This is a genomic window from Roseateles sp. GW821-FHT02E12 (assembly GCF_059421665.1).
On record NZ_JBWKVK010000002.1, the window covers coordinates 1355347 to 1470194 of the forward strand.

93 protein-coding genes, 1 tRNA gene and 1 pseudogene (2 of these 95 only partly in view) are annotated in these 114848 nt (G+C 68.6%); 47 read left to right on the forward strand and 48 right to left on the reverse strand.

Translation table 11 applies throughout. The features are described from left to right. From AC07V5_RS17020 to gspG, 17 genes are all read right to left on the reverse strand, one after another. Positions 1-7576: the 5' portion of a filamentous hemagglutinin family protein gene (locus tag AC07V5_RS17020; RefSeq protein WP_495116858.1), read on the reverse strand. 5396 nt of this gene lie to the left of the window's left edge; 7576 of the gene's 12972 nt are visible here — the first part of the coding sequence; it begins with the start codon at positions 7574-7576; its stop codon lies off the left edge, out of view. Continuing rightward, positions 7576-9201, reverse strand: a complete 1626-nt coding sequence (locus AC07V5_RS17025; RefSeq protein ID WP_495116859.1) for a ShlB/FhaC/HecB family hemolysin secretion/activation protein — start codon at positions 9199-9201, stop codon at positions 7576-7578. The genes AC07V5_RS17020 and AC07V5_RS17025 overlap by 1 nt, the downstream gene beginning before the upstream one ends. 118 nt (positions 9202-9319) lie before the next feature. Further along, a complete protein-coding gene (locus AC07V5_RS17030; RefSeq protein ID WP_495116860.1) occupies positions 9320-10354 on the reverse strand; it encodes a PEP-CTERM sorting domain-containing protein in 1035 nt (344 codons plus the stop codon). A gap of 11 nt (positions 10355-10365) precedes the next feature. Further along, positions 10366-11475, reverse strand: a complete 1110-nt coding sequence (locus AC07V5_RS17035) for a PEP-CTERM sorting domain-containing protein (protein WP_495116861.1) — start codon at positions 11473-11475, stop codon at positions 10366-10368. 202 nt (positions 11476-11677) lie between these two features. After that, positions 11678-13168, reverse strand: coding sequence for a hypothetical protein (locus tag AC07V5_RS17040; protein ID WP_495116862.1), 1491 nt, complete (start codon positions 13166-13168; stop codon positions 11678-11680). A 100-nt stretch (positions 13169-13268) separates the two neighbouring features. Beyond that, positions 13269-14048: a PEP-CTERM sorting domain-containing protein gene (locus AC07V5_RS17045; protein WP_495116863.1), complete on the reverse strand. Its 780-nt coding sequence runs from the start codon at positions 14046-14048 to the stop codon at positions 13269-13271. A 284-nt stretch (positions 14049-14332) separates the two neighbouring features. Further along, entirely contained in the window at positions 14333-15187 is an 855-nt protein-coding gene (gene epsA / locus AC07V5_RS17050) for an XrtB/PEP-CTERM-associated transcriptional regulator EpsA (RefSeq protein ID WP_495116864.1), read from the reverse strand. A gap of 138 nt (positions 15188-15325) precedes the next feature. Next, positions 15326-15931, reverse strand: coding sequence for a hypothetical protein (locus AC07V5_RS17055; RefSeq protein ID WP_495116865.1), 606 nt, complete (start codon positions 15929-15931; stop codon positions 15326-15328). Beyond that, on the reverse strand, positions 15918-16373 hold the full coding sequence (locus AC07V5_RS17060; protein ID WP_495116866.1) for a type II secretion system protein: 456 nt from the start codon (positions 16371-16373) through the stop codon (positions 15918-15920). Before AC07V5_RS17060 ends, AC07V5_RS17055 begins: the two co-directional genes overlap by 14 nt. Before the next feature lie 4 nt (positions 16374-16377). Beyond that, positions 16378-16842 (reverse strand): type II secretion system protein, encoded by a 465-nt coding sequence (locus AC07V5_RS17065; RefSeq protein WP_495116867.1) that lies wholly within the window; start codon positions 16840-16842, stop codon positions 16378-16380. A 4-nt stretch (positions 16843-16846) separates the two neighbouring features. Then, positions 16847-19003, reverse strand: coding sequence for a secretin GspD/PilQ domain-containing protein (locus tag AC07V5_RS17070; RefSeq protein ID WP_495116868.1), 2157 nt, complete (start codon positions 19001-19003; stop codon positions 16847-16849). Then, positions 19000-19512 carry a hypothetical protein gene (locus tag AC07V5_RS17075; protein ID WP_495116869.1) on the reverse strand — a complete coding sequence of 171 codons (513 nt, stop codon included), beginning with the start codon at positions 19510-19512 and terminating at the stop codon, positions 19000-19002. The genes AC07V5_RS17070 and AC07V5_RS17075 overlap by 4 nt, the downstream gene beginning before the upstream one ends. Continuing rightward, entirely contained in the window at positions 19509-20003 is a 495-nt protein-coding gene (locus tag AC07V5_RS17080; RefSeq protein ID WP_495116870.1) for a hypothetical protein, read from the reverse strand. The genes AC07V5_RS17075 and AC07V5_RS17080 overlap by 4 nt, the downstream gene beginning before the upstream one ends. Next, positions 20000-21064, reverse strand: coding sequence for a PilN domain-containing protein (locus tag AC07V5_RS17085; protein WP_495116871.1), 1065 nt, complete (start codon positions 21062-21064; stop codon positions 20000-20002). The genes AC07V5_RS17080 and AC07V5_RS17085 overlap by 4 nt, the downstream gene beginning before the upstream one ends. Further along, a complete protein-coding gene (locus tag AC07V5_RS17090; RefSeq protein WP_495116872.1) occupies positions 21045-22583 on the reverse strand; it encodes a GspE/PulE family protein in 1539 nt (512 codons plus the stop codon). Before AC07V5_RS17090 ends, AC07V5_RS17085 begins: the two co-directional genes overlap by 20 nt. Then, positions 22580-23764 carry a type II secretion system F family protein gene (locus tag AC07V5_RS17095; RefSeq protein WP_495116873.1) on the reverse strand — a complete coding sequence of 395 codons (1185 nt, stop codon included), beginning with the start codon at positions 23762-23764 and terminating at the stop codon, positions 22580-22582. The genes AC07V5_RS17090 and AC07V5_RS17095 overlap by 4 nt, the downstream gene beginning before the upstream one ends. A gap of 10 nt (positions 23765-23774) precedes the next feature. After that, positions 23775-24200 carry a type II secretion system major pseudopilin GspG gene (gene gspG, locus AC07V5_RS17100; protein WP_495116874.1) on the reverse strand — a complete coding sequence of 142 codons (426 nt, stop codon included), beginning with the start codon at positions 24198-24200 and terminating at the stop codon, positions 23775-23777. A 134-nt stretch (positions 24201-24334) separates the two neighbouring features. On the opposite strand from gspG, the gene AC07V5_RS17105 reads away from it, so the two are divergent. After that, a complete protein-coding gene (locus tag AC07V5_RS17105; protein WP_495116875.1) occupies positions 24335-26209 on the forward strand; it encodes a S8 family serine peptidase in 1875 nt (624 codons plus the stop codon). Between the two features lie 141 nt (positions 26210-26350). On the opposite strand, the gene AC07V5_RS17110 is transcribed toward AC07V5_RS17105, so the two are convergent. Beyond that, positions 26351-26701, reverse strand: a complete 351-nt coding sequence (locus AC07V5_RS17110; protein ID WP_495116876.1) for a hypothetical protein — start codon at positions 26699-26701, stop codon at positions 26351-26353. Positions 26702-26978: 277 nt separating this feature from the next. Between AC07V5_RS17110 and AC07V5_RS17115 the strand changes: the two genes are divergently transcribed. Next, positions 26979-29168, forward strand: coding sequence for a phosphocholine-specific phospholipase C (locus AC07V5_RS17115; protein ID WP_495116877.1), 2190 nt, complete (start codon positions 26979-26981; stop codon positions 29166-29168). A 41-nt stretch (positions 29169-29209) separates the two neighbouring features. Beyond that, a complete protein-coding gene (locus tag AC07V5_RS17120; RefSeq protein ID WP_495116878.1) occupies positions 29210-29863 on the forward strand; it encodes a PEP-CTERM sorting domain-containing protein in 654 nt (217 codons plus the stop codon). Between the two features lie 46 nt (positions 29864-29909). Here the strand turns inward: AC07V5_RS17120 and AC07V5_RS17125 are convergent, their stop codons facing one another. The 3 genes from AC07V5_RS17125 to AC07V5_RS17135 all read right to left on the reverse strand — a co-directional run bounded on the left by AC07V5_RS17125 (position 29910) and on the right by AC07V5_RS17135 (position 35215). Continuing rightward, positions 29910-32174: a patatin-like phospholipase family protein gene (locus AC07V5_RS17125; protein ID WP_495116879.1), complete on the reverse strand. Its 2265-nt coding sequence runs from the start codon at positions 32172-32174 to the stop codon at positions 29910-29912. 663 nt (positions 32175-32837) lie between these two features. Further along, positions 32838-34193 carry an MFS transporter gene (locus AC07V5_RS17130; RefSeq protein ID WP_495116880.1) on the reverse strand — a complete coding sequence of 452 codons (1356 nt, stop codon included), beginning with the start codon at positions 34191-34193 and terminating at the stop codon, positions 32838-32840. Positions 34194-34195: 2 nt separating this feature from the next. Beyond that, the gene (locus tag AC07V5_RS17135) at positions 34196-35215 is read right to left on the reverse strand and encodes a LacI family DNA-binding transcriptional regulator (protein ID WP_495116881.1); all 1020 of its coding nucleotides are present in this window, start codon (positions 35213-35215) and stop codon (positions 34196-34198) included. Positions 35216-35557: 342 nt separating this feature from the next. Here AC07V5_RS17135 and AC07V5_RS17140 point away from each other — a divergent pair, with 342 nt between their 5' ends. From AC07V5_RS17140 to AC07V5_RS17205, 14 genes and pseudogenes are all read left to right on the forward strand, one after another. Beyond that, a complete protein-coding gene (locus tag AC07V5_RS17140) occupies positions 35558-36682 on the forward strand; it encodes a glycoside hydrolase family 88/105 protein (protein WP_495116882.1) in 1125 nt (374 codons plus the stop codon). A 20-nt stretch (positions 36683-36702) separates the two neighbouring features. Continuing rightward, on the forward strand, positions 36703-37965 hold the full coding sequence (locus AC07V5_RS17145; protein ID WP_495116883.1) for a DUF2264 domain-containing protein: 1263 nt from the start codon (positions 36703-36705) through the stop codon (positions 37963-37965). Then, the gene (locus AC07V5_RS17150) at positions 37965-39167 is read left to right on the forward strand and encodes a DUF4861 family protein (RefSeq protein WP_495116884.1); all 1203 of its coding nucleotides are present in this window, start codon (positions 37965-37967) and stop codon (positions 39165-39167) included. Before AC07V5_RS17145 ends, AC07V5_RS17150 begins: the two co-directional genes overlap by 1 nt. 11 nt (positions 39168-39178) lie before the next feature. Next, the gene (locus AC07V5_RS17155; RefSeq protein ID WP_495116885.1) at positions 39179-39988 is read left to right on the forward strand and encodes an NAD-dependent epimerase/dehydratase family protein; all 810 of its coding nucleotides are present in this window, start codon (positions 39179-39181) and stop codon (positions 39986-39988) included. Positions 39989-40431: 443 nt separating this feature from the next. Continuing rightward, positions 40432-43308: a TonB-dependent receptor gene (locus tag AC07V5_RS17160; protein WP_495116886.1), complete on the forward strand. Its 2877-nt coding sequence runs from the start codon at positions 40432-40434 to the stop codon at positions 43306-43308. Between the two features lie 59 nt (positions 43309-43367). Continuing rightward, entirely contained in the window at positions 43368-44693 is a 1326-nt protein-coding gene (locus AC07V5_RS17165) for a BNR repeat-containing protein (protein WP_495116887.1), read from the forward strand. Positions 44694-44854: 161 nt separating this feature from the next. Next, positions 44855-47158 (forward strand): beta-galactosidase, encoded by a 2304-nt coding sequence (locus AC07V5_RS17170; RefSeq protein ID WP_495116888.1) that lies wholly within the window; start codon positions 44855-44857, stop codon positions 47156-47158. Positions 47159-47173: 15 nt separating this feature from the next. Next, the gene (locus AC07V5_RS17175; protein WP_495116889.1) at positions 47174-48517 is read left to right on the forward strand and encodes an MFS transporter; all 1344 of its coding nucleotides are present in this window, start codon (positions 47174-47176) and stop codon (positions 48515-48517) included. A gap of 11 nt (positions 48518-48528) precedes the next feature. Next, positions 48529-51762, forward strand: coding sequence for a glycoside hydrolase family 2 TIM barrel-domain containing protein (locus tag AC07V5_RS17180; protein ID WP_495116890.1), 3234 nt, complete (start codon positions 48529-48531; stop codon positions 51760-51762). 110 nt (positions 51763-51872) lie between these two features. Then, complete coding sequence (rhaS, locus tag AC07V5_RS17185; protein ID WP_495116891.1) at positions 51873-52874, forward strand: rhamnose ABC transporter substrate-binding protein; 1002 nt, start codon at positions 51873-51875, stop codon at positions 52872-52874. A gap of 10 nt (positions 52875-52884) precedes the next feature. Beyond that, positions 52885-54417 (forward strand): sugar ABC transporter ATP-binding protein, encoded by a 1533-nt coding sequence (locus AC07V5_RS17190; RefSeq protein WP_495116892.1) that lies wholly within the window; start codon positions 52885-52887, stop codon positions 54415-54417. After that, positions 54414-55376 carry an ABC transporter permease gene (locus tag AC07V5_RS17195; protein WP_495116893.1) on the forward strand — a complete coding sequence of 321 codons (963 nt, stop codon included), beginning with the start codon at positions 54414-54416 and terminating at the stop codon, positions 55374-55376. The genes AC07V5_RS17190 and AC07V5_RS17195 overlap by 4 nt, the downstream gene beginning before the upstream one ends. Then, positions 55373-56338, forward strand: a complete 966-nt coding sequence (locus AC07V5_RS17200; RefSeq protein WP_495116894.1) for an ABC transporter permease — start codon at positions 55373-55375, stop codon at positions 56336-56338. The genes AC07V5_RS17195 and AC07V5_RS17200 overlap by 4 nt, the downstream gene beginning before the upstream one ends. Positions 56339-56354: 16 nt before the next feature. Then, positions 56355-56465: pseudogene (locus AC07V5_RS17205) on the forward strand (IS5/IS1182 family transposase); the annotation flags it as partial. A gap of 22 nt (positions 56466-56487) precedes the next feature. Here the strand turns inward: AC07V5_RS17205 and AC07V5_RS17210 are convergent. From AC07V5_RS17210 to AC07V5_RS17245, 8 genes are all read right to left on the reverse strand, one after another. Next, positions 56488-57435, reverse strand: a complete 948-nt coding sequence (locus tag AC07V5_RS17210; protein ID WP_495116895.1) for a PDR/VanB family oxidoreductase — start codon at positions 57433-57435, stop codon at positions 56488-56490. Beyond that, a complete protein-coding gene (locus tag AC07V5_RS17215; RefSeq protein WP_495116896.1) occupies positions 57432-58460 on the reverse strand; it encodes an aromatic ring-hydroxylating dioxygenase subunit alpha in 1029 nt (342 codons plus the stop codon). Before AC07V5_RS17215 ends, AC07V5_RS17210 begins: the two co-directional genes overlap by 4 nt. Positions 58461-58480: 20 nt before the next feature. Beyond that, positions 58481-59263 carry an SDR family NAD(P)-dependent oxidoreductase gene (locus AC07V5_RS17220; RefSeq protein WP_495116897.1) on the reverse strand — a complete coding sequence of 261 codons (783 nt, stop codon included), beginning with the start codon at positions 59261-59263 and terminating at the stop codon, positions 58481-58483. 5 nt (positions 59264-59268) lie between these two features. Further along, positions 59269-61119 (reverse strand): feruloyl-CoA synthase, encoded by a 1851-nt coding sequence (locus AC07V5_RS17225; RefSeq protein ID WP_495116898.1) that lies wholly within the window; start codon positions 61117-61119, stop codon positions 59269-59271. Beyond that, positions 61116-61931 (reverse strand): crotonase/enoyl-CoA hydratase family protein, encoded by an 816-nt coding sequence (locus tag AC07V5_RS17230; protein WP_495116899.1) that lies wholly within the window; start codon positions 61929-61931, stop codon positions 61116-61118. The genes AC07V5_RS17225 and AC07V5_RS17230 overlap by 4 nt, the downstream gene beginning before the upstream one ends. Beyond that, positions 61928-63496 carry an acyl CoA:acetate/3-ketoacid CoA transferase gene (locus AC07V5_RS17235; protein WP_495116900.1) on the reverse strand — a complete coding sequence of 523 codons (1569 nt, stop codon included), beginning with the start codon at positions 63494-63496 and terminating at the stop codon, positions 61928-61930. The genes AC07V5_RS17230 and AC07V5_RS17235 overlap by 4 nt, the downstream gene beginning before the upstream one ends. Then, positions 63493-64734, reverse strand: a complete 1242-nt coding sequence (locus AC07V5_RS17240; RefSeq protein ID WP_495116901.1) for a thiolase family protein — start codon at positions 64732-64734, stop codon at positions 63493-63495. The genes AC07V5_RS17235 and AC07V5_RS17240 overlap by 4 nt, the downstream gene beginning before the upstream one ends. 210 nt (positions 64735-64944) lie before the next feature. Further along, positions 64945-66741: a sigma 54-interacting transcriptional regulator gene (locus tag AC07V5_RS17245; RefSeq protein WP_495116902.1), complete on the reverse strand. Its 1797-nt coding sequence runs from the start codon at positions 66739-66741 to the stop codon at positions 64945-64947. Positions 66742-67024: 283 nt separating this feature from the next. Between AC07V5_RS17245 and AC07V5_RS17250 the strand changes: the two genes are divergently transcribed. Genes AC07V5_RS17250 through AC07V5_RS17295 form a run of 10 tightly spaced genes read left to right on the forward strand, consistent with a single transcriptional unit; the run spans position 67025 to position 79656 of the window. Next, entirely contained in the window at positions 67025-68488 is a 1464-nt protein-coding gene (locus tag AC07V5_RS17250) for a benzaldehyde dehydrogenase (RefSeq protein ID WP_495116903.1), read from the forward strand. 29 nt (positions 68489-68517) lie between these two features. Continuing rightward, a complete protein-coding gene (locus tag AC07V5_RS17255; protein ID WP_495116904.1) occupies positions 68518-69285 on the forward strand; it encodes a coniferyl-alcohol dehydrogenase in 768 nt (255 codons plus the stop codon). A 47-nt stretch (positions 69286-69332) separates the two neighbouring features. Then, positions 69333-71069: a DUF1302 domain-containing protein gene (locus tag AC07V5_RS17260; protein ID WP_495116905.1), complete on the forward strand. Its 1737-nt coding sequence runs from the start codon at positions 69333-69335 to the stop codon at positions 71067-71069. A gap of 20 nt (positions 71070-71089) precedes the next feature. After that, complete coding sequence (locus tag AC07V5_RS17265; protein ID WP_495116906.1) at positions 71090-72448, forward strand: DUF1329 domain-containing protein; 1359 nt, start codon at positions 71090-71092, stop codon at positions 72446-72448. Next, entirely contained in the window at positions 72448-73476 is a 1029-nt protein-coding gene (locus tag AC07V5_RS17270) for a WD40/YVTN/BNR-like repeat-containing protein (RefSeq protein ID WP_495116907.1), read from the forward strand. The genes AC07V5_RS17265 and AC07V5_RS17270 overlap by 1 nt, the downstream gene beginning before the upstream one ends. 8 nt (positions 73477-73484) lie before the next feature. Continuing rightward, on the forward strand, positions 73485-75875 hold the full coding sequence (locus tag AC07V5_RS17275; protein WP_495116908.1) for an efflux RND transporter permease subunit: 2391 nt from the start codon (positions 73485-73487) through the stop codon (positions 75873-75875). A 1-nt stretch (position 75876) separates the two neighbouring features. Continuing rightward, positions 75877-77451 carry a methyl-accepting chemotaxis protein gene (locus AC07V5_RS17280; RefSeq protein WP_495116909.1) on the forward strand — a complete coding sequence of 525 codons (1575 nt, stop codon included), beginning with the start codon at positions 75877-75879 and terminating at the stop codon, positions 77449-77451. Further along, complete coding sequence (locus tag AC07V5_RS17285) at positions 77448-78536, forward strand: ABC transporter substrate-binding protein (RefSeq protein ID WP_495116910.1); 1089 nt, start codon at positions 77448-77450, stop codon at positions 78534-78536. The genes AC07V5_RS17280 and AC07V5_RS17285 overlap by 4 nt, the downstream gene beginning before the upstream one ends. A 28-nt stretch (positions 78537-78564) precedes the next feature. Continuing rightward, on the forward strand, positions 78565-79497 hold the full coding sequence (locus tag AC07V5_RS17290) for an alpha/beta hydrolase (protein WP_495116911.1): 933 nt from the start codon (positions 78565-78567) through the stop codon (positions 79495-79497). A 3-nt stretch (positions 79498-79500) separates the two neighbouring features. Next, positions 79501-79656 (forward strand): hypothetical protein, encoded by a 156-nt coding sequence (locus AC07V5_RS17295; protein WP_495116912.1) that lies wholly within the window; start codon positions 79501-79503, stop codon positions 79654-79656. A gap of 6 nt (positions 79657-79662) precedes the next feature. Here the strand turns inward: AC07V5_RS17295 and AC07V5_RS17300 are convergent, their stop codons facing one another. Continuing rightward, positions 79663-80115, reverse strand: coding sequence for a MarR family winged helix-turn-helix transcriptional regulator (locus tag AC07V5_RS17300; RefSeq protein ID WP_495116913.1), 453 nt, complete (start codon positions 80113-80115; stop codon positions 79663-79665). A 936-nt stretch (positions 80116-81051) separates the two neighbouring features. Next, positions 81052-81127 (reverse strand) — tRNA-Ala (locus AC07V5_RS17305). Between the two features lie 51 nt (positions 81128-81178). Between AC07V5_RS17305 and AC07V5_RS17310 the strand changes: the two genes are divergently transcribed. The 4 genes from AC07V5_RS17310 (at position 81179) to AC07V5_RS17325 (ending at position 84632) form a co-directional block, all read left to right on the forward strand. Next, positions 81179-82069, forward strand: coding sequence for an alpha/beta hydrolase (locus AC07V5_RS17310; RefSeq protein WP_495116914.1), 891 nt, complete (start codon positions 81179-81181; stop codon positions 82067-82069). Between the two features lie 81 nt (positions 82070-82150). Further along, positions 82151-82570, forward strand: coding sequence for a rubrerythrin family protein (locus AC07V5_RS17315; protein WP_310260518.1), 420 nt, complete (start codon positions 82151-82153; stop codon positions 82568-82570). Positions 82571-82627: 57 nt separating this feature from the next. Then, complete coding sequence (locus AC07V5_RS17320; protein WP_495116915.1) at positions 82628-83977, forward strand: (Fe-S)-binding protein; 1350 nt, start codon at positions 82628-82630, stop codon at positions 83975-83977. Positions 83978-84053: 76 nt separating this feature from the next. Further along, positions 84054-84632, forward strand: a complete 579-nt coding sequence (locus AC07V5_RS17325) for a DUF3501 family protein (RefSeq protein ID WP_495116916.1) — start codon at positions 84054-84056, stop codon at positions 84630-84632. Positions 84633-84635: 3 nt separating this feature from the next. On the opposite strand, the gene AC07V5_RS17330 is transcribed toward AC07V5_RS17325, so the two are convergent. From AC07V5_RS17330 to AC07V5_RS17365, 8 genes are read right to left on the reverse strand one after another with little or no spacing between them, the layout of a single operon-like run. Then, positions 84636-85253: a YitT family protein gene (locus tag AC07V5_RS17330; protein WP_495116917.1), complete on the reverse strand. Its 618-nt coding sequence runs from the start codon at positions 85251-85253 to the stop codon at positions 84636-84638. Next, on the reverse strand, positions 85250-85468 hold the full coding sequence (locus AC07V5_RS17335; RefSeq protein ID WP_056193383.1) for a DUF2788 domain-containing protein: 219 nt from the start codon (positions 85466-85468) through the stop codon (positions 85250-85252). Before AC07V5_RS17335 ends, AC07V5_RS17330 begins: the two co-directional genes overlap by 4 nt. A 3-nt stretch (positions 85469-85471) precedes the next feature. Continuing rightward, positions 85472-86266, reverse strand: a complete 795-nt coding sequence (locus AC07V5_RS17340) for a DUF2189 domain-containing protein (RefSeq protein WP_495116918.1) — start codon at positions 86264-86266, stop codon at positions 85472-85474. Between the two features lie 48 nt (positions 86267-86314). After that, positions 86315-87370 (reverse strand): tRNA 2-selenouridine(34) synthase MnmH, encoded by a 1056-nt coding sequence (gene mnmH, locus AC07V5_RS17345; RefSeq protein ID WP_495116919.1) that lies wholly within the window; start codon positions 87368-87370, stop codon positions 86315-86317. Further along, complete coding sequence (locus AC07V5_RS17350; protein ID WP_495116920.1) at positions 87367-89955, reverse strand: [protein-PII] uridylyltransferase; 2589 nt, start codon at positions 89953-89955, stop codon at positions 87367-87369. The genes mnmH and AC07V5_RS17350 overlap by 4 nt, the downstream gene beginning before the upstream one ends. Position 89956: 1 nt before the next feature. Beyond that, positions 89957-90778: a type I methionyl aminopeptidase gene (gene map / locus AC07V5_RS17355; RefSeq protein WP_495116921.1), complete on the reverse strand. Its 822-nt coding sequence runs from the start codon at positions 90776-90778 to the stop codon at positions 89957-89959. 7 nt (positions 90779-90785) lie between these two features. Beyond that, positions 90786-91361 carry a hypothetical protein gene (locus AC07V5_RS17360; RefSeq protein ID WP_495116922.1) on the reverse strand — a complete coding sequence of 192 codons (576 nt, stop codon included), beginning with the start codon at positions 91359-91361 and terminating at the stop codon, positions 90786-90788. An 8-nt stretch (positions 91362-91369) separates the two neighbouring features. Continuing rightward, positions 91370-92194 carry an undecaprenyl-diphosphate phosphatase gene (locus tag AC07V5_RS17365; RefSeq protein WP_495116923.1) on the reverse strand — a complete coding sequence of 275 codons (825 nt, stop codon included), beginning with the start codon at positions 92192-92194 and terminating at the stop codon, positions 91370-91372. A 118-nt stretch (positions 92195-92312) separates the two neighbouring features. Here AC07V5_RS17365 and AC07V5_RS17370 point away from each other — a divergent pair, with 118 nt between their 5' ends. The 3 genes from AC07V5_RS17370 to AC07V5_RS17380 all read left to right on the forward strand — a co-directional run bounded on the left by AC07V5_RS17370 (position 92313) and on the right by AC07V5_RS17380 (position 95143). Beyond that, positions 92313-92954, forward strand: coding sequence for a TetR/AcrR family transcriptional regulator (locus AC07V5_RS17370; protein WP_495116924.1), 642 nt, complete (start codon positions 92313-92315; stop codon positions 92952-92954). A gap of 45 nt (positions 92955-92999) precedes the next feature. Further along, positions 93000-93653, forward strand: a complete 654-nt coding sequence (locus AC07V5_RS17375) for a protein-L-isoaspartate O-methyltransferase family protein (protein WP_495116925.1) — start codon at positions 93000-93002, stop codon at positions 93651-93653. Positions 93654-93796: 143 nt separating this feature from the next. Then, entirely contained in the window at positions 93797-95143 is a 1347-nt protein-coding gene (locus AC07V5_RS17380; protein ID WP_495116926.1) for a TolC family outer membrane protein, read from the forward strand. A gap of 21 nt (positions 95144-95164) precedes the next feature. Here AC07V5_RS17380 and AC07V5_RS17385 read toward each other — a convergent pair whose 3' ends face one another. Continuing rightward, positions 95165-95677: an Lrp/AsnC family transcriptional regulator gene (locus tag AC07V5_RS17385; RefSeq protein WP_495116927.1), complete on the reverse strand. Its 513-nt coding sequence runs from the start codon at positions 95675-95677 to the stop codon at positions 95165-95167. Between the two features lie 108 nt (positions 95678-95785). On the opposite strand from AC07V5_RS17385, the gene yedA reads away from it, so the two are divergent. Beyond that, complete coding sequence (gene yedA / locus AC07V5_RS17390; protein WP_495116928.1) at positions 95786-96694, forward strand: drug/metabolite exporter YedA; 909 nt, start codon at positions 95786-95788, stop codon at positions 96692-96694. On the opposite strand, the gene AC07V5_RS17395 is transcribed toward yedA, so the two are convergent. Continuing rightward, positions 96663-97526 (reverse strand): MBL fold metallo-hydrolase, encoded by an 864-nt coding sequence (locus AC07V5_RS17395; RefSeq protein WP_495116929.1) that lies wholly within the window; start codon positions 97524-97526, stop codon positions 96663-96665. The two genes, yedA and AC07V5_RS17395, sit on opposite strands and share 32 nt — an antisense overlap. A gap of 57 nt (positions 97527-97583) precedes the next feature. Here AC07V5_RS17395 and AC07V5_RS17400 point away from each other — a divergent pair, with 57 nt between their 5' ends. From AC07V5_RS17400 to AC07V5_RS17420, 5 genes are read left to right on the forward strand one after another with little or no spacing between them, the layout of a single operon-like run. After that, positions 97584-97907: a metalloregulator ArsR/SmtB family transcription factor gene (locus AC07V5_RS17400; protein ID WP_495116930.1), complete on the forward strand. Its 324-nt coding sequence runs from the start codon at positions 97584-97586 to the stop codon at positions 97905-97907. Next, the gene (locus AC07V5_RS17405) at positions 97904-98332 is read left to right on the forward strand and encodes a YeeE/YedE family protein (RefSeq protein WP_495116931.1); all 429 of its coding nucleotides are present in this window, start codon (positions 97904-97906) and stop codon (positions 98330-98332) included. The genes AC07V5_RS17400 and AC07V5_RS17405 overlap by 4 nt, the downstream gene beginning before the upstream one ends. Then, positions 98329-98748, forward strand: a complete 420-nt coding sequence (locus AC07V5_RS17410; protein ID WP_495116932.1) for a DUF6691 family protein — start codon at positions 98329-98331, stop codon at positions 98746-98748. The genes AC07V5_RS17405 and AC07V5_RS17410 overlap by 4 nt, the downstream gene beginning before the upstream one ends. Positions 98749-98764: 16 nt before the next feature. Continuing rightward, the gene (gene yaaA, locus AC07V5_RS17415; protein ID WP_495116933.1) at positions 98765-99547 is read left to right on the forward strand and encodes a peroxide stress protein YaaA; all 783 of its coding nucleotides are present in this window, start codon (positions 98765-98767) and stop codon (positions 99545-99547) included. Then, positions 99544-100386 (forward strand): 2OG-Fe(II) oxygenase, encoded by an 843-nt coding sequence (locus AC07V5_RS17420; RefSeq protein WP_495116934.1) that lies wholly within the window; start codon positions 99544-99546, stop codon positions 100384-100386. The genes yaaA and AC07V5_RS17420 overlap by 4 nt, the downstream gene beginning before the upstream one ends. A gap of 8 nt (positions 100387-100394) precedes the next feature. Here AC07V5_RS17420 and AC07V5_RS17425 read toward each other — a convergent pair whose 3' ends face one another. After that, on the reverse strand, positions 100395-101339 hold the full coding sequence (locus tag AC07V5_RS17425; RefSeq protein WP_495116935.1) for a DUF3667 domain-containing protein: 945 nt from the start codon (positions 101337-101339) through the stop codon (positions 100395-100397). Further along, positions 101336-101899, reverse strand: coding sequence for a LuxR C-terminal-related transcriptional regulator (locus tag AC07V5_RS17430; RefSeq protein ID WP_495116936.1), 564 nt, complete (start codon positions 101897-101899; stop codon positions 101336-101338). Before AC07V5_RS17430 ends, AC07V5_RS17425 begins: the two co-directional genes overlap by 4 nt. 81 nt (positions 101900-101980) lie before the next feature. Between AC07V5_RS17430 and AC07V5_RS17435 the strand changes: the two genes are divergently transcribed. The 4 genes from AC07V5_RS17435 (at position 101981) to AC07V5_RS17450 (ending at position 106536) form a co-directional block, all read left to right on the forward strand. Next, positions 101981-102688 carry a CoA transferase subunit A gene (locus AC07V5_RS17435; protein WP_495116937.1) on the forward strand — a complete coding sequence of 236 codons (708 nt, stop codon included), beginning with the start codon at positions 101981-101983 and terminating at the stop codon, positions 102686-102688. 1 nt (position 102689) lies between these two features. Further along, positions 102690-103328 carry a 3-oxoacid CoA-transferase subunit B gene (locus AC07V5_RS17440; RefSeq protein WP_495116938.1) on the forward strand — a complete coding sequence of 213 codons (639 nt, stop codon included), beginning with the start codon at positions 102690-102692 and terminating at the stop codon, positions 103326-103328. A gap of 105 nt (positions 103329-103433) precedes the next feature. Next, positions 103434-105149, forward strand: coding sequence for a DUF1800 domain-containing protein (locus tag AC07V5_RS17445; protein ID WP_495116939.1), 1716 nt, complete (start codon positions 103434-103436; stop codon positions 105147-105149). Positions 105150-105159: 10 nt separating this feature from the next. After that, positions 105160-106536 (forward strand): DUF1501 domain-containing protein, encoded by a 1377-nt coding sequence (locus AC07V5_RS17450; protein WP_495116940.1) that lies wholly within the window; start codon positions 105160-105162, stop codon positions 106534-106536. A 54-nt stretch (positions 106537-106590) separates the two neighbouring features. On the opposite strand, the gene AC07V5_RS17455 is transcribed toward AC07V5_RS17450, so the two are convergent. After that, positions 106591-107331: a PEP-CTERM sorting domain-containing protein gene (locus tag AC07V5_RS17455; protein ID WP_495116941.1), complete on the reverse strand. Its 741-nt coding sequence runs from the start codon at positions 107329-107331 to the stop codon at positions 106591-106593. Positions 107332-107450: 119 nt separating this feature from the next. Between AC07V5_RS17455 and AC07V5_RS17460 the strand changes: the two genes are divergently transcribed. Next, positions 107451-109211: a gamma-glutamyltransferase family protein gene (locus AC07V5_RS17460; protein ID WP_495116942.1), complete on the forward strand. Its 1761-nt coding sequence runs from the start codon at positions 107451-107453 to the stop codon at positions 109209-109211. On the opposite strand, the gene AC07V5_RS17465 is transcribed toward AC07V5_RS17460, so the two are convergent. Both AC07V5_RS17465 and AC07V5_RS17470 read right to left on the reverse strand, forming a co-directional pair. Continuing rightward, positions 109212-109703 carry a disulfide bond formation protein B gene (locus AC07V5_RS17465; RefSeq protein ID WP_495116943.1) on the reverse strand — a complete coding sequence of 164 codons (492 nt, stop codon included), beginning with the start codon at positions 109701-109703 and terminating at the stop codon, positions 109212-109214. Further along, complete coding sequence (locus AC07V5_RS17470; protein ID WP_495116944.1) at positions 109703-110170, reverse strand: RidA family protein; 468 nt, start codon at positions 110168-110170, stop codon at positions 109703-109705. The genes AC07V5_RS17465 and AC07V5_RS17470 overlap by 1 nt, the downstream gene beginning before the upstream one ends. A 118-nt stretch (positions 110171-110288) precedes the next feature. Between AC07V5_RS17470 and AC07V5_RS17475 the strand changes: the two genes are divergently transcribed. Both AC07V5_RS17475 and AC07V5_RS17480 read left to right on the forward strand, forming a co-directional pair. After that, positions 110289-112670 carry a DNA internalization-related competence protein ComEC/Rec2 gene (locus AC07V5_RS17475; RefSeq protein WP_495116945.1) on the forward strand — a complete coding sequence of 794 codons (2382 nt, stop codon included), beginning with the start codon at positions 110289-110291 and terminating at the stop codon, positions 112668-112670. Positions 112671-112724: 54 nt separating this feature from the next. Beyond that, positions 112725-113792 (forward strand): cyanophycinase, encoded by a 1068-nt coding sequence (locus AC07V5_RS17480; RefSeq protein ID WP_495116946.1) that lies wholly within the window; start codon positions 112725-112727, stop codon positions 113790-113792. A gap of 4 nt (positions 113793-113796) precedes the next feature. Here the strand turns inward: AC07V5_RS17480 and AC07V5_RS17485 are convergent, their stop codons facing one another. Beyond that, positions 113797-114198 (reverse strand): VOC family protein, encoded by a 402-nt coding sequence (locus AC07V5_RS17485; RefSeq protein ID WP_495116947.1) that lies wholly within the window; start codon positions 114196-114198, stop codon positions 113797-113799. 107 nt (positions 114199-114305) lie between these two features. Then, positions 114306-114848, reverse strand: partial view of a TetR/AcrR family transcriptional regulator gene (locus AC07V5_RS17490; protein ID WP_495116948.1) — the 3' portion only. 54 nt of this gene lie beyond the right edge of the window; 543 of the gene's 597 nt are visible here — the last part of the coding sequence; its start codon lies off the right edge, out of view; the stop codon is at positions 114306-114308.

The window sequence follows — 114848 nt, forward strand, 5'->3', positions numbered from 1 at the left end:
CGGTGGGCGGGGCCGGGGGGAGCTTGTCGCGCGTCGTGTCACCGTTGCCCTGCGATGGCGCGGGCGGTGTCGGCGCAACGGGCGGCGTCGGCAACACCACCGGCGGGGCCGGCGGGTTGGTGGTGGAGGTGTCGGTGTTGTCGTGCGGCGCCGGGGCGGGCGCGGGCGTCGGGCTGGGTGCGGGCGGCGGCGTGGGCACCGGTGCCGGGCTGGGCGAAGGCGTCGGGCTGGGGGCCGGCGTCGGCGTCGGCGTGGGTGCTGGAGTCGGTGCCGGGCTGATGGGCGGCGCGGGCGGCAACTGGTCGCGCGTGCTGCCGTCGCCGTTGCCGTTGGAAGGCGTCGTCGGCGCCGGGCTGGGCGCGGGGGAGGGCGCAGGCGATGGCGATGGCGACGGTGAGGGTGTCGGAGACGGCGCAGGCGCAGGCTCGGGACTGGGCGCGGGTGTGGGAGCGGGACTGGGGGCGGGGCTCGGTGCCGGGCTCGGCTCCGGACTGGGGCTGGGACTCGGGCTCGGGCTCGGCGATGGGCTTGGCTCGGGGCTGGGGGCAGGCGTCGGCGTCGGCGTCGGCGCGGGGGCAGGCGCCGGGCTGGGTGCCGGGGCGGGCAGGGGGCCGCCGTCGACGATGCTGGTCACGCCGTCGTAGACCTTGACGGCTTCGACGTCGAGGCGGATGGCGCCCACGATGTCGGCGGCGATGGCCTGGATGCGCACGCCGCTGCCGGAGCCTTCGCCTTCGCGACGGGCGCGCAGGTTCAGCGTGCCGCCGCTGGCGGCCGTGGCGCCGCGCAGGTCGAGCAGGGCGCCGGCCTGCAGGTCGATCCAGCCCTGGTCGCTGGCGAGTTCGATGCGGCCCGGGTGGTCGGCAACGCTGGAGACGGCCAGCAGCTTGGCGCCGGCCTGCAGCGTCAGGTCCTGCCCGGCGGCGAGGCGGATGCTGCCGCCGGCGCCGCTGGCGTCCAGCGTGCCGGCGATGTCGAGGCGGCCGCTGTCGCTGCTGAGCAGAATTTCGTGCGCGGCCAGGCGGGTGCCGGCGGCGAGTGCCTGGTTGCCGCTGCGGTTGCGCACGGCGATGCTGGCGCTGAAATTGCCGCCGCCCTCGGCCGCGAGGCTTTGCGCGAGGGCGCCCAGGTTGACGGCCGCGGCGCTGTCCAGGCTGAGGCTGGCGCCCTGGGCGCTGCCGGCGGTCTTGCCGCGCAGGCGGCCGGCCAGCTCGACGCTGCCCTGGGGCGCGGCGAGCGACAGGCTGCCGGCCGGGCCTTGCTGACCGCTGCCGGAGACGTCCAGCAAGGCGCCGGCGGCGATGCTCACGTCTCCCTGGCGGCTCTGCGCGGCGATGCGGCCGGCGCTGAGGTCGATGGCGGTGCCGGCGAGGTTGATGGTCTGGCCGGCGACGGTGGTGACGGACGCGGCGCCGAAGCCGAGCTGGCGCTGGGCGTCGAGCTGCAACCGGCCGCCGGGCAGGGCGATGACGCCGTCCTGCTGCAGCGTGTCGGCGCCGAGGCTGAGGCTGCCGCTGCCCGTGGGCAGTGGCGCGGCGGCGATGGCCGGGGCGAGTGCGGGCGTGGGTGGCGGCGCGAGGTGCAGGCGGCCGGCGGCCTGGAGGCTGGCGGTGGCACTGCCGGTGCTGGTGAGCAACGGGGCCTGGATGTCGAGATCACCGGCGAAGCGGGTCTCTCCCGTGCCCGCGACGAGTGCGGCCTGGCCGGCGCTCCAGCGGGTCTGCGCGGCGGCGACGCGCTGGTTGCCTGGGCCCTGGGTCAGCGTCAGGGCGGCGCTCAGGGCCAGGCTGCCGGCTGGCACGTCGACGGCTTGGGCAGGTGGGGTGGCCGTGATGCCGCTGCTGTTGCTCAACAGCAGCCGTTGTGCCTGCACGTTGGCCGTGCCGCTGGCGGGGCCGCGCAGCAGCGGGGCGTCCAGGCCGAGGCTGGTGAGGCCGCTGCTGCCGAGGTTCGCTCCGGTGGCGAAGTCGATGCTGGTGTAGCTGCGCAGCGTGAGGTTGGCGACGGCTGCGGCCCAGGCGGGGTCGAAGGCCAGCGTGTCGAGCGTATCGGCATGGGCGCTGGCGGCGCCGACGAGCAGATGGCCGGCGCCCAGGGTCAAGGCTTGCGCCTGGGCGCTGAAACCCGCGCCGACCTGGGCCTGGCGGGCGCTGTCCAGCGTGATGGCGCCGGGGCTGGCGAGCTGCACACCGGTGCCGATGTCCAGCCGCCCGGCCAGCTGCAGGGCGCCGTCGCGCTGCAGGCCGGCGCCGGCGGCGCCGCTGACGCGCAGCGCGGCGCCATCGCCCAGCAGGTGCAGCGTGGTGCTCGCTGCCGTCGTGGGTTGGGCCGTCAGGCGCGCGCCATCGCCGAGCGCCACACGGTCGGTCGCGGCGAGCACGAGGTCCTGGCCGGTGAGCTGGGTGCCGGCGGCGACGTCGACCTCGCGGGCGAGCACCTTGAGCCCGCCGGCTTCGGGCACGGCGCCGAGCACGAGGGTCTGCGTCGCCAGGGCGTTGAGCTGGGCTGCGTCGAGGTTGAGGGCGCCGGCACGCGTGCCGCCGACCTGGATATCGCCGCTGGCGATGAAGACCTGGGCGCCTTGGCCCATGACGGTCGCAGCCGCGCCCTGGCTGGTGCTGCCGGCGGTGGCCTTCAAGGTGGCGGCGAGTTGCAGCTGGCTGGCCTGCAGCACCAGGGCGCCGGCGTCGCGCGGCAGGGCCGCGGCGGGCGTGCCGGCCTTGTCGGCCGCGGCGGCGAAGACGAGGTCGAGCTGGCTGGTGCGGATCTCGGAGCGCTTGCGTGCCTGGGCGCTGGTCTGCAGCAGCCAGGCCGAGGGCAGCGCGGACTGCAGCGCCGTGCCGGCGTCGGCCAGGCGGGCGCCGATGAGCTGGCTGCCGTCGGCCTGGGTGATGGCGGCGCCGAAGGCCAGCGGCGTGCCAGCGGCCGGCTTGACGAGGAAGGCACCATCCAGCAGGGCGTAGCGGGCGGGCAGCAGGGTGTAGCGGCCGGCGGGCACGGCGGCGCCGTCGCCGATGACGATCTCGCGGCCGAGGGCGGCTGCGGAGTCGGCGAGGGCGGGATCGAACAGGCCGTGCAGCGAGCGCGCGGGCAGCAGGGCGAAGGCGCCGTCGCTGCCGGTGAAGGCGTCGGCAGAGCCGCCGGGGCCCGACACAAATTGCCAGCCGACGAGGTTGCCGCCGCCGCTGAGGTCGACCGTCGAGCCGCTGGCGAGGTCGACGTTGGGCGACTGCAGCGACACGGCCTTGGCGACGGGGGCCGTGAGCACGAGGCTGTTGGACGGGCGCGTCCAGCTGCTGCCGTCGCTGCCGCCGTAGATCAGGGTCTGGCCCGCGAGGCTGACCGAGGTTTCGCTGCCGGGCGCGAGCGTGAGCGACTCGCTGGCTTGCAGGCTGATGCGTCCACCCGGTGCGCGCAGCGTGCCGGCCTGCACGATGCGGCTCGCCAGGATGCTGAGCTGGCCGGCCGCGCTGGCCGGCTGGTCGCCCGGGGCGTGGCTGGCCGTGATGCTGACGCGGTGGCCGCTGGCGTCGAGGGTGAAGGCAGTGTCGGTGGCCGGGTAGATCTGGGCGGCCTGGAGGTTGACGTCGGCCTGGGTGAGCAGCGCGCCACTGATGGCGCCGCCCGCGGCGGGCAGGTCGGCGCTGCGGCTTTGCAGGCGCAGGTCTTCGGCGGCGGTCAGCGTCAGCTGGCCCAGCCCCTGGGTGACGATGCGGTCGCTGACGACGAGATTGCGCGTGGCGGTGAGCGTGAGGTTGGCAGTGCCGGCGCTGCTGGCCGCGAGCGGGCCCTGGTTGCCGACGACGTCGCTCACGCGCGCCTGGCGGTTGCTCCAGACGAGTTCGGTCGCACCGAGCTGGGCACGGCTGCCGTCGGCCATGCGCAGGCGCGGCGCGTCCAGCGTCAGCTGGCGGGCCAGCGCGAGGTTGACGCCGTCGCCGATGAAGAGGCCGTCCTGGGCCGCGAGGCTGAGGTCGGCGAGGCCGGCCGCGGCAATCTGCGCGGCGGAGATGCTGGCGTTGCCCAGGCCCAGCGCGGCCGGCGAGGGCAGGTCGCCCGGGCGCAGCGTGCTGCTCGCCGTGCCGGCAGCGGATGTCAGCATCAGCTCGCGTGCGGGGGGCAGATTGCTCGTGGCGCTGCTGCGGCCCGGGCTCAGCGCGATGCTGAGGCGGCCGCCCGCCTGCGTGGCGTCGCCGCCGGCGGCGCTGAGGCTGCCTTCGAGGAGGAGGGCGCCGTTGCCGCTGACCGCGAGGCTGCCGCCCGCGCTGGCCACCACTTCGCGCCGGGTGCGGTTGCCGCCGACGTCGCGCAGCGTGACGTCCAGCTCCGCGTTGGTGCCGCCCATGGCGATGCGCGCGCCTGACTGCCAGACGATGCTGCCGGCGGGGCCGCCCGAGGCACTGAGCCTCACGTCACCGCCGGCCAGCACCTGGCCGCGCACCAGGCCGTCGCTGCTGGGGGTGATCAGCGCCGTGCCGGCAACGTCGATGAGGCTGTTCGCGCCGAGCCAGAGGTACTGCGGCGCCGTGTAGCCGGCAACGTCGCTGCGGTTCAGGCTCAGGCTGACCTTGCCGCCGGGGGCGGTGACGCTGCCGTCGAATTCCAGCCGCGCGGTGGACGAGAGGCCGAGGCTGGCCTGCGGGCGCAGGTCGATGCGCGCGCCTTCATGGACCGTCAGCGAGCCGCTGCCCAGGGCAGTCGATGCGAGTTCGAGGTTGACGACCTGGGGCAGCGCGTTGGCCGGCTGGCCGATGGCCATGAAATCGGCGGCGCGGCTTCCGCTGGCGGCGTTGCGGGCGGCGTTCGTCGGTACCCAGGTGGCGGCGACGGGGGCGATGCGCGTGCTGGCCGTCACGTCCAGGAACTGGCGGCCGTCGAGGCTGAAGGCCGCGAAACCGCCCTGGCTGAAGAAGCCTGCGTCCAGCGTCAGGCTGGCGGCGGGGCCGCCGCTGCCGATGGCGATGCTGGGCGCGGTCAGCGTCAGGCCGGCGCCGCGTTGCATCGAGTAGCCGCGCAGGGTGCCGCCGAGTTGCAGGCTGACGTTGTTGCTGTCGCGCTGGGCCTGGGCTGCGCCAGGGTCCTGGCCGAGCACGAGGCTGCCGCCGTTGCCGCCGCGCACCGTGCCGCTGGTGTCGACGAGGGCGCCACCGGAGACGTCGAGCACCGAACCGGCAGCGGTCTGCACGCTGCGGCGCGAGGCCAGCACGATGCTGCCGCCGGCCGTGCCCGTGCTGGCGCCGAGGCCGTCGAGCAGGGCGTTGGTCCAGGCGCCGGAGACGTCGAGCGTGACGCCGGCCGCGACGCTGACGTCGCCGCCATCCAGGCTGCGTGCGGTGAGGCTGCCGCCGGGCAGCCGCAGTGCGCTGCCCAGGCGCACGCCGCCGGCTTCGGAACTGAGTTGCAGGCTGGACAGCGTGGGCAGCGTGAGGCTGGCGCCGGTGGGCAGGCTGAGGTCGCCGACCGTGCTGATCTCGATGCGGCCGAAGCCGCTGCGCTGCAACTGCTCCAGTGACAGCTGGGACTGCGTGCCGCTCGCGTCCAGCGCCGCAGCCTTGGCGCTGAGCGCCAGGCTCTGCAGCACGGCGCCGGCGTAGCTGTTGCCGCCGAAAGTGCCCTTGTTGAAGGCGCTACCCAGAGCCAGGCGGCCGAGCGTCGGGCGGGCGTCGAGGCCCGCAAGCTGGCGGCGGCCCAGCGCACTGTCGCCGCTGAGCTGGCCGGCAAGTGCCACGACGGGGGCGACGATGCTCAGCGCGCCGGCGTTGCGGCCCTCCACGTAGCCGGCCTCCACGCGGGCGCTGCTGCTGAGGCCGTAGGCAACGTTGGCGCCGTTGCGGTCCCAGGCGTTGCGGTTGGCGAAGGCGTTGTCGATGCCGGCGTAGATCTGGTCCTTGGGGGCCGTGTTCACGGTGTAGACCTGGCCGTCGGCCGCGGTCAGCCGCGTCGGGCTGACGCTCGCGTCGGTCACGGCGACGCGGCCGCCACTGACGTCGATGCGCGCGCCCGAGCCCACCAGCACGGCGCCTCCGGCCAGCAGGTTCAGCGTGCCGCCGCCGGCCAGGCGCTCGCTGGCGCTGCGCTGCAGCGCGCTGCGGTAGCTGGCGAGGTCGCCGAGGATGTCGGACGTGGAGCGAACATCCAGCGTGACCTTGTTGCGATAGAGCAGGCCGCTCTTTTGCAGCGGCGCGTCGCGCAGGTCGTTGCTGCCGAGCAGCTCGGTCGTCACGAAATAGCGCGCGACGCTGACCTGGGTGTCCGTCGTGCCGGACAGGTCGATGCGGGCGCTGTCGCCGAGCGTGATGCGGCCGTGCCCGTCGGCCTCGAAGGCTTGGGCGCCGGCGGGCTGGGTGTCGTAGTTGGGCGTGCTGGTGGCGCGCAGCGTGGCCTGGGCGCCGGGCGCCGTGACCTGGCCCTGGATGGTGATGTTGGCGCCCGCGAAGGCCAGGCGCGAGGCGGTGAAGCTGGCGTTGTCGTCCGAGGTCAGCGGCTTGCCGTCGGCGCCGGTGTTGTCGGCCAGGATCTCGGTGACGCTGCCGGCCGCGAGCGTCAGTTCGCCGCCGGTGCGGGCGCGCTTGAAGCTCGGGTCGGAGGAGGTCAGGCCGCCATCGATGGCCGTCGTGTTGCCCTGGGCCAGCAGCAGGATGGAGCCGTTCTGCGACACGCTGGTTGTCGCGCTGATGCGGCCAACCTGGTTGACGGCCATGCCGACCAGCGTCGTGTTGCCGCGCGGCGTGCTGATCTGGCCGCCGGCCGCGTTCGTGGTGCTGCCGTCGCCGGCCGTGCCAAGGCCGGCGCGGCCGACCTCGACGAGCAGGCCGCGCAGGGCCGGCACGTCGGGGTTGACCTCGGAGGCGTAGAGCTTCTGGTCCGGACCGGCATCGGTGGGCAGGCGCAGATAGGCCTCGGCGCCGGCCGCCAGCACGACCTGGCCGCCGGGCGAGGTCAGCTTGCCGGCGTTTTCGACCGTCTTGGCGAACAGCAGGATGCGGCCGCCCTCGGCGCTTTTGATCTCGGCGTCGGGCGCGATGCGCACGAAGCTGCTGGCGAAGGCGGCCGCGTTGTCATAACGGAAGGCCGGGTTGGCGCCGAGGATGTTGTTGGCGAAGCCGGCCTTGAAGTCCCCGTCCGCCGGCTTGAGCGTCGTCGCGATGAGGCTGCCGACGTCCACGCGCGCACCACCGCCGAACAGGATGCCGTTGCGGTTGAAAAGGATGACCTCGCCACCGTTGGTGGCCTTGAGCTGGCCGTAGATGAGGCTGGGGTTGGCGCTGCCGATGCGGTTGAGCGCGCTGGAGCCCGCCTGGGCCATGTCGAAGGTGACGGAGCTCTGTGCGCCGATGTCGAAGCTCAGCCAGTCGTAGATGGCGCGCTGGCTGGTCTGCTGGATGGTCATGTCCGCGCCGCCGCGGGCATTGGGCACGCCGGTGGGCAGGCCCGGCTGGCCGCTGCCGAAGACGCGCCAACCAACGGCTGGCTTGGGCACGGCGTTGGCGGCCGCTGTCTGCGCGCCGGCCTGCCAGGGCATGACGGCCGCAAGCGCGGCGACCAGGGGAACCAGGGGATGCAGTGCGGTTTTCATCAGAACTTCACCGCCATGCGTGCATGCACGCGAGTGCCAGGCTTCGCGCTGCCGACGATGGCCTTGTAGGCATGTGCGGCGAGCAGCTCGAAGTTGATGCCCGAGCGCAGGCCAACGCGCAGCCCGCCGCCGCTACCCAGCAGGGGCTGGCGGCGGTTCTGGCCGACATCGGGGTTGATGGTGGACAGGCTGGCCGCGTCGATGAAGCCCAGCAGCGTGATCTCGCCGAGGTCCTGCAGCGCCGGGCCGGGGTGGGCACGCTGCAGCACCGTGGCCAGGTTGGCGCTGCGCAGCTCGATGGAGGCGAGCAGGCCATGGTCGCCAACGGCGGCGCCTTCGTAGTAGCCGCGCACCGTCTCCGCCCCGCCTGCCGAGAACTGCTCGGCGCTGCTGAGCTGCTGCGAGGCGAGCTGGCCGGCGACGCGGCCCGTCACGCTGAACGCGGGGAAGACTTCGGTGTGGCGCAGGTCGGCGCGCAGCGTCGCGAAGCCGCCGTCGGCGCCCTTGCGCTTGCAGCGGAACTGGTCGTCGTTGCCCAGGGTTCCATCCTCCAGCTCGCAACCGTTGATGCGGCGTGCGAACAGCGGGCGCAGCGCGAAGGAGAAGGTGGCGTTGAACTGGGTCTGGCGCGTGGGGCTGAACCAGCTGCCGCTGTAGCCCGCCGAGAACGGCAGGTAGCGCAGCGGCTTGGCGATGGACTCGTTGCCCAGCCGCAGTTGTTCCTGCACGTCGCGGTAGTCGGCGCCCAGGCTCAACGCGTGCACGCTGCCTTCCGCTGCCGGGAGGTTCACGCCGTAGCGCAGGCCGAAGGTGCTGCCCTTGCCGAGCACCTTGGTGCCGCCCAGCGTGTCCACGTTGCTGTTGGAGCGCACGGCGTAGAAGCCCAGCGAGTCGCCACCGGCCAGCGGGATGCCGTAGTTCAGCACGGCGACGGCGGTCTGCTGGGGCTCCGTGGGCGACGTCGTCAGCGTGAGGCTCAGGCTGTGGCCGAGCTGCCAGAGGTTGCCGTACTGCAGCGTGGCGCTGGTGCGGATGGGGTCGGTGTTGGCCGTGCCGGCGTTGCTGGCTTCGAAGCTGGCGGTCAGCGGGAGCTTGTCCTGCACCTGCAGCTCAGCCTCGACGGTGCCGGGCAGGCGGCCGGGCTTGAGCACGGGCTGCACGCGCCGGTCCTCGGTGGTGTTCAGCGCACCGAGCTGGCGCTGCACCTCGTTGAAGTTGGGCACGACACCGGGCGAGAGCTCGGCGACCTGGGTGCGGATGGCGCCCTGGTCGAAGTAGCGCGAACCGGTCACGGCCAGGCGCTCGACGCGGCCTTCAAGCACGGCGAGCCTCACGATGCCACCGTCCACGCGCTGTTCGGGCAGGTCGACGAAGACGGTCAGGAAGCCGGCGCTCTGGTAGGCCTTCTCCAGCGCACCGCGTGCCGCCTCGGCGTCGTCGATGCTGCGCTGCGGGCCCATGAAGGGCATCAGCGCGCGCTCGATGGCAATGGCCGTCAGCACGGTGTTGCCTTCAACCTCGAACTCGAGGATGTCAAAGCGCGGCGCCGCTGCCGGTGCGCCTTGCGCCCCGGCCAGCAGTGGCGCGAGCGCCATCGACAGTGCAATCAATCCTCGTTTCAACACGGCGGCGCCCGACCGTCGCCTGGGCGGGTCGGCTCTCTGGAGCGATGGGGTTCAGTGTTCCGGTTCGCGGTGAACCGGCGATGAAGTGGCGTGAGCCGAATGGATCACGCCGGCGGTGTCAGCGGCGCTGGCGGGTACGTGCGATGAGGCCGGCCAGGCCCAGCGAAAAGAGGGCCCAGCTGCCGGGCTCGGGGACGGCGGAGATGGCTGTCAGCGCGTCGCTGTAGTCCAGCAGCCGCGCGTTGCCGGCACCGGCGGCGTAGTCGGTGAGCGAGACACGCTGGGTGCCGATGTCAGAGACGGCGCTGGTCTTGGGCGTGTTGGCGGCGGGCAGCGTGTAGGTCAGCAGGTACTTGTCGGCGCTGGTCATGGCCACGCCCCAGTAGCCGTTGTAGCCCAGGTTGTCGAACTCATCGACGGCCACCGTGCTGCTGTCCGCCGCGTTGGTGAGGTAGTAGAACCACGACGACTTGCCCACCGCGTTGGCCACGTTGTAGGCGCCCGCCAGGTAGCTGCCGTTGGCGCCGCCACCCTGCGACGAGAAACCGCTCTGGCCGGCGAAATAGCCGCCCGAGCCCGCGCGATCGAAGCTGGAGAAGAGGCTGCCTTCGGGGCGCAACGACTGGCCCGACACGGCCGCGCTGCTCAGGCCGCCGTAGAGCTTGCTGGACACCGTGATGTTGAACGCGAGGCCCAGGATGAGGGCGTAGTTGGACGACGTCATGTCCGTCCAGTTCGGATTCAGCGCGCCGTTGCCGGGGCCTTGTGTGAGCGTCGAGAAAACCTTGTTGACGCCCGGGTTCAGCGAGAAGCCCGACTCGAAGCCGAACACCGCCCAGCTCTGATTGGCGACGTTGGTGGAGGCGGCGCGGAATGCGGCCAGCGCCGGGTTGGCGGCATCCAGCTCCAGGCCGAAGCTGTAGCCGGCGTCCTGCTGTGCCTTGACCCAGAACTGGTCGGCGTTGGTGGTGGTGGGCAGCACGGACTGGGTGTACGACACCTGGGCCACGGAGTCCCACAGCACGAGCAGCAGGTCGGACTGCCCGCTGGCGCTGCGCGGTGGCGTGACGGCCATCGCAGCCTGGCAGGCCAGCGCGATGGGAAGTGCGAGGCCGAGACTACGCAGGCAAGGCAGGCGCGGCGGGAGACGCATGCTCATCCCCTTCAGACGATGTTGGCCGTGGTTGCCGCGCGGCGGCGGCGCGCTGCGGCGGCAACGCCCACCAGGCCCAGGGCCATCAGGCCCCAGGTCTGCGGCTCGGGAACGGCGCTCACGTTGCTGACGCCACCCTGCGCGAAAGCGCCAGCGTCGATCTGGTTGGCGACATCGTCCAGGCCGACACCAATGAGGCGGGCACCGCCGCTCTGGGCGCTGTAGTCGGTGAACGAGAGCCGGTTGAGGCCGGCATCGGTGCTCACCAGGCTCTTGGGGTTGGAGCCAGCCAGCGTGTAGCTGAGGATGTATTTGTTGCTGCTCGGGTCCTTGATGAAGCCCCAGTAGCCGTCGGCGGTGAGGTTGTCGAACTCGTCGATGATGACCGGGGAGGTGCCTTCGACGTCTCCCTCCAGCAGAGTGGGCGTCACCTTGTAGAACCAGGACGACTTGCCGAGCGGGTTGCCGGCGCAGAAGCTGGCGTTGATGAGGCAATCCCCGTCGGCCGTGCCACCGCCATCGACGCCGAAGCCATTGCTCTTCTGTGCATAGGTGCCGTTGTTGCCTGCGGGCTTGCTGGCGACGGCGCTGCCGTTGTCCAGGGTGTTGTGCGTGCTTTGCAGGATGGCGCCGCCCGTCGACGAGGTGTTCAGCGCGGTGTAGTGATTGCTCAGGCCGGCGGTCGCATCCAGGGTGTCCGACGTGACCGCATGGGCCTTGTCGTAGTACTTGGTCTGGGTCGGGATGCTGCCGTTGTTGGTCTGCGTGGTGTAGAAAATGAAGTCGGACGGCAGTGGTGCGCTCAGGTAGGCGCCGGTGACCATCCAGCGTGTCGTGCCCAGCGTGGCCTGGGTGATGAAGGTGTTGAAGGCAGTGTCCGTGGCCGGGTCGATGGTCTTGAAGTAGCTGGCGCCGGTGTCCTGCTGGGCCTGAACCCAGAAGTCGTTGGCGCTGATGCCCAGGTCGAGCGTGTAGCTCATCTTGGCGTTGGTCTGGTCCAGCACCGTCAGCACCAGCTCGAAGCCGGTACCGGTCTTGATCGTGGCGCTGGCCAGGCCGCAAGCGGTCAACAGCGTCAGGGCCGCGCAGCCGCGCTGCCAGTGGTGGATTGCAGTGGTCATGGAATTGGGCGTTAGGAGCGAATGGCGGCAGTGTGAGGACCGCGCATGAAGGCCTGACGAAGTCGGCGATAGTCCGATCGGCACATGCCCTGCCTTCGCCAGAGGAATGGCAAAGCGGGTCGCGGCGCACGTGCGCTGCGACCCGGCCAGATGTCGATGCAGGGCCGCCGAAGCGGCGCCTGCGTCGGTCACCTTGCGGTGATCAGCGGACCATCTTCAGCACGGTGCAGCTGTTGCCTGCGGTGCGGGTGACGCGCGAGGCGAAGGGCTTGTTGGCGGCGCTCAGGGCCGGGTACTGGCCCAGAGCCGACCAGGCGCCGGCAGGCGACATCACGCCTTGCTGGGTGTCGACATCGGCTGCAGCCAGAGCGGCGGGCTTCGGTGCGCCGGTGCGGATGGCGGTGATGAAGGCCAGCTTGTCGGCGTCCAGGCCGGGGTTGGCGCTGTTGGTCTGGAGCGTCGACTCGAACACGAAGTCATAGTGGCCGGTCGTGGCGCCCTTTTGCGTCGTGGCGTTCCAGCGCACCGGTTCAGCGCCGTCCAGCTTCACGTAGCGGTAGCCCTTGTCGCCGCCGTTGGCCAGCGGGTTGTTCTCGCGGCCCAGCACGGCCAGGCCGTAGGCGCCGGCGATGTTGTTGACCGTCGTGCCGAGGCAGGTTTCGACACCGCCCGTGCCCGACTGCTCGTTGACGATGTAGCTGCCGGTGGCGGCATGCGTCGGCGTCGTGGCGCTGGCCTGGCGCAGAACGTTCGTGGCGGCATCGCCGCCGCAGGGGTTCTGGGCAAAGTAGATGTTGGACGCGGCTTGCGTGCCCGAGCCCGGCTGGCGACGGCAGACGTTGAAAGCCTTGGTGTTGACGGAAGCGTCGACTGCTTCGTCAATGACCAGGCCCCAGCCGCGCTTGGTCGTGGCATTGGCGGCCAGGCCGCCGGTCAGCACGGCGCGCACGAAGGTGGTGGGCAGGCTGGGGCGCTTGGCATCGGACTCGTCGATGGCACCGGCGTTGTCCAGGCCTTGGGTCTTCTGCAGGGCCAGGTAGGTCTGCTTGTTGACGGCGACGCCGAAGATGCCTTGGACGAAGGGGGCGGAGACGACATTGCTGAGGTCCACCGGAGCGCTGACGCCGGAAGACGGGTCACCGGCCGTCGTGTCGGCCAGATTGGGGGCCTGGTTCAGCATGGCCGGTTCGACGTCGGAGATGCCGGCATCGGAAACGCGGTTTTCAGTGCCCGAGCACAGGTAGTTCGGGACCTGGATGTCGCTGAAGGCCGGGTTGGGCGTGACGGCGCAGGTGGCGTCGTTGACGATCTTCAGGTGGGCGATCGCGCTGTTCAGTGCGATGGGGTTGACGCCCTGGGCGGAGCCGCCCTGGTCACGCTTGTAGACGACGACCGGCGTGCCGGCTGCATAGGCGCCGACGGCAGCGTTCAGCTGGCAGGCGTAAGCGCGGTGGTTCACGCCGCTGGTGCTGCTGACCGGCAGGGTGCCGTTGAAGTAGACGTGCAGGGTGGCGGGGGTGCAGATTTCCTGCACGTAGGCGCCGATCGACAGGCGCAGCGCGGAAGCGCCGGAGATCGAGATCTCCTTGATCGTGCCGGCGGTGCGCGCGGCGGCGATGTCGGCGGGGGTCAGGGCTTGGGCGCCAGAGGCAGCAACGAGGCCGGCGGCGATGGCGAGGAGGCGGAGTTTCATGATGATGGTTCCGTGCAGGTGCGTGACAACCCCTCGCGCCGGCAGGCGCGACGAGGCAAGGGATGGAGAGGCCGGCTCGATGAGCCGGCCGGTGGCGCCTTTAGACGGCGCGGCGGCGGCGGGCGACGAAGCCGACCACGGCCAGGCCGGCAACCATCAGCGCGTAGGACTCGGGTTCCGGCACGGCCGTGACGGACAGCGTCGTGCCGTCGAAGCTGGCGGTCAGGCCCAGCTGGGTGGCGATGACGGGCAGCGTCGGATCGGTGCCGTCGGTGGCATCGCCTTGCAGCAGGAACAGCTTGGAGCTGTCGCCGACCTTGTTGCCGATGAAGGTGTTGGCATCGCTGAAGCGGAAGAAGTTGGCGCCGGCGTAGCCCGGGGTGCCCTTCACGTTGTAGCTGCTGCCGTTGGCCGTGTTGATGTGGGTGCCGGTGCCGTTGGCGGACTGGCCGATGTTGCCGGTGCCGACGTTGGCTTGGTTCATAGTGCCGGCGTCAACGATGACGCTGGCGGCGGTCAGGCCCTTGCCCAGCGTCGTGATGGCGCGCTGTGCGTCGAAGTCGGGCAGCGTGGAGCCGTCGTAGACGAACAGGGCCCAGCGGGTGCCGGTGGTGCTGTTGGAGGCGCCATCGAACAGGTTGGTGTCGGCGGCGACATAGCTGGTCCAGGCGGCGCCAGCAACGGCACGGCTGAAGCTGGCCGGGGAGGTCAGCAGCGAGTCCAGCGTGACGCCGGTGTCCAGGATGAAGGAACCGTTCTGGTCGCCGACGGCGAGGAAGAGTTCGGACGTGCCGTTGTTGACTTGCTTGATGCTGGCCAGCGCGGGGGCGCTGATGGCGGCGAGGGCCGCGACGGCGGCGAGGGTCTTGAGGAAGTTCATTGCAGTCTCTCCAAAGAGATGGGTGTGGGCGTCATTCCGGCAGGCGGGCTGCCGGTCTTGCTGGATGGACACCTGGAGCAGACTGCTCAGGCGCGTGCTTGCGTCCGGCGGTCTGTCTGGGTGCTGGGGCCTGGCCCTGGGTTCAAAGAACGAAGGTGTCCTGCGACAACAAGCACTTTGGCAAGCGGTGGTGACATGCATGCCGGGCTCATCGGCATTAGGGGGAACCAAACGGACTACGGGCGAACCCGCATCCCATGAAACCGCCCATGGCGGCGCCGGTTTCAGCGGCGCAGCGTCGTCAGCTCGCCGGGCTGGGCCGAGCTGCTGAGCAGGTTCAGGCTGATCGCGATGGCCACGGCCTGGGCGCGGTTGGCGGCGCCAAGCTTGCGCAGGATCTTCTGCACGTGGTTCTTCACGGTCAGTGCGCTGATGCCCAGCGTCTCGCCGATCTGCGGGTTGCTGCAGCCCTCGCGCAGCCAGCGCAGGATCTGGCGCTCGCGATCGGTGATCTGCGACCCCGATGCAGGCCGGCCCAGCTGCGGCGGTGGCAGTTCGCGCAGTTCGCGCTCGATGACCTGCACGCGCTGCCAGGTGCTGTGCATGTGGGGCATCAGCAGCTCGAAGCACAGCCGATGGCGGGCCGAATAGGGCGTGCCCTGGCTGGCCAGCACAAAGAAGCTTTCGATCTCGTTGGGCCGCTGCGGCCGCGACACGCCGTGCGCCACCAGCTCGTGAAAGCCCGCCGACTGAAGCAACTCGCGGTGCTCCGCATGGGCCTCGGGCAGTTCGACCTGCGCCAGATTGAGCGTGACCGGCTTGCAGCGAGCTCGCAGCCACATCTCTTGCAACTGGCCGAGCAGCGCGCCGCGTGTTTCGGCAAAGCTGGTCAGCAGCTGGGCGTCAACGGGCACGGAGTTGAAGGCCTCGAACTGCAGCTCGTGCCGGGTGCGCGAGTAGGCGCCGCAGATCGCAAGCTGGTGCGGCAGCAGCACCTGCAGGCTGCCCTGGATCCAGACGAAGAACTGGTAGCGGCGGCGCACGTCCAACCCTGCCTCCGCTGAGCTCACGATGGCCTCGACGTGGTTGTCGCTCAAGACGAGCGAGGTCTGCGCCGGGTCGGTGGGGCTCTGGGTCATGGGTGGAGACAAAACTTTGCGTCCTGGTAAGGAACCCTTGGCGCGGCCGTGGATCAAAGCGCCGCCGCGAAGCTCGCGAGTCTGGGCGCCGCGCGTGACTCGGCGTTGAAGAAACGGCGACGCAATGAGCCGTTCGGACTAGGGCGAGGCCGCGGCGCTTGCTGCAGCCTTGCTGGCCGCGGGCAGATAGGCCTCGTGGCGGAACACGAGGTCGCAGGCCAGGAAGGTGGCCTGGGTCTCGCGCTTGAGCAAGGCCCGCGTGCTGCTGCTGCGCACGGCGCTCAGACCCAAGGGCATCTGGCCACGGCGTGGCGGCGCGCTGCAGCCGGTTTCGCCCGGCGCGAGCCAGACCCAGCCGCCGCCCGGGAGTCCGCTCAGGGGATCGCCATGCAGCTGGCGCAAATGCCGCACGACGCGGCCCGAGCGTCGGTCCTCCAGCAGCTCGTCGACGCTGTGCGGCAGCGCGCGTGCGCCAGCCGGACCAGCATCGACATAGCTCGCGATGGCGCGTGCGATGTCGGCACCGCGAAAGGCCAGCTCGGCCTCCTGCTCACGAAGCGCACGCTGGCGAGCCAGTTCGCCCAGGGCGGCGAGGCCGATACCGCCGATCGTCAGGGCGAACAGCAGCAGCAGGTAGGTGAAACCGTGCTGGCGCGCCGCCGGGCCATCCCAAGGCGCGCGCGCCCCCTCGGGGGGCAGGAGGCGTACCCGCCGACGTGGGGGCCTTGTTTCACCAATCTGCATAAAGAGTGCCGTCCGGTGCGCGCTCGGCGCTGCCGCTGCGCACGTCGAACACCTGGCCGGTGACGTCGGCATCGGCCGGCGGCACCAGCACGACCCAGGCCTCGCGGCTGCCCGTCAGCGGGTCTTCCGGCAGCGCGCGCAGGTAGCGCGTCTGCACGAGCTCGTCCAGGCTGTCGGGGTAGCGGCCGCGGTCGGCGGCGAAGTGGTCGATGGCGTCGCGCATGACGCGCAGCGAGCTCTTCAGGCTGTTCTCCTTGGCGCGATCGACGCTGCGGAAATAGCGTGGCGCGGCGATGCCGGCGAGCAGGGCCACGATGGCCATCACCACAATCAGCTCGATGAGCGTGAAGCCGCGCGTTGGAGTTGGCCGCCAGGCCACCCCAAGGCCGGCTCGCGTCCCCCTGGGGGGCCGGGCGCGTACTCGTAAGCGCGGGGCTGACATCACTTCACCAGTCCCGGTAGCGCGTGCCGTCGATGGCGCGCGCCTCGGAGCGTGAGTGCACGTCGTACACATCGTTGCCCGGCCGCGGGTCGGTCGGCGGGCTGTCGTAGCTGCGCAGGCCCCAGCTCTGCTCGGCGGGCAGGCGCGCATCGGCGAGCGGGTCGCGCGGCAAGCGGCGCAGGAAGTAGATGCGCTTGGCCTTGTCCGGCTGGCCGGCCAGCGGCACGCCGTCGACCAGCTGGCGCAGCTCGCGCGGATAGCCGTTGTCGCCCACGGGCACGGTGACACGGCCCTCGCGCACTGCCTGGTGGTAGTCGTCCAGCGCGCCGCGCAGGGTGCGCAGGGCCAGGCGGAGCTCGTACTCCTTCCCGCGCTTGTGCGCCCACAGCAGCAGCGGCTGGGCCGCGGCCGCGAGCACGCCGACGATGGCGACGACGGCCAGCATCTCGACGAGGGTGAAGCCGCCCACGCGCCTAAGGCTTCTCAACGACGACACGGGCCTGGCCCTCGATGCGCAGCGGCTGGCTGCTGCCTTGTTCGTCCCGGCCGACCGCGCCGGCCAGGCCGAACTCGGCCGTCTGCCCACCGGCGGCCGCCAGCGCGCGCAGCACGAAGACACTTTGACCGCCGCGCGGGCCGAGCTTGAAGCGCAGCCGGCCGTTGGGGCTGACGCCCGCTTGGGCCGGCGCGAACAGCGAGGGGTCGTAGGCCAGCTCCCCCTCGGCCGTGTAGGCCGTCGGGTTGTAGACGGTCACCGACACCAGGTCTCCAACGACGACGTCGCCCGTGGCCGACAGGCGCAACGTGTCGGCGGAGGCCGGTGCGGCCGCCGGGCCGCTGCTGGCCGAGGTGGCTGCGCTTGCCGCGCCCGACATCGGCACCGCCACCTGGGCCGTCGGCCTGAGCCTGGCGCCTTCAGCGCCCGGGTTGGCGTCCACGCCCGACGCGAGGATGCTGCGGCTGGCGTCCGGCAGGCTGAGGTTGCGCAGCACATGCGGCGTGATCAGCAGCACGATCTCGGTCTTGCTGCGCGTGTCGGTGTGCACACCGAAGAGCCGCCCGAGCAGTGGCATCTCGGACAGATAAGGCACGCCGCTGATGCCCTTGCCGTCGTCCGCCTTGATCAGGCCGGCCAGCACCTGGGTCTCGCCATCGCGCAGCCGCAGCGACGTGCTCGCGTTGCGCGAGCCGATGCGATAGGCCGTGGCCGGCTGCGGGCCGCCCGAGCTCTCCTTGGTGCCCAGCGTCGACACCTCGAGGTTCACCTTCATGACGACCTCGTTGTCGAGCTGCACGGTCGGCTCGACCTCGAGCTTGATGCCGACGTCCAGGTAGGTCACCGCCGTCGACACGCCGACGTTGGCCGTCGACGTGCTCGTGAACACCGGCACCTTGTCGCCGATCTGCACCTTGGCCTTCTCGCGGTTGCGCGCGCGCAGCTTGGGGTTGGCCAACGTGTTGGACGCGCCCGCGCTGCCCTTGAGCCGCGCCGTGAGGATGGGGTTGGCCACCAGCGTCATGAAGCTGCCGCGGCTGCTCCAGGGCACGAGGCCGGGCGCATTGGGCTGGGCGTACTGAACGTCGGTGGAGGGCTGCAGGCCCAGCTCGGCGCTGCGGTCGGTGCTGATCTCCAGCACCTCGACGTCCAGCATCACTTCAGGCTCGGGCAGGTCCAGCCCGGCGATGAGCTGCTCCACCATCGCAATGACCTCGGGGGTGTCGCGCGCGACGAGCAGGTTCAGGCGCTCGTCGATGAAGACGTCGCGCGTCTTGGCCATCATGCGCACCAGCGCCTGGGCCTGCTTCACGTCGGCGTTGTTCAGGTAGAAGCTGCGCGTGACCAGCTCCTGGTGCTCGCGCTGCTTGGCGGCGGTGGCCGGGTAGATCAGCACCGAGCGCTCGTTCAGCAACTTGCGCTCCAGCTGCTGCGTAGCCAGGATGACGCGCATGGCCTCGTCGAGGCTGACGTCCTTCAGGTAGATCGTGACCTTGGCGTCGCCGCGCACTTCCTTGTCGAAGACGAAGTTCACGCCCGCGCCGCGGCCCATGGCCTCGAAGACGGTGCGCAGCGGCGCATCGCGGAACTCCAGGCTGACCGGCTTCTGATAGGCGGCTGCGAGCGCCGACGGCAGCGGTGGCGGGCTGTAGCGCTGGCGCAGCTGCTGCTGAAGTGCCAGCGCCTGCGGCTGGCCGGGGTCCTCGGCCAGCACTTGTTGAACGGCGGCACGCGCCGTGTCGAGCTGGCCGGCCTGGAGCTGGGCCTGGGCCTCGCGCAGCTTGGTCTCGTGGCCGCGGGCGCGCGTCAGTGCCTGGTTCAGCGCCCGCGTGCGCGGCGCGTCGGCATCGATGGCCTGCATGCGCTGCAACAGCGCCTCCAGCAGGTCGAGCTGTCCGAGGGCCTTGGCCGTCTCGGCCTGGCCGGCCAGGGTCAGCAGACTGCGCTCGCGCTGGCGGGCCAGCTCCATGCGCAGCGCCGGGTCCCGAGGATCACGGCGGTTGGCGTCGGCCAGCAGGCGCAGTGCGGCCTCGTGGTCGCCGCGTTGCGACAGCGTGTCGGCCTCGCGCAGCGCCGGGTTGGCGCAGCCGGCGAGCAGCAGGGCCAGGCAGAGAACAGAGAGCAAGGGCTTCATGAGGACGAAAAGGCGATGAACTGGCTTGGCCCTTGGGGCAGGCGTTTGAGGCGCAGGCCACCGGCCTCGATGGCCTCGATGCGCCACTGGCCGTCGATGACCTCGCCAACACCGAGCACGAGGCTGCGCTGCGGGCCGTTGAGCACGACGCGCGGCTGGCTGTCGGTCATGCGGCCGACGAGTTGGTAGGGGAAGGGCGGTGAGGCGTCTTCGGGCTCGGCTTCTGCGACCGATGCGATGGCGGGCGCAGCGGCGACGGTCGTGTTTGGCGCGGCGGCCTCGCCCCAGGCGCGGCGCGCTTCGGCGTCGGCTTCGGGCCAGGCGCCGCGTGTGCTGGATGCGGGGCCGGGCCAGTCCTGCGGCACGGCGGCTTTCGACGCGGAGACGCTGCGGCGTGGCGCCGGCGCGGCAACCTCGGGCTCGTCGTTGCCTGCGACCCAGGCCGTGGCCGCGAGGCTGATGCCCAGCGCGGCGAGCAGCGCGATCTGGCGCGGCGCGGGGCGCTTCATCTCGCGGCCTGCATGTGCAGCACCCAGGCCAGCTCGGCCTTGATTTCGCCCGTCGATTCCCGACGCAGCCGCAGCGCTTCCAGCGCCAGTGCCGGGTCGCGCCGCAGCGCTTCGGCGATGAAGCCGCGCAGCGCACCGTAGCGGCCGGTCAGGTTCATGGCAATGCGGTACTGGGCCAGGCCCAGCTCGCGGTCCGCCTGGTAGCGGAACTCGCTGCGTGGCCAGGGCAGACCCTGCTCGGTGGTCAGCGCAAGCAGGGCCGCGGTGCGCGCCTGGCGTTCGCTGTCGGGCGGCAGGCTGTGGGCGAAGGCGCTCGCGTCGGCCGGGGGTGGCGTGGGCATGTGCTGCAGGGCCGTGCGCCGGGCGGTGAGGGACTGGCGATGTGCGTCGAGTCGCGCCTGCTCGCGCGGCAGCCACAGCGCGCCCGCGATGGCCATCAGCGTCAACAGCGCCGCCGCTGCGGCCGGCCAGGCTTGTAGCCAGCGCTTCATCGCAGGCCTCCGGCGGCGCGGCGCACGAGCTCAAAGCGCAGCAGCGCGCCGTCGCCCGGCGTGTCGGGGCGCTGCAGTCGGGTCAGCACGACTTCTTCACCCGGCGTTGCCTGCAGCGCGAGGCGATCGACGAGCTGGGTCACGGCATCGGCCGCGGCGGCCTGGCCTTCCAGGCGCAGCGCCTTGCCGTCCAGGTCGAGGGCGGCGAGCTGCAGGCCGGGCGGCAGCGCGCGTTCCAGCTCGGTCCAGCGGGCAGCCCAGTCGGTGTCGAGCTGCCGCGCCGCCGCCCAGGTGCGGCCGCGCGCGGCGGGGTTGCGCGCCGCTGTACGCACGGGCGAGGGGCGGGCCATGCGGTCGAGCACGGTGGCCTGCTCGGCCAGGCGCTGGGCTTCCTCGCGCAGGCCTTGGGCCTGCACGGCGATGAGGGCGCAGGCAGCCGCGGCAGCAGCGGCCCAGGCCCAGACAAGCGGGCGCATGCGCGAGGGCTGGGCGATGAAGTCGGGGCCGGTTGTTCCACCAGGCGAGTCGAGGAGATCCTTGGCGTGCACGACGCGCGCGGCCCGGAGCTCGTGCAGCAGTTCGTCGTCGACATGGCGCTGCTGTAGTTCCACGAGCTGGCCGTCACGGCGGCGCAGCCAGGTCAACATGCCGTCGTCGATGACGGCCGTGTCGCCGTCCTGCGCCGGTGCAAGCGTCCAGCTCGGCCGCAGCGACACGACGCGCACGCGGTGGGCGGCCGCCGTGGTTTGCAGTTCGATCGGGTCTCCTTCGGCCAGCGCGCACGCGCCGCGCGGCCAGGCCGCCAGCGGCCAGTGCTGGGCCGCGTGGCCAAAGTAGTGCGTGAACTGCAGCCGCGCATAGCCGAGCAGCGCGGCATCGTCGGCCAGCGGCAGGTCTTCGGGCACGAGCAGGCTGTGCATGCGGTCAGGCCCGGCCAGCAGCGCGACGCGGGCCCCGGCATGCGCAGCGCACCAGGCCGCGAAGTCGGGCCAGGTCTGGCCTTGCGCATCGCGCAGCCCGTCGGCCGTCAGCAGCAGCCGTTCAGTCCGCGAGCGTGACACGTTCGAGTTCCTCCAGCGTGGACTCGCCGCGCAGCACCAGCGCCACGGCCGCGTCGCGCAGCGAGCGCATGCCACGGCCACGCGCCATCTCCTTGATGCGACCCAGCGGCGCGCGGCTGGCGATCAGGTCGCGCAGTTCGTCGTCCAGCCACAGCAGCTCGCTGACCGCGCGGCGGCCCTTGTAGCCCGTGCCGCGGCAGTGCGTGCAGCCGCGGCCATGCAGCAATGAGGCGTCCTCCGGCAGGCCGTGGTCGCGCAACTGCTGGGGCGTTGTCCCCAGCGGCTGCCGGCAGTGACTGCAGTTGATGCGCATCAGCCGCTGCGCGAGCACGCCGTTCAGTGCGGATACGACGTTGTAGAGGTCCAGCCCCATGTGCATGAAACGGCCGACGACGTCGAAGGCGTTGTTGGCATGCACGGTGCTGAAGACGAGGTGGCCGGTCAGCGCCGCCTGCACGGCAATCTGCGCGGTCTCGGCGTCGCGGATCTCGCCCACCATGACGCGGTCCGGGTCGTGGCGCAGCACCGAGCGCAGGCCGCGCGCAAACGTCAGGCCCTTCTTCTCGTTGACGGGGATCTGCACGACGCCGGGCAGCTGGTACTCGACCGGGTCTTCGATCGTGATGATCTTGTCGCGGCCCGTGTTGACCTCGCTGATCGCGGCGTAGAGCGTCGTCGTTTTGCCCGAGCCGGTGGGGCCGGTCACCAGCAGCATGCCGTGCGGCTGGCGCGCCAGCGCGCGGATCTGCGCACGCGCCTCGGGCTCGAAGCCGAGGGCGTCCAGCGTCAGCGCGCCCTGGGCCTCGATCTGCGCGCGGTCCAGCACGCGCACGACGGCGTCCTCACCGAACACGCTGGGCATGATGGACAGCCGGAAGTCCACCTCGCGGCCCTGCACGCGCAGCTTGAAGCGGCCGTCCTGCGGCAGGCGGCGCTCGCCGATGTCGAGTTCAGCCATGACCTTCAGGCGCGACACCAATTGTTCGGCGGCCTGCACGCCGTCGATCTGCTTCACGTCGAGCATGACGCCGTCGATGCGGCTGCGGATCTTCATGCCGCGCAGCTGGCTCTCGAAGTGGATGTCGCTGGCGCCGTCCTGGAGCGCGTCGTAGAGCGTGGCGTCGAGCAGGCGCACGACGGGGCTGGCCTGGTCGGCCAGGTTCAGCGCCGACAACTCCTGCGCAGCCTCGGTGTAGGCGCCGTCGCTGAAGCTCTCGACCATGCCCCCCAACGCGCGGTAGTCGGCCTCGCCGGCCTCCAGCAGCGCGTCAATGTCGGCCGCCTCGCAAGGCCACCAGAGCACCGGCTTCTTCAGGCGCGACTCGATGCGCAGGCGCAGCAGCGGTTCCAGCGGGCGGTCGGCCAGCAGCGCGAGGCGCCCGCGAGCGGACATGGCCATGACGGCACGCCAGCGTTGCGCGTCGGCATGGGGCCAGGGATCGAAGGTGAGCGTCCAGGGGCCGTCTGATGCGGGCAGACGATCCAGCACGTCGGGCTTGACGTCGATGGCCGCGTTCATTGCACCTGGTCCACCAGCTGAAAGATCGGCAGGTACATCAGCACGACGACCGTGCCGATCACCAGGCCCATGATCAGCATCAGCGCTGGATTCACGAGCCGCGTCACCAACTCCGACAGCCGCGACAGCTCCTCGTCGTAGAAGCCCGCGGCTTGGGCCAGCATGGAACCCAGCTCGCCGCTGTGCTCGCCCACCCGCAGCATGCGCAGAGACACCGGCGTTGTCAGCCCTTCGCGATGCAGCGAGCCTGAGAGCCGCTCGCCCAGGCGCACGGCCTCGGTCGCACGGTCCAGCGCGGCACGCAGGTGCGCAGCGGCCACGCCACGCGCGTTGACGAGGGCCGGCACGATGGGCACGCCGGCCAGCAGCAGCATGGCCAGGCATCGGTAGAGCTGGGCCAGCGCCAGCAGATGCAGCTTGGGACCGATGACGGGCAGCTTCCACAGCCGTGCCAGCAAGGCTTCTCGCAGTCCGCGCCGCCAGGCCCAGACGGGCAGGGCGATGAGGCCCGCCGCGATCAGCAGCAGCGCCATCGGATGCGCGCCGCTGAAGGCGCCGACGGTGATCAGCGCGCGCGATGCAAACGGCAGGTCGCCGCCAACGCCTTCGAGCAGGCCGGCAAAGCGAGGCACGACGAACACCAGCAGGAAGAGCACGACGGCCGTGCCCGCCGTGATCAGCATGGCCGGGTAGATGGCCGCCGCGACGAGCTTGCCTCGCAGCTGCTCCACCCACGCAAGGTAGCTGGCCTGCTCCGCCAGCGCCTGCTCGACCTGGCCGCTGCGCTCGCTGGCTTCGACGACGGCGACGAAGAGGGCGTCGAAGGCCTGGGGCTGCGAGGCCAGCGCGGTGGAGAAGGATTCGCCGAGTTGTATGCGTGCGACGACGCCGGCCAGTGCCGCGCTGACGGCGGGCGGGTTGTCCTGGGACTGCAGCGTCTGCAACGCCTCCAGCAGCGGGATGCCGGCGTGCAGCAGCACGGCCAGTTGCTGGGCGAACTGGCGGCGTGGAAAGCGGCCGCCGCGTGCCGTCAGCGGTGCGACCTTGACCGGGTCGACCGCCAGCAGCGCAGCGGGCGACAGGCCGAGCGCCGCGGCCACGCCGCTGGCGTCCGGCGCCTGCACACGCGCCTGTGCCGGTTGGTGCTGTGCGTCTAGGTAGCGGACGTCGAACTCAGCCATGGTCAGCACGTCACCAGGAGGTGAGGTCCGCGTCCTCGCCCTCACCGCCAGGTCGACCATCCTTGCCAAAGCTCAGCAGGTCGTAGTCGCCATGCTCGCCAGGTGAGCGGTACTGGTAGTCATTGCCCCAGGGGTCCTTGGGCAGCGCCTTGCTCAGGTAGGGCCCGGCCCACTTGGGCTCGTCGGCCGGCTTGGTGACCAGCACGGCCAGGCCTTGCTCCGTGCTCGGGTAGCGGCCGACGTCCAGGCGGTACTGGTCCAGCGACTTGGTCAGCGCATCGATCTGCGCACGCGCCGCCTTGACCTCGCTTTTGCCGATCTGGCCGAAGAATTTCGGGCCGACGTAGCCGGCCAGCAGGCCGATGATGACCATGACGACGAGCAGCTCCAGTAGCGTGAAGCCACGCGGTCGGTGGGAGTGGGGCAGGGTGGTCATGGTCCGAATGGGTCAGGGCGGCGCAGCTTAGGAAGCCGCGGTGACCATGACGTGAATGACGAACAAATGACGGCCCACGTAAGCCGAACGGCTCATGTCATGGCCGCTTCACCGCAGCCGCCTAAGGTGGCGTTGTGAAGACACCATCTCTGACCCCACCCCCACGGCCCGCCACGAGCGGACTGCGTTTCACCCAGTTCGTCGCCGCCGCGACCGTAGCCACCGTCACGGCGTCTGCCGTCGGGCTGGCCACGCAGACGCGGCCAGCCCTGGCTGCGCAAGCCCGCCAGGGCACGACGCTGATCGTCAAGCTGGCGGACGAAAGCCGCGACGGCGCCCAGCAGCAGGCACTGCTGCGCCGCGTGCTGGCGGATGCCGGCCTGCCGCTGAAGATCGAGCGCCCGCTGGGTGCCGGCTGGTGGCGGCTGCAGGCGGGCGCCGAAGCAGACGCCGGAGCGAAGGCGGCCTGGCTGGCCGCGCTGCGCGCCGACACGCGCCTGGCGCATGCGATGCCCGACCTGCGCGAGCAGCGCGCGGCCGTGCCCAACGACCCGCTGTTCCGCAGCGCGGCCGACCCGGCCTCCAGCCAGTGGTGGCTGGACGACCAGAACGACACCAGCAATGCCGGCGCGGCCGGTTTCACCAAGGCCTGGGACACGACGACCGGCTCGGCCACGCCCGTGGTTGCCGTGCTGGACTCGGGCACCACGGCACACGGCGATCTGAATGCCAACCTGCTGCCGGGCTACAACTTCGTCAGCAAGCCCGAGTACGCCAACAACGGTGGCACGGGCCGCAGCGCCGGCGCCAATGACCCGGGCGATGCGCTGAGCCAGGCCGAGCATGACGGCAACCTCGCGTTGTGGGACGGCTGCCTCGTGAATGACAACAGCAGCTGGCACGGCACGCTGGTGGCCGGCCAGCTGGGCGCCGTGACGAACAACGCCGGCGGCGTGGCCGGCATCAACTGGAATGCCCGCATCCTGCCGGTGCGTGTGTCGGGCAAGTGCGGTGCCTCGGTGGCCGACATGGTCGACGGCATGCGCTGGGCCGCGGGCCTGAGCGTGGCGGGCGTGCCGGCCAATGCCAACCCGGCCAAGATCGTCGTCATCGGCTTTGCGGGCGTCACGTCCTGCAGCGCGAGCGACAGCAACCCCGACGTCGCGGCGGCGGCGCGGCTTTATCTGGACGCCATCGCCGAGCTGCGCGCCAAGGGCGTGCTCATCGTGGCGGCGGCGGGCAATCTGCGCAGCGCCGTGGGCCGGCCGGCCAATTGCAGCGGCGTCTTCGGCGTCGCGGCAGCCAACCGCCAGGGATTCAAGGCCCTCTACTCCAACTTCGGCGCGGAGGTGCAATTGCTCGCGCCCGGCGGCGACGCCAACTACCAGCGCACCTGCGACACGGAGCTGGCAGACGCCGGTGTCGTGTCGACGATCAACGTCGGCAAGACGGCACCGGCTGCCGCAGGCTACGGCGCCGTCAGCGGCACGAGCTTTGCGGCACCGCAGGTGGCGGGTGCTGCGGCGCTGATGTGGTCGGCCAACCCCAACCTGACGCTGGCCCAGGTCGAAACCGGTCTCAAGGCCAGCGCGCGCCCGCATGTGACGGCGTACGCGCTGGGCTATTGCACGGCCACCAACAACAGCCGCTGCACGCTGCAATCGACCACGGGCGGCGCCGGCTTGCTTGACGCCGCAGAAGCCGTGAAATACGCGCTGGCGCCTGCCACCTACACCGCGCCCGTGCGCAGTTCACTGGCGCTGCAGAGCACCAACCTCAGCCGCTGCGGCCAGGCTCAGGGCAGCACGCCCATCCCGCTGACACCGCCGCCCCCGCCACCGCCGCCTCCTGCGCCGCCGCCACCCCCGCCCGCACCCACACCACCGGCACCCGCACCTTCCTCGGGCGGCGGCGGCGGTGCGGCCTCGGGTTGGTGGCTGCTCGGTCTGGCCGGCGCCGCTGCCATGCTGCGCCCGCCGCGGCCTAGGCGGGAAACCGAGAGGGGTTGAGCGGAGACGGCAGGCCTGGCGAGTTCCGCAGGCCGGCCTGCTGGCTTATTGGCCTGCCGGCCGGCGGGAACTGCCTCGTTTTCGTGCAGCGGAGCGAAGATCCTTTGGAGACAAGGACTTAGCTGTCGCGCCAGCGAGTTATCAACAGGCTTGCCCACGGTTGGGGTGAAGAACCTCGGCCCGCGAGAGGGCAGATTTCAGGGTCGTCAGTGCGTCCAGCGCACCTTGCTGGCGCGCCTGGATCTGCTGGAGCGGGCCGTCTGCGTCTTGCGGATAGTCCTGAAGCACACCCTGGAGTGACGCGATCCAGCCCACGAAACACCGGTCGATCACCAGGTAGGCGTTGGCACGGTCACGCTGTTCGGCCGACAGCCAGGCCTCTAGGAGCTGGTTGACCGGAAACCCCTCAAGAGCCGGGGCAAGCCGGGCCGCCTCATCGAGCAGGCGTTCCTTGGCAGAGTCTGGTGGGTCGTGGGTATGCGTGTGGTCCATCGTGTATCCGCTGGGAGCGTTCTCTCAAGACGTCCGGGTGCCATCCGGGCTGATGACCTGGTTGGCGGATGAATTCTAGAAAAACGGAGCGCCTCACGCATCTCGCCGGCCCGAATGCCGCGAGCTAACGCGCCCATGCCAGCATCCATCCGCCGTGCCGGCAAGTCGCTGATAAAGGCTTCAACGCCGCGTCGGCGTAGACCGTTCCGTCACGAGTTCTGCACATCGAGTTCCTAGAGTCCAGCGCAATCGCTAACTTCCTACTCGGAGTGCTCTGATGTCCAATCAAGACCGTCGTGGCTTTCTGCGCAGCCTGGGCCAAGCGGTCGGCGCCAGTGCGGCGCTGGCCAGTTTTCCCCCTGTCATCCAGCGCGCGCTGGCCATCCCTGCCAACCAGCGCACCGGCACGCTGCACGATGTCGAGCACATCGTCATCCTGACGCAGGAGAACCGGTCCTTCGACCACTACTTCGGCACGCTGGCCGGCGTGCGTGGTTTTGCCGATCCCTTCCCCGCGCCGGTCATCGACCGCCCCGGCACGTTCAGCGGCAAGACCGTGTTCGTGCAGCCCAACGGTGGCGGCGCCAAGGTGCCTGGAAGGCCGGACTGGGGTGGCCAGCGCACGGCCATCGCGCCCTTCCACCTGAACACGCTGCAGGACTTCTCGGTGATGCGCGTCAGCGGCACGCCGCACTCCTGGACCGACGCACAAGCCGCCTGGGACCACGGCCGCATGAACAACTGGCCGGCCGCCAAGCAGGCGCATTCGCTGGGCTATTACAAGGAGGCGGACATCCCGTTCCAGTTCGCGCTGGCGCGTGCCTTCACGCTGTGCGACCACTACCACTGCGCCACCCAGACCGGCACCAACACCAACCGCCTCTTCCTGTGGAGCGGCGGCAACGACCCGCTGGCGCTGGCGGGTGGCCCCTCCACGGACAACAGCCATGACTGGTTCGACGCCAACTCGTTGACGGACTACACCTGGACGACCTACCCCGAGCGCTTGCAGTCCGCCGGCGTCACGTGGCAGGTCTACCAGAACATGGACGACAACTTCACGGACAACTCGCTGGCGGGCTTCCGCCCGTACCGCGATGCCTGGTTCGGCCGCCCTGGCTTCTCCACGCAGCTGCGCGATCGCGGCATCAGCACGCGCGACCTGGACAAACTCAAGGCCGACGTGCTGGCCGACCAGCTGCCGCAGGTGTCCTGGATCGTTGCGACGGCCGAGGGCTCGGAGCACCCGGGGCCGTCCAGCCCCGCCTCGGGCGCGGACTACACCGCCCGCGTGCTGGAAGCGCTGACGGCCAACCCGGACGTCTGGTCCAAGACCGTGCTGTTCATCAACTTCGACGAGAACGACGGCTTCTTCGACCACCTGCCGCCGCCCGCCGCGCCATCCTATGAAACCTACGACACCGACCCCACCAAGGCCAAGTTGGCCGGCGCGTCGACCGTGGACACCGCCGGTGAGTACCACCATGTCCTGAACGGCAGCAACCCCGCCTACCAGCACCGCGCCTACGGCATGGGCCCGCGCGTGCCGATGTACATCGTGTCGCCCTGGACCAAGGGCGGCTGGGTCAACTCGCAGGTGCACGACCACACCTCGGTGATCCGCTTCATTGAAGCGCGCTTCGGCGTGCCGGAGCCACTGATCACGCCGTGGCGCCGTGCGGTCAGCGGCAACCTGACCGGCTGTTTCGACTTCGCAAGTCCCGAGGACAGCGCCTTTACGCAGAACCTCCCCGCCACGGCCGCGCTGCGCGCCCGCGCGCTGACGCTGCAAGGTACGAAGACACCCGCCGCGCCCACCGGGCTGGCCGCCCCCGTGCAGGAGAGCGGCATCCGCATGGCGCGTGCGCTGCCCTACGAACTGCAGGTGCAGTGCGGTGCTGCGGCATCCGGCGTCACGCTGCGCTTCGAGAACGTGGGCACGGCCGGCGCCGTCTTCCACGTCTACGACCGCCTCGCGCTGGCCCAGCTGCCGCGCCGCTACACGGTCGAAGCCGGCAAGCAGCTGGACGGTGTCTGGGCTGGTGCTGCCGGCGCGGCCTACGACCTGTGGGTGCTGGGCCCGAATGGCTTTCACCGCCACTTCACCGGCAACCTGCCCAAGGCCGGCGTCGCGCAGGCCCAGCCGGAGATCCGCGTGCAGGCCGACCGTGTCTACCTCGAGCTGAACGTCGAGCTGCGCAACGACGGCCCCAAGCCCTGCACCTTCGTGTTGCACACCAACCGCTATGCCAACGAGCCCGATCGCAGCTGGCCGGTGCTGGCGAACAGCGTGACCACGGTGCGCATTGCGGTGGATGCGTCGCATCGCTGGTACGACTACAGCATCAAGGCCACCGGCATCGCCGGCTTCGGCCGCCGCCTGGCCGGCCACCTGGAGAACGGCCAGCCGTCGATCAGCGACCCCGCCATGTCCGGCGCCGCGGTGCTCGACCAGACGCACCCGTGAGCCACACCACCGCAACTCCCTCTTCAAAGGCAGACAACCTCATGATCAAGCAAACCCTGGCCCTCGCCCTGCTGGCCCTGAGCTTCAGCGCGCAGGCGCAAGCCACGCTCGGCAGCAACCTCATCGTCAACGGCAACGCAGAAGCGGGTGCCGCCGGCTGGACCGGCTTCGACGGCTACGCGCTGTTCCAGTCGGTCGACTACGGCAACAACTGGGTGCTGCCCACGCAGCCCGGCCCGGTGGACCGCGGCGCCCGCATGTTCGCCGGCATCGGCGCGCAGAGCGCCGGCTTCCAGACCATCTCGCTCGGTGCCTTGGCCGGGCAATCGCTGCACTACGACCTGACGGGTTGGCTCGGTGGCTGGCTCGCCCAGGGCGACAACGCGCTGCTATATGTGTCCTTCCTCGACACGGTGGACAACGAGATCGGCCACGCCGTCATCGGCCCCATCATGCCGGCCGACCGCGGCAACCAGACGGGCCTGTTCTTCCAGTCCACCTCGGGCGATCTGCCGGCGAACACGGCTTCGCTGATGTTCTCGCTGTCCATGGAGCGCCAGGGCGGCGGTGACAACGACGGCTATGCCGACAACCTGTCCTTCGTGGTCTCCAGCGTGCCAGAGCCGAGCAGGCTGGCCTATGCCCTGATCGGCCTCGGCGTTCTCGGCGGCCTGCTGAACCGTCGTCGCCGCTGATACGGCTCGCCACGAGCGGCAGGCGAAAGATCGCCTGCCTGAGCGCCTACCAGAAGGGGCCAAGGAACAGATACATGGCTCGGCCGACACCTCGGGTGGCGCCGGCTGCGAGGAACACGGGCCCGAACCGCGTGTCCACGCTGACGAACGCACTGCCCGCCTTTCGCAGAGCGTTACTGCCAGTGGAGAGCTCTGAGTCATAGCCGCGGCCCAGTTCGAGCGAGAAGCCGGTACGAACCGCACCTCCCAGCCCAGCGGGTAGTTCGCCGATGCGCTTGGCCATCACCAAACGGCCCAGCACGACCTCTCTTGCGCCGACCGAAGAACGCGGCGTTCCAGACAGCCGCAGGAATCCACCGAGCGAGATGGGGGCCGTTCCGCTCCGGGAGCGAGACCATTCGCCATAGAAGTGGCCAACCCAGTCATCCAGTCGGAACGCCTGTAGTCCCAGCACGGTCGCGCTTCCGCGCTTCTCGCCTTCAGGCGCGCCGCCGCCACTTTCAACGCGTATCTGCATCAGCAGCCCTCGGCTCGGCAGCGCCAGCCCGTCCAAGGTGTCCACCTGGAACTGGAAGTACTGGACGCTTTCCGAAAAGCTGTCGCTCACCTGGGAGCCATCGCCTGCGACCAACGACCGGGCATTGCCAGCTCGCCTCTGCAGACCGATCTGGACGTCCCCCCAGGTCGAGAGCTGCCGCCCCAGAGCCAATGAGGCGGTGGCGAACTCATACCCCGCACGTTGCGTGCGTCGATTCTTCTCGTACACGTCCGTGGACGACGCGCTGTATTGCAGCGACGGCGCAAGAGACCAGGCGGAACCTGGTGCCAGCGGTTGCCACCACTCGACGGCGAGGAGTCGCTGCGAGCCCAGTCGCGCGAGCGTGCGCAACTCGGCACCCCAAGGGTTCAGCCAAGACAGCACATGCAATGCGCTCACCGAGAACTGATGATCGTCCGAGAAGTCGCTGTTCAATTCCAGCCCGAGCCGCAGCCTGCTACGCGCCCATTCGGCCTCCGAGGGTGCGATGCGCACCTGGCGACCGCCTTCACCCTCTTTCAGTTCGACTTCGACACGCTCGAAGTCGCCGCTGTTCTGCAGGCGAACTGCTGCTCGCTGGATTTCCGAAGCCGTAACCACGTCACCTTCACGGAGGCCGATCTTTGCGGCCAGCGCTTCGGCGCCGCTGTGCACAGTGGGTTGAATCTCGAGCTTCGAAATGACCTGCGCGCGCTCCTGTTCGCGCGGCGCACGGCTGCGCGAGCGTTCGAGTGCGGCGTACGCATCAGGCGTCAAGGCCAGCGCCTGCAATCTGGTGGCAAGCGCCCGCGTCGCTTCTTCGCCTGCAGCGATGGCACGCTTGCTGTTGCCAAAGTCCATGAAGCTGATGCCGGCGAGGTCGGGCGTGATCAGGAGGTCGTTGGGCCCGACCTCTTGCACGGATCGGCGCACGTTCTGCGCGGTCAGGATGTTCAGCATCTGCCGCGCCACGTCGAGTGAACTCTCGAGCTCTGCCTCGCCGGACAGCGGCGTGCCCACGTTGACCGCGATGACCACGTCTGCACCCATGGCGCGAGCCACATCCACCGGCAGGTTGCGGACCAGCCCGCCATCCACCAGCAAGCGCTTGTTGATCCGGATGGGCGAGAACACGCCGGGCATTGCCAGCGATGCGCGCATCGATGCAAACAACGGCGTGTCGATCAGCTCGACCATCTCACCGTTGAGCAGATCGGAAGCGACACAGCGAAAGGGCAGCGCCAAGGTGTTCAGCGGTGCGGCACCGGCACCGTCAGGCAGCAGGCGCTCAAGTGCGGCCTCCAGCGATGCGTTGGCGATCGCCGCCGGCGGCAGCCTCAGTCCATGTCCATCAACTCCGAACTCGATGCGCGATGGAACCAGCAGATCCTCTTCACGGCGTCGAATGGGGAGGTCGCCGCGTGGTGGTCGGTCGGCCAGTACGGTGGACCAATTGGTGACTCGAACGAATTCCTCGAGCTCTTCGACCGAGCGGCCGGCAGCGTAGGCGCCACCGACGACGGCCCCCATGCTGGTGCCCGCCACCATGTCGATCGGTACACGAAGCTCCCTGAGGACTCGGAGAACCCCGACGTGTGCGAATCCTCGAGCGCCTCCACCGGAGAGCACCAGGGCGATCCGCGGCCGGCTTCGATCTGAGGCTTGCTCGTCTTCAACTCGCTGGGCATTGGCGCTGGCGAAGGGCAGAAGAAGCGCAAGAAGCGCCATCAGGCTGCGACGCCATGCAGCGATCTTCAGTGTGGCCTCTGGAGGTGTGCCCGATCGGTCAAACATGCGCCGTGGCCCTTGAAGACTTGGCCGGGCGTGCTCAAAGGTGGCAGGGGTATGCGTCCCCACGCAGCGACTCACATCCATCTTCGGACCTTGCCCTTTCGTTGTGGCAAACCGGGAGCCGGTCCCGCGAAGCGTCTGTCTTGCAGGCAGCGGGCGCGCTGGAGTCTGTACCGCTTTGACTCGAGCTTGAGGTCGCTCGATGGCCAGCTACTGCCATGTGATCTCGGATCGCGCGCGATCTTCTGGGCCTGTGAGAAGTGAAAAAGCCCTTGAGCATTGATTCTCAAGGGCTTTCTTGGCTTCCTGGGGCGATGGGGGATCGTCCAGGATGATCGGTTGGTGGGAGGAGGATCGAAAGAATGACTGCTGGTCGCACCAGATCAGAGAAAAGCTATTCGAACAGACAGCGGTTACTGCAACAGTTACCGCATCCAAGCGTTGCGGTAAAGGAGCGCCCATACCAGTACCTCGGCGTCGTCGATGCACGCGAGAAGAGCCTGGTGGCCGGTTGAGGCCGGTTGCCTGCTCGGAAGTATCGCCAGCGTGCGACGCGACCTCCAGTCGTTTCAGAGTTCGCTCGGCTGTGCAAGTTTGGATTTGCCGCCGACGAGTTCAGGCGCTAGAGCTGGCCCGAGTCTCCATCCGGCAGGACGTACCAAACAGCTACTGGCTCGGGGTGTGTGTCTGGCGGATGGCGACCTGCATGGCAAGGCGGCCGGACTGCAGGCGCAAGAGGCACAGCACGCACAGCAGAGAGAACACCGCTCCTGCGAGCAATGTGTAGCGGTAGTCATGCTCGGAGAGGTCGAGCATCGGCCCCTGGATGCTGCTGACGAGGATGGTGCCGAAGATGACCATCAGGTCCTTGGTCGAGTTGAACTGCACGAAGCTGGAGCGAGGAAACAGCGCCATGGGCATTGAAGCGGCGGCCGTGAACCAGGCGCCGGAGATCACCACGTGGGCAAAGTAGAAGGCACGGAAGCTGGCGGCATCCGACACCGCGGCGAAGCCGGCCGCGGAGACGGAGCAGTACACCGTCATGATGACCGCCGAGACCCGCAATGCACCGAAGCGATCGGCCATGGACCCGATGGCAAAGGCCGACACGATGGACACCGCATAGCCTGCCGCCGTCAGTGCGCCGAGCGTGGCCTTCTGGATGCCGGCGGCGTGCGCATAGTGCAGATAGAAGGTGTTGAAGGGACTGAAGGTGACGCTGGCCAGCACGAAGGCAGCGACGGCCCACCCATAGGGGCGATAGCGGAAGCAGGCCAGCACGTGATCGAGGGGAAATTTCAGCCGGCTCCCGGTCCTTTCGGCGGGTGCGGCGTCGGGCGGCAAGGGCGTTTCCTTCAGCATCAACGCCATCGCGAGGATAGGCAGGCAGAACAAAAGGCCGACGCCAATCAGGACCTCGCGCAGATAGTGGTCCGTCAGCGCGAAGATCCAGTTGTGATACGTGATGCCGATCGTCAGGCTGACGATTCGGAACACCGCAAAGAAACGACCGAGCAGGCCCGCGGGCACAAGGTCATTGACGAGGCCGTTGAACAACGAGAAGGCGCTGATGGCGGCGCAGTCGAATGCGGCCCAGAACAGGCTGAACAGCGCGAGTCGGCAGTTGTGCAGGCCCGGTGACCAAGCGCCCAGTGCACCGTCGAGCCAGCCCGCCAGCGTGGGTGACGCCGCCAGGCCCATCATTGCCAGAAGGCCTGCCGGCGCTGCAATCATCAGGAAGGGCTTGCGCCTGCCAAGGCGGCTGCGGCAACGGTCCGAGTGATAGCCGGCCAGGGGTACCAACAGCAGACTCAATGCGGCAGGCACGGTCGACAGCAGCAGCGAGATCGTGGTGTCGGACGCCGCATGTCGGCGCAGCAACTCAAGGGCGCTCGGCACAGCAGCGCGCTCGCGCATCGAGACACCGAAATCGCCGCACAGCAACCAGAGCAGCAGGACGGCCAGCCCAGCGAGGCCCGCCGACACGACGCCCCGGGCACCCGCAACGCGCACGTAGTTCATCGTCAGCCGCGCTGCGTGACTGGGCCGGTCGATTTGCGGACGATGAGTTCCAGGGGCAGGGCGATCTTCTTCGCCTCCTGGCCCGGGCTCTCGATGAGCGCCAGCAGTTCCCGCACGGCGCACGCACTGAGCTCGGCCAGCGGCTGGCGCATGGTGGTGAGGGGGGGGTGGATATGGCTGGAGATGGCAATGTCGTCAAAGCCGACGACCGAGATGTCGCCCGGGACACGCAAGCCCTTGCTGTGGATCGCATCGATGGCACCGAATGCCATCTCGTCGTTGGCCGCAAAGATGGCGGTCGGCGGATCGGGCAAGGCCAGCAACTGCTGGGTGGCTGCGTGGCCGCCCGTTTGAACGAAGCGGCCGGTGACGATCAATGCCGGGTCGGCGGCGATCCCCGCGTGGTTCAGCGCTTCGACATAGGCCGCCTGGCGCTCGGCGCTCTGGCCGGTGTGATGGGAGCCGGCGATGAAGGCAATGCGGCGGTGACCCAGGGACAGCAGATGCTCGACGGCCGTGCGGGCTCCCTGGCGGTTTTCGACGACGACGACCGGCAGCTTTGTGCCGCGCGCCTCGAAATTGACGAAAACGCAGGGCAGTTGGCGCTGCTCCAACTCGCCAAGATAGCCGTCCTCGACGTTCGGCATGGGCAATATCAGGCCCGCGCAGAGGTTGGCCAGCATGTCGCGCGTGCCCGCGCGGTCCGGCACGTCGAAGCGCTCGGCGTTGAACAACACGATGTCGTAGCCACGCGCACGGGCTTCGTTGCTGATTTCCCGCGTGATCTCGTGAAGCGCGAGGGAACCGAAGTTGTTGACGAAGATGCCGATCAGCATGCTCTTCGCACCGCGCATGTGCCTGGCCACCATGTCGGGGGCGTAGTTCAGCTGTGCTGCGGCCTCCATGATCCGCGCCCGCGCGTCTTCGGAGACATAGCCTTTGCCGCGAATCGCACGCGATGCCGTGATGGGGGCGACGCCTGCCAGTTTCGCTACTTCACTGAGCCTGCTCGGTTTGCGCATAGATCGCCGTAGAAATGGAATACCTGAATGTGGTCACGATACCACATTCATTGATGGCAAAGACAAGTTACTCGGTATAAACCCCGAGATATTCCAATTTTCCGGGACGGAAGAAGAAACATCTTTGCCTGTGAGCGTCAGTATGCTAACGTGACCATATTCGCTTTAAACGATGGGTCGGCAGGGCTCATCAGGTGCGTGCCGCCGCGATGGGGCGACGCGAAGGGCGGTTCGATCTTCACCGGGCATCCAAGGCATTGCTCGCAGGGCGGTCGACACGCCGCTGTCCAGACTGAAATCCGCCTTGCTCAAAACTCCGCAATGATCAGATTGAAGAACCACGTGACTGGCCTGTTGTTCGCGCTGAGCCTCGCGCTCGGCGGATGCGCGAGTGCGCCCGCAAAGAATGGGGCCGGCAGTCGCAGTGACGTGATTGCCGCGATCGACAAGGTCAACGGCTACTGGCAGGCCCGCACGCCAGCGCAGGAAAGCCCGTTCTGGAATGTCGCGGCCTATCACACCGGCAACATCGAGGCCTATCGGGTGACGGGCAAGGAAAGCTATCGGCGCTATTCAGAGGCCTGGGCGGAGCACAACCAGTGGATGGGCGCCAAGTCAAGGGACAAGGCCAGCTGGAAATACAGCTATGGCGAGACCGACGACCATGTGCTGTTCGGGGACTGGCAGATTTGTTTTCAGGTCTATGCCGACCTTTACCAGCTCGACAAGGACCCGCGCAAGATTGCCCGGGCTCGCGAGGTGATGGAATATCAGATGAGTACCGCCAACAAGGATTATTGGTGGTGGGTCGACGGGCTTTATATGGTCATGCCCGTCATGACCAAACTCCACAAGATCACCGGCAATAACCAATATCTCGATAAGCTGTACGAGTATTACAGCCATGCCGGCAGCATCATGTATGACCCGGCGGAGCACCTGTATTACCGCGATGCCAGATATGTTTATCCCAAGCACAAGAGCATCAACGGCAAGAAGGACTTCTGGGCGCGCGGCGACGGCTGGGCGTTCGCTGCGCTCGCGAGGGTGCTGTCGGACTTGCCTCAGGACGACCCGCGCCGCGGCGAATATGTCGAACGGCTTCAGGCGATGGCGGCAGCGCTTGTGCCGCTGCAGCAGCCCGAGGGCTACTGGACGCGCAGCCTCATGGACCCCGCCCACGCGCCCGGGCCCGAGACCAGTGGCACCGCGTTCTTCACCTACGGCCTGCTCTGGGGCATCAACAACGGATTGCTGCCGCGCGACCAATATCTGCCGGCCGCCCAGCGCGGCTGGCATTTCCTGACGACGGTTGCGGTGCAGCCGGATGGCAAGCTGGGTTATGTGCAACCCATCGGTGACCGCGCCATTGCGGGCCAGGTGGTCGACCAGAATTCCACGTCGCACTTTGGTGTCGGCGCGTTCCTCCTCGCCGGGTCGGAAATGGCCCGCCTGCTCGACAAATGATGCTGCCACCAGGAGGCCTTATGGAACGTCGCAATTTCATGCGCGCAGCGGCCTTGGGCCCGGTCCTGCCGGGGCTGCTCGGTGCAGGCCATGTGGGCGCTGCGGTGTCCGCCGGCGCGCCCGGTCAGGAGCGGGCCTACATGCTGGATCTGCTCCGGCAGATGGCCGAGCCGGTGCTGGATCCGATGTCCAGGGGCGAACTGAAGAAGAAGTTCGTGCTGGAGCTCAGCCCCACATGGGACGGTCGGGACCCGTCCGTTGCCTATCTCGAGTGTTTTGGTCGCCTGATGTCGGGCATCGCGCCCTGGCTCGCGCTGCCGGCCGACGCTACGCCCGAAGGCCGGTTGCGCCAGCGCCTACAGCAACAGGCACTGCAAAGCTATGCCAGCTCGGTCGACCCGAAAAGTCCCGACTGCCTGACCTGGAAGGGGCACGGCCAGGCGCTGGTCGATTCGGCCTACTTCACCAATGCGTTGATGCGCGCGCCCAAGGTGTTGTGGGAGCCGCTCGACGCCACCACCAAGGCTCGCATCGTGGCCGAGATCAAGAGCCTGCGCCGCATCGAGGTGCCCTACATCAACTGGCTCCTGTTCGCGGCGATGAACGAGGCCTGGCTGTTGTCCATCGGTGAGGAATCGGACCCGATGCGCATGAATGGCGCGATCCGCAAGATCAACGAGTGGTACATCGGCGACGGATGGATCAAGGATGGCCAGGACTTTCATTTCGACTACTACTGCTCCTACGTCATGTACCCCATGCTCCTCGAGATCCTCGAGGTGCTGGCAGCCAGGAAGGCGCCGTTCTGGAACGCCAAGCCGGAAGACCTGCTGGCGCAAGCCACCAAACGTGCGCAGCGCTACTGCGAACACCTGGAGCGCTTCGTGGGGCCGGAAGGCAGCTACCCGCCCATTGGGCGCTCGCTGACCTACCGTACCGCGGTCTTCCAGCCGCTGGCCTTGCTGGCCTGGCGCAAGCAGCTGCCCGCCTCGCTGCCCGAGGGGCAGGTCCGTTCGGCCCTGCATGCGGCCCACGTCGCCATCTGGGGCGGCCCGGGCAATTTCAGCCGGGATGGCTTCCTCACCATCGGCTTTCGCGGCCACCAGCCCGAGTTGGGGGACTGGTACTCCAACAACGGCAGCATGTACATCGCTGCGGCCGGCCTGCTCGCCTTGGGCCTGCCGGCCAGCGATTCCTACTGGACCGCGCCTGCGCAGGACTGGACGCAAAAGAAGGCGTTCAGCGGCAGCAGGTTTCCCAAAGACTACGCAGTGAACTACTGATGTGGCAGGCCATATTCGCAGCAGGACTGGCCTTGGCGGCGCTCGGTGCCGAGGCGGCCGAGCGCATGGTCATCACCGTCCGGCATGAGCTGAAGGCAGCGCGGCCGGCCGAGACGATCACGATCCCGTGGGCGGAGGTCGCCCGGCACCTGCCCGGGGCGCTGATGTTGCAACTGGCCGTGCGCGATGCCAGTGGCCGCCTGCTGCCCTACCAGGTCACCAATGTGGCGCCCCTGGCACGCGATCCCAAAGGCGCGGGCATTGCTTATGGCGAGCTGATCTTCCAGCACGATTTCGCGGCGGATGAGCAGAGCGCCCGATTCACCGTCGAGAGGAGTGCCACGGTGGCGCCACCGTTCCCGGTCAAGGCATTTGCGCGTTATGTTCCCGAGCGCCTGGACGACTTCGCATGGGAGAACGACAAGATCGGCCACCGCACCTATGGGCCGGCACTGGCCGAACCGGCGCCGCCGGGAAGCGACAAGGAAGTGCTGGTGACGAGCGGCCTGGACATCTGGTTCAAGCGCCCGTCCTACCTCATCGTCGACCGTTGGTACAACAAGGGGCACGACCACTATCACAGGGAAGAGGGCGAAGGCCTGGACATGTATGCCGTCGGCCGCACGCGTGGCGCGGGCGGCACCGGCATCTGGAATGGCAGCCGCCTGTTCACCAGTCGCAACTATTCGGCCTGGCGGGTGCTTGCGAACGGCCCCGTGCGGGCTGTCTTCGAGCTGGATTACGCGGCGTGGGATGCGCAGGGTGTGCCGGTCAGCGAAACCAAGCGCTTCACGGTCGACGCGGGCCACTATTTCGACATGGTCGAAAGCAGCTTCAGCACCCCCAACCCGCAGACGCTCACGGTCGCCCTGGGCTTGAACAAGAAGCCGGCCTACGCCGAGCAGACGCCGGAGGTCGCCACCTACCGTGCGCCGGACACGCTGATGCAGTGGGTGCGCCAGCGCAGCGCGGGTGACTTCGGTACCGCCATCATCCTGCCCGGTGCAGAGGGTTACGCGGCAGATCCCGACAACGAGCTGATCCTCGTCAAGGCCAGGGCTGGCCAGCCGCTGCGCTATTACCTCGGCGCAGCGGCGAGTTGGTCCGGTGAATTCCCCGCGGCGCCCGCTTGGCAGGCCTATGTGGAGGCCTATCGCCAGCGCGTGGCTGCGCCGATCCGCGTCGAAGTCGGCGCGCAGTAGCCACCATCACCATGTCCAAGCCATTCAAGCGCATCCTGATGACCGGCGCAGCCGGCGGGCTCGGAGGCCGCCTGCGGGGCCGCCTGCAAGAGTTCGCCGAGATCGTGCGCCTGAGCGACGTCGCCGATCTGGGGCTGGCGCGACCGGGCGAGGAAGTGGTGCACTGCGACCTCGCTGATCGGGACCAGGTGCTGGCGATGTGCGACGGCGTCGACGCCATCCTGCACTTCGGCGGCGTGTCCACCGAGACCGAGTTCCAGCCGATCATGGCCGCGAACATCCTCGGCGTGGTCCACCTGTACGAGGCCGTCCACAAGCTGGGCATCCGGCGCGTCGTGTTCGCGAGCTCCAACCACACCATGGGCATGTACCGAACGACCGAGACGGTCGACGCCTCGATGCCGACGAGGGCCGATGGCTATTACGGTGTCTCCAAGGTGTTTGGAGAATCGCTGTCCCGGCTTTATTGGGACCGCTTCGGCATCGAGACGGTGTGCATCCGCATCGGCTACTGCTTTCCTGAGGCCTCCACGCACCGGCAACTGGCGACCTGGCTGGGGCTGGACGACCTCGTCCAGCTGTTGCGCCGTTCGCTGCTGACGCCGCGGGTGGGCCACACCATCACCTTCGGCATCTCGGACAACCCGGGCAGGTGGTGGGACGACCGGCATTCGCGCTTTCTGCGCTACCAGCCGACGCAGAGTTCGCGCCAATTTGCGGATCGAGTCGCTGACGCGGTGGACTGGTCAGACCCACACGACCCGGTGCTGGTGTACCAGGGTGGGGTGTTCCTCAACATCGACCCCAAATACAAGGACTGATTGCGTGGCTGTCGAGTTGGTGCAATACGCGGCTGCGTCCAACGCAATTTCGTATATCTCAACGCTTTTTATTGATACCTTCGCGGTGGCCCGTGGAAGTAAGCTGGGCCAACAATGGCCCATGCCCTTGGTGCTTGTACCAGTCGGCTGTCGCTGCAAAGCAACTTGCAGCCGAATGAGACAACGTTACCATACCAATGAAATGGACACTGACGCCTCGCTCGTTTCGAGGTGGACCGCTTGGCGGCGGGCATGTAGGCGATGGCCGGATTTTGTGCTGCGGTCGCACAGCGAGAGTGGCGCTTTTTTTTGAGTCAACATGGTAACGTTGACATATTAAAAATACCACTTCAAGTGGTTGCATAAATAAACTGACAAGCTCCGGCGTTATTAATAAGGCCGGGATTGCAAATAAGCCCACAGTGGCATATGGAGCAGAGACAATGAAACAACGACTGATCTATTCGGCAATCTCCATGGCGCTTGCCGCTGCCTACGGGCAGGCAGGTGCCCAGGCAGCGGCTCCCGCGCCGATGGCCGAGAAGGCGCCGGACGCGCCGGACGGCGCCGCAAAGGCGGAGAAAAGCCAGCTCGAAGCCGTGGTGGTGACCGGCTTTCGTTCCAGCCTCGAGAAATCGATGGTGCTCAAGCAGCAGGCCATCGGCGTGCGCGATTCCATCGTGGCCGAGGACATCGGCAAGTTCCCCGAGGCCAACGTGGCGGAGTCGCTGCAACGCGTCCCCGGCGTGATCCTGAACCGCGATGAAAGCTCTGGCGAAGGTCAGCGTATTTCCATCCGCGGCTTGCCGACCGAGTACTCCGTCACCACGTTGAACGGCGCGCTGGTGAACGCCACGTCCACCGCCACCATCGGCAGCGCGGCTCGCGGCTTCAACTACGACGTGTTCGCGTCCGAATTGTTCGGCCGCGTGGACTTCTACAAGACCCCGTTGGCGGAACTGAGCGAAGGCGGCATGGGCGGCGTGGTGGACCTGCAGACGCCGCGCCCCTTCGACAACCCCAAGCAGACCATCCGCTACGGCCTCACCGCGACCCACAACACCACATCCGGCAAGACGGACCCGACGGGCTTCGCGCTGTACTCAAACACCTGGGGCGAGTGGGGCTTCCTGGCAGGCGTGTCGCATTCCTCGAGCGTGAACAACCGCTCCGGCTTCGAAGCGACCGGCGGCTACAACAGCTCCGCGCGCGGCAGCCAGAGCCCCGTGAAGGGCAACTTCGCCGTCGCGCTGGACTACGACAGCCCACGCGCCAACCTGGGGTCACTCACCCGCGCCCAGGTGGACAACGCGCTGCTGCCGCGCATCTACCGCTTCTACGGCTCGTCCAATGACCGCAGCCGCGATGGCCTGGTGTCCTCTTTGCAGTTCAAGACCCCGACGCTGAACCTCAGCCTGGATACGCTTTACTCCAAGTTGAAGAACACGCGCGACGAGATGTACTTCGGCATCCTGGTGCGCAACAGCCGCACCACCAACCGCAACGCGCCTGCCGGCCAGTCCGGCAACAACGGCTTCATTCCGCTCGACGTGAAGATCGACCCGGGATCGAACCTGCTGACCGGCACCTTCGGCAACACGTCCTACAGCAGCGGCGTGACCTACAGCGAAGACGAGACCAAGTTCGGCTACGTGGCGGCCAACGCCCGCTGGAGCGTCAACGACAAGCTGGTGCTGACGGGTCAGTTGAGCAGCAACAGCAGCAAGGCGCTGAGCTACCAGGACACCCTGTCCGGCCAGATCTTCGGCGTCGACTCCACCATCGACTACGGCAGCGACCACGTCTACCCGTCGATGTCCTCACCGGTCAGCTATACCGACCCCGCCAACTTCCAGGGCTTCGGCATCGGCACCGGCTGGACCCGCGAGACCGACAAGGGCAAGCAGGGCCGCGTCGTGGCCGACTGGGACTACGCCCTGGCGGGTGACTGGACCGGTCACCTGAAGGCCGGCCTTGTCTACGCCGAGACCTCCAAGGACATCAACAAGCGCAATGGCACGTCCGCTGCCACCGCCAAGCTCAACACGCTGGGCACTGCAGGCCTGCGTACGGGCATGACCTCCACGCTGCCCATCTCCAACCTGGATATGGGTGCCGGCTGGCCGCACGCCTGGGGCACCTTCACCCGCGGCTACACCTACTCGACCTTCGATCCGCTGGCCTTCAACTCGGAAGCGACCTTCACGCCCGCGCAAAGCTTCAAGGCGGAAGAGAAGGTGTCTACCGGCTTCATCCAGTCCGACTTCAAGGGCCAGGTCTTCGACAGGGAGTTGCGACTGAACGCCGGCGTGCGCTACTCACGCACCGAGACGCTGATCGACAACTTCAAGCAGCAAGGTGCCAGCCTGACCTACCTGCCCAACCAGGAGAAGGGCTCATACCGCAATGTGCTGCCCGCGGTGAGCGCCGCCCTGGACGTGACGGACGACCTGACCTGGCGCGCCTCCTGGGGCAAGACGCTCAGCCGCGCCTCGCTGTCCATCATTGCCGCACAGACCGTGATCCCCAATCCTTTCGACAACACGGCGACGGCCGGCAACCCGAGCCTGCGTCCGCAGCAGTCGCGGAATCTGGATACCAGCCTGGAGTGGTACTTCCAGAAGGGCAGCATGCTGTCGGCAGCCCTGTTCAAGAAGGACCTGACCGACGCCACCGTGGCCAGCACCACGCAGACCACCTTCGGTGCCCTCGGCCTGCCCGATACCGCACTCGGCGCCATTTTCCAGAACGCCCAGGGCAAGGTCGACCCCGCCTTGCCCATGACGCTGCGCACCTACAGCAATGCCGGCAAGCAGACGCTGAAGGGCTTCGAGCTGGCCTACCAGCAGGACTTCAACTTCCTGCCCGATCCCTTCAAGGGCTTCGGTGCGCTCGCCAGCTACACCCACATCAACCCGTTCAACAGCCAGCAGTGGATCACCAACGCGGGCAACACCATTGAAGTGAACTCGGTGCCCAAGTACGCCTACAGCACCACGCTGTACTACGAGAAAGGCCCGTTCGCGTTCCGCACCTCCTACAACTACAAGGGCCGCTCCCTGCATGGCGACAACCCGAAGAACAACGGTGACGACCTGATCCGCTGGCGCGCTGGCCGTGGCTATCTGGACGCCAACATCAGCTACAAGATCAACGATTCGGTGGAGATTCGCCTGGATGCGCTGAACCTGTCCAACACGCTGGCGTACGACTACTTCGAAGACGCCACCGGCCAGTACGGCCTGGGCAACAAGACCCGCATGGACTACGCGAAGTACGACGGCCGCACCTTCAAGATCGGCCTGCGTGGCAAGTTCTGAGCACCACGTTGATTGAATGCAGGACGGGCTTCATGCGAGGCTCGCTCCTTTGCCCTTGCATGAAGACAGTATCGTTAGCCCTGGTCATCGCGGCGTTGGTTGCCGGCTGCGCGGCCGCGCCTCAACGCGAGGCCTTGCCCGCAAGCGACGTGCGCCTTGTGGACGTGGGCGAAGGCTGGGCACGGAACTCCGTCAACGCCGTGGTGTTCCGCAAGAACTCCCTCGTCACGCATGGCGACATGCAGTACATCGCCTACTACGACCAGCACGCCAACGTCGTGCTGGGCAAGCGCAGGCTGGGCAGCGACGCCTGGGAGCTCAAGACCACCCAGTACAAGGGCAATGCGCTGGATGCTCACAACAGCATCAGCATCATGGTCGACGGCGCGGGCATCCTGCACCTCGCCTGGGACCACCACAACAATGCCCTGCGCTACGCGCGCAGCCTGCGCCCCGGCGCGCTGGAGCTGACCGACAAGCTGCCCATGACGGGGCACGACGAGGGTTCCGTGTCCTACCCCGAGTTCCACCGCCAGCCGGACGGCAACCTGCTGTTCTTCTACCGGGACGGCGGCTCGGGCCGCGGCAACCTGGTCATCAACCGCTACGACGTGGGCACGCGGGCCTGGACGCGGCTGCATGGCAACCTGATCAGTGGGGAAGGGCGGCGCAACGCCTACTGGCAGGCCTTCCTCGACCACCAGGGCACGCTGCATCTGTCCTGGGTCTGGCGCGAATCGCCGGACGTCGCCAGCAACCACGACATGGCTTATGCCCGCTCGCGCGACGGCGGCCTGACCTGGGAGACATCGGAGGGACGGCCCTACGCACTGCCCATCACGGCGGCCAGCGCCGAATACGCGGCGCGCATCCCGCAGAACAGCGAGTTGATCAACCAGACGTCGATGTCGGCCGACAAAGAGGGCCAGCCCTACATCGCCAGCTACTGGCGGCGCGCGGGCAACGCGGTGCCGCAGTACCAGGTGGTCTACCGCAGCGGCGGCGCGTGGAAGGAACTGGAACTGGGCTTCCGCCGCACGCCGTTTTCTCTGAGCGGTGTGGGCACCAAGGCGATTCCGATATCGCGCCCGCAGATCATGGTCGGCCTGCAGGGCAGCCCGCCCACGGCGCTGCTGGTGTTTCGCGACGAAGAGCGCGGCAGCAAGGTGTCGGTCGCCCGCATCACCGACTTCGGCGCCAGGCGCTGGACCGTGCGTGACCTCACGCGCGATTCCGCAGGTGCCTGGGAACCCAGCTTCGACACGGAACTGTGGCGCACGCAAGGCGAGCTGAATTTGTTCCTGCAAGCCGTTCAGCAGGTGGATGCAGAGGGCACCGCGACCGCTCCGCCCAGCAAGGTGCGCGTGCTGCAGTGGCGCCCCTGAAACACGAGTGTCTCCGGGCTGCGCTGCATGGCGCACCCTTCACCCTGCCTCGCAACCCGAGGCAGGGTCTTTTGCCGCCTTCTGCAAACCCAGGCCCCCCCATGACCGTTCTCCTCCCTCGCCGTCGACTTCTCGGGGCCGCCGCCACAGGTGCGGCTCTCATGCTGAATGCACCCGCGGCCAACGCGGCCAGTGCAGAAACAGCTCGCTTCGCCATCGGCGACAGCGACTTCCTGCTCGACGGCAAGCCGCTGCAGATCCGCTGCGGCGAGATGCACTTCGCGCGGGTGCCGCGTGAGTACTGGCGCCACCGCCTGCAGGCCATCAAGGCCATGGGCATGAACACGGTGTGCGCCTATCTGTTCTGGAACTTCCACGAATGGCGCGAAGGCCAGTACCGCTGGGAAGGCCAGCGTGACGCGGTCGAGTTCTGCAAACTGGCCCAGGCCGAGGGCCTGTGGGTGATCCTGCGCCCGGGCCCCTACGCCTGCGCCGAATGGGAGATGGGCGGCCTGCCGTGGTGGCTGTTGAAGCATCCTGGCGACACCTTCCTGCGCAGCCGCGATGACGCCTTCGTGCAGCCGGTGCGGCGCTGGATGAAGGAGGTCGGGCGGGTGCTGACGCCGATGCAGGTCAGCCAGGGCGGCCCCATCCTGATGGTGCAGGTCGAGAACGAATACGGCTTCCTCAGCGACGACCGCGAGTACATGCGCGTGATGCGCCAGGCCGTGCTCGACGGTGGCTTCGACGTGCCGCTGTTCCAGTGCAACCCGACCAACGCGGTCGGCAAGACACACGTCCCCGAGCTGTTCACGGTGGCCAACTTCGGCAGCGACCCTGCAGGCGGCTTCAAGGCGCTGGCCGCCCTGCAGAAGGGGCCGCTGATGTGCGGCGAGTACTACTCCGGCTGGTTCGACACCTGGGGTGCGCCCCACCGCCGCGGCGACAACGCGCGCGCCGTCCAGGACATCGACGCGATGCTGAACGCGAACGGCTCGTTCAGCCTCTATATGGCACACGGTGGTACCACGTTCGGCCTTTGGGGCGGTTGCGATCGTCCCTTCCGCCCGGACACCACCAGCTACGACTACGACGCGCCGATCGGCGAGGCCGGCTGGATCGGCGAGAAGTTCCGCACCTATCGAGACTGCCTGGCCAGGCACCTGAAGGCGGGCGAGGTTCTCCCCGCGCCGCCGGCCAGGTTGCCGGTGATGACGATTCCCTCGTTCGCCCTCACGGAGACGGCGCCGGTGCTGGTCAACCTGCTGGCACAGGCGATTCGGGCCGAGTCGCCCAGGAACATCGAGCAATACGACATCAGCCGCGGGCTGATCGCCTATCGCGTCACGCTGCCCGCCGGCCCTGCCGGCAAGCTGGAAGCCGCGAATGCGCGTGACCTGGCCTGGGTCTTCATCGACGGCCGCTTGGCCGGCACGATGGATACGCGCCACCGCCGCTTCGGCGTCAAGGTGCCCGCGCGCACCCGTGACACCACCGTCGAGATCCTGCTGCACACGATTGCCCGCGTGAACTTCGGCATGGAGGTTCACGACCGCAAAGGCCTGCAGGGCCCGGTGATGTTCAGGACGTCGAAGGACTCGGCGCAGGAACTCAAAGGCTGGGAGATCCGCGCCATCGACTTCGGCGCCGACGGCGACCTGCCGCCGCTGCAATGGCAATCCAGCAAGACAGCCGGACCCGCCTTCTGGCGTGGCAACTTCGAAGCGACGGCCTCTGCCGACACCTTCCTCGACATGTCCACCTGGGGCCAGGGCATCGTCTGGATCAACGGCCGCTGCCTGGGCCGCTACTGGAGCATCGGCCCCACGCAGACGATGTACCTGCCCGGCCCCTGGATCAGGGCCGGCCGCAACGAGGTCGTCGTGCTCGACCTGACCGGGCCGCGCGCCAACCGCATCGAAGGCAAGCTCGCACCCGTGCTCGACCAGCTGCGCCCGGAGCTCGACCTGCCGCGGCCGCCCAGCACGGCCCGCCCGCGCCTGGCCGGCTTGACGCCGGTTCATGCAGCGCAGTTCGCCAGCGGCTCGGCGACCCAGGACGTGCGCTTCAACGAGCCGGCGCGTGGCCGCCAGCTCTGCATCGAGGTGCTCGATGCCTTCGACGGCAAGCCGCATGCGGCAATCGCGGAGCTGGCAGTGCTCGATGCTCAAGGCAAGCCCGTGAACCAGACCGCCTGGACCATCGCCTACGCCAGCAGCGAGGAGGCGCGCAAGGAAGACGGCGGCGCGCTGAACGCGATCAATGGCCAGGCCACGGATTTCTGGCACACGGCTTACAGCAGCCCTGTCAAACCTGCGGGACCGCCGCGCCTGATCATCGATCTGGGCAGCCCGATCGACATCGCCGGCCTGCGCTACACGCCGCGCCAGGGGCCCGACAGCGTCACGGGCCGCATCCGCCGCTACCGCGTGTTCGTGGGTGACAAGTTGGTTGCCAACGACTGAACAGAGGGCTGAACCATGAACCAGCAAGTCATCGGCAAGTACAGGTGGACCATCTGCGCGCTGCTGTTCTTCGCCACCACCGTCAACTACCTGGACCGGCAGGTGCTCAGCCTGCTGGCGCCGTCGCTGTCCAGGGAGTTCGGCTGGACCAACACCGACTACGCCAACATCACGGCGGTGTTCCAGTTCGGCTATGCGATCTCGATGCTGTTCGCAGGCCGCTTCATCGACGCCATCGGCACCAAGCGCGCCTTCGCCATCGCGGTGGTCGTCTGGTCGCTCGGCGCCATGATGCATGCCTTCTCCGTGCCCATCGGCGGCATCCTGGTGGCCCTCGGTGTCGGGCTGCCCGTGTCGGTGATCGGCTTCATGGTGTCGCGCGCCGTGCTGGCCCTTGGCGAGGCCGGCAACTTCCCCGCCGCCATCAAGGCGACCGCCGAATACTTCCCCAAGAAGGAGCGCTCCTTCGCCACGGGCATCTTCAACTCGGGCGCCAATGTCGGTGCCATCCTGGCGCCGCTGACCGTGCCATGGATCGCCGTCACCTGGGGCTGGCAGATGGCTTTCATCGCCATCGGCGCCATTGGCTTCCTGTGGGTCGCGTTGTGGGTCACCTTTTACGACGCCCCGTCGCGGCAGCGCCGGCTTGGCGCCGCCGAGCTGGCCTACATCAACAGCGACCGCGAGGCCACCGAGCCTGCCGTTGACGGCGCCAAGGTGCCGTGGTTCCGGCTGCTGGCGCATCGCCAGACCTGGGCCTTTGCCGTCGGCAAGTTCCTGACCGATGGTGTCTGGTGGTTCTACCTGTTCTGGCTGCCCAAGTACCTCACCAGCCAGTACGGCATGAGCACGACGGACATCGCCTTGCCGCTGACGGTGTTGTACAGCATGACCATGATCGGCAGCATCGGTGGTGGCTGGTTCCCGACCTGGTTCATGCAGCGCGGCTACAAGCCCTATGACGGCCGCATGCGGGCCATGCTGGTGATTGCCTTCTTCCCCCTGGTGGTGCTGCTGGCGCAGCCGCTCGGCAGCATCAGCTACTGGATGCCCGTGCTGTTGATCGGCATCGGCGCGTCGGCGCATCAGGCCTGGTCCGCCAACCTCTTCACCACCGTGTCGGACATGTTCCCCAAGCGCGCCATCGGCTCGGTCGTCGGCATCGGTGGCATGGCCGGCGGCCTGGGTGGCGTGGCGGTGTCCAAGCTCGGCGGCTGGATCTTCGACGCCTATGGCGCCCGCGGTGAGCTGGCGACCGGCTACATGATCATGTTCTCCCTTTGCGCACTGGCCTACCTCGTCGCATGGGCTGCCATGAAGACCCTCGTGCCGCGGCACAAAGACATCACCGTGCTTTGAGAACCCAGGAGATGTCTGTGCATGCAAGACTGATGGCCCATGTGGGCGTGGCGCTTTTGTTGGGCACCGCAGCTGCGGTGGTGCAGGCGCAGGCGCCGCAGGTGCAGGCTGTGCAGGTGGACGCCTCGCGGCCCGACTGGGAGAACCCGGCGGTGTTTGCGCGCGGCAAGCTGCCGGCCGTGGCGACACACTTCCCGTTCGAGAACCGCGCGGCGGCGCTGGCGGGCGACAAGACCCGCTCGGCCCGCTACCAGACGCTGGACGGCCCATGGTCGTTCATCTTCTCGCCTTCTTCGGACGATGTGCCCAACGGCTTCGAGAAGCCGACCTACGACGTCTCTGCCTGGAAGACCATCAAGGTGCCGGCCATGTGGCAGGCCGAGGGCTACGACCAGGCGCGCTACAACAACATCACCTACCCGCACCCGGCCAACCGGCCGCTGATCCCGCACGCCACCAACCCGGTGGGCTCCTATCGCCGCACGGTCGAGGTGCCGGCCAGCTGGTCGGGGCAGGACGTCATCCTGCACATCGGCGCCGCCGGCTCGGCGTATCAGGTCTGGGTGAATGGTCTGGAGGCGGGCTACTCCGAGGACTCCAAGCTGCCCAGCGAGTTCGATGTCACCGCCCTGTTGAAGCCGGCGCAGAAGAACGTCGTCGCCATCCAGATCCACCGCTGGTCCGATGGGTCCTACCTGGAAGACCAGGACTTCTGGCGCGTCTCGGGCATCGAGCGATCGGTCTACCTGAAGGCCGTGCCCAGGACCCGGTTGACCGACCTCTTCGTGCATGCCGGCCTGGACAAGGACTATCGCCACGGCCTGCTCTCGGCCGATATCGCCCTGACCGAGCGCGCCCAGCCGCTGCAGCTGCGCATGACGCTGCTGGATGGCGACAAGGTGGTCGCGACCCAAGCCGCCATGGTCGCGGCCGGCGCGGCCCGCACCGAGACGCTGGCCGCACCCGTGCCAGACGTTCGCCATTGGACGGCCGAGACGCCCAATCTCTACACGCTGCTGGTGGAGCTGCTCGACGCCGATAGCCGGCTGATCCAGGCGACGCCGCAGCGCATCGGCTTCCGTACGGTCGAGATCAAGCGCGGCCTGGTGATGGTCAATGGCCGGCCCATCGTCATCCGCGGCGTCAATCGCCACGAGCACGACCCCGAGACCTTCCACGTCATGTCGGAAGCCTCCATGCGCCGCGACATCGAACTGATGAAGCGCAACAACATCAATGCGGTGCGCACCTCGCACTACCCGAACGCCGAGCTCTGGTATGCGCTGGCCGACGAGTACGGCCTCTACGTCATGGACGAGGCCAACGTCGAGAGCCATGCCTATATGGACTACGGCAACAAGTTTCCGGAACTCCGGCAGAAGCTGCAGCTCGGCTTCGACCCCGCCTGGGAGGCCGCGCATGTCAGCCGCGTCATGAACATGGTCGAGCGCGACAAGAACCACCCCTCGGTGATCTTCTGGTCTCTTGGCAACGAGGCGGGCATAGGCCCCACCTTCGCCAAGGCCGCCGCGCAGGCGCGCCAGCGCGACCCTTCGCGCCTGATCTCCTACCTCGGCTGGGGCACGCTCGACTGGGAGCACCAGCCCAACGCCTACGTCGACATCTACGCGCCGATGTACGACGACATCGAGAAGATGGTGGACTGGGCGACCGACCCGACCCGCACCCAGCCCATGATCCAGTGCGAGTACGCCCATATGCAGGGCAACTCGGGCGGCAACTTCAAGGACTACTGGGACACCACCTACAAGTACGAGAAGCTGCAGGGTGGCTTCATCTGGGACTGGGTCGACCAGTCCATGTATCGCACCACCAAGGACGGCCGGCGCTACTGGGGCGATGGTGGCGAGTACGGGCCCAACCCTGGCGGCGACATCGAGTTCGGCGACGGCCTGATCCAGCCCGACCGCACGCCCAACCCGCATGTCTACGAAGTGCAGAAGGTGCTCTCGCCGATCCAGTTCGAGGCCTTCGATCCAGCGTCGGCCACGGTGACCGTGCGCAACCGCCACGACTTCCGCGACCTCTCGGGCTTTGCCTTCGAGTGGGCGCTGCAGGAAAACGGCGTGACCGTCGCCTCCGGGGCGCTGGCGGCGCTGTCGACGCAGGCGCGGCAAACCCAGAAGGTGAAGCTGCCGTTGGCCGGCATCGCGCGCAAGCCGGGCGCGGAGTACTTCGTCACCGTGCGCGCCAAGGCCCGGGCAGGCGCGGTGCCGCTGACGCCCGAGGGCTACGTCGTCGGCTGGGAGCAGTTCGCGCTGGCGCCGCACGCGCTCGCATCCAGTCCGCCGGCCAAGGGCGCTGTCCAGCAGACGGAGAGCGCAGACGCCGTGACCTTGTCTGCCGCAGGCACGACCCTGGTACTCGACCGCAAGACCGGCCTGCTGACCAGCTACGGCAAGGCCGGCGCACCGCTGCTGAGCGGCGGCCGGCCCAACTTCTTTCGCGCCGAGACCGACAACGACACGCTGACCGGCACGGTGCGCCAGCAGGCGCCCTGGAAGCTGATGACCAGCGAACGCCAGGTCCGGTCGATGACCAGCCGCAGTCTGCCGGGCGGCGCGGTGGAGGTCACCGTCGATCACGCGCTGGGCGCCGGCGCGGCTCGCTTCGTCACCAGCTACACCATGACCGGCGACGGCAGCGTCGACGTGGCAGGTTTGCTCACCCCGCTCAAGAGCGATCTGCCGCCCCCAGTGCGCGTCGGCCTGTGGTTCGACATGCCGTCAACGCTGACCACCGTCGGCTGGTACGGCCGCGGCCCGCATGAGAGCCATGTCGACCGCAAGACCAGCGCGGCCGTCGGCCTCTGGCGTGGCGCCATCGCCGACCAGAACCACGACTACATGCGGCCGCAGGACACCGGCAACAAGGTCGACGTGCGCTGGCTCGAAGTCTCCGGCGGCGGCCGCGGCCTGCGGGTGGAGGGCAGGGCGCTGCTGATGGCCAACGCGCTGGCCTTCCCCTACACCGACCTCTATCGCCGCCCGCCCGGCACCTGGAAGAGCAGCGACATCGTGCCCCACGACCACGGCACGCTGCTGATCGACGGCGCGCAATGGGGCGTGGGGGGCGACAACTCCTGGAGCCACGTCGGCCAGCCGCACATGCAATACCGGACCAAGCTGGAACCCGTTCGCGTCGCCTTCCGTCTGCGGCCGTTCGAAGGCGAGGGCAGCACGCCGGAGAAGGCCATGCCGGCGCAGGCGACGATGCCGCAATAGAGGAGCTGCGCGCGGGTTGACTTCGCTCAACCGCTTGCTTGTTGTGCACCAAGGCCGACACCGCCGGGCGAGAACAGATAGCCTTAGCGCCCGCTTTCCAGGAATGCACCATGACCCTCCGTCGCCGCGCGCTGGCGCTCGCCGTTATCGCCGCCACCTCCTGCCTGACCGCACAGGGCGCGCTGGCCGCTGACAAGATCGCCCTCGTCGCCAAGAGCTCGGGCAACGGCTTCTTCATCGCGGCCCATCAGGGCGCGCTCGAGGCGGCCAAGGCGCTGGGCGGCGTGGAGATCGTGCTTGCCAGCCCCGCCAAGGCCACGGCCGAGGGGCAGATCGAGGTCATCAACACGCTGATCGCGCAGAACGTGAAGGCCATCGTCGTGTCCGCCAACGACCCTGATGCGCTGGTGCCGGTGCTCAAGAAGGCCATGGCGCGCGGCATCAAGGTCGTGTCGTTCGACTCGGCGGTGCGCAAGGACGGGCGCCTCGTGCATCTCGCGCCGTCGTCCAATGCACTGATCGGCCAGAAGCTCGTCAGCCTGACGACCGACGCCATCGGCAGCAGCGGCGAGATCGCGGTGTTGTCGGCCACGGCCCAGGCCACCAACCAGAACCTGTGGATTGCGGAAATGAAGAAGGCGCTGGCCCAGCCGGCGTCCCAGGGCTTGAAGCTGGTCAGCGTGGTCTACGGCGACGACCAGACCGACAAGAGCTACCGCGAAGCGCAGGGCCTGCTCAAGAGCTACCCCAAGCTGAAGGCCATCGTTGCGCCGACGACGGTCGGTGTCGCGGCGGCCGCCAAGGCCGTGCAAGACGAGAAGAAGGTCGGCCAGATCTTCGTCACCGGCCTCGGCCTGCCGTCTGAAATGGCCGGGCATGTGCGCAGCGGCGCGGTGAAAAGCTTCGCCATCTGGAACCCGATCGACCTGGGCTACTCGGCCGTCTTCATCGCCCATGGGTTGGTCACCGGCAAGGCGACGGCGAGTGCGGGGTCAAAGATCAGCGTCGGCCGCGTCGGCACGGTCACGCTGGATGCGGACAACGAGGCCGTCATGGCCGAGCCCTTCACCTACGACGCGAGCAATGTCGACAAGTTCGCCAAGTTCTTCTGAGCGAGCCGGGGTGCTCTGCCTGAGGGGCATCCACAAACGCTTCGGGCCGACGCATGCGCTGCGCGGCGTGGACCTGGAACTGCGGCCGGGCCATGCGCTGGCCGTGATCGGCGAGAACGGCGCGGGCAAGTCGACGCTGGTCAAGATCCTCACGGGCGTCCATCAGCCTGACGGGGGCGAACTGTGGCTGGACGGCCAGCCGCTGCGCCTGCGCGACACGCACGCGGCCCAGGCCGCCGGCATCGTCGCTGTGCACCAGGAAACGGTGATGTTCGAGGAGCTGACGGCGGCGGAAAACATCTTCATCGGCCGGCAGCCCCAGCGCGGGCCGAAAGCGCTGCGTGTGGTGGACTGGGCGACGATGAACCGGCAGGCCCAGGAGGTGCTCGACGAGGTGGGGGCAGGCTTTGACGCTACGACGCCGGTCCGGCAGCTCAGCCTGGCCCAGCGGCACTTGATCGAGATCGCGCGGGCGCTGTCGCACCGGGCCCGTGTCGTCATCCTGGACGAACCGACCGCCGCGCTGTCGCAGGCCGAGATCCGTGATTTCTACGGCATCGTGCGGGGCTTGCTGGATCGCGGCGTGGCCGTGCTGTTCATCTCGCACAAGTTCGACGAACTGTTCGCCGTCTGCGACAACTACGTGGTGCTGCGGGATGGCGCCTCGGTCGGCGCCGGGTCCATGAAAGAGGCCAGCGAGCCGGAGCTGCTGCGCCTGATGGCCGGCCGCGGCATCGAGCAGGTGTATCCGCACGCGGACACGCAGCCCGGCGCGGTCGTGCTGGAGGCCCGCGACCTCAGCCACCCGACCGAGTTCGACGGCATCAGCTTTGCGCTGCGCCGTGGCGAGATCCTGGGCTTCTACGGCCTGGTCGGCGCGGGTCGCAGCGAGGTCATGATGGCGCTGATGGGGCTGAAGCCGCTGTCTCGCGGCAGCATCGCCATCGACGGCCGGCAGCAGCGCATCCGTGACCCGGCCGATGCCATCTCGCTGGGGCTGGCCTACGTGCCCGAGGAGCGCCAGCGCCAGGGCGGCATTCTCGATTTCTCGGTGCGGCACAACCTCAGCCTGGCCGCGTTGGCCGGGCCTCGTCATGCGGTGAAGGGCCATGCCTCGCACGGGCCCTGGCTGTCCGCTGTTCGTGAGAGTGCCTTGGCGCAGCGTCTCATCGAACGGTTGAACGTCAAGACCGCCAGCCAGGACACGCCGCTGTCCGGCCTCTCCGGCGGCAACCAGCAGAAGGTCGTCATCGGCAAGTGGCTGGGGCTGAACCCGCGCATCGTCATCCTGGACGAGCCCACCAAGGGCATCGACGTCGGCGCCAAGCAGGCGGTCTATCAACTCGTGGCGGAGATGGTCGAACAAGGGCTGGCGGTGATCCTGGTGTCCTCGGAACTGCCCGAGGTGATGCACCTGGCCCACCGCGTGGTGGTCATGAAGCGTGGCAGGCAGGTGGCCGAGTTCCGGCGCGGCGAGGCGGATGCAGAAACCATCGTGGCTGCAGCTTCGGGCCTTGCGCTGCAAGGCAGGAACGCCGCATGACGCGCCGCGAATGGGCGCTGGCCGCCGTCATCCTGGCCATCACCTTGGCGGTGGGCTTGCGATCCCCCGTGTTCCTCACCCCGCGCAACGCGCTGGACGTTGCCAACGACTCTGCATTGCTCGCCATCCTCGTCGTCGGCCAGATGCCCGTCCTGCTCACGCGCGGCATCGACCTGTCCGTGGCGTCCAATCTTGCCTTGACGGGCATGCTGGTGGCGCTGTTCGGCAAGCTCTTTGCGGGTGCGGGCGCGCCGGTGCTGATCCTGTTGGCGCTGGCTCTGGGCGCGGCGCAGGGCGCCCTCAACGGCTGGCTGATCACACGCTTCGAGTTGCCGCCCATCGTCGTGACGCTGGGCACCATGTCGGTCTATCGCGGTGCCATCTTCCTGGTCAGCGGCGGCGCCTGGGTCAACGACCAGGACATCCACCCGGCGATCAAGACCCTGCCTCGCTCGGAGCTGCTGGGCTTGCCGCTGCTCGTGTGGTTCGCTGCAGCGGTCGCGGCGCTGGGATGGTGGCTGCTGCGCTGGCGCAAGGAAGGGCGTGACCTCTATGCCTGCGGCGGCAACCCGGCTGCCGCGCGGGTCGTGGGCATCCCGGTGGTGCAACGTATTCGCATGGCCTACACGCTGTCTGGCGCTCTGGCTGGGCTCGCCGGCCTGCTGTGGGTTGGCCGCTATGCCATCGCCTTCACCGAACTGGCCGCCGGCTTCGAGCTCACGGTGATCGCGGCCTGCGTCATCGGTGGCATCAGCATCGCCGGCGGTGTCGGCACGGTCGGTGGCGCGCTGCTGGGCGTGCTGTTCATCGGTGTCATCAATGCAGCCCTGCCGGTCATCCATGTCTCGCCGTTCTGGCAGCAGGCGATTGCCGGCGCCGTCATCCTCGTCTCGGTGATGCTGAACTCGCGTGCACTGCGTCAATCGGGGCAGCAGATCCTGGAAAGGCGGACTGCATGAAGGCCTGGGGTTCCTGGGAACGTGTGCTGACGGCGCTGATCGTCGCCGTCTACGTCGGCTTCGGGCTCGGCGTCGATGGCTTTGCCTCCCCCTACGCCATCGCCGACAGCACGACCAATATGTCGGAAAAGGCCTTGATCGCGATGGCCATGGCGCTGCTGATCATCGCGGGCGAGATCGACCTGTCCATTGCCGCGACCATGGCGCTGTGCTCGCTGGCCATGGGCTTTGCGATGCAGGCCGGCGCAGGCGCCGTCGGCATGATCGGTGCGGCCCTGGGTTGCGGCATCGCCTGCGGTGCATTCAACGGCTGGCTGGTCACGCGCTGGCAACTGCCCTCCGTCGTCGTCACCATCGGCACCTTGTCGCTGTACCGGGGCCTGGCCCTGGTGCTGCTGGGCGACCAGGCCATCACGGGCTACCCGGACTGGCTGAGCCAGTGGGGCAACGGCACGCTGGGCGATCTGCTGGGGTGGCCGTGGCTGATCGTGCCGATCGAGTTCGGCGTCATGCTGGCCGTGGCGGTGGCGTGCGTCCTGCTGCAGCACCGCACGGTCCATGGCCGGCGCATCTACGCCATCGGCGCCAACCCCGTGGCGGCGCGCTTTTCCGGCATCGCCGTGCAGCGCTACCGGCTGCTGCTGTTCACGCTGGCGGGACTGATGGCGGCGCTGGCCGCTGTGCAGCTGACCGGCCGCATCGGCAGCACGCGTCCCAACCTCGCCCTCGGCTGGGAGCTGGACGCCGTCACCATCGTCATCCTCGGCGGCGTGGCGATCCAGGGCGGGCGCGGCAGCATCGTCGGTGTGCTGCTCGCGACGGTGCTGCTGGGCGGCTTCACGTTCGCGCTTGGCATGCTGAACGTCTCCGGGATGGTGATGACGACTGTCGTTGGCGGATTGCTTCTCTGCGTCATGGTGCTGCCGCGCGCGGCAAGAAAACCGGCGAAAGCTGCCATGTGATCTCGGAACTCACGAGATGGCGGATCAGCGTCGCTTGCTCAGCAAGGACCACTTCACGGCGGACGGCACGCTGATCCAGGCCTGGGCCAGCCACATGAGCTTTGTGCCGGGCGACGGCGACGACCCCGGCCAGGTCTTGAAGTCCTTGGTCAGGGCAGCTCTAGCACCAGCCTGGCGCTGCGCGATCGCGAACAGCAGGGCGTGAACTGGTCGTTGGCCGCCTGCTCCTCGGGCGTCAGGTAGAGGTCGCGATGCTCTGGTTCGCCGGCGACGACACGGGTGAGGCAGGTGCCACAAACGCCTTGCTCGCAGGACGTGAGCAGGGAGACGCCCGCGGCGATGAGGGCCTCGGCGGCGGTCTGGTCGGCCGCCACCGGGATGATGCGGCCGGAGCCCGCGAGTTCGATCTCGAAGGCGCGGTTCTCGCCCGATGCGAGCGGCTCGGCACCTGCAAAGAACTCGTGGTGGATGCGTTCCCCGGCCCAGCCCAGGCGCATCGCCGCGTTTGTCACCGCGTCGATCAGACGCTTGGGTCCACAGACATAGACATGCGCGCCGGCGTCCTGTGTGGCCAGCAGCCGCTCCACGTCCAGGCGGTCGTGGCCGATATGGAAATGCGCCACCTCGGCCCAGGCGCTCGCCTCGATCTCGGCGCGGAAAGCCATGCGCTGCGCGCTGCGCGCCGCGTAGTGAAACTCGAAGTCGGCATCTTCACCGGCGAGCTGGCGGGCCATCGCGAGGATGGGCGTGATGCCGATGCCGCCGGCGATCAGCAGGCTGCGGCGAACCTGGGGTGCCAACGGGAAGTGGTTCTTGGGCGCGCTCACCTGCAGCGTTTGCCCCGGCGCCAGCTGTTCGTGCACTGCTCGCGAGCCGCCACGCGATTGGGCATCGAGCAGAACGCCGAGCACGTAGCGGTGGGTCTCGGCGGGATCGTTGCTGATCGAGTACTGGCGGACGATGCCGCCGGGCAGATGGACGTCTACATGGGCGCCGGCCGTAAAGGCCGGCAGGGTGCCGCCGTCGGCGGCCACGAGGGTGAGGGCGCAAATGCCCTGCGCGGCCGGTTCCTTGGTCTCGATGCGGACGGTGATCATGTCTGCGCCGCCATCACGCGTTCGATGACCTTGCGCGACTGCACGCCGCCGCCGTCGATGTTGAGCATCAGCAGCTGGCGCTGCGGCCAGGCCAGCAGGTTCTGCTGCTGGCGCTCCAGCATCTCCTGGTCTTCGCCAAATATCTTGCCCTGGCCCTCTCGGATCTGGGCCGTCAGCGCTTCGTCCTGCGGCTTGAACTTGCGCGCCATGCCCCAGAAGTAGTGGATGGAGGTGTCGGTCTCCGGCGTGATGAAGTCAACCACCCAGCTTGCCGCCTTGACGGCGTCGGGCGCGTCATAGCCTCCTTGGCCGGCCAACGCGACGCCGACCTCGATCATGATGTGGCTGGGTGGCGTGAAGTGGCAGATCTGCCAGCGGTCCACGGGCTGGTCGTCGGGCAGGCCATTCATGCGTAGCGCCATCTTCCAGAACGGCGGCGCCTCGATGCCCTGCATGTAGCGCTCGGTGATGACGTGGTCGCCCTCGACGCGGGTCGTGCAGGGGATCTCGTCGATCTCCTTCTGACCGATGCTGTTGGCATGCACATAGGTCTCGTGCGTGAGGTCCATCAAGTTGTCGACCATCAGCCGGTAGTCGCAGGCGATGTGATACAGCCCGCCGCCGTAGCCGAAGGCGGGGTTGCCCAACCACTCGAAGGCGGGCAGCTGGGTCGCGTCGGCCTTTGTGGCATCTCCCGGCCAGACCCAGATGAAGCCGTGTGCCTCATGAACCGGGAAGCTGCGGATGGCCGGGAAACCGCGCACGCGTTGGCAGGGCATGGAGACGGTCTTGCCGTCGCAACCCATGGCCAGGCCGTGGTAGCCGCAAACCAGGGTGTCGCCCGTAACGCGGCCCAGCGACAGCGGCGCGCCGCGATGGGGACAGAAGTCCTCCACCGCGCTGACGGCGCCAGCGCTGTTGCGGAAGAAGGCCATCGCGTGGTTGCACACCTTGCGACCGAGGGGCTTGTCAGTGCCGACCTCGTCGCTGCGGGCGGCCACGTACCAGGTGTTGGTGATGAACATGGGGTCGTGTCCTTTCAGATTCAGCGTGGCGCCATGCGCAGGGCGCCGTCCAGGCGGATGACTTCGCCGTTGAGGTGGCCGTTGGCGACGATGTGGGCAGCCAGTGCCGCGAATTCCTCGGGTTGGCCGAGGCGCTTGGGGAATGGGATGGAGGCCGCGAGAGACTGCTGTACCTCGTCAGGCAGTTCCTGCATCAGCGGCGTGGCGAAGAGGCCCGGCGCGATGGTGCAGACGCGCACGCCGAACTGTGCGAGGTCGCGCGCCAGTGGCAGGGTCATGCCGACGATGCCGCCCTTGGAAGCCGAGTAGGCCTCCTGGCCGACCTGGCCGTCGAAGGCAGCGACCGAGGCGGTGTTGATGATGACGCCGCGCTCGCCCTCAGCCGGTGGCCCCAGCGGGGCGAGGGCCACCATGCGGCTTGCCGCCAGGCGCGTGACGTTGTAGGTGCCGATCAGGTTGATGCGCACGACGCGCTCGAAGTCTTCCAGCGGCGCGGGAGAGCCGTCGCGCTGAACGATGCGCTTGGCGCTGCCGATGCCGGCAATGTTCATCAGGATGCGGGCCGGGCCGTGGGCAGCCGAAGCCGCGTCCAGCGCGGCGGTGACGGAGGCAGCGTCGGTGATGTCGCAGCGCAGGGCGAGCGCGTGGTCAGCGCCGATGTCGGCGGCCACGCGCCGGGCGCCGGCTTCATTGATGTCGAGCAGGGCGACGCGGGCGCCTTGGGCGGCGAGTGCACGTGCCACGGCTTCGCCGAGGCCGGAGCCAGCGCCGGTGACGAGGGCGGCTTGTCCAGAGATGTTCATGAGGGTCAGCGGTGTGGGGTGATGACGTCGGGGTGGCCGGCAGCGGCCTCGTGCAGCAGCTCGACCAGGGCCGCGCGACGGCTCAACACGGCGCGCTGGTTGATCGAGCCTTTGTCGGTGATCTCACCGCCGTCGATGGATGGCGGTTCGGCAAGCAGAAGCAGCCGGGCAGGGCGGTTGGCGCTGCCCGTGCCCTGGGCCCAGAGCTGGTTGGCCAGTGCCTGGAAGAAATCACGCACGGCTGCGTGGTTCAGCACGTCGGCGGCGGGGGCGGTGTCGGGAAGTTCGGCCAGGCGGCGAGCTTCATTCACGCGCGGCACGATCAGCAGGCCGATCTCGTCGCGGCCCAGGCCGGTAACGACGGCGTCGTGCACGCAGGGGAAGCCCAGCGCGATCACGCGGGCGCGCAGCGGGCCGACGCTGACGAAGGTGCCGGTGGAGAGCTTGAAGTCCTCGGCGATGCGGCCGTCGAACATCAGGCCCTGCGTGAGGTCGGTGGGGTCGGTGGGCCGGGCGGCGTCGCCGGTGCGGTAGTAGCCCTCGTCGTCGAAAGCTTCCCAGGTCAGCGCGGGCTCGCGCCAGTAGCCGGGCATGACGTTGGGGCCACGGAAGCGCACCTCGGTCTTGTCTTCGGCCGGCACGAGCTTGACGTCGACGCCGGGCACGGGCCAGCCGATGAAGCCGGCGCGGGCTTCCTCGGGAACGGCGAAGGTGCACGTGGGCGCGGTTTCGGTCATGCCGAGGCCGGCCGCGAGGCGGATGCGCTCGCCGATGGCGGCCTCGGCGAGTTGGTTGAAGGCGTCGAGCGTCTTCTGCGACAGCCCTGCGCCGCCGCACTCGACCAGTTGAAGCCGGCTGAAGAAATGGTCGCGCAACGCAGCGTCGGCCTGCAGCGCCGAGACGAGTTCGTCGAAGCCCTTGGGCACGTTGAAGAAGATCGTCGGCGCCACCTCGCGCAGGTTGCGCAGCGTGGCCTCGAAGCGGCCCGGCACGGGCTTGCCCTCGTCGATGTAGAGGCTGCCGCCGTTGTAGAGCATGATGCCGAGGTTGTGGTTGCCGCCGAAGGTGTGGTTCCAGGGCAGCCAGTCCAGCACCACCGGCGGCCGCTCGGCCAGGAAGGGCATGGCCTGCAGCGTCATCTGCTGGTTGGCGCACCACATGCGCTGGGTCACGACCACGCCCTTGGGCGCCTTGGTCGAACCCGAGGTGAACATCAGCTTGACGATGGTGTCGGGGCCGACCTGGGCGTGGGCGGCATCCAGCGCGGGGCCGGGCGGTGTATCGAGCAGGTCGGCGAAGCGCTCCGTGGTGCGGCCTTCGAGCCGGCCGTCGCCCAGGACGACACGGGTGTCGGCCGCCACCGTGGCTTCGATGGCCCGCGCATAGCTTGCGTCCGCCGCGTAGACCGCGCCTGGCGTGGCTTTGGAGAGGATGTGGCGCAGGCGGCCGAAATCGGTCGAGACCAGCGAATAGGCCGGCGAGATGCTGACGCTGGGAATGCCGGCCCACATCGCGCCCAGCATCAGGCTCAGATGCTCGAGGTCGTTGTCGGACAGGATGACCAGGGGCCGCTCGACGCCGAGGCCCCGGTCCAGCAAGGCTTGGCCGAGGGAGCGTGCGCGCTCGATCATCTCGGCATAGCCGACGCAGTGCCATGAGCCATCGGCACCCCGCTGTGCCGCCAGTAGCCGGTCCGGCGCCAACTGAGCCCAATGCGCCAGGCGCTCGCCCAGTTGCCAGGGATAGGTCGCCAACGGCTCGGTCGAGCGCAGCACGAAGCCACCGTCGGCACGGTGCTCGACACTGGCGTTGCTCAGGCAGCCGCCGATGGCGACGGGGCGGTAGCGCGGCTTCACGACTTCACGACCTTGGGTGTGCGCTTTTGCAGGAAGTCCTGCAGCCGCTGCTTGGCCACATCGTCGCCTTGCGCGATGGCCGCCATGAGGGATTCCATGAAAAGACCGTCGGCCTGCGACAGGTCGGCGATGCGCGGCAAGGCTTGGATCACGGCGAAGTTGGACAGCGGTGCGTTCTGCGCGATGCGCCCGGCCAGTTCGATGGCCTTGGCGACAGCCTGGCCGGCCGGCACCACGTACTGCACCAGGCCGCGCTGCACGCCCTCAGCGGCATCCAGCACGCGCCCGGTGAGCATCATGTCGGTCATGCAGGCCACGCCGGCCAGTCGTGGGATGCGGACCGACCCGCCGCCGCCGACAAAGATGCCGCGCTGCCCTTCTGGCAGGCCGAAATAGGCGGTTGCATCGGCAACGCGGATGTGGGTGGAGGCCGCCAGCTCCAAGCCGCCCCCCACCACGGCGCCATGCAGCGCGGCCACGACAGGTACCGAGCAGAACTGGATGGCGTCCATGACGACATGCCAGCCGCGCGAATGCAGCACGCCTTCGGCCACGCTGCGCTCGCTGAGGTCCGACAGGTCGAGACCGGCGCAGAAGTGGTCACCCTCGCCGCTGATGACCAGGGCCTTGGTCGACGCCGGCAGGTTGAGCACGGCGGTGTGCAACTGCCGCATCAGCTCTTCGTTGATGGCGTTGCGCTTGGCCGGGCGGCTCAGGCACAGGTGCGTGACCGCGCTGGCGTGTTCGATACGCAGCAGCTTGAGTTCGGCCAGCAGGCCACTGGCGGGGAGGAAGTCGGTGGCGGCGTTCATGCGTGGTTTGGTGTGGAGAGAGCAGCGGCCAGGCCGCCCCAGTGTTCAAGGAAGAGGCCGGCGTCCATGGTCTTCACGTCGCGCATCAACGGGCGGAATTCCATGTGGGCCAGCACGTCGCGTTCGAGGTCAACGCCGGGCGCGATCTCGGTCAGTTCCAGGCCGTCCGGGCGGAGCGCGAACACGGCGCGCTCGGTGACGAAGAGCACCTCCTGGCCGCGCCGTGCGGCATCACGGCCGTTGAAGGTGATCTGCTCGACCTGTTCGACGAACTTGCGCGCGCGGCCTTCCTGGCGGATGTGCAATTGGCCATCCGCCACCGCGAGGTCCACGCCACCGGCGGTGAAACTGCCGCAGAACACCAGCCGAGGCGTGGAGGCCGTGATATTGATGAAGCCGCCGCAGCCGACGGGCCTGCCGTTGAACTTGCTGACGTTGACGTTGCCGTGGCGGTCGGTCTGGGCCAGGCCCAGGAAGCTGCAGTCCAGGCCGCCGCCGTCGTAGAAGTCGAACTGCGAGGACTGCTCGATGATGGATTCGGCGTTGTAGGCCAGGCCGAAGTCACCGCCCTGGGCCGGCACGCCGCCGTTCACGCCACATTCCACGCTGAGGCTGAGCAGCCCTGCCACACCTTCCTCGGCGGCCACGCCCGGGATGCCGGCCGGAATGCCGATGCCGAGGTTGGTGACGGCGCCGGGTTGCAGCTCCATGGCGGCGCGGCGCGCGATGACCTTGCGCTCGTCCAGCGGCAGCGCCGGCAGGCTGCCCAGCGGCACGCGCACATCGCCGCTGAAGGCTGGGTTGAAGGCCGTCGTGATGGTCTGAAGGTGGTTCTCCGGCTTGGCAACGACGACGTAGTCCACCACCAGGCCCGGCACCTTGACGCTCTTGGGATGCAGGCTGCCGGCTGTGACGACAGCCTCGACCTGGGCGACGACGATGCCGCCACAGGCTCGCGCGGCCTGGGCGATGGCGAGTTGCTCCAGCAGGATGCCTTCCTTGTCCATGCTGAGGTTGCCGCGCTCGTCGGCATAGGTCGCGCGGATGAAGGCGACGTCGATGCGGGGCGAGGGGTGGAAGAGCCACTCCTCGCCCTCGAACTCGACCAGGCGAACGAGATCTTCGCGAGCGGCAGCGTTGAGCTTGCCGCCTTCCAGGCGCGGATCCACGAAGGTGCCCAGGCCCACCTTGGTCAGCAGGCCCGGCGAGCGGCTGGCGATGTGGCGCGTGAGGCTGGACAGCGAGCCCTGCGGGAAGTTGTAGGCCTCGACCTCGCCGGCATGGACTATGGCCATCATGGCCTTGCCCGTCTGCCCGAAGTGCCCGGCCACAACACGCTTGACCATGCCCGGGTGGGCCAGGTGCGCCATGCCGCCGCTGCCGGCGTTGCCGATGGCGCCGCAGGCCCAGGTGGTGAGCTGGCGCGGATGGCCGGTGGTGAGGAAGTGGCGTTCCAGCCCCTGCAGCACTTCCTCGGCCAGGCCCATCATGGCCAGGCCGCCGAGGAAGAGGGTGGCGCCGTCATTGACGAGGGGGCCGACCTGGTCGGCAGTGATGATCTTCATGCTTGGGGGTTCTCGATGAGCAAGGCCATGCCCTGGCCGCCGCCGACGCAGGCGGAGACGACGGCGTAGCGGCCGCCGCGACGCTGCAACTCGCGCGCGGCCGTGAAGGTGAGGCGCACGCCGGTGGCCGCGAGCGGGTGGCCGAGCGCGATGGCGCCGCCGTTGACGTTGAGCTTGGCCAGGTCCAGCCCGAGCTCCTTCACGCAGGCCAGGGTCTGGGCGCCCTGGGCCTCATTGATCTCGAAGAGGTCGATGTCGGACAGCTTGAGCTCGCAGCGCGCCAGCAGCGAGCGGATGGCCGGCGCGGGGCCGATACCCATGATCTCGGGCGGCACACCGGCCGCAGCCGCGCCGCGCAGCCGGGCAAGGGGTTGCAGCCCGCGGTTGCGCACCTGGGCGCCGGAAGCCACGACGACGGCCGCTGCGCCATCGACCAAGGCCGAGGAGTTGCCGGCCGTCTGCACGCCGCCTTCATAAACCGTGCGCAACGCCGACAGCGCTTCGAGGGAAGAGGGGCGGGGATGGGTGTCGCGGTCTGCAGCGGCCACCTTGCGGGGCAGCTGGATGCCGCGCGGCACGTAGCCTGCCAGCTCGAAGCGCTCGGTCGTGACCGGCGCGATCTCGCCCTCGAAGAAGCCTTCGGCCTGGGCACGCAGCGCGCGCTCGAAGGAGGTGGCGGCGTAGGCATCCACCTCGGCGCGGGTGATGCCGTATTTCTTTGCCAGGTTCTCGGCCGTCTGGATCATCGAGACCTTGGCGGCGGGGTCGTCGAGCGCCTCCCACAGGAAGTCCTTGAACTCAACCGGTGCCCCAAGCTTGAAGCCGCTGCGGTGGGTGTAGGCGCAGATCGGATTGCGTGACATGGACTCGGCGCCCACCACCAGCGCGAGGCTGGCATAGCCAAGGGTGATCTGGTCTGCAGCCTGGCGAATGATCTCGAAGCCGCTGCCGCAGATGCGCTGCACGAGGATGGCCGGCACCTCGATCGGCACGCCGGCATACAGGCCGATATGACGTGGCAACACGAAGGCGTCGAAAGAGGCCTGGGCCATGGAGGCCGTGACGACCGAGTCGATGGCGCTGCCCGGCACGCCGGTGCGCTCCAGCGCGGCGCGGGCGGCCTTGATGCCGAGGTCGATCGGCGAGACCTCGGCGAGCGCACCGCAGTAGTCCACCAGAGCTGTGCGGGCGCCACCAAGCAGCCAGTGGTCGTCGAATCGAGCAGAGAAGTTGGGCATTGGATCGAGTGCAGAGTGCTGCTAATGATTAATATTATTAACTAAATCATCGAACCAAATCCTAGGGTTTGCACCGATCTCGCGCTCGACTATCTGAAGGTTTCCCCCTTTGTTCTGCGGCTATTTTCCCGTGATGGCGCATGGAGGGGGAGTGCACAATCGCCCAGCCCGTTGGTAAAAATTGTTTTCAAAAACAACTATTTTGAGTGCTTAGCTCGAAGCCTGCGTAGCTCGCTGCAGCCGGTAGGCCAGCTGGGCCCTCGTGATGCCGAGCCGTCGCGCGGCAGCGGCGAGGTTGCCGTTCTCGGCCTCGGTGGCTTCCTGCAGCAGTTGCCGCTCAAGGTCCTCCAGTGCGACGTGGCCGGCGCCGCCGGGTTGCAGTGCTTCGCCGAGCAGATCGAGCAGGCGCGGCGGCGGCGCGGCACTCTTCTGCAGGGTGCCATGGGCGCCGATGGCCAGCAGCGCCTCGTCGCTGAGTTGTTCGCGGCGGAACATGTGGGCCACGTCGATGGCCGCGCCGTCCTCGGCCGAGATGACGCCGCGCTCTACCAGGTTCTGTAGCTCGCGGATGTTGCCGGGGAAGGCGTAGTGCAGCATCGCCCGCACGGCCCGGGGCGTGAAGCCGGTTGGTTGGCGGCCGTGCCTTTGCGCCTCGCGGCGCAGGAAATGCGTCATCAGCAGTGGAACGTCATCGCGGCGCTCGCGCAGCGGCGGCAGGTGGATGGGGTAGACGTTGAGGCGGTAGTAGAGGTCTTCGCGGAAGCGCCCGGCACGCACCTCGGCCTGCAGGTCTACATTCGTCGCGGCGACGACGCGCACATCGACCTCCAGGACGCGCGTACCGCCCACCCGCTCGACCTCGCCCTCCTGCAACGCCCGCAAAAGCTTGCCCTGGCTGACGAGGCTGAGCGTGCCGATCTCGTCGAGGAACAGCGTGCCGCCGTCCGCACGCTCGAAGCGGCCGGGGCGCGACTGGCTGGCGCCGGTGAAGGCGCCGCGTTCGACGCCGAAGAGTTCGCTCTCGATCAGCGTCTCCGGGATGGCCGCGCAGTTCACCGCGACGAAGGCCTGGGCCGCGCGCGGGCTGATGCGATGCAGTCGCCGTGCGAAGGCCTCCTTGCCTACGCCCGACTCGCCGGTGAACAGCACGGTGGCGCGCGTGCCGGCCACACGGGCCAACTGGTGGCAGGCGGAGTTGAAGGCCGAGGACGCGCCGACGATGTCATGGCGCTCCGCGGGGGGGCGTTCTTCGGGCTCGGTGGAAGTCGCGGCCGGCGGCACTTCAACGGGTGCCGACTCGCTGGCGTTCAAGCGGCGGAAATCCTTGGCTTCGAGGTAGCGCAGGTCTTCGCTGATGTCGCCCCAGGCGGCGGCGTGACGGCCGATCACGCGGCAGACGCTTGCGCCCATCGAGCGGCACTCCACCTCGCGAAAGATCACGAGCTGACCGAACAGGCTGGTCACATAGCCCGTGGCATAGCCCACCTGAGACCAGCAGGCCGCCTCTGTGCCCACGCCGTAGGCGCTGATGTGCTCGTCGTCCTCGCTGGAATGCTCCCACAGGAACTCGCCTTCGTAGGTGCCCCGGTCGATGTCGAAATCGAAGGCCAGCGGCGTCACCTTGACCACGCCTTCGAGCGCATGCAGCCGCGTGCCGGCCATGAAGACATTGGCCGCATCGGCATTCGGCCAGCGTTCGCGCACGAGCTGGGCATCGCGAGCGCCCGACACATAGCCGGCCCGCGTCAGCAGTCCACGTGCGCGCTCCATGCCCAGCGTGTCGATCAGCTCGCGGCGCATGTGGCCCACGGCTGAGCTGTGCAGCAGCAGCATTCGCTGGTCGTTCAGCCAGATGCGGCCGTCGCCGGGCGAGAAGAACAGCGACTCGGTCAGGTCGCCCATCGTGGGCGCCTGACCCTCGACGAAGTGCTTGCTGTCGCCGCGCCGCAGCATGGTGCCGGTCTGGCGGGCCACCTCGGCCAGGGAGATGCGGGGCGGTTTGGTCATAGGGTGATGAATTGAGCAAATCGGCGGATTGCCGTGGTCCCGAATTGTTTTCATTTCATAAATATCTGACTCAAGGGATAACCCGCAACGACGGCATTCACATAGGGGCAAGGGAAAGTCCCAGGAGAGGCTGATGCTTTCACTCTGAAACCGATCGGTCGTGGCGCAGCGGTGCACCTTGCTGGCGCGGCCCACGGGTACGGCATGGCACACGCGTTGCACTGCAAGTGGGCAAGCGAGCACCGAGTTCGCGCCTTTCGCAACCCACTTCAGCAGCCCTGCCATGACCACTCGACTCCTACTCGACCCCACCCTGTGGCGTGAACATCTGTACAGCGGCGGTTGGCGCGCTGCGTCCCAGTCAGCCGACCTGATCGAGCCCGCGACGGGCGCCGTGCTGGTGCGGACCGGCCGTGCCGTGGCCGCCGACGTGCAGCCCGCCGCAAGCGCCGCCGCCGGAGCCCAGGCCGCCTGGGCCGCGATGCCACCGCGCGAGCGCGCCGCCGTGTTCCTGCGCGCCGCCCAGCTGTTCCAGCAGCATTTCGACGAGCTGGCGCTCTTCGTGACCCGTGAGAGTGGCGCCATCCTGCCCAAGGGCCAGCACGAGCTCCGCGAGGCCATTGCCTTCTGCCAGATCGCGGCCTCAATGCCGTTGCAGTCGCAGGGCCAGGTCTTGCCGAGCACGCCGGGCCGCATGTCCCTCGCGCGGCGTGTGCCGCTCGGCGTCGTAGGCGTCATTTCGCCCTTCAACTTCCCGCTCATCCTGACGCTGCGCGTCGTCGCCCCGGCGCTGGCCGCGGGTAACGCAGTCATCATCAAGCCCGACCCGCGCACGCCGGTCAGCGGCGGCTTCATGATCGCCCAGGTCTTCGAGGCCGCCGGCCTACCGGCAGGCCTGCTGCATGTGCTGCCCGGCGGCGCGGACGTGGGCGAGGCGCTGGTCACAGACCCGGCCGTCGCCATGATCTCCTTCACCGGCTCGGCCGGCGTGGGTCGCCGCATCGGCGAGCTGGCGGGTCGGCACCTGAAGAAGGTCTCGCTGGAACTCGGCGGCACCAACGCCCTTGTCGTGCTGGACGATGCCGACCTGGACCTCGCCGCCAGCAACATCGCCTGGGGCGCCTGGCTGCACCAGGGCCAGATCTGCATGGCCAGCAACCGCGTGCTGGTGCACGAGGCAATCGCGCCCGCCATCACCGAGCGCTTGGTGGCCAAGGCCCAGCATCTGCCGGTGGGTGACGGCGCCACCGGCCAGGTGGCCCTCGGCCCATTGATCGACGAGCGCCAGCGCGACCGCGTGCACGCCGCCGTGCAGGCCAGCGTCAAGGCCGGCGCCCGGCTGCTGGCCGGCGGCACTTACGAGCGCCTCTTCTACAAGCCCACCGTGCTGGCCGGCGTGAAGCCGGGCATGCCGACCTTCGAGGACGAGACCTTTGGCCCCGTCGTCAACCTCATCACCTTCAAGACCGACGAGGAGGCCGTGGCCCTGGCCAACCACAGCCACGGCGGCCTGGCGGCCGGCGTCATCTCCAAGTCGGTGGGCCGCGCGCTGGCGCTGGGCCAGCAGCTGCGCGCCGGCATGGTCCACATCAACGACCAGACCGTCAACGACGACGCGGTCAACCCCTTCGGCGGCCCTGGCATCGCCGGCAACGGCAACTCGCACGGCGGCCCCGGCGACTGGGAGCAGTTCAGCACCTGGCAATGGCTGACGGTGAAGGACACGCCGCCGCAATTCCCGTTCTGAACCGACAACAAACCGATAGGAGACATGTCATGAACTTCCAAGGCAAGACCATCGTCATCACCGGCGCCAGCTCCGGCATCGGCGCCGAGACGGCGCGCTTCCTGCGCCTCAAGGGTGCCCGCGTCATCGGTGTGGACCGCAACGAGCCGCTGCTGACGCTGGACGGCTTCATCAAGGCCGACCTGTCCGAGCAGGCTGCCATCGATGCCGCCTTCAAGCAACTGCCCGAGCGCTTCGACGCGCTGTGCAACATCGCCGGCGTGCCAGGCACGGCCCCGGTGGACCTGGTGGCCCGCGTCAACTACCTGGGCCTGCGCCACCTCTGCACCCGCGCCATCGAGCGCCTTCCGCAGGGCGGCGCCATCGTCAACATCGCCTCCATCCTGGGCGCCGAGTGGCCGGCCCGGCTGGACCTGCATAAGGCCCTGGCCGAAACGCCGAACTTCGAGGCCGGTCTGGCCTTCCTGGCCAAGAAGCCGGTGGCGCAGGAGACCTGCTACCAGTACTTCAAGGAAGCGCTGATCGTCTGGACGCTCACCCAGTCGCAGAAATGGTTCCTGAACAACGGCGTGCGCATGAACTGCGTGGCGCCCGGCCCGGTGCTGACGCCCATCCTCGGCGACTTCGTGCAGATGCTCGGCGAGGAGCGCGTGCAGAAGGACTCCCACCGCATCAAGCGCCCCGCGCTGGCCGACGAGGTCGCGCCGGTGGTGGCCTTCCTGTGCGCGGACGAGTCGCGCTGGGTCAGCGGCATCAACCTGCCCGTGGATGGCGGGCTGGCATCGACCTACTACTGAAGTTCCAAGCGGGCCCATGAGCCCGCACCCACAACCGAGGAGACAAGATGACAAGACCCACCCGCCACGCGCTGGCGGTGGCGGCAGCGCTCGCGCTGCCCGCCGCTTCCCACGCCTTTGACATCGAGCTGCCCAGCAGCGACTACAAGCTGCGTCTGGACCTGACGCCCAAGTACAGCACCGCCGTGCGGCTGAAGAGCCCGTCCGACGCGCTGACGCGGCTGGACGTGGCCGTCGACCCTGGCACCGTCAATGAAGACGACGGCGACCACAATTTCAAGCGCGGCCAGATCTCCAACCGCTTCGACCTGCTGGCCGAGCTCGACCTCGCCGGCCCCGGCTGGGGCGCCCGGCTGAGCGGCAGCGCCTGGCGTGACTCGGTCTATCTGCGCCAGAACAGCTATGCGGGTACCGCGCTGTACGCCGGCGGCAATGCCCTCGGCCCGGTCATCCCGACGTCCAACACCTTCGGCGGCCAGGCCAGCAACGACTTCCTGCCCGATACCCGCCGCCAGCATGGCCAGAGCGGCGAGTTCCTGGACGCCTTCGTCTACCTCAAGGGCGAGGTTGGCGGCATGAAGAGCACTGTGCGCATCGGCCGCCACACGCTGCAATGGGGCGAGAGCCTGTTCTTCGGCCAGAACGGCATCGCCAACGCGCAGGGGCCGGTCGACGTCGCCAAGATCGTCTCGGTGCCGGGCTGGCAGTTCAAGGAAGTGCTGCTGCCGGTCGAGCAGGTGTCCGGCTCGCTGCAGATCGCCGAAGGCGTCTCGCTGGGCGCCTATTACCAGCTCAAATGGCGGCCCAGCAAGATCCCGGGTGTCGGCAGCTTCTTCTCCAACCAGGACTACGTCGGCACCGGCACCGTCAACTTCGGCCTGACGCCGCAGGGCGCCCCCATCCTGCTGAGCTACGACAAGAGCAAGGACCTGCGGCCGCGCAACTCGGGGCAGGGCGGCCTGCAACTGCGCCTCAGCCCGACGGGCGGCGACTATGAGTTTGGCCTCTACGCGGCGCAGTACCACGACAAGACGCCCGCCGTGCCGGTGTTCGATTTCGTCAACGGCAACGTGCACCTGGCCTATGGCGACAACATCAAGACGGTCGGCGCCAGCGTCACGTCGTCGGTGGGCCAACTCAATTGGGCCGTCGAAGGCTCGGTGCGCTGGAACGCGCCGCTGAACAGCGACCCCGCGGTGCTGGGCCTCGGCCCCGTGCTGGCCTGCGGCGGCAGCGCCAACCCCTGCTTCGCCGTCGGCCGCACGGCCCATCTGCAGGCCTCGGGCATCTACGTGCTGCAGCCCGGCGCGCTGTGGCAGGGTGGGGCGGTGGTGGCCGAGCTGGCCTACAACCACCGGCTCAGCATCACCAAGGACATCTTCGCGACCCCGACCGGCGCCAGCATGGGCATCGGCGGCCTGGACCCGAACACCACCAAGGGTGCCTTCGCCTTCCGCATGCTCTTCGAGCCGCAGTACTTCCAGGTGCTGGCGGGGCTGGACCTCTCCGTGCCCATCGGCCTGGGCTACAACTTTGGCGGCCGCTCCTCGTCCATCGCCAACTTCGCGGGCGGCGCGGCCAGCGCGGGCGACTTCAGCATCGGCCTGAAGGGCAAGTACCAGAACGCCTGGAACTTCGCGCTGACCTACAGCGACTTCTTCGGCACCGCCAAGACCTTCACCGAGACCCTCGTGGCCGGCAGCGGCTCGCCGCGCCAGCTCAGCTTCGGCCAGTCGCTGCGCGACCGCGCCAACCTGAGCTTCACCGTCTCGCGCACCTTCTGAAGCCCCACGGAGCACGTCACATGAACCGCACTCATCTCAAGGCCACGCTGCTGGCCACCGCCCTGCTGCTCGCTGGCCCGGCCCTCGCCGCCGTGTCGGCCGATGAAGCCGCCAAGCTCAAGACCACGCTGACCCCGCTGGGCGCCGAACGCGCCGCCAACAAGGACGGCACGATCCCCGCCTGGGACGGCGGCCTGACCAAGGCGCCCGCCGGCTTCAAGGCTGGCGATGCCCGGCCCGACCCCTTCGCCGCGGAGAAGCCGCTGTACAGCATCAACGCCAAGAACATGACGCAGTACGACGCCAAGTTGAGCGATGGCGTCAAGGCGCTGATGAAGAAGTACCCCGACTTCCGCATCGACGTCTACCCGACCCATCGAACGGCCGCCGCGCCGCAATGGGTCTACGACAACACCTTCAAGAACGCCACGCGCGCCAAGCTTGTCGACAACGGCCAGGGCACTGAAGGCGCCTATGGCGGCACGCCGTTCCCCATTCCCAAGGACGGCTATGAGGTGTTCCAGAACCACCGCCTTGCGTGGGTCGGCACCTACGCGCAGGCGCCGGTGCGCGTCTGGGTCGTGACGGCCGACGGCAAGCGCGCGATGGCGTCGGGCGGCACGCAGAACTTTCGCAAGCAGTACTACGACCCCGAGGGCAGCCTGGAGAAATTCGACGGCTATGCGGGCCTGGGCAAGTTCGTCGTCAGCGAGCCGGGCTCCAAGGCGGGCGAGGCCATCCTCGCGCACGACAACCTCAACGCGAGCAACCCGCGCGGCCTGTGGCAATACCTGGTGGGCCAGCGCCGCGTGCGCAAGGCACCGTCGGTGGCCTACGACACGCCCGACTCGGTGACCTCGGGCATCGGCCTCTTCGACGAAGCCTTCATGCTCTTCGGCCCCATCGACAAGCACAACCTCAAGCTGGTCGGCAAGCGCGAGCTCTACATCCCCTACAACAACAACCGGGCGGCATCGGCCAAGGTGGCGGACCTTGTCACCCCCAACACGCTGAACCCCGGCGTCGTGCGTTGGGAACTGCACCGCGTCTGGGAAGTCGAGGCCACGCTGGCCGATGGCAAGCGCCACGTGGTCCCAAAGCGCAAGTACTACATCGACGAGGACAGCTGGCAGATCATGCTGTTCGACGGCTGGGACGCCAAGGGCGAGCTCTGGCGCACCAACTACACGCTGACCCTGCTGGCGCCGGACATTCCGGCCATCGTCGGCAATATGTTCTGGGGCGGCTACGACCTGCAGACTGGCGCCTACTACCTCAACATGGCCAGCAACGAGTTGGCCAGCCAGTACAAGGTCGTGGCACCGCTGCCGCGCAGCTTCTTCAGCCCTGAAGAGCTCGCCAACGAAGGAGCCAGGTGATGCGAAGGCTGGCGGCCCTGACGCTGGCCTGTGCTGCCGTGTCGGCCCAGGCTGCCGCACCGGCGCCGGCCGCGCTGACCGAGCCCGCGCTCGTCAGCCCGAAGGCGTTGGGCGCAGCCACGCTGGCCGTGGCCCGCGCCGGGGAGCGTCTCGTCGCCGTGGGCGAACGCGGCACGGTGCTGTGGTCCGACGACGGCGGCAAGGCCTGGCAGCAGGCCCAGGTGCCGGTGCGCTCCGGGCTCACGGCACTGCGCTTCATCGATGCGAACCACGGCTGGGCCGTGGGCCACCTCGGCGTCATCCTGAAGACGAGCGACGGCGGCAAGACGTGGACCAAGCAGCTCGACGGCCTGCAAGCCGCTCAAGCAGTGTTGGCCGCCGCCACCGACGACGCCGGCCGCCGCTCCGCGCAGCGCCTGGTGGAGGAGGGCGCCGACAAGCCCTGGTTCGACCTCGACGCCATCGACGCGCAGCAGGCCGTCGCCGTCGGCGCCTACGGCCTGGCGATGGCCACGCGCGACGGCGGCAAGACCTGGCAGGCGCTGCCCACGCGCGCCGCCAACCCGCGCGGCCTGCACCTCTACGGCGTGCGCGCCGTCGACGGGCAATGGTTCATCGCCGGCGAACAGGGCCTGCTGCTGCGCTCCGCCGACGGCGGCGCCAGCTTCACGGCGCTGGCCTCGCCCTACAAGGGCAGCTTCTTCGGCCTGCTCGCCTCGCACACCGGCGCGCTGCTGGCCTATGGCCTGCGCGGCAGCGTCTTCCGTTCGACCGACGCCGGCGCGAGCTGGGACAAGGTCGAGCTCGGCATGCCACTGAGCCTGCAGGCCGGCATCGAGCAGCGCGGCGAACTGACGCTGCTGGCCCAGAGCGGCGAACTGTTCACCAGCGGCGACGACGGCCGCAGCTTCACGCGCAAAGCCGCGCCCGCCGGACCCTTGCCGGCCGCCGGCCTGGCCGCCGCACCCGATGGCGCCTGGGTCATCGCCAGCCTGCGCGGCACGCGCCGCGCCTCACCCACTCCCTGATCTCGACGATGCACGCCGCCACCGACACGCTGGGCGCCCAACCGGTGATCACCCAGCTCGATGACTTCGACACCCGCTCCGGCTCCTGGCCCGAACGGCTGCTCTTCAACCACCGGCCCTGGGTCATGCTGCTGTGCCTGCTGGCCACGCTGTGGCTGGGCCAGCAGGCCTTCAGGCTGACGCTCAACGCCAGCTTCGAGAAGACCATCCCGACGCTGCACTCCTACATCGCCAACTACCTGGCGCACAAGGCCGACCTGGGCGGCCAGGGCAATGCGCTGCGCATCGTCGTCGAGGCCAGGAAGGGCACGATCTACGACAAGACTTACCTCGACACGCTGCAGAAGATCAGCGACGAGATCTACCTGATGCCGGGCGTGGACCGGCCCTTCATGAAGTCGCTGTGGACGGCCAACACGCGCTGGGTCGCCGTCACCGAGGAGGGGCTGGACGGCAACACCGTCATGGGCGACAGCTACGACGGCTCGCCCGCCGCGCTGGCCGAGGTGCGTGCCAACGTCGAGCGCTCCGGCGAGATCGGCCAGATCGTCGCGGGCGACGCCAAGTCCAGCATCGTCTTCGTGCCGCTGCTGGACGTGAACCCCAAGACCGGCCAGGCCCTGGACTACGGCGACCTCGGTCGCCAGGTCGAGGCGCTGCGCGCCAAGTACGACAGCGACGCCATTGCGCTGCACGTGACCGGCTTCGCCAAGGTCATGGGCGACCTCATCGAGGGCTTGCAGCAGGTGCTCGTCTTCTTCGCCGTGGCGCTGGTCATCTGCGCCGGCGTGCTGTGGGGCTACACGCGCTGCGTGCGCAGCACCGTGCTCGTCGTGGCCTGCTCGCTCATCGCCGTGGTGTGGCAGTTTGGCCTGCTGGCGCTGCTGGGCTATGCGCTGGACCCGTACTCGGTGCTGGTGCCCTTTCTCGTCTTCGCCATCGGCATGAGCCACGGCGCGCAGAAGATGAACGGCATCATGCAGGACGTGGGTCGCGGCACCCACCGCGTGGTGGCCGCGCGCTACACCTTCCGCCGCCTCTTCGTCGCCGGCCTCACCGCGTTGCTGTGCGACGCCGTCGGCTTCGCGGTGCTGGCGTTGATCAAGATCCAGGCCATCCAGGACCTGGCCCTGGTGGCCAGCATCGGCGTGGCGGTGCTGATCTTCACCAACCTCGTGCTGCTGCCCATCCTGCTGTCCTATGTCGGCGTGAGCCCGGCGGCAGCGAAGCGCAGCCTGCGCGACGACCCCGAGTTCAGCCCCAAGGCCGGCAGCTCCTGGATGTGGCGCCAGCTCGACCGCTTCACACAGCGCGGCCCGGCCGTGGCGGCCATCGTGGTGTCGACGGCGCTGGCCGTCGCCGGCTATGCGGTCAGCACGCGGCTGCACGTCGGCGATCTCGACCCCGGCGCCCCCGAGTTGCGTGCCGACTCGCGCTACAACCGCGACAACGACTACGTCACCCAGCACTATGCGGCGTCCAGTGACATCCTCGTCGTGATGGTCTCCACGCCCGAGGACCAATGCACCCGCTACGGCACGCTGGCCAAGGTCGACCAGCTCGCCTGGCAGCTGGAGCAACTCCCCGGCGTCGAGTCCACCAACTCCATGGCGGCGCTGTCCAAGCTCGCCATGGTGGGCTACAACGAGGGCCAGCTGAAGTGGTACGAGCTGATCCCCAACGACAGCGCGCTGGGCGGCGTGCAGACGCGCGCGCCGCGTGAGCTCTTCAACCAGGGCTGCTCCTTCCTGTCGCTCTACGTCTACCTGAAGGACCACAAGGCCGAGACGCTCACGAGCGTCGTCGGCACGGTCGAGGCCTTCATGAAGGCGAACTCGACCAAGGACGAGCGCTTCATGCTCGCGGCCGGTTCGGCCGGCATCGCCGCGGCCACCAACATCGTCGTCAAGCAGGCCATGAACGAGATGCTGTGGTGGGTCTATGGCGCCGTGGTGGTGCTGTGCTGGCTGACCTTCCGCTCCTGGCGGGCCGTCGTCGTGGCGGTGCTGCCGCTGGTGCTGACGTCCATCCTGTGCGAGGCGTTGATGGTGGGCTTGGGGATGGGCGTCAAGGTGGCCACGCTGCCGGTCATCGCGCTGGGCGTGGGCATCGGCGTGGACTACGCGCTCTATGTGCTCAGCGTCATGCTCGCCAAGCTGCGCGCGGGCGAGAGCCTGTCGGCGGCCTATCTGCATGCGCTGCAGTTCACGGGCCGCGTCGTGATGCTGACCGGCGTCACGTTGGCGTTGGCGGTGGGCACCTGGGCGCTGTCGCCCATCAAGTTCCAGGCCGACATGGGCATCCTGCTGGCCTTCATGTTCGTGTGGAACATGGTCGGGGCGCTGGTGCTGCTGCCGGCCCTGGCGCATTGGCTGCTGAAACCGGCCCGGAGCGTTTGAGATGTTCACGAGCCTTGTCGGTCGCGTCTGGCTCGGCATGGGCGGGCTGCTGGCGCTGCTGCTGCTGATTGCCGGCATCGGCCTGGTCCAGTCCCAGGCCGTCGAGACCCGGCTGCTGTCGGCCCAGGCCGAGGCGCAGCGGCTGACGGCCTCCGCGCGCCGCATGCACGACCGCGTGACCGACGCCTACCTGGCCACGCTGCTGGCCACCATGGTCGACGACCCCGAGGACTTGAAGTTCGAGCTGGGCAGCCTGGACAAGGCCATGGCTGCGTATCGGACGCAGTTCGACGAGGTCTTCAAGCAGCCAGCCGAAGCCTTGGCCTCGCGCGCCGATGAACTGCGCCGCGCGGAGACCGAGTTGGCACCCTTGCTGTCCAGTTCCGTCAAGCGCCTTCAACGCGCAGCCGCGGACGCCGGCGCCCAGTACCAGCACGACTCGGCCATCCAGGAACTGGTCGTCAGCAGCCTCAAGCCTTTGTTCGACCAGTGGCTGCGCGCCATCGATGCGCTGGGCACGGCCGCAGCCGAGGCCAGCGAGGCGGCCAGCGAGCAAGCCTCGGCCGACGCGCGCTGGGGACGCTGGGCACAGGCCGGCATCGTGGCCGTGGGCTTGACCCTCGGGCTGCTCGGCGCGCTGAGCGTGGCACGCGGCCTGACCCGCCCCGTGCGCGAGGCCGTGGCCGTCGCCGCCCGCGTGGCCGAGGGCGACCTGGGGCGCGCCGTGCCGGCCGGCGGCGCGGACGAGATCGGGCAACTGCTGGGTTCGCTAGGCGAGATGCAGGCCGGCCTGCACCGCCTGGTCGCTTCCGCGCGCGAGGCGTCGGAGCAGATCGATGCCTCGGCCGGCGAGGTCGCGTCGGGCATCTCGGACCTTTCGCGGCGCACCGAACTCGCGGCCGCCGAACTGCAGCGCACCGCCGCGGCCACCGCCCAGCTGTCGGCCGGCGTGCAGGCCCTGGCCGATTCGGCCGGCAGCGCCGGCACTGTCACTCACAACGCCACGCAAGCCGCGCTCGCAGGCAATGCCGCGATGGACCGCGCCCAGGCGCTGATGGGTGCCATCGGCCAGAGCTCCGAACGTATCGCCGGCATCGTCGGCGTCATCGACAACATCGCCTTCCGCACCAACATCTTGTCGCTCAATGCCGCCGTCGAGGCCGCCGACGCAGGCGAGCATGGCCGGGGCTTCGCCGTCGTGGCGGGCGAGGTGCGCCTGCTGTCCAAGGGCGTGGCCGACGCTGCCCAGGACATACGCCGCCTCGTCGAGTCCTCGGCCCAGGAGGTCAAGGCTGGCCAGGCGCTGGTGACGCAGGCCGGCCGTGCCATGCAGGACACCGTGGCCGCCGTGGAGCGGCTGACCGACTTCCTCGGCCGCATCGCCGCGGCCATGCCGGCCCAGGCCAGCCAGGTCGCCTCGGTGGATCGGGCCGTGCAGGCGCTGGAGCAGGTGACCCAGCAGAACGCCGCGCTGGTGGAGCAGGGCGCGGCATCGGCTGCCGCGCTGGGTGACCAGGCGTACCGGCTGAAGTCCTTGGTCGCGGTCTTCCGGCTCCAAGAGGAGGGTGGCCCATGAACTGGCGCGCTTGGGTACTGGGGCTGGGCCTGCTGCCAGCCGTCGCAATGGCCGAGCAGGCGCCGCTGGTGCTGGGCCAATCCCTGCCGCTGTCTGGCCCGGCCTTCCCCATCAGCAACCGCGTGCAGGCCGGTGCCAAGGCCTTGGTGGAGCGCGTCAATGCCCATGGCGGCATCGCCGGGCGGCGCCTGGAACTGGTGAGCCTGGACGACGGCGGCGACCCCCAGCGCCGTGCGGCCAACCTGCGCAAGCTGGCCCGCGAGCACCAAGCGCTGGCCTTCGTCAACTGCCTGGGCGAGCGTGCCTGCCTGCAGACCGCCACGCTCGCTCGCGAGTTGGGCGTGCCGCTGGTCGGCCCCTTCTCCGGTGCCGCCGCGCTGAACCAGCCCCAGGTGTTCAGCCTGCGACCCGAGGACAAACGCGAGGCCGAGGCCCTGGTTGGGCAACTGCGGGCCATTGGCATCGAGCAGGTCGCCCTGCTGGGCGATGGCGACGAGCCCGCCCGCGAGCGGGCCCTGGCGGCCGCCTTGCAGGCTGCCGGCATCCGCACCCAACTGCTGTCCATGCGCGCCGATGCCGCCGCCACGGCGCGCGAGCTGGCTGCTGCTTCGCCACAGGCCCTGGTGCTCAACCTCGGCCCCGAGTCGCTGGACCTGCTGACCCGCCACGAGGAAACCTGGCGCGCAGCGGTGCCGCTGACCGTGGCGGCGTTGTCCTCGCCCGGCCTCACGCAGCTGACGCGGCTGCTGCGCGACCGGCTGATCGGCTTCACCAGCGTCGTGCCCAACCCCGAGGTCTCGCAGCTGCCGCTGGTGCGCGAGTTCGAGCGCGATGCCGATGCCTACGTCGGCCCCGAGGCGCTGAGCCTGGAGGGGCTGGCGGCCTATATGCACCTGCGTGTCTGCGCCGAGGCGCTGCGCCGTGCGGGCAACCGGGTCGACGGCCCGGCGTTGGCAACCGCGCTGGAAAACCTGGGCTCGCTCGACATCGGTGGCTTTGTCGTGCGCTTCAGCCCGCGCCAGCACCGCGGCTCCGAGCACGTCGAGATCGGCCTGCGCGGCCGCGACGGGCGCCTGCGCCGCTGAACCTGATGAACCCACGAAGGAGATCTTCATGCTCGACCTGCACCTGAAGCACGTGCTCGCCCTGGCGGCCGGCGCGCCCGACCTCTGCGACCTGCCGCCCGAGGCCTGCCGTGGCCTGTACCGGCAGATCTGCACGGCGGCCACCGTGCCGCCCGCCGACGTCAGCGTCACGCCGCACGAAACCCGCTTCGGAGGGCAGGACGTGCGCGTGCGCATCTACAAGCCGCGCGATGCCGCCGGGCTGCTACCCGTGGCGCTGTATTTCCACGGTGGTGGCTTCGTGCTGGGCGACCTGGACGCCTACGATGCCGTGTGCCGTCAACTCTGTGCGGACAGCGGCGCCATGATCGTCTCCGCCGCCTACCGTTTGGCACCCGAGCACCCCTATCCGGCGGCCGTCGAGGACAGTTTCGCCGCGCTCGGCTGGGTTGCTGAGGCCATCCGCGGCTTCGGGGGCGACCCGAGCCGCCTGGCGCTCGTGGGCGACAGCGCCGGTGCTGCGCTCGCCGCCTCTGCCGCCCTGCTGGCGCGCGACGCGGGCGGGCCGGCGATCGCCTTCCAGCTCCTCGTCTACCCACCAGCCGCCGGCGGTCACGACGGCGACTACCCGTCCCGTGATCAGCATGCCATGGGCCCGACGTTGACGAGGCGGACCATGGATTACTTCAACCGCCACTACTACGGTCCCGCCGGCAAGGCACCCGACTGGCGCGGCGCGCCGCTGCTCGCGCCCAGCCTTGCGGGCCTGCCGCCCACGCTGCTGGTGCTGGCGGCCCACGACGCGCTGCGCGACGAGGCCATGGCCTACGGCGAGGCACTCGGCGCGGCTGGCAATGCCGTCACCATCGTCGAGTACCACGGCCTGGCACATGGCTTCATCAGCATGGCCGGTGCCGTGCCGGCGGCGCGGCTGGCGCTGAGGCAGATGGCCGATGCGTTGCGGCAAGCCTTGCGCACCTGAGCCTTGGCGTTGTTGGCCGACCGGTTCGAGTGCTGGGACCCGGCCCGCTGGAATGCCGCCACGGTGCGTGCATTTGACGACGTGACCGGCGAGCCGACGCAGGCGCTCAACAACATCAATCGCGGGTTCGCCCGCCTGCCGATGCGTGCGCTGGCGTGATCACGCTCAGCGCGCGACCTTGGCCAGCAGTTCCTGCAGAAGCAGGCGCTCGCCCTCAGTCAGCACTCGGTCGAGCGCTTGCTCGGCTACCTGTAGTGCCGCGAGGGTTTGCTCGGCGAGGCGCTCGCCGTCAGGCGTGAGCTGCAGATGGAGCGCACGGCGGTCGTTGGCATCACGCTCACGCACGACCCAGCCACGCTCCTGCAATCGGTCAAGGATGAGGGTCATCTGTGGTGCCGGCACGTGCAGCAGATCGCACAGGCGCTTCTGCGTGGTGTTGCGATTGGAAAAGATCAACTGCAGCAGCGTGACTTCCACCGGCCGTACGCCCAATGGTTCGCCCACGCCTTGGTTGAACAACTGATTGGTGGTGACAGCGGCCCTCGCGATGGCGTAGCCCAGCGTGTGGGCCAAACGGGACTGGTCGAGGGGAGGGGACTTCTCGCGCGACGGACTCATGGTGGCGCAGGATAACCCTGGCTATTTTGATATCGCCGTCCGTCTTGGGAGAGGCTCGGCTGAACCTCTTGAAGCATCTGGCGGACTCACCAAGCCATTCCTATGGTGGGTCATCAAACAGCCGATACGCATGCCGAATTTGTTGCTTGCCGCCCCAGGGGCCAAGACAGAGACGTACACAGCGCCGCACACCCGAAGGCAAACCGATTCCGCTGATCAACCAGGCCGGAAACCGCTTGCGACTCGGTTTCGTCGTGTATGCACTCAATCAACGACGTCAAGATGCCGGCCCAATCGGGGTGGCCCGCATCGCACGACACCCCAGACCCGACAAGCACGTTGAGGTCGCCCTGACGCGCGGCGAGCAATAGATCCTTAGGAAGTTTCAAGTTCAACTCCTATCGATGCATTCATGTGGCGCTCGCATTCACGGCATGACCGAACCGGCTCAGCGTCGCTCGCCCCCGGTACGGCTCGATGGGCCGATCGACTCCGATGCATTGTCATGCTTCACCACGTCCGTGGGAGCTAGCAACGGCTGCTTCAGGGAGCGCCTGAGGGCGTTTGACGGCACCTGACCTCTCAACGGAAACGAGTTTTCGATGGGGCCAAGCATCAGGCTGGCGACGCGAGAACCGAGCGATGTACCTTATCGGTAGCTTCTGACCCTACCAAGTCGACAGCGTCAAGCCGATTTGCGCGCCCACGCAATACCTGTCTCGCGGCCCGGGCGTGCCAAGAAGAGACAAGTGCAAGAGGGGAGTTGCGTATGTTCTGCGCGATGGCGGCAAGTCGGACACGGCATGCCGAATCGTGACCTAGATCGGCTCATGAGGAACCATAAGCTTGCCTGCGTCCCCAAGAATGCATAAAGCTGCCTTCCCGGCAGCTTTATGTGACGAGGCGCACGGTGATGGACCTGCCAGGATGATCGGGTGGTGGAGAGGAGGAGGATCGAACTCCCGACCTCCGCATTGCGAACGCGGCGCTCTCCCAGCTGAGCTACCCCCCCACACGCGCTAAAAGTATAGCCACGGTTTCGCGGCTGATATCGTCTCTGGCCATGACGCCCCGCAAGCCACCGGCCTGGTTCGAGGCCCAGTACGACAACCGCGCCCGCGTGGCGGACAGCGCAGACATCCTTGCCCGCTGGGCCGAGGCTTCGGCCTTGGTTCGAGGGCGCGCCAATTGCCAGCTCGACCTGCGCTACGGCCCCGATGCCGGGCAGACGCTGGACGTCTTCGCGCCGGACCCGGCCTTTGCCGGCGGCTTCGCGCCCGTCCTCATCGTCATCCACGGCGGCTGCTGGCGTGCGCTGGACAAGTCGGACTATTCCTTCCTGGCCGCCAGCTTCACGGACGAGGGCGCCCTCGTCGTGGTGCCCAACTACGACCTCTGCCCCGAGGTCAGCATCGAGCGCATCGCGATGCAGTTGACCGAGGCCGTTGCCTGGGCCTGGCGGCATGCGGCCGAGCATGGCGGTGACCCGAGCCGCATCGTCCTCGTCGGCCATTCGGCCGGTGGGCATCTGGCGGCCATGCTGAGCTGCTGCGACTGGAAACGCGTTGGCAAGGACCTGCCGCGGCGTCTCGTGCAGGGGGCGATGTCGGTGTCCGGCCTGCACGACCTGGCGCCCCTGACCCGCGTGCCATTTCTGCAGGCCGACCTGCACCTGGACGCAGCCGGCGCGCGACGGCTGAGCCCCGTCCACTTCCCGCCGCCAGCCGTGCCGCAGACGCTGTTCGCCGTGGTGGGCCAGCAGGAGAGCGAGGAGTACTGCCGCCAGAACCGGCTCATCCGCCAGGCCTGGGGCGCTCGCGCGGTGCCCGTCTGCGAGGAACTGCCCGGCTGCAACCACTTCACCGTGCTGCACGACCTGGCCGACCCCCAGGGCCGAGCCCATCAGCTCGCCCGCCAGCTGCTGGGCCTGCGCTGGTATAGCGGCCTGCTATGAGGTGCATTGAAGGGAACGATTGGCTGAGTCTGCCGGCACGGGAGTAGCGTCCTTGCTTCCCACCCCCCAACGGAGACTGCGATGAGCCTGAAAGGATCCAAGACCGAGCAGAACCTGAAAGACGCCTTTGCGGGCGAATCCCAGGCCAACCGCCGCTACCTCTACTTCGCGAACAAGGCGGACATCGAAGGGCAGAACGACGTGGCGGCGCTGTTCCGCTCGACGGCTGAAGGCGAGACGGGCCATGCCCATGGTCATCTCGAATTCCTGGAGACCGTTGGCGACCCGGCCACCGGCCTGCCCATCGGGCCGACGCGCGACAACCTCAAGGCCGCCGTGGCCGGCGAGACGCACGAGTACACCGACATGTACCCGGGCATGGCCAAGACGGCGCGCGACGAGGGCTTCGACGAGATCGCCGACTGGTTCGAGACGCTGGCCAAGGCCGAGCGTTCACATGCCAACCGTTACCAGAAAGCCTTGGACGCGTTGGTGGACTGAATCAACGAAGCGCGGCCGCCGTGAAGGCGGTCGCTGTCCATTTGGGCAGGAGTTGCGATGAGCACCAGAGAAGGCAATCTCGAAGCCCCGACCCGACACGCCCTCGACTGGAAGAACCCCGAGTTCTACGACGAGACCGCCTGCCTCCACGAGATGGAGCGCATCTTCGACATCTGCCACGGCTGCCGGCGCTGCGTGTCGCTGTGCCAGAGCTTTCCGACGCTGTTCGACCTGGTGGACGAGGGCAAGACGGGCGAACTGGACGGCGTGGACAAGCGGGATTTCTGGAAGGTCGTCGACCAGTGCTATCTCTGCGACCTCTGCTACATGACCAAGTGTCCGTACGTGCCGCCGCACTCGTGGAACCTGGATTTTCCGCACACCATGCTGCGCGCCAAGGCCATCAAGTTCAGGAAGGGCGAGGTGGGTGGCGGCGAGAGGTTCCTCGCGTCCACCGACGTGCACGGCCAGTTCGCCGGCATCCCCATCGTCGTGCAGGCCGTCAACGCGGTGAACCGCACGAAGACCGCGCGCAAGCTGATGGACAAGCAGTTGGGCGTGCACCCCGAGGCCTGGCTGCCGGCGCTGGCGTCCAAGCGCTTCCGCTGGAGTGCGCCGAAGGCGCTGACCCAGGTGGTCACCAACGGCGAGCGCACGCCGGGCAAGGTGGCGATCTTCTCGACCTGCTACGTCAGCTACAACGAGCCCGGTATCGGCTTCGACCTGCTCAAGGTGCTGGATCACAACGCCATTCCCTACGTCATCGTCGACAAGGAGGCCTGCTGCGGCATGCCCAAGCTGGAGCTGGGCGACCTGGAGACGGTAGAGAAGCACAAGACGGCCAACATCGCCGTGCTGGCGCCCTATGCCAAGGACGGCTTCGCCATCCTGTCGGCCATCCCGAGTTGCACGCTGATGTTCAAGCAGGAGCTGCCGCTGATGTTCCCGGCCGAAGCCGACGTGCAGCTCGTGCAGGACGCGATGTGGGACCCGTTCGAATACCTCGTCGCCCGCCACAAGGACGGCCTGCTGAGAACGGACTTCAAGCAGGCCCTGGGCAAGGTCAGCTATCACATCCCCTGCCATGGCCGGGTGCAGAAGATCGGCCGCAAGACCGAGGAGATGTTCAGGCTCATCGGCCAGACCGTGCAGGTCAAGCTCAACACCGTCGAGCGCTGTTCGGGCCATGCGGGCACCTATGGCGTGAAGACGCCCACCCACCCGATCGCGATGAAGATCGGCAAGCCTGTGTTCAAGGCGATGGCCAAGGACGAGCCGGATTTCATTGCCAGCGACTGTGCTCTGGCTGGCCACCACATCGCCCAGGGCATGGCGCAGGCAGGCACGCCGGCCAGGGCGCTGGCACACCCGTTGACCTTGATGCGCACTGCCTACGGACTCAAATGAACGCCCCCACGCTCGCCTTGCTCGCTGCCCCCCGAGGGGGTGCGGCTGTGGTTTCGGGCGGCCGGGCACCACAGCCATGACGATCACCCCCGACAGCCTGATGACGCTGGAGGCCTACGCGAAGTTCCGCAAGGTCGAGAAGGTCGCCATCGTTGCCTACCGTCGCCTGCGCAGCGTGAGGCTGGGCGAGCATCTGAACCTGCAGTTCGAAGACGAGCGCACGGTCCGATATCAGATCCAGGAGATGCTGCGCATCGAGAAGATCTTCGAGGAAGAGGGCATCCAGGGCGAGATCGACGCCTACGCGCCGCTGGTGCCTGACGGCGGCAACTGGAAGGCGACGATGCTGATCGAGTACCCCGACCCCAACGAGCGCAAGCGCGAGCTGGCCCGCCTCATCGGCGTGGAGGACCGGATGTTCGTCGAGGTGGAGGGCCAGCCGCGCGTCTATGCCATCGCCGACGAGGACCTCGATCGCGAGAACGACGAGAAGACCTCGGCCGTGCATTTCGTGCGCTTCGAGCTGACGCCGGCCATGCGGCTGGCGGTCAAGGCGGGCGCGGGCGTCAAGCTCGGTTGCGACCACACGCACTACCCCGCGCATGTGCAGATCGCGCCGGAGACGCTGGCCAGCCTGGCCAGTGACCTGGCTTGACGCTCAGGTCGCCACGTAGCGGCCCGGTCGGTGGTTGATGGCCAGGGCCGCGTTGATGGCCGCCATGCCCAGCAGCGACAGGCCGATGCGGTCCAGCGGCACCAGGGGCAGGGCGGCGAGCAGGATGGCGGCGTCCAGCCCCGCCTGCAGATAGCCGGCACGCCAGCCGCGCGTCTCCTGCAGCCACAGCACCAGTACGTTGAGCCCGCCCAGAGACGCACGGTGGCGGAACAAGATGATCAGCCCCGCGCCCACGAGCAGCCCGCCGCCGATGGCGCCGAACCAGGGGTTGAGCTGGCTGATGCGCAGCCAGCCCGGCAGGGCTTCGGCCAGTGCCGCCAGCAGGGCCACGGACAGCAGGCTCTTGACCGTGAAGGCCGGGCCCATGCGGCGCCAGGCCAGTGCGTAGAACGGCAGGTTGATGGCGAAGAAGAGCAGGCCGAACGACCAGCCGAAGGCGTAGTGCAGCAGGAAGGCGATGCCGACCGTGCCGCCGCTGAGCATGCCGGCCTGCTTGAAGAGGGCCACGCCCAGGGCGGCGAACAGCGTGCCGGTGAGCAGGGCCTGGGCGTCCTCGAAATGGCTGTGCCGCAGCGTGCGGCTCACCGGCGCGGGCTTCATCCGATGGCGCCTGACAGGAAGTATTTGATGACGCCCTTGGCCGCAAAGCCCACCAGGCCGAAGCCCAGGCCCAGCAGCAGCACGAAGGTGCCGAAACGCCCCGCCTTCGACTCGCGCGCCAGCTGCAGGATGATGAACACCATGTACAGCATGAAGGCGCCGACCCCGAAGGTCAGGCCGAACTGCGCGATCTCGGCTTCGGTGTAGCCCCACATGGCTTAGTCCGGGCGCCGTGTGACCAAGTCACTGTAGGCATGCCAACTGGCATGGCCCAGCCAGGGCACGACGAGGATCAGGCCCAGCAACGCGGTGGCCATGCCGATCAGCGTCAGGGCGAGGATGAGGGCGGCCCAGAGCGCGATGGGCGCCGGGTGTTCCAGCACCACCTTCCAGCTCGTGAACACGGCCCCGAGCACGCCCAGCTTGCCTGGCGGCAGATCCACCAGGGCCGGGATGGCCACCACGGTGGAGGCGAACACCGGCGCCGCCAGCACGGCTCCCAGCATCAGCCAGGTCTCGAAGAGGTGGGACTCGTCATTCAGCACCACCTTGAGCAGGAAATCGCGCGGGTTGTGGATGGGGTCGGCGGCGAAGCCGGTCACGAAGGCCGCGGAGCACAGCACCCAGCCCGTGCCGGCGAAGGCCAGCAGCACGCCGAAGACGATGAGCCGGCCGTCGCGCGGGCGCCAGGCGTCTCGCACCGTGCGCCAACCGGGCCGCCCACCCCGGCCCAGCTCGCGGCTGAGGGCGTACAGGCCCGTGGCCAGGATGGGCGCCACGATGAGGAAGCCGGTGAACGCGCCCGCCAGCAGCCAGAAGCGATCACGCGCCAGCGCGAAGAGCAGGGCGCCGAACACGGCCATGACCAGCCCGTGGGCCAGAGACGCCAGCGGCACCTGCCACAGGTCCTGCCAGCCACGCGCCAGCCAGCCCAACGGGCGCAGCACGGGGACGGGACGGACACCGAAGGCCTGGGACTCCCGCAGGGCCTGTTCGCTGTAGCGGTTGGGCATGACGGCGCCGAGTGTGGCGTGTTCGGGTGGCGCCCGCCTTGATACGCCTCAAGCCATGGCGAGCAATTGCCGGGCGGCGTTGCGCAGCGTGTCGGGCCGGGCATCGGCCAGGGCGAGGGGCGGCGTGCCGGCGACGGCCGGGAAGTGCCGGCGCAGGGAGGCGGCGTAGCCCGGGTCGTAGTGCTCGCGCATCAGCGCCGCGAACACGCCTGCCCAGTCGCCCGCGCGCGCCTGCGCCTGCCAGGCAGCCACGCGGGCACGGCCGCGAAGCTCGACGAGGTCGTCCAGCTTGGCGCAGAAGGCGTCGGGAGCGGCGGTGAAGTGGGCGTAGTCCTGCAGCAGCAGTTCCACGCGCGCCGCCTCAGGCACCTCTATCCACAACGGCTGGCCCTGCGCATGCAGCGCCGTGAGCAGCGCAGCGGGCAGGACGATGCGGCCGATCTTGCGGCTCTCGCTCTCGACGAAGACCGGCCGGGCCGGGTCGAGCTGGCGCAGCGCCGTCCACAGGGCGCTGTCGAAGCCCTTCTGCGTCGGCTGCGGCCGGTCGGGAAGGTTGCCGAGCACCGAGCCGCGGTGGGCGGCCAGGTTTTCAAGGTCCAGCATCTGTGCGCCCTCGGCGGCCAGCGCCTGCAGCAGCCGGGTCTTGCCGCAGCCGGTCAGCCCGCACAGCACGCGGTAGCTGAAGTTGGCGGGCCAGCGCTCCAGGTCGCTCCGCACCTGAGCGCGGTAGGCCTTGTAGCCACCCACGAGCTGGCGTGAGCGGAAGCCGATCTGGCCGAGGAACCAGTGCATCGCACCCGACCGCTGGCCGCCGCGCCAGCAGTAGACGAGCGGCCGCCAGGTCTTGGGGAACTCGACGGCGCTCGTCTCGATGTGCCGGGCGATGTTGCGTGCCACCAAGGCTGCGCCGAGCTTGCGTGCCTCGAAAGGTGAGCTGGCGTAGAGCAGGCCCACATCGTGGCGCTCCTTGTCGTCCAGCACCGGCCAGTTGATGGCGCCCGGCATGTGATCCTCGGCGAACTCGGCCGGCGAGCGCACGTCGACGATGGCATCGAAACGATCGAGTTCGGCGACCGCTTCGGTGACGCCGATGGTGTAGCTCATGCCGGCAGGGACACCGCGTCCAGCAGTTCGCTCTCGATCTGCAGCTGGGCCTTGTTCTGCTGCAGCGCCGGACCGTCGAGCAGGAAGGTGTCTTCCACGCGCTCGCCCAGCGTCGAGATCTTGGCGAGCTGCAGGTTGATGCCGTGGCGCGCCAGCACGCGGGCGATGGCGTAGAGCAGGCCGGCGCGGTCGCTGGTGCTGATCGTCAGCAGCCAGGCGGTGGCGCGCTCATCCGGGCGCAGCGAGATGCGCGGCGAGTAGGGAAAGCTCTTCACGCGGCGCGACAAGCGGCCGCGGCGTGGCTCGGGCAGCGGGCCGCTGGCCTGCAGGGCCAGGCCGAGCTTTTGCTCCACCAGCGGCACGAGGTCGCGGTGGTGCACGTCGGCCTCGGGGCGGATGACCTGGAAGGTGTCCAGTGCATAGCCGTTGCGCGTCGTGTGCACCTTGGCGTCGAGGATGCTGAAGCCGGCGCTGTCGAAATAGCCGCAGATGCGTGCGAACAAGTCCTGCTGGTCGGGCGCGTACACCAGCACCTGCAGGCCTTCGCCGATGGGGGAGGGGCGGGCGCGCACGACGGGCACCTGCGTGTCCACATGGCGCCACAGCGAGCGTGCGTGCCAGGCCAGCTCGGCGCCGTCGTGCCGCGCAAAGTAGCTGATGGCCAGGCGCTTCCACAGCGGCTCCTCGGTACCGGGCAGCTGCGAGTGCAGGGCCAGGTCTTGGCGGGCTTCGGCCTTGCGGGCCTCGATCTCGGCGTCGAGGTTGATCGGCGCGCCGCCCAGCGCCCGTAGCGTGATGCGGTAGAGGTCTTCGAGCAGCTTGCCCTTCCAGGCATTCCAGACCTTGGGGCTGGTGCCGCGGATGTCGGCGACGGTCAGCAGATAGAGCGCGGTCAGCCGGCGCGCGTTGCCCATCTTGGCGGCGAAGGCGGCGATGACATCGGGGTCGGACAGGTCTTCCTTCTGCGCTACGCGCGACATCGTCAGGTGGTGCTCGACGAGGAAGACGCACATCGTCGTGTCTGCGGCACTCAGCCCGTGCTGGCGGCAGAAGCGCCGCACCTCGGTGGCGCCCAGCTCGGAGTGGTCGCCACCGCGGCCCTTGGCCACGTCGTGGAAGAGGGCGGCGATGTAGAGCAGCTCTGGCTGGTCGAACTGCGCGGCCAGCTGGGAGCAGAACGGGTATTCGTGGGCGTGCTCCGGCACGAAGAAGCGCCGCACGTTGCGCAGCACCATCAGGATGTGCTGGTCCACGGTGTAGACGTGGAAGAGGTCATGCTGCATCTGCCCGACGATGGCGCGGAAGACCCACAGGTAGCGGCCCAGCACCGAGGTCTGGTTCATCAGCCGGAAGGCATGCGTCTGGCCTTCGGGCGCACGCAGCATGGTCATGAAGGTCGCGCGGTTGACCGGGTCGCGGCGCCAGGCGGCATCCATCAGGCCGCGGGCGTTGTACAGCGCGCGCAGCGTGCGCGCCGACAGGCCCTTGATGCCCGGCGTCTGCTGGTAGACGAGGAAAGTGCGCAGGATGGCGTGCGGGTCGCGCTGGTAGAGGTCGTCGCTGGCGACCTCCAGCATGCGGCCGCGGTCGAGGTAGTCCGGCTGGCCGTCCAGCGGGCGCAGCTGGTCCTGCTGGGAGCCGTTGATCTGCTCTTCCAGGTTCAGCAGCAGGATCTGGTGCAGCTGGGTGACGGCCTTGGCGGCCCAGTAGTAGCGCCGCATCAGCAGTTCGGACGCGCGAACCGACTCGGTCGAGACGAAGCCGAAGCTCTGCGCCACGGCGGTCTGCAGGTCGAAGACGAGGCGGTCCTCGCGCCGGCCGGCCACCGCGTGCAGGCGTGCGCGGATCAGGCGCAGCTGGCCCTCGTTGCGCTGCAGCTGGCGGCTTTCGAAGGCGGTGATGAGGCCGCGTGCGCTGAGCGCCTTCCAGGTCTTGCCCAGGCCCGCTGCGCGGGCGATCCAGATCAGCATCTGCAGGTCGCGCAGGCCGCCGGGGCTCTCCTTGCAGTTGGGCTCCAGCGCGTAGGGCGTGTCGTCGAACTTGGTGTGGCGCTGCAGGCTCTCCAGCGTCTTGGCGCGGAAGAAGGCCTTCGGGTCCATGGCCTGCACGAAGCGCTTGGCCATCAGCTTGAACAGCTTCGCGTCGCCGGCCAGCGGGCGGGCTTCGAGCAGGGCGGTCTGGATGGTCACGTCGCCCTGCGACTCGCTGAGGCATTCGCCCAGCGTGCGCACCGAGGAGCCGATCTCCAGGCCAACATCCCAGCAGGACGTGATGAAGCCCTCGATGGATGTCTTGACCGCGCCCGGCACGTGGGCTTCGACGCCATCGGGCAGCAGCACGAGGACATCGACGTCGGAGTGCGGGAACAGCTCGCCGCGGCCATAGCCGCCGACGGCCGCGAGGCAGGAGCCCGCGGGCATGCCGGCGGTGTCCCACAGCGCGCGCAGCGTGTCGTCGACATGGCGGGCCAGGCGGCGCAGCAGCGTCTGCGCGCCGGCCTGCGTGGGCCGCGCGGCCAGGAAGTCGTCGATCAGCGTCTGCTTGCCCGCCTTGAACTGCTGGCGGAGCTCGGCAAGCGTCGCCACGTCAGGCCGTCGCGGCCGCAGCCTGCGTGATGAAGGCGGGTGGCGGCGGACTGCCGGCGGACACGGTCATGACCTCGTAGCCGGTGTCGGTGACGAGGATGGTGTGCTCCCACTGGGCCGAGAGAGACCGGTCCTTGGTGGCGATGGTCCAGCCATCACCCATCTCGCGGATCTCGCGGCGGCCGGCGTTGATCATGGGCTCGATGGTGAACATCATGCCGGGCACCAGCTCGTCCAGCGTGCCTGGGCGGCCGTAGTGCAGCACCTGCGGTTCCTCGTGGAAGACCTGGCCGATGCCGTGGCCGCAGAACTCGCGCACGATGGAGAAGCCGGCGTTCTCGGCAAAGGTCTGGATGGCGTGGCCGATGTCGCCCAGGCGTGCGCCCGGCTTGACCTTGGCGATGCCCTTCCACATGGCCTCATACGTGAAGGCGCACAGGCGCTTGGCGGCGATGGAGCCCTCGCCCACGACGAACATGCGGCTGGTGTCGCCGTGCCAGCCGTCCTTGATGACGGTGACGTCGATGTTGACGATGTCGCCGTTCTTCAGCGCCTTCTCGTTCGGGATGCCGTGGCAGACCACCTGGTTCACCGACGTGCAGATCGACTTGGGGTAGGGGATGTAGCCGGGCGGGCAGTAGTTCAGCGGGGCGGGGATGCCCTGCTGCACGTTGACGATGTAGTCGTGCGCAAGCTTGTCCAGCTCGTTGGTTGTGATGCCCGGCTGGACATGCGCCGTGAGCATGTCCAGGACTTCGGACGCCAGGCGTCCGGCGATGCGCATGCCTTCGACATCGGCTGCGGTCTTGATCGTGATGGCCATGGGTGGATTATCGACTGGCTGGCGCCTGTGAGATTCGCCGGATCTGCCGCAGGATGCGGTGCCGGATCAGGCCGCTGAAGGGGCGTATCAGGGTCCAGTACAGCGCCATGAGGCGGCGCGCGTGGGCATCGGTGCATTGCACGCGGGTCACGGTCTCCAGATGGAGGTGGCCCGCTTCGCCGTGCGTCCACTGAAAGCTCAGCACGAGCTTGGCCGCGCCGGGCGGGTTGGCTTGTGCGAACTGGGCAGCATCCGCCACCCGCTGCAGCCCGAAGTTCAGCCGCCAGAAGCTGCCCAGCAGGCCGAAGGCCAGGCCGGTGTCGTCCTCTGCCAGCAGCGTGAAGCTGTTCAGGCCAAAGCGGGGCTGCTCAGGCGCAATGCCGTGCGCGGGCCACCAGCGGTAGACCTGGCGCGCCGGCCACTCGCGCAGCCACAGCAGCGCGTTGAGCCAGGCATCGCTGTTGTCGTCAAAGCCGTGGATGACGGCGCGAAGCGTGTCAGGCGTGGCCTCGACGCCGCGGATGCAGTGGCGCTCCTCGAAATGGAAGGCCGGCAGCAGCCGCCCGGCGAGGTCGTCTTGCAAGAGGCGGGTCAGTCGGCCCAGACGACCGTGCCCGTGTACCAGGTCACCAGCACCACGACACCGAAGGCGATGCGGTACCAGGCGAACGGCACGAAGTTGTGGGTGGCCACGTAGCGCAGCAGCCAGCGCACGCAGGCCCACGCCGCCAGGAAGCTGACGATGAAGCCGACGGCGAACATCGGGAAGTCAGTCATCGACAGCGCGTGGCGCTCCTTCCACAGGCTGTAGCCGCCGGCCGAGATCAGCGTCGGGATGGCCAGGAAGAAGGAGAAGTCCGTTGCCGCCTTGCGCGACAGGCCCAGCAGCATGCCGCCGATGATGGTGGCGCCCGAGCGGCTGGTGCCGGGGATCATGCCCAGGCATTGCACGAGGCCGACCTTGAGCGCGTCCAGCGGCGTCATGTCGTCCACCGTCTGCACGCGGGCCACCGGCTGGGCGCGCTTCTCGGCCCACAGGATGATCAGCGCACCGACGATGAAGGCGCCCGCCACGACCGGGGCGTTGAAGAGATGGGCCTTGATCGCCTTGTAGACGGTGAGCCCGACGATGCCGGCCGGCAGGAAGCCGATGGCGATGTTGGCCACGAAGCGCTGTTGTTTCGCGCTGCTGGTGATGCCGGCCAGCGCCTCGCGGATGCGCGCCCAGTAGACGATCAGTACGGCCAGGATGGCGCCGCTCTGGATGGCGATGTCGAAAACCTTGGACTTCGCATCCGTCATGCCGAGCAGGCTGCCGGTCAGGATCAGATGGCCCGTGGACGACACCGGCAGGAACTCGGTCAGCCCCTCGACGATGCCCATGATGGCGGCTTTGATCAGCAGGATGACATCCACTTAACGGCTCCGGGGGCGAACAAAGCCGCGCAGTGTAGCCAGGGGGCATGGCGCGACCTTGCCGGCAACTGGCCCCGCCGGCTACATTACTGACCCTCCGGTCATTAACTCCGCAATCTTGACCACCGCCCCCCTCCGCCAACGCCGCAAGGACGCCCGCCCGCAGGAACTGCTGGACGCCGCCTTGGCGCTTTTTGTCGAGAAGGGGTTCGCGGCCACGCGCAGCGAGGAGGTGGCCACCCGCGCCGGCGTCGCCAAGGGCACGCTCTACCGCTACTACCCGAGCAAGGAAGAGCTGTTCAAGGCCATGGTGCGGGACAACCTCTCTGTGCACATCGCCGAGTCGGCCGCTCAGGCCGCGCAGTACCAGGGCCCCATCGCCGAGCTGCTGAGCCAGATGATGCAGACCTGGTGGGCCAAGGTGGGCCACGGCAACGCGGGCGTCGTCTGCAAGATCATGATGATCGAGGCACGCAACTTCCCGGAGCTGGCGCGGTTCTACGTGGACGAGGTCATCAAGCCGTCGCAGACATTGATCGGCGGCCTCATCGAGCGCGGCATCCGCTCCGGTGAGTTCCGCGCCGTGCCCGTCGAGGCCACCGTGCACCTGCTGATCGCGCCCATGCTGCACATGCTGCTGCACGAGCACTCCTTCGGCGAGCAGGACAGCTGCCACAAGACGATGAGCGCCGAGGAGCTGCTGGACGCGCAGATGGCGCTGTTGCTGCACGGCCTGCTGGCCGGCCCGCCGGGCACCTAGAATTTTGCTTTTCAGTCCGCCGTACCGCGCCCCCCGGAGAACAAGATGAATCTCGAACAAGTCCGCTTCAACATGATCGAGCAGCAGATCCGCCCCTGGGATGTGCTGGACCCCAGCGTGCTGGAGCTGCTGCGCGTCGTGCACCGCGAGGACTTCGTGCCCGAGGCTCATCGCGCCCAGGCCTTTGTCGACGTCGAGCTGCCGCTGAGCGCCACGCGCCGCATGCTGGCGCCCAAGGTCGAAGCCCGCCTGCTGCAGGAACTCAAGGTGCAGCGCCACGAGAAGGTGCTGGAGATCGGCGCCGCAACGGGTCATCTGGCCGCGCTGCTCGGCCACAAGGCCCAGCGCGTCATCGCGGTGGAGGGCGACGCCGGCCTGGCCGCCCAGGCCTCGGCCAACCTCAAGCGCGCCGGCGTGCTGAACGTGACGGTGCTGAACCAGGACGGCGCCGCCGGCCTGGGTGCCGAGGAACCCTTCGACGCCATCCTGCTGTCGGGCTCGGTCGCCGCGGTGCCGCAGGCGCTGCTGAACCAGCTCAAGGTCGGTGGCCGCTTGGTGGCCATCGTCGGCGAGGAGCCGGTCATGCGCGCCGTGCTGGTCACGCGCACCGGCGCAGACGACTTCCGTCGGGTGGAGCTCTTCGATACGGTGGCCGGCCGCCTGCCGGGCTTTGTCGAAGCCCCGGCCTTCCACTTCTGAGCTGGACCTGGATGCAGCCCGTCGCCGTAAAACGACCGTTGCTCCCCGTTTGGGCGCAGATCGTCACATGGCTTCAGTCATCGGCGGGCTTTGCCTCTATAAACCCGGCCGCGCTCACTACATTGCCCAAGCCAAGGATTCCCATGCCCTTCGTCTCCGCCTCTCGCCTGATCCTGCAACCGCTGGCCATCGCGGCCGGCCTCCTGTTTGCCGGCGTGGCCCAGGCGCAAAGCCTGCAAGAGCTTTACGACGCCGCGCGGGGCTATGACGCGACTTATCTGGCGGCCCGCGCGACCGCTGATGCCGCCGCTGCTCGCGCCGCGCAGGCCGAGGCGCTGACCCGTCCGTCCTTCGGTCTGTCGGCTTCGGGCACGCAGGCGCGCACTGATCCGCCCTCGACCGGCGGCGTCAACAGCACCACGCTGTCGGCCGGCCTGCAGGGCAAGTACTCGGTCTACAACGCGGCCAACATGCCGACCATCGACAAGGCCCGCCGCGGCTATGCCGTTGCACAGGCTGACCTGGAGTCCGCCGAGCAAGACCTGATCGTGCGCCTGGCCACGGCTTATTTCGACGTGCTGGCCGCCAAGGATGCGCTGACGACCTCGCAGGCCAACAAGGCCGGCATCTCCGAGCAGTTGGCCTCCGCCAAGCGCAATTTCGAAGTCGGCACCGCCACCATCACCGACACGCGTGAAGCGCAGGCCCGCTACGACCTGGCCGTGGCCCAGGAGCTGGCGGCGGACAACGACCTTCGCGTCAAGCGCGTGACGCTGGACCAGTTCGTCGGCCGCATGGGCGTGGAGCCCAAGGGCCTGGCCGTGCCGGTGGCCCTGCCGGCACTGTCGAGCAGCAACATCGACACCTGGGTCGCAACCGCGGACGAGCAACATCCCGGCGTCCGCAAGGCGCGCCTCGGCCTGGAAGTCGCCCAGCTCGACACGCAGATCGCCCGCGCTGGCGAGAGGCCCACGCTGGATCTGAACGGCACCGTCGGCGGCCAGAACCTGCACAACAGCCTGAACGGCGCCCAGGCGACGGCTTCGGGCGTGGGTACCAGCAAGACGGCCAGCATCGGCCTGACGCTGACCTACCCGCTGTACACCGGCGGCCTGACGCAGAACCGCATCAAGGAAACCCTGGTGTTGGAAGACAAGGCCCGCAACGACCTCGACTTCGCGCGCCGCGCCGTGGCCGAAGGCACGCGCCGCTACTTCTATCTCGTGCAGTCGCAGAAGGCCCAGGTCAGCGCCTTCGAGGCCGCCGAGTCGTCCACCAAGCTGGCGCTGGAAGCCACGCAGCTCGGCTACAAGGTTGGCGTGCGCGTGAACCTGGACGTGCTGAACGCCCAGACCCAGCTCTACACGACCCAGCGCGACCTGGCCAAGGCGCGTTACGACGTAGTCGTCAACAGCCTGCGCCTGCGCCAAGCTTCGGGCCAGCTGCGCCCCGAAGACGTGGCCGCCGCCAACACGCTGCTGGTCAGGTAAGCCGCAGCCTTTCGGCTGTGCTCAAGCCCCGCTGCGGCGGGGCTTTTTCTTGTCCGCGGCCGGTGCGGGCATGGGCTCGGGCTCGGTTGTGGTTGGCAGCGGCTTGATCGGCGCGTGCTCGCGCACGGCATTCAGGATGATGGCGGTCGACGTCGGCACCTGCTGGCAAAAGCGTGACAGCGTCGCCCGCAAGTGCGCCACGTCGCGCACGGCGATCTCGAGGATCCAGCTGTCCTCGCCGGTCACGCCGTAGGCCGTCGTCACCTCGGGGCTGCAGTCCAGCGCGCGCATCAGCTCGGCTTCGTCGAGATTGCCGATGCGGATGATGGAACGGATGCCGTAGCCCAGCTTGCTCGCGTCGACGATGGCGCGGTAGCCGCGGATCACGCCGCCGTCCTCCAGCTTGCGCACGCGCTCGGTCACGGCGGGCTGGCTCAGGTGCACGCGCCGGCCCAGCTCGGCCATGGTGAGGCGGGCGTCGGCCTGCAATTCGGCCAGGATGCGATGGTCGTGCTGATCGAGTTCGATGGCCATGGAAGTCTCTATAAATCGCTGGAAACTTCTTGAATATTAAGGCGAAGGTGCGCCTCAACCTTCAAGCTGCCATGTCGCGGTGGAGCCGAAATTTCTACGATGCCGGCCATGAACACGACGACTCTGCCCCTCAAGACCGCGCCCGGTCTGGCGCCCAAGCTGATGCTCTGCCTGGCCGCCACCTGGCTGGTCTGGGGCTCCACCTACTTCGCCATCAAGCTCGCGCTGATCAGCCTGCCGCCCTTCTTCCAGATGGGCAGCCGCTTCCTCGTCGCCGGTGCGCTGCTGGCCGGCTGGATGCGCTGGCGCGGCGCGCCCTGGCCGAATCGCAGGCAATGGTTGAACGCGCTCGTCATCGGCGGGCTGATGCTGGGCGGCGGCATGGGCGGCACGGCCACGGCGGAGCAGACGGTGGGCTCGGGCCTGGTCGTCGCCTTCATCGCGGTGATGCCGCTGATGATTGCCGGCCTCAACCTGCTGTGGGGCGAAAAGCCCACGCGGCTGGAATCGCTGGGCATCGCCTTCGGCCTTGTGGGTGTGCTGCTGCTGACGCAAGGGCAGGGCTTTGGCGCGTCACCCGCCGGGCTGGTGGCCATCAGCGTGGCCTGCGCGAGCTGGGCCGTGGGCAGCGTGCTGTCGCAGCGCAGCCTGCCGCTGGCGCCGGGGCCGATGGGTTTCGCGAGCGAGATGCTGGCCGGCGGCGCCGTGCTGATGGGCCTGAGCCTGGCAAGCGGCGAGGCGCTGCCCACCCACATCGAGCCGCAGGCGCTGTGGGCCTGGGTGTATCTCGTGGTGTTCGGCTCGCTGGTGGCCTTCAATGCCTACATGGTGCTGCTCGCCGAGGCCTCGGCGGGGCTGGCGTCGAGCTACTCCTTCGTGAACCCGGTCATCGCGATGCTGCTGGGCGTGACGCTGGCGGGCGAGCAGATCAGCGGCCACGAGTGGGTGGCCGCGGGCGTGGTGCTGGTGGGCGTGGTGCTGCTGCTTACTGCCCGCTCGCGTTCGGCAGCGCGTTGACCGGAATGCGCAGGTAGCTGACGCCGTTGTTCTCTGCCGGCGGCAGTTGGCCGGCGCGGATGTTGACCTGCAGCGACGGCAGGATCAGCGCCGGCGCGCCCAGTGTGGCGTCGCGGGCCTGGCGCATGGCGACGAAGGCGGCCTCGGTGATGCCGTCGTGCACATGGATGTTGGCGGCGCGCTGCTCGGCCACGGTCGTCTGCCAGCGCGCCTCGCGGCCCTGCGGGTAGTCGTGGCAGACGAAGAGGCGGGTCTCGGGCGGCAGCGCCAGCAGGTGCTGCATGGAGCGGTAGAGCTGGGCGGCATCGCCGCCGGGGAAATCGGCGCGGGCGCTGCCGAGGTCAGGCATGAAAAGGGTGTCGCCGACGAAGACGGCGTCCTCGATGCGGTAGGCCAGGTCCGCCGGCGTGTGGCCGGGCACGAGCAGGGCCGTTGCCTCGAGGCTGCCGATGCTCAGCGTTTCGCCGTCGCGCAGCAGGCGGTCGAAGCCGTCGTCAACCACCGGTTGGTTGTAGAAGCGGCCGAAGGTGGCCTGCACCTTGCGGATGTGCTCGCCGATGGCGATCTGGCCGCCGGCCTGCTGCTTCAGCCAGGGCGCGGCAGACAGGTGATCGGCGTGAGCGTGCGTCTCCAGGATCCACTGCAGGGTCAAGCCCTGTTCGCGCAGATAGGCCAGCAGCGCGTTGGCCGAGCGGGTGGAGGTGCGGCCTGACGCGGCGTCGTAGTCCAGCACCGGGTCGATGACGGCGGCCTTGTGCGTGGCCGGGTCGTGCACGACGTAGCTCACCGTGCCGGTGGCGGGATCGTGGAAACCTTGGATGGCAACTGGCATGGCGGCCTCGTGCGGGTCGGGATGTGTTTCATTATATCAATCGATATAATGTGTGGCATGCCCAACCCACCCACGCTCGACGCTCAGGCCCTGCGCCAAGCCGCAGGAGAGGCGGTGGCCGCGCTGAAAGCGCTGGGTAATCCGGTGCGCCTGCTGCTGCTGTGCCAGATGTCGCAGGGCGAGATCAGCGTCGGCGACCTGGAGGCGCAGCTGGACATCCACCAGCCCACGCTGTCGCAGCAGCTCGGCGTGCTGCGCCGTGAGGGCGTGGTCAACACGCGCCGCGATGGCAAGAAGATCTTCTACAGCGTGGCCGACGCCAGGCTGCTCGCGCTGCTGCGCACGCTCTACACCTTGTACTGCCCACGGGACGACGCATGAACCTGGACTGGAACCACTTCACGCCGTGGCCGGCCCTGGCGGGTGGGCTGCTGATCGGCGTGGCGGCTGCGGTGCTGCTGCTGCTGGGCGGCCGTGTGGCCGGCATCAGCGGCATCCTGGGTGGCCTGCTGCGCCCGGTGGCTGGCGACCGCGCCTGGCGGCTGGCCTTCCTGGGCGGGCTGCTGGTGGCGCCGTGGGTCTACGTGCTGCTCGCCGGGCCGCTGCAGCCGCGCATCGACGCGGGCTGGGGCCTGCTGCTGGTGGCGGGCCTGCTGGTGGGCGTGGGCACGCGTTACGGCGCGGGCTGCACCAGCGGCCACGGCGTCTGCGGGCTGTCGCGGCTGTCTCCGCGCTCGGCGGTCGCGACGGCGGTGTTCATGGCCGCCGGCTTCGCAACCGTCTTTGTGCTGAGGCACCTGCTGTGAAGAACGTGCTGATCGCCGCGTTGGCTGGCCTGGTCTTTGGGCTGGGGCTGATCGTGTCGGGGATGGTGTTCCCGGCCAAGGTGCAAGGCTTCCTTGACCTGGCCGGCGCCTGGGATCCGTCGCTGGCCCTGGTCATGGGCGGGGCCATTGCCGTGGGGCTGCCGGCCTTCGCGCTGGCACGCCGCCGGCGCGAGTCCTTTGCCGGCCTGCAGATGCAGTTGCCGGCCGCCACGCACATCGACCGCCGGTTGGTGGGCGGCAGCCTGCTGTTCGGCATCGGCTGGGGGCTGGCGGGCCTGTGCCCGGGGCCAGCCCTGGTTGTGGCGGGCCTGGGCGACGCGAAGGCGCTGGGCTTCGTCGCGGCGATGCTGGCCGGCATGGCGATCTTCGAATGGCTGGAGCGACTGAAGGGCTGATACAAAATCCGCGCCCATGCTGTTCCTGCTCTCGCCCGCCAAGTCCCTCGACTACGACACACCGACGCCGCCCGAGCTGGCGCCGGCGCTGACCCGCCCGCAGTTCCTCGACGACACCGCGGCGCTCATCGACGTGCTGCGCACCAAGACCGTGGCCGACGTGCGCGCGCTGATGGACCTGTCCGAGCCGCTGGCCCAGCTCAACGTCGACCGCTACGCCGCTTGGCGCCCGCGCTTCACCGAGCACAACAGCAAGCCGGCCGTGCTGGCCTTCAACGGCGACGTCTACGACGGCCTGGATGCCAAGACGCTGAGCACCGACGACATCGCCTGGGCGCAGGTCCATGTGCGCATGCTGTCGGGCCTGTACGGCGTGCTGCGGCCGCTGGACCGCATGCAGCCCTACCGCCTGGAGATGGGTACCCGCCTGGCCACGCCGGCCGGCGCCAGCCTCTACGACTGGTGGGGCGACCGCCTGGCCCTGCACCTGAACAAGCTGGCCCGAGGCGAGAAGGTGCCGGTCATCGTCAACCTGGCTTCGCAGGAATACTTCCGTGCAGCCGACCGCAAGGCGCTCAAGCCCCGCGTCGTCGACTGCCAGTTCGAGGACTGGAAGAACGGCGAGTACAAGATCATCAGCTTCTTCGCCAAGCGCGCCCGGGGCCTGATGGCGCGCTTTGCCATTCAGCAACGTCTTGAGACGCCCGAAGGCTTGAAAGGCTTCGACCTCGACGGCTATCGTCTCGCGCCTGAGGTTTCGTCCAACGAACGTCTTGTCTTCCGCCGCAAAGCACCATGAGCCAGCAAGTCATCACGCCCGAACTCTGTGAGTGGATCACCGAGCAGTCCCGCGCCGGCCACGCGTCCGAAAGCGTCCTGGCAGCCATGCTGGGCAGCGGCTGGGACGAGACCATCGCCCGCCAGGCCCTGGCCCGCACGCTGGGCCAGTCCGCCACGCTGACGCCGCCGCCCGGCGCCACCGTCGGCCTGCCCGAGCCCGAGCTGAGCCGCTTCTGCCCCGTCATCGACGCTGGCGACCGGCAGGTGAAGGTGCTGATGGCCTTGCGCCAGCCGCGGGTGGTCGTCTTCGGTGACCTGCTGTCCGAGGAGGAATGCGACGGCATCACGGCCCTCGCAAACAAGCGCCTGGCGCGTTCGGAAACCGTGGCCACCGGCACCGAGGGCAGCGAGGTGAATGCCGCGCGCACCAGCGACGGCATGTTCTTCGAGCGCTGCGAGACCGAGCTGATCCGCAAGATCGAGTCGCGCATTGCGACGCTGCTGCGCTGGCCGCTGGACCATGGCGAGGGCCTGCAGGTGTTGCGCTACCGCCCGGGCGCCGAATACCAGCCGCACTACGACTACTTCGAGCCCGGCCACGTCAGCACGCCCGGCATCCTCAAGCGCGGCGGCCAACGCGTGGCGACGCTGGTCATGTACCTGAACACGCCCACGGCCGGCGGCGCAACCATCTTCCCGGACATCGGCCTGGATGTCGCGCCCGTCAAGGGCAATGCCGTCTTCTTCAGCTACGACCGGCCCCACCCGGCCACGCAGACCCTGCACGGCGGCGCGCCCGTCCTCGAGGGCGAGAAGTGGGTGGCGACCAAGTGGCTGCGCCAGGGCGTTTTCACCTGATCAGCTGATCACGCGGTCACGGCGATCAGCCCTGCCAGCGTCAACGCGACGCTGGTCAGCAGCACGAAATAGAAGGCGCTGAGCAGCATGCCGCGCCAGATCGCGCCCCACCGGGTCAGGCCGTAGACGCGGCGCATCGCGGCCACGCCATGGCAGAAGACGGCCAGCGTCAGCGGGCCCTCCAGGCGTGTCGCCAGCGCCAGCAGCAGCGCCAGGAACCACAGGCTGTGGCTGTGCAGCGAGAACACGAAGTGCTCGGCATAGCGCCGGCCGCTGCCGGCGAATATGGCCAGCAGCAGGGCGGCAAAGATGGGCTGCATGGCCAGCATGGCGTAGGGCGCCAACGCGCGGCTGCGCATCTTCCACTGCTCGAAGGTCATCGCCTCGGCCTTGTTGGCGACGACGGTCACCCAACGCTCGATGCGGCTGCAGGTCTCGGGTTTTGCCAGATCGCAGTCGCCGAGCTTGGAGCTGATCTTCACGCCCTCCTGGGCACTGGCACCCTTGGCCATGGCTTCGGCCGCCGCGGCAACCGAGGCGGGCGACTGGTGTGGCTTGACGCGCATCCGCACCGGCTTGCCCGGCTCGGTGACGACGACGGGGTCTTCCTCCACCGTCTGCGTGGGGCCTTGCGGCAGCAGCGCCCAGCCCACGAAGAACACGAAGCTGGCGCTCAGATAGACCCGCAGCGGCAGCACGTAGCGGCGCCGCCGGCCGTGGAAGTAGGCGTTGGTCAGGTGCCCGGGCAGGCAGATCAGCGCCCACAACGTGCGCCACAGCGGGCCGTCGAAGGCGACGTAGTGGCCCAGGTACTCGGTGAACATCTCCCGCACCGACGGCGGGTGCAGATCGGTCTCCTGCCCGCAGTGGCCGCAGTAGCGCGGCCGCGGCACGGCCAGCGTGAAGTGGCAGTTGCGGCAGTAGGGCAACTCGGGTGCGTGGGGATGACTCATGCAGACAGCAATTTGTGGATCAGCTCGGGCGTGCTCCCGGCCTGGTATTTCTTCATCAGCCGACCGCGGTAGATGTCCACCGTGCGCGGGCTCACACCCAGGCGCCGGCCGATGAGCTTGCTGGTCTGGCCTTCGACAAGCAGGGCGGCAATCTCGCGCTCGCGCGGCGTCAGCTCGGCCGTGATCTGCCGCCGCGCCGACAGGTCCTCGAAGCTCCAGATGCCGCGGGCATGCGGATTAGCGGGGTCCAGCGTACGGCCGGTCACGTGGCACCAGAACAGCTCGCCGTTACCCAGCCGCCGCATGACGCGGTCGTCTGCGTAATTTGCCGTTGGGCCCTGCGCATCCAGGCTGGCAACGATGCGCGCCCCGGTGCGCTCGAACTCGACTGCGCTGGGGTACATGACGGCGAAGCTCTGGCCCACGAGCTGTTCGCGCGTGGCCGCGAACATCTGCAGCACCCGCTCGTTGCAGTCCACGATTTGCCGTTGGGCCGATAGCACCAGGCCGATTGGAGCGAGCAGGAAGGCGCTGCGGTAGTCGAGGGCGGCGGGTTCCACTTAGGCGATCTTGCGTAATCGACGGCGAGAGGGGCGCGATAGTACCCTTGGGGGCATTGCCAACCGTAGGAGACATTCGGCATGAACAAGGTGTACCCGAGCGCTGAGGAAGCGCTGCGCGGCGTCGTCAAAGACGGACAGATGCTCGCGGTCGGCGGCTTCGGCCTGTGCGGCATCCCCGAGGCGCTCATCACGGCCCTGCGCGACAGCGGCGTCAAGGACCTGACGGTCATTTCCAACAACGCCGGCGTGGACGGCTTCGGCCTGGGCGCGCTGCTCGTCACGCGGCAGATCAAGAAGATGATCTCCAGCTACGTGGGCGAGAACAAGGAGTTCGAGCGCCAGTACCTGGCGGGCGAGCTGGAGCTGGAGTTCACGCCGCAAGGCACGCTGGCCGAGAAGATGCGTGCCGGTGGCGCCGGCATTCCGGCGTTCTTCGTGCGCACCGGCGTTGGCACGCTGATCGCCGAGGGCAAGGAAGCGCGCGAGTTCGACGGCGAGACCTACATCCTCGAGAAGGCCCTGGTGCCCGACGTGTCGCTGGTCAAGGCCTACAAGGCCGACAAGAGCGGCAACCTCGTGTTCCGCCGCACCGCGCGCAACTTCAACCCGGCGGCCGCCATGGCAGGCAAGCTCACGGTCGTCGAGGTGGAGCATCTCGTCGAGACGGGCGAGATCGATCCGGATGACGTGCACCTGCCGGGTATCTACGTGCACCGCATCGTCGTGAACGCCAACCCCGAGAAGCGCATCGAGAAGATGACCCTCTCGCCGAAGAAGGAGGCCTGACATGCCTTGGACCCAAGATCAGATGGCCGCGCGCGCGGCCCAGGAGCTGGAAGACGGCTTCTACGTCAACCTCGGCATCGGCATCCCGACGCTGGTGGCCAACCACGTGCCCGCCACCAAGGAAGTCTGGCTGCAGAGCGAGAACGGCATGCTGGGCATCGGCCCCTTCCCGACCGAGGACGAGGTCGACGCCGACCTCATCAACGCTGGCAAGCAGACCGTCACGACGCTGCCCGGCAGCAGCATCTTCGGCAGCCACGACAGCTTCGCGATGATCCGCGCCGGCAAGATCAACCTCAGCATCCTGGGCGCGATGCAGGTCAGCGGCAGCGGTGACCTGGCCAACTGGATGATCCCGGGCAAGATGGTCAAGGGCATGGGCGGCGCGATGGACCTCGTGGCCGGCGTCAAGCGCGTCATCGTGCTGATGGAGCACGTCGCCAAGAAGAAAGACGGCACCGAAGACCTCAAGATCATCCCCAGCTGCACGCTGCCGCTGACGGGCGTGGGCGTGGTCGATCGCATCATCACGGACCTGGGCGTCTTCGACGTCGTGCCCGGCGGCATCAAGCTCGTCGAGCTGGCCGAAGGCGTCACGCGTGAACAAGCGCAAAGCAAGACAGGGGTTCCGTTGCTCTGAGGTAAAGCCCAGATCGCATCCCCAGTTCATGGGTCTCAACGGGTCAGCGCAAGCTGGCCCGTTTTCGTTGGGCGGAGCAACCTTCCAACAACAAGCGAGGCCACCATGCGCGCACCTCCGCCGCCTGAAGTCGAGACCATCGCCCCCGCGCCCGAGACAAGCGCCGCCCTGAATCCCGGCCTCGCCGCCGCGGCAACTGCAGCCGCGTTGCTCGCCGCCTGTGGTGGCGGGGGAGGGGATGGCAGCGCGCCGACGCCCTCACCACCACCTCCGCCACCTCCGCCGCCTCCCCCACCGCCGCCTGGCATCACTGATGCCGAAGCGGCCCGCTTCCTCGCGCAGGCCGGCTTCGCCGCCAGCAGCGCCGACATCGCCGCCGTCAAGGCGGATGGCTACGCGGCCTGGCTGGACGCCCAATTCGCGCTGCCCGTCAGCAGCAGCCACTTCGACTGGATGGTGGCCAACGGCTTCGCCGTCGTCGACCACCGCAATGACTTCGGCGGTGTCGACAACACGCTGTGGCGCAAGCTGATGTCGGCGCCCGACCTGCTGCGCCAGCGCGTCGTGCTGGCCTTGAGCGAGATCTTCGTCATCTCGATGAGCGGCCTCCCCACGCCCTGGCGCGGCTTCGCCGTCGCGGCCTATGTGGACATGCTGGAGCAGCGTGCTTTTGGCAACTACCGCGAGCTGCTGGGCGCCGTGACGCTGTCCAATGGCATGGGCGTCTACCTGAACATGCGCGGCAACCAGAAGGAAGACACCAGCACCGGCCGCGTGCCCGACGAGAACTACGCCCGCGAGGTCATGCAGCTCTTCAGCATCGGCCTCTACCGGCTCAATGCCGACGGCACGCCGAAGCTCGACGGCAACGGCAAACCCATCGAGACCTACGGCCAGACCAGCATCACCGACCTGGCGCGCGTCTTCACCGGCTGGGATTTCGACAGCTACAGCGGCACGGACCCGGCCTTCATGAAGAAGCCCATGGTCAACAACGCGGCCAGGTTCTCGACCGGGGCGAAGAAGGTGCTGGACGTGGACATCCCGGCCTCAGCCGATGGCCCGGCCGCGCTGAAGATCGCGCTCGATACGCTGGCCGCGCATGCCAACGTCGGGCCGTTCATCGGCCGCCAGCTGATCCAGCGCCTCGTCGCCAGCAACCCCAGCGCCGGCTACGTCGCGCGCATCGCCGCGGTCTGGGCCGACAACGGCGCCGGCGTGCGCGGCGACCTCAAGGCCGTCATCCGCGCCATCCTGCTCGACGCCGAGGCCCGCACGGCGTCCGGCGACCCCGGCGCCGGCAAGTTGCGCGAGCCGCTGCAGCGCTTCATCCAGTGGGGGCGCACGTTCAACGTCGCCTCGCCCAACGGCCTGTGGAACATCGGCAACACCAGCGACGCCGGCACCCGCCTGGGCCAGAGCCCGCTGCGCAGCCCCTCGGTCTTCAACTTCTTCCGCCCCGGCTATGTGCCTCCCAATTCGACGTTGGGCACGAACGCGGTCACGGCGCCCGAGTTCCAGCTCTGCAACGAGAGCACGGTGGCCGGCTACCTGAACTACCTGCAGAAGGCGATCTCCGATGGCGTCGGTGACGTGAAGCCCAGCTACATGGCCGAACTCGCACTGGCGGGCGACGCGCCTGGCCTTGTTGCCAACCTCGCGCCGCGCCTGGGTGGCGGTGGCATCTCGGCCACCACGCAGGCGACGATCTCGACCGCCGTCGCCACCATCTCCGCCGGCAGCGACGCCGGCAAGCTCAACCGTGTGCAGGCCGCCATCCTGATGCTGATGGCCTGCCCCGAATATCAAATCCAGAAGTGAGGGGGCGACCATGAAGCTCAACCGACTCCCCGAACTGCAGCGCCGCGAATTCCTGCGCCGCGCCGGTGCCCTCGGCATCGCCGGCACGGCCGCGCCCTGGGCACTGAACCTGGCTGCCCTCGGCGAAGCCGCTGCGGCCACCGCGCCGGGCGACTACAAGGCGCTCGTTTGCGTCTTCCTCTACGGCGGCAACGACTACGGCAACACCCTGGTTCCCTACGATCAGGCCAGCTACGACGCTTACGCCACCATCCGCCAGACCCTGGCCACGCCGCGCCAGCAACTGGCCTCGACCGCGCTCGGGCTGAACGTCGGCGGCCGCCAGATGGCACTGGCCCCTCAACTCGGCAAGCTCAAGGGCCTGTGGGACAGCGGGCGGCTGGGCATCCAGCTCAATGTCGGCACGCTGATCCAGCCCACCACGCTGGCCCAGTACAAGGCCCAGAACGTGCCGCTGCCGCCCAAGCTGTTCTCGCACAACGACCAGCAGTCCGTCTGGCAGAGCAGCTCGCCCGAGGGCGCCACCTCGGGCTGGGGTGGCCGCATGGGCGACCTCTTCCTGGCGGGCAACGGCACGGCCACCTTCACCTGCATCAACGCCGCGGGCAACGCCGTCTTCATGGCCGGCAAGCAGGCCGTGCAGTACCAGGTGTCGACGAACGGCGCCGTGCCCATCAACGGCGTGCTGAAACCGTTGTATGGCTCGCAGGCCTGTGCCGACGCGCTGCGCGGCCTCATCACCGCCGACCGCGGCCACTGGATGGAAGCCGAGCTCAACCGCGTCGTCGCCCGCTCCATCAGCGCACAGGGCAGCGTCACCGCCGGCCTGGCCGGAGTGCCGGCCCTTCAGACGCCCTTCGACACCGCCAGCAGCCTGTCCGCCCAACTGCTGATGGTGGCCAAGCTCATCGCCGCCCGCCAAACCCTGGGCGCCACGCGCCAGGTCTTCTTCGTGTCGCTGGGCGGCTTCGACACCCACGACTTCCTGCTCGACGAGCACCCGGGGCTGCTGACGTCGGTGAATGACGCACTGGCCAGCTTCTACGCGGCCACGGTCGAGCTGGGCGTTGCCAACCAGGTCACCACCTTCACCGCCAGCGACTTCGGCCGCTCGCTGACCAGCAACGGCGACGGCTCCGACCACGGCTGGGGCAGCCATCATTTCGTGCTTGGTGGAGCCGTGCAGGGTGGCAGGTTCTGGGGAACGTTGCCTTCGGTCAGTGTCAACGGGCCGGACGACGTCGGCCAGGGTCGGCTGCTGCCGACGACGGGCGTGGACCAACTCGGTGCGACGCTGGCCACCTGGATGGGCATCGGCGCGACGGATCTGCCACGCGTGCTGCCGCAGATCGGCAACTACAGCCAACGGGACATGGGCTACTTCTGAGCCTGAAAGCAAAACAGCCCGGCGGGGCCGGGCTGTTTGTTGGGTTGCGAGCGCTCAGCGCTGGCGGCGGCGCACGGCAATGCCCACCACGCCCAGGCCCAGGGCCAGCAGGCCGTAGGTTTCAGGCTCCGGCACCGCGGCAGCCACCGTGAAGCCGATGTTGTCCACGCCGACCCAGTCGTCGAAGTCGCCCGGCGTCACGCCGACGTAGCCGATGTTGCTGCCCGTGTAGGTCAACGTCTGCTGGCCAGTTGCCTGGGCAAAGATCGTCGTCACATAGGTGCCGGCGGTGTTGAAGATGTCGATGCCGGTGCTGCTGGGGTTGGCAATGCCGGCAAAGTCGATGCTGATCGTCTTGATGGGGTTGGCAAAGGCCAGCACGAAACTGGCGTCGCCGTCCTCGTTCAGCCAGCCGCTGAAGGAGTGCAGCAGCTTGCCGCTGACCAGGGACGGGGTACCCAGACCGCCGGTGTCACCGCCACCCACGGCAACGATGGTCATGTCGGTGTTGGTGGCCCAGTCACCGGTGGGGCCGCCGCTGCCGCTGTAGGCATTCGCGGAGAACGTGACACCCCAAGCGCTGTACTGGCTGTTCACCGTGGTACCGACGGCGAGGTTCTCGAAATCGATCAGGTAGCTGCCCGGGCCGAGGGAGGCCGCAGGCGTCACAGACGACAAACCACCGGCGACGACGCGGGCAGGGTCTTCAGTCTTGCCACCGGCGAAAGCCGGGAGGGCTGCCAGCATCGCTACGCCGAGCAATGCCGCTTGGATAGGGGTACGCAATGCGCTCATCAGCTTTCCCTCGATTGGTTCGTGAATGAAGTCACGAGTATGTCTGTCGCGAACCTTGCTGGCGTCACATGAAACAGTGTCATGAACGCCCGCGCTGGCGCCTGCCTAAGATGCCCGCCATGCTCCGCCTCCTGACGCCTCTCCTGCTGGCCAGCCTGCTGGCCCCGGCTCATGCCCTCGACCAACCCGAGGCCGCCACCAGCCGCACCGCCAAGCAGGGCAGCCTGACGGCAGCCGCCAAGCGCTTTGCCGTGACGGCCGCCAACCCGCTGGCGGTCGATGCCGGCGTCGAGATGCTGAAGGCCGGCGGCTCGGCCTTCGATGCGGTCGTCGCGGTGCAGGCGGTGCTCAGTCTCGTCGAGCCGCAATCCAGCGGCATCGCCGGCGGGGCCTTCCTGATGCACTGGGATGGCCACCAGGTGCAGGCCCTGGACGGCCGCGAGACGGCACCGGCCGCCGCCACGCCCGAGATGTTCCTCAAGCCCGACGGCAAGCCGCTGGCCATGCGCGATGCCATCCTGAGCGGCCTGTCCACCGGCGTGCCCGGCGTGCTGGCCATGCTGGCCGAGGGGCATCGCCAGCACGGCAAGCTGCCCTGGGCACGCCTGTTCGAGCCCGCCATCCGGCTGGCCGAGCAGGGCTTTGCGATCAGCCCGCGCCTGTTCGAGCTGATGTCCGCCGAGCCCGCACTGCGCAACGACCCCCAGGCGGCGCCGTATTTCTTCGACGCTGCCGGCACGCCCAAGCCCGTTGGCACCGTGCTGAAGAACCCCGCCTACGCCGCCGTGCTGCGCGGCATCGCAAAGCAGGGCTCGGTGGGCTTCTACGAGGGGCCGGTGGCCGAAGACATCGTGCGCCGCGTGAAGGGCCATGCCCGCCCGGGCCTGCTGACGACGGCTGACCTCGCCGCCTACAAGCCCGTGGTGCGCCCGCCGCTGTGCAATGAGTGGCGGAGCTATCGCGTCTGCGGTTTCGGCCCGCCGACATCGGGCCATCTGACGCTGATGCAGATCCTTGGTCTGCTGGACACCCAGCCCGCCGCGCAGGCGGCCAAAGGCATCACGGCCGACTGGATGCATGCCTACGCCGAGTCCGCCAAGCTGGCCTTCGCGGACCGCGCCCAGTTCATCGGCGACCCGGCCTTCGTCACCGCGCCCGGTGGCGACTGGCAGAACCTGCTCAGCGTCGCCTACCTGAAGCAGCGCGGCGCGCTGATCGGCGCCAAGGCGGCGGGTACGGCCATCGCCGGCCAACCGGGGTTGATCAAGCAGGCCCTGGCGCCCCAGGCCGAGCAGCTCGAAGCCGGCACCAGCCATGTCAGCATCGTGGACGCCGAGGGCCATGCCGTGGCGATGACGACCAGTGTCGAGTCCGCCTTCGGCAACCGCGTCATGAGCGACGGCGGTACGGGGCTGGCGGGCGGCTTCATGCTGAACAACCAGCTGACCGATTTCTCGCTGAACCCCGTGGGCGCCGACGGCAAGCCGGTGGCCAACCGCGTCGAGGCCGGCAAGCGCCCGCGCTCCAGCATGGCGCCCACGCTGGTGTTCGACCGCGACGGCAAGCTGCTGATGTTGGCCGGCTCGCCGGGCGGGCCGGTCATCATCCATTACGTCGCCAAGGTGCTGACCGGCGCGCTGGCCTGGGGCCTGCCGGCTCAGCAGGCCGTGGACCTGCCCAACTTCGGCCACTTCAACAGCGGCACCCTCATCGTCGAGCGCGGTGCGCTGACGGCCGAGCAACTGGCCGACCTGCGCGGCCGCGGGCATCAGGTCGTCGAGACCGACCTGGCCAGTGGCCTGCAGGTGCTGATGCGTGTGAAGGACGGCTGGGTGGGCGGTGCCGACCCCCGCCGCGAAGGCGTCGTCAGGGGCGAGTGATCAGCGTTTGCCCAGCGTGACGATGCCCAGCGCTGCCAAGCCCGCGAAGAGCAGGCCGCTCCAGACCTCGTAGGGCAGGCCGATCAGCCGGTACGCCGCGGCCTCCGCGCAATTGGCCGTGATCATGAACACCGATGGCCACAGCTCTTCGAGCCCCAGCGCGGTGACGATCTTGTCTGCCAGGCCCATCGCGCAGGTGGCACTCTGCGACGCCACCTCGTGCTGGAAAACGGCCGCAGTGAGGCCCGCTGCACACAGCAACAGCACGACGACGAGCGTGCCCTGGCGCAGCGTGCGCCGGGCCTGCACCAGCCAGCCCAGCAGCGAGAACGCGCCGATCAGCAGGAAGATGCCGCGCTGCAGCACGCACCAGGGGCAGGGCTTGACGCCGAACTGGTGCTGGGCAACCAGCGCGATGCCGACGCCGGCAAAGCTCGCCACGGCCATGGCCGCCAGCGCGCGGGCAGGCAACTTGGAAGGCTGGATGAACATCAGTCTTGAACTTCCGCGATCAGCTCGATCTCGACGCAGGCACCCAGCGGGATCTGCGCCACGCCGAAGGCGCTGCGCGCATGCTTGCCGGCCTCGCCCAGCACCGCGGCGAAAAGCTCGGAGCAGCCGTTGGTGACGAGGTGCTGCTCGGTGTAGTCGGGCGTGCTGTTCACGAGGCTCATGACCTTGACGATGCGCACGATCTTGCCCAGGTCGCCCGTGGCGGCCTGCAGCGTGCCCAGCAGGTCAATGGCGACGGCGCGCGCGGCCGCCTGGCCGGTGGCGGTGTCAACGTTCTTGCCCAACTGGCCGACCCAGGGTTTGCCGTCCTGCTTGGCGATGTGGCCCGACAGGAACAGCAGGTTGCCCGTGCGCGTGAACGGCAGATAGGCAGCAGCGGGGATGGCCAACGGCGGCAGGGTGATGCCCAGTTCGGCGAGCTTGGCTTGGATGGCAGAGGAGCTCATTCGGGGTGGCGCGGTGGCGCAAGCAAAAACGGCGGCATGCTACACCCCGAGTCCCAGCAACCTGGGACAGGAGGGGGCATTGGCGGGGCAGCGTTGGGGCGCTCGGGAGCTCGTGGCGATGGCGCTGGCCTGGTTGACCGGGCTGGCGCTGCTGCATCGCTGCGAGAGGCTGCCGAGCGGCGCCGAGTACGCAGCGCTGTTCACCGCTTTCGGGTTGCTCTGGCTGCTGCGGCGTCGGCATTGGCTGGCACTGGCGGGCTGCGTCGCGGTGTTCGCCTTCGGCCAGGCCGCGCTGCGTGCCGAATGGCGGATGACGCCCGAGTTGCACCCTGCGTGGGAAGGCCGTGATCTGGCGTTGACGGGCCGGGTCGATTCCTTGCCCATCGCCGTCACCGGCCAGGGTGGCGTGCCGGGTTGGCGCTTCGAGTTCGTCGTCGAATCCGTCGGGCCCACCGGCACGGCATTGCCGCCCGAGGTTCCGCGGCGGCTGATGCTACTGGCCTATGAGCTCCCGAGCAGCGCGCCGCCCATCACCGCCGGCGAGCGCTGGCGCTTCACGACCCGGCTCAAGCGCGCGCACGGCCTGGCCAACCCGGGCGGCTTCGACGCCGAGCTGTGGCTGTTCGAGCAGGGCCTGCGTGCCAGCGGCGTGGTGCGCGCGGCCGAGCGCTTGCAGGCGGCGCCCTGGTGGGAGATCGACGCCGCCCGCCAGCGCCTGCGCAAGGCCATCCACGAGCGCGTGGCCGACCCCGCCATGGCCGGCGTGCTGGCCGCGCTGAGCCTGGGCGACCAGAACGCCATCACGCATGCCGACTGGGCGCTGTTCCGCGACACGGCGGTGGCGCATCTGCTGAGCGTGTCGGGCATGCATGTGACGCTGTTCGCCTGGCTGGCCGCCGCCGCCGTGGCGCCACTGTGGCGGCGCAGCCGCTGGCTCTGCCTGCGCCTGCCGGCGCCGACGGCGGCGCGCTGGGTGGGCGTGCTGGCTGCCCTGGGCTACGCGCTCTTCTCGGGCTGGGGTGTGCCGGCCCAGCGCACCGTCGTCATGCTGGCGGCCGTGGCCGGGTTGCAGACCCTGGGCCTGCGCTGGCCCTGGCCGCTGGTGCTGCTGGCGGCGGCCGTCGTCGTCACGCTCTTGGACCCGTGGGCCTTGATGCAACCCGGCTTCTGGCTGTCTTTCGGCGCGGTGGGCTTGCTGATGGCGGCCGGCGGCGAGCACACGCAGGGCTGGTGGGCGCGGCTCAAGGCGGCCTTGCGCACCCAGGCCATTGCGACCGTCGGCCTCGCGCCGCTGAGCCTGATCTGCTTTGCGCAGCTCTCCCTTGTCGGCATGCTGGCCAACCTGCTGGCCATTCCGTTGATCAGCTTCGTCATCACGCCGCTGGCCCTGCTTGGCGGGCTGCTGCCGCCGCTGTGGGCGGTTGCGGCGCTGCTGACGCAGGGCCTGATGGCCTGGCTCAAGCTGCTGACGGCACTGCCCGGCGCGGTGTGGTGGCTGCCGGCGGCGCCGCTGTGGTCGCAAGGCCTGGCGCTGCTGGGCGCCGTGCTGATCATCATGCGGCTGCCCTGGCGGTTGCGGCTGGCGGGCCTGCTGATGACGCTGCCGCTGCTGTGGCCCGCCGTGCCGCGGCCGGCCGACGGCGAGTTCGAGTTGCTGGCCCCCGACATTGGCCAGGGCAACGCGGTGCTGGTGCGCACGCGCGGGCATGCGCTGCTCTTTGACACCGGCCCCGTCTATGCACCGGGCTCGGACGCCGGCGAGCGCGTGCTGCTGCCGCTGCTGCGCTCGCTGGGCGTGCATCGGCTGGACATGTTGATGCTGAGCCACCGCGACAGCGACCATGTCGGCGGCGCCGCGACGCTGATGCAGGCGCTGACCGTGACCGAACTGCGCAGTTCGCTGGAGCCTGGCCATCCGCTGCTGCGTGCGGGCCCTGCGGCTGTGCGCTGCGAGGCCGGCCAGGGCTGGACCTGGGACGGCGTGCGCTTTGACGTGCTGCATCCGATGCCGGCGCACTTCGAGGCCGGTCTCAAGTCCAACGACCTGTCCTGCGTGCTGCGCATCACGTCGGCCTCGGGCCGGCGCGCGCTGCTGGCGGGTGACCTGGAGGCCGAGCAGGAAAAGGCGCTGGTGCGCCGCGAGCCCGATCTGCACGCCGACGTGCTGCTGGTGCCTCACCACGGCAGCAAGACCTCGTCGAGCGCGGAGCTGCTGGCGGTAGTGAAACCTTCCTTGGGCCTGGTGCAGGCCGGCTACCGCAGCCGCTTCGGCCACCCGGCGCCGCCGGTGCTGGCGCGTTACCAGGCGGCGGGCATCGAGGTGGTTGCGAGCCCGTCGTGCGGTGCCTGGCGCTGGCAAAGCGACAGTCCTGTCGCAGCGGGGGCCTGCGAGCGTGAGAGCCGCAGGCGCTATTGGCAGGATCGTGCGCCCGCCACGGCTGGCATGGAAGGACCGCCGCTGAGCGAGCAAGCACCCGCCGACGCCGAACTGGCCTTCTGACGCCGGCCCTGCCACACTGGCTCGAGGGCCCCTGCCGCCCAACGGAGAGATTTCATGAAGCGCTTGCAAGTCTGGACCCGCCGTTCCATTTCGCTCGGCCTGCTTTGCGTGAGCGTGGCTGCCATGGCCGGCGGTGGCAGCGCCGGCAGCGGCGCCAAGGCCACGGCGGCCAGCAGGGACTACGAGCTCTTCCGCAGTGGCAGCGCCGCCGATTCACTGCCACCGCCGCCGGCCACCAACCTGCTGGTGCTGATGGGTGGAGGCATCGATGTGGACGATGCCTTTCGCGCCATGATCGCCAAGGCCCGCGGCGGCACGGCCGCCAAGGTCGATGTCGTCGTGCTGCGCACCTCGGGTGCGGACGGCTACAACGCCTATCTGATGGCGATGGACGGCGTCGATTCGGTCGAGTCCATCGTGCTCAAGAGCCGTGCCGGGGCCAGTGCGCCCGAGGTGCTGGACCTCGTAGCGCGTGCCGACGTGCTCTTCATCGCCGGCGGCGACCAATCCACCTACATCGCCCAGTGGGCCGGCACGCCGCTGGAAGCAGCGGTCAAGGCTGCCGTCGCGCGCAAGGTGCCCTTCGGCGGCACCAGCGCCGGCCTGGCCGTGCTGGGCCAGTTCGACTACTCGGGTGCCAACCAGTCGATCTCGTCGGCCGAGGCCATGGCCAACCCCTATGACCGCAACATGACGCTGGATCGCAGCTTCCTGAACGCGCTGCCGTTGATGGCCGGCGTCATCACCGACGCCCACCTCGTCGCCCGCGACCGCATGGGTCGCCTGGTCGGCTTCATGGCCCGCCTGTCCGCCGATGGCTGGGCCGGCTGGCAGTCGCTGCGCGGCATTGGCGTGGATGAACAGACGGCCGTCGTCGTCGATGGTGACATCGCCACGGTCATGGGCAATGACGACGGCGTGGGCGGCCGCACCGGGCGGGCCTATTTCCTGAAGCCGACGATCGCGCCGACGACGGTGCAGGCCAAGAAGCCGCTGACCTTCCGCAGCCTGCAGGTCGAGAAGCGGGTGGCGGGCGGCCAGTACAACCTGGCCACCTGGCCGACCGTGGCGCCGTACTTCATCTCAGTGGAAGCGGGCACGCTGATGCCCAACCCCTACTGAGGCCTCAGTCGAAGCTGCCGCGGTAGGCCTCGGCCGCGTCGGCCCGCGTGTTCAGCTCGAACATCACGCCGCCCGGCGCACGGCAGAAGAAGCGCGAGCCGCGTTCGTGGCTGATGACCTCGGTCTCCATCGGCACGCCGTCGGCGGCCATGGCGGCGTAGAGCGTCTCGACGTCGGCGCGCGTCGGCAGCTCGAAGCCGACGTGGAAGGTCTGCGGCCAGTTCGGTGCCATGCCGCTGCCGTTCTCGATGACGACGTCGAAGCCGGGCCGCTTCAGGATCCAGAACGGCCCGGCGGGCGAGCGCGTGAAGCCCAGGTATTTCTCGAAGAAGGCCGAGGTCTGGGCCGGGTCGAGGGAGGGGAAGCTCAGGTGGTTGAGCTTCATGGGCGCGAGTGTTGTGGTCATGGAAGGCTCCAAGGGATTTGCAGAGCCTTCATCGTCGGTTTCAGCGCGCTTTCAGGCTACTCGCATGGGCGCTCACCCGGGCGCAGCGGCCAGCTCAGCGCGCTTGCTCACATTTGCGTGGCACCGAGATAGCCGAACACGGCGGCAGCAATGCGCGTTTCCAGCGCCGCGGCGTCGCCGTCGCCGCGCATGCCGGCTGCGTCGGTCAGCGCGCGGATGAGCTGGCCGAGGTCGTCGGCGGCGCGGGCGATGTTCGGCTGGGGCGGCAAGCCGGGCATCAGCAGGATGCGCCGGATCAGCTCGACGAAGCCGCTCTTGCCCTCCAACGCCTGGCGGGTGGCAGGCTTCTCTTCCTCGAGGTCCAGCAGGCGGGCCAGCTCTGCGCGGCCGAGCTGCTGGCGCACGGCGGCGGCGATCAGGTGCTGCAGCGCCGCGTGGCCCGTGGGCTCGGCCAGGGCCGCGTTTGCGTCGTCACGAAAGCGTTCCTTCTCGCGCTGCATCAGCGCGATCAGCAGGGCGTCCTTGCCCGGGAAGTATTGGTAGAGCGAGCCGATGCTGACGCCGGCGCGCTCGGCCACGGCGTTGGTGTTGAAGGCCTCGAAGCCCTGGGCTTCGAGGATCTGCGCGGCGGCTTCGAGGATGCAGGCCAC

What these genes read in the sequence shown, in the direction of transcription:
- AC07V5_RS17380 (WP_495116926.1), top strand. Translation starts at nt 93,797, where the DNA reads ATGCCCTTCGTCTCCGCCTCTCGCCTGATCCTGCAACCGCTGGCCATC.
- AC07V5_RS17120 (WP_495116878.1), top strand. Translation starts at nt 29,210, where the DNA reads ATGATCAAGCAAACCCTGGCCCTCGCCCTGCTGGCCCTGAGCTTCAGC.
- AC07V5_RS17450 (WP_495116940.1), top strand. Translation starts at nt 105,160, where the DNA reads ATGAAGCTCAACCGACTCCCCGAACTGCAGCGCCGCGAATTCCTGCGC.
- AC07V5_RS17195 (WP_495116893.1), top strand. Translation starts at nt 54,414, where the DNA reads ATGACGCGCCGCGAATGGGCGCTGGCCGCCGTCATCCTGGCCATCACC.
- AC07V5_RS17290 (WP_495116911.1), top strand. Translation starts at nt 78,565, where the DNA reads ATGCTCGACCTGCACCTGAAGCACGTGCTCGCCCTGGCGGCCGGCGCG.
- mnmH (WP_495116919.1), bottom strand. Translation starts at nt 87,370, where the DNA reads ATGAGCTACACCATCGGCGTCACCGAAGCGGTCGCCGAACTCGATCGT.
- AC07V5_RS17165 (WP_495116887.1), top strand. Translation starts at nt 43,368, where the DNA reads ATGAAGACAGTATCGTTAGCCCTGGTCATCGCGGCGTTGGTTGCCGGC.
- AC07V5_RS17405 (WP_495116931.1), top strand. Translation starts at nt 97,904, where the DNA reads ATGAACCTGGACTGGAACCACTTCACGCCGTGGCCGGCCCTGGCGGGT.
- AC07V5_RS17435 (WP_495116937.1), top strand. Translation starts at nt 101,981, where the DNA reads ATGAACAAGGTGTACCCGAGCGCTGAGGAAGCGCTGCGCGGCGTCGTC.
- AC07V5_RS17035 (WP_495116861.1), bottom strand. Translation starts at nt 11,475, where the DNA reads ATGACCACTGCAATCCACCACTGGCAGCGCGGCTGCGCGGCCCTGACG.
- AC07V5_RS17465 (WP_495116943.1), bottom strand. Translation starts at nt 109,703, where the DNA reads ATGTTCATCCAGCCTTCCAAGTTGCCTGCCCGCGCGCTGGCGGCCATG.
- AC07V5_RS17080 (WP_495116870.1), bottom strand. Translation starts at nt 20,003, where the DNA reads ATGAAGCGCTGGCTACAAGCCTGGCCGGCCGCAGCGGCGGCGCTGTTG.
- epsA (WP_495116864.1), bottom strand. Translation starts at nt 15,187, where the DNA reads ATGACCCAGAGCCCCACCGACCCGGCGCAGACCTCGCTCGTCTTGAGC.
- AC07V5_RS17440 (WP_495116938.1), top strand. Translation starts at nt 102,690, where the DNA reads ATGCCTTGGACCCAAGATCAGATGGCCGCGCGCGCGGCCCAGGAGCTG.
- AC07V5_RS17335 (WP_056193383.1), bottom strand. Translation starts at nt 85,468, where the DNA reads ATGTGGGGCTACACCGAAGCCGAGATCGCGCAGTTCGGCCTGACCTTC.
- AC07V5_RS17215 (WP_495116896.1), bottom strand. Translation starts at nt 58,460, where the DNA reads ATGTTCATCACCAACACCTGGTACGTGGCCGCCCGCAGCGACGAGGTC.
- AC07V5_RS17375 (WP_495116925.1), top strand. Translation starts at nt 93,000, where the DNA reads ATGAATCTCGAACAAGTCCGCTTCAACATGATCGAGCAGCAGATCCGC.
- yedA (WP_495116928.1), top strand. Translation starts at nt 95,786, where the DNA reads ATGAACACGACGACTCTGCCCCTCAAGACCGCGCCCGGTCTGGCGCCC.
- AC07V5_RS17045 (WP_495116863.1), bottom strand. Translation starts at nt 14,048, where the DNA reads ATGAACTTCCTCAAGACCCTCGCCGCCGTCGCGGCCCTCGCCGCCATC.
- AC07V5_RS17285 (WP_495116910.1), top strand. Translation starts at nt 77,448, where the DNA reads ATGAACTGGCGCGCTTGGGTACTGGGGCTGGGCCTGCTGCCAGCCGTC.
- AC07V5_RS17175 (WP_495116889.1), top strand. Translation starts at nt 47,174, where the DNA reads ATGAACCAGCAAGTCATCGGCAAGTACAGGTGGACCATCTGCGCGCTG.
- AC07V5_RS17110 (WP_495116876.1), bottom strand. Translation starts at nt 26,701, where the DNA reads ATGGACCACACGCATACCCACGACCCACCAGACTCTGCCAAGGAACGC.
- AC07V5_RS17040 (WP_495116862.1), bottom strand. Translation starts at nt 13,168, where the DNA reads ATGAAACTCCGCCTCCTCGCCATCGCCGCCGGCCTCGTTGCTGCCTCT.
- AC07V5_RS17155 (WP_495116885.1), top strand. Translation starts at nt 39,179, where the DNA reads ATGTCCAAGCCATTCAAGCGCATCCTGATGACCGGCGCAGCCGGCGGG.
- AC07V5_RS17385 (WP_495116927.1), bottom strand. Translation starts at nt 95,677, where the DNA reads ATGGCCATCGAACTCGATCAGCACGACCATCGCATCCTGGCCGAATTG.
- AC07V5_RS17455 (WP_495116941.1), bottom strand. Translation starts at nt 107,331, where the DNA reads ATGAGCGCATTGCGTACCCCTATCCAAGCGGCATTGCTCGGCGTAGCG.
- AC07V5_RS17095 (WP_495116873.1), bottom strand. Translation starts at nt 23,764, where the DNA reads ATGGCTGAGTTCGACGTCCGCTACCTAGACGCACAGCACCAACCGGCA.
- AC07V5_RS17315 (WP_310260518.1), top strand. Translation starts at nt 82,151, where the DNA reads ATGAGCCTGAAAGGATCCAAGACCGAGCAGAACCTGAAAGACGCCTTT.
- AC07V5_RS17160 (WP_495116886.1), top strand. Translation starts at nt 40,432, where the DNA reads ATGAAACAACGACTGATCTATTCGGCAATCTCCATGGCGCTTGCCGCT.
- gspG (WP_495116874.1), bottom strand. Translation starts at nt 24,200, where the DNA reads ATGACCACCCTGCCCCACTCCCACCGACCGCGTGGCTTCACGCTACTG.
- AC07V5_RS17180 (WP_495116890.1), top strand. Translation starts at nt 48,529, where the DNA reads ATGTCTGTGCATGCAAGACTGATGGCCCATGTGGGCGTGGCGCTTTTG.
- AC07V5_RS17325 (WP_495116916.1), top strand. Translation starts at nt 84,054, where the DNA reads ATGACGATCACCCCCGACAGCCTGATGACGCTGGAGGCCTACGCGAAG.
- AC07V5_RS17255 (WP_495116904.1), top strand. Translation starts at nt 68,518, where the DNA reads ATGAACTTCCAAGGCAAGACCATCGTCATCACCGGCGCCAGCTCCGGC.
- AC07V5_RS17470 (WP_495116944.1), bottom strand. Translation starts at nt 110,170, where the DNA reads ATGAGCTCCTCTGCCATCCAAGCCAAGCTCGCCGAACTGGGCATCACC.
- AC07V5_RS17055 (WP_495116865.1), bottom strand. Translation starts at nt 15,931, where the DNA reads ATGCAGATTGGTGAAACAAGGCCCCCACGTCGGCGGGTACGCCTCCTG.
- AC07V5_RS17210 (WP_495116895.1), bottom strand. Translation starts at nt 57,435, where the DNA reads ATGATCACCGTCCGCATCGAGACCAAGGAACCGGCCGCGCAGGGCATT.
- AC07V5_RS17320 (WP_495116915.1), top strand. Translation starts at nt 82,628, where the DNA reads ATGAGCACCAGAGAAGGCAATCTCGAAGCCCCGACCCGACACGCCCTC.
- AC07V5_RS17115 (WP_495116877.1), top strand. Translation starts at nt 26,979, where the DNA reads ATGTCCAATCAAGACCGTCGTGGCTTTCTGCGCAGCCTGGGCCAAGCG.
- AC07V5_RS17300 (WP_495116913.1), bottom strand. Translation starts at nt 80,115, where the DNA reads ATGAGTCCGTCGCGCGAGAAGTCCCCTCCCCTCGACCAGTCCCGTTTG.
- AC07V5_RS17125 (WP_495116879.1), bottom strand. Translation starts at nt 32,174, where the DNA reads ATGTTTGACCGATCGGGCACACCTCCAGAGGCCACACTGAAGATCGCT.
- AC07V5_RS17395 (WP_495116929.1), bottom strand. Translation starts at nt 97,526, where the DNA reads ATGCCAGTTGCCATCCAAGGTTTCCACGATCCCGCCACCGGCACGGTG.
- AC07V5_RS17230 (WP_495116899.1), bottom strand. Translation starts at nt 61,931, where the DNA reads ATGAACGCCGCCACCGACTTCCTCCCCGCCAGTGGCCTGCTGGCCGAA.
- AC07V5_RS17330 (WP_495116917.1), bottom strand. Translation starts at nt 85,253, where the DNA reads ATGAAGCCCGCGCCGGTGAGCCGCACGCTGCGGCACAGCCATTTCGAG.
- AC07V5_RS17240 (WP_495116901.1), bottom strand. Translation starts at nt 64,734, where the DNA reads ATGCCCAACTTCTCTGCTCGATTCGACGACCACTGGCTGCTTGGTGGC.
- AC07V5_RS17420 (WP_495116934.1), top strand. Translation starts at nt 99,544, where the DNA reads ATGAGCCAGCAAGTCATCACGCCCGAACTCTGTGAGTGGATCACCGAG.
- AC07V5_RS17150 (WP_495116884.1), top strand. Translation starts at nt 37,965, where the DNA reads ATGTGGCAGGCCATATTCGCAGCAGGACTGGCCTTGGCGGCGCTCGGT.
- AC07V5_RS17220 (WP_495116897.1), bottom strand. Translation starts at nt 59,263, where the DNA reads ATGAACATCTCTGGACAAGCCGCCCTCGTCACCGGCGCTGGCTCCGGC.
- AC07V5_RS17135 (WP_495116881.1), bottom strand. Translation starts at nt 35,215, where the DNA reads ATGCGCAAACCGAGCAGGCTCAGTGAAGTAGCGAAACTGGCAGGCGTC.
- AC07V5_RS17075 (WP_495116869.1), bottom strand. Translation starts at nt 19,512, where the DNA reads ATGAAGCGCCCCGCGCCGCGCCAGATCGCGCTGCTCGCCGCGCTGGGC.
- AC07V5_RS17280 (WP_495116909.1), top strand. Translation starts at nt 75,877, where the DNA reads ATGTTCACGAGCCTTGTCGGTCGCGTCTGGCTCGGCATGGGCGGGCTG.
- AC07V5_RS17250 (WP_495116903.1), top strand. Translation starts at nt 67,025, where the DNA reads ATGACCACTCGACTCCTACTCGACCCCACCCTGTGGCGTGAACATCTG.
- AC07V5_RS17270 (WP_495116907.1), top strand. Translation starts at nt 72,448, where the DNA reads ATGCGAAGGCTGGCGGCCCTGACGCTGGCCTGTGCTGCCGTGTCGGCC.
- AC07V5_RS17400 (WP_495116930.1), top strand. Translation starts at nt 97,584, where the DNA reads ATGCCCAACCCACCCACGCTCGACGCTCAGGCCCTGCGCCAAGCCGCA.
- AC07V5_RS17235 (WP_495116900.1), bottom strand. Translation starts at nt 63,496, where the DNA reads ATGAAGATCATCACTGCCGACCAGGTCGGCCCCCTCGTCAATGACGGC.
- rhaS (WP_495116891.1), top strand. Translation starts at nt 51,873, where the DNA reads ATGACCCTCCGTCGCCGCGCGCTGGCGCTCGCCGTTATCGCCGCCACC.
- AC07V5_RS17245 (WP_495116902.1), bottom strand. Translation starts at nt 66,741, where the DNA reads ATGACCAAACCGCCCCGCATCTCCCTGGCCGAGGTGGCCCGCCAGACC.
- AC07V5_RS17340 (WP_495116918.1), bottom strand. Translation starts at nt 86,266, where the DNA reads ATGCCCAACCGCTACAGCGAACAGGCCCTGCGGGAGTCCCAGGCCTTC.
- AC07V5_RS17170 (WP_495116888.1), top strand. Translation starts at nt 44,855, where the DNA reads ATGCTGAATGCACCCGCGGCCAACGCGGCCAGTGCAGAAACAGCTCGC.
- AC07V5_RS17445 (WP_495116939.1), top strand. Translation starts at nt 103,434, where the DNA reads ATGCGCGCACCTCCGCCGCCTGAAGTCGAGACCATCGCCCCCGCGCCC.
- AC07V5_RS17475 (WP_495116945.1), top strand. Translation starts at nt 110,289, where the DNA reads ATGGCGCTGGCCTGGTTGACCGGGCTGGCGCTGCTGCATCGCTGCGAG.
- AC07V5_RS17060 (WP_495116866.1), bottom strand. Translation starts at nt 16,373, where the DNA reads ATGTCAGCCCCGCGCTTACGAGTACGCGCCCGGCCCCCCAGGGGGACG.
- AC07V5_RS17425 (WP_495116935.1), bottom strand. Translation starts at nt 101,339, where the DNA reads ATGAGTCATCCCCACGCACCCGAGTTGCCCTACTGCCGCAACTGCCAC.
- AC07V5_RS17130 (WP_495116880.1), bottom strand. Translation starts at nt 34,193, where the DNA reads ATGAACTACGTGCGCGTTGCGGGTGCCCGGGGCGTCGTGTCGGCGGGC.
- AC07V5_RS17070 (WP_495116868.1), bottom strand. Translation starts at nt 19,003, where the DNA reads ATGAAGCCCTTGCTCTCTGTTCTCTGCCTGGCCCTGCTGCTCGCCGGC.
- AC07V5_RS17200 (WP_495116894.1), top strand. Translation starts at nt 55,373, where the DNA reads ATGAAGGCCTGGGGTTCCTGGGAACGTGTGCTGACGGCGCTGATCGTC.
- AC07V5_RS17260 (WP_495116905.1), top strand. Translation starts at nt 69,333, where the DNA reads ATGACAAGACCCACCCGCCACGCGCTGGCGGTGGCGGCAGCGCTCGCG.
- AC07V5_RS17090 (WP_495116872.1), bottom strand. Translation starts at nt 22,583, where the DNA reads ATGAACGCGGCCATCGACGTCAAGCCCGACGTGCTGGATCGTCTGCCC.
- AC07V5_RS17265 (WP_495116906.1), top strand. Translation starts at nt 71,090, where the DNA reads ATGAACCGCACTCATCTCAAGGCCACGCTGCTGGCCACCGCCCTGCTG.
- map (WP_495116921.1), bottom strand. Translation starts at nt 90,778, where the DNA reads ATGGCCATCACGATCAAGACCGCAGCCGATGTCGAAGGCATGCGCATC.
- AC07V5_RS17145 (WP_495116883.1), top strand. Translation starts at nt 36,703, where the DNA reads ATGGAACGTCGCAATTTCATGCGCGCAGCGGCCTTGGGCCCGGTCCTG.
- AC07V5_RS17460 (WP_495116942.1), top strand. Translation starts at nt 107,451, where the DNA reads ATGCTCCGCCTCCTGACGCCTCTCCTGCTGGCCAGCCTGCTGGCCCCG.
- yaaA (WP_495116933.1), top strand. Translation starts at nt 98,765, where the DNA reads ATGCTGTTCCTGCTCTCGCCCGCCAAGTCCCTCGACTACGACACACCG.
- AC07V5_RS17310 (WP_495116914.1), top strand. Translation starts at nt 81,179, where the DNA reads ATGACGCCCCGCAAGCCACCGGCCTGGTTCGAGGCCCAGTACGACAAC.
- AC07V5_RS17485 (WP_495116947.1), bottom strand. Translation starts at nt 114,198, where the DNA reads ATGACCACAACACTCGCGCCCATGAAGCTCAACCACCTGAGCTTCCCC.
- AC07V5_RS17480 (WP_495116946.1), top strand. Translation starts at nt 112,725, where the DNA reads ATGAAGCGCTTGCAAGTCTGGACCCGCCGTTCCATTTCGCTCGGCCTG.
- AC07V5_RS17030 (WP_495116860.1), bottom strand. Translation starts at nt 10,354, where the DNA reads ATGCGTCTCCCGCCGCGCCTGCCTTGCCTGCGTAGTCTCGGCCTCGCA.
- AC07V5_RS17275 (WP_495116908.1), top strand. Translation starts at nt 73,485, where the DNA reads ATGCACGCCGCCACCGACACGCTGGGCGCCCAACCGGTGATCACCCAG.